Genomic DNA, 115,343 nt, shown 5'->3' on the forward strand with positions numbered 1-115,343 from the left:
TCAAATAAAAACTTCTCTTTAAAAAAGTAAAAATCAAAATAAAGCTTTCTATTAAATGATTATTTAAAATAGGAAAAGGAAGTCGGAAGATTTTAAAAATTAGCTTAAAATCAATTTATGAAAGTCATTTTTAATTTATAAAAATTATAAAATTTAGAAATTCAATAGTTAATCTATATAATAAAAAAAAAGCGCTTATAAAAGCGCTTTTCATAAATTAAGTTGATATTACTTCTTTACCATTTCAGAAAGGATTTCAATTTCTCTTTCAGAAGCATTTTTTGGTGGATTGGAATATAATTTCAAAATTTCATCATCAAATTGATTTCTCAGATTTTCATTTTCAATATCTCTTAAATTTAAAAGTGCTTTTGAACGAACATAAGTCGATTCACTTTTTAAAGACATTGAATATAATTTGTGAATATCTTCTGTTTCAACATCAGCTGATTTTAAACTTGAATACTTTAAAATAAACTGAGCAAACAACAATGAACTCTTATTGTTATTGATATTTTTCTTTAAAGAATTCTGTAATAAAGAGAAACTAGAAACATTTTTAATGCTCTCCCCTATTGCACTTTCAATTGCAATACGTTCTGGTTTAGTTTCAACTTTGAAATATTTATTAATATCTTTTAAAGAATTATTGATACTGTTTTCTTCTTTTTTACCTTTTTCTTCCCAGGCATCTTTCAATCCAACAGTTTTGTTAAATACTAATTTTGAAACAGTTGAGTCTTTATCAACAGTAAAATAACCTAAACGTTGAAACTGAAATTTATCTTCATTTTGAGCTGTTGATAAACTTGGTTCAACAAATCCTTTTACAATTTCTAACGAATTGGGATTCACAAAATCCAAGAAATTTTTGTCTTTATAACTGTCAGGAGCTTCATCTGTAAATAGACGATCGTACAAACGAACTTCTGCTTCCAAAGCATGTTTGATAGAAACCCAATGTAACGTTCCAGATACTTTTCTTTGGCTTGCTTCTGTCCCGCTTCCACTTAAAGAATCGGTATCGTAAGTTACATGAATTTCAGTAATATTTCCTTCCGAATCTTTTATAACTGATTCTCCTTTAATGATATAGGCATTTTTAAGGCGCACTTCTTTTCCTAAAGTCAAACGGAAATATTTAGCTGGAGCTTCTTCTAAAAAGTCTTCTCTTTCAATGTATAATTCACGAGAAAAAGGTACTTTTCTGAAACCTGCATTTTCATCTTCTTGATTATTTTCGGCTTCTAACCACTCTTCTTTATCTTCAGGATAATTCGTAATTACCAGTTTTACAGGATCTAAAACAGCCATTACACGAGGTGCAATTTTGTTCAAATCTTCACGAATACAAAACTCTAAAACGGAAACATTTATTAAGTTATCACGTTTTGCAATACCAATTGTGTTAGCAAAATTACGTAAAGAAGCAGCGGTATAACCACGTCTTCTTAATCCAGAAATTGTTGACATTCTTGGGTCATCCCAACCGTTAACATGCTTTTCTTTAACTAGTTGCTGTAGTTTTCTTTTACTAACAACGGTATGCGATAAGTTACGTCTTGCAAATTCTCTTTGCTTTGGACGCAACTTATTATCATCAAAAATCTGATCTAAAAACCAATCGTAAAGTTCACGGTGAGGCAAAAATTCCAGTGTACAAAAGGAGTGCGAAATCTGCTCTAAATAATCACTTTGTCCGTGTGCCCAATCGTACATTGGATAGATTTTCCAGTTGTCTCCAGTTCTGTGGTGGTGTTTGTGTAAAATTCTGTACATGATAGGATCACGCATTAACATGTTTGTTGATTTCATGTCAATTTTTGCACGAAGAATATGTGTACCAGCCTCAAATTCACCATTTTTCATTCTTTCGAATAAATCAAGGTTTTCTTCAACAGAACGATTTCTGTATGGACTATCAGTTCCAGTAGTTGATGGAGTTCCTTTTTGAATCGCCATATCTTCAGAAGATTGGCTGTCAACATAAGCTTTATCTTTTTTAATCAATAAAACGGCCCAATCATACAATTGCTGGAAATAATCGGAAGCATAACGCTCTTCTGCCCACGTATAACCTAACCATTCTACATCTTTTTTAATAGCATCAACAAATTCCTGTTCTTCTTTCTCTGGATTTGTATCGTCAAAACGCAAATTTACAGGTGACTGATAATCAATTCCTAAACCAAAATTTAAAGCAATAGAACTTGCGTGCCCAATGTGTAAATAACCATTAGGTTCTGGTGGAAAACGAAAGCGAAGTTTAGTATTTGAAAGACCCGATTTAACGTCTTCCTCTATGATTTGTTCAATAAAATTGAGTGATTTCTCTTCTGATGCCATTATTTTATAGTAATTTTAGCAAAGATAAAAAAAAGGTTTCAGGTTTCAGGTTTAAAGTTACCTAACTGGCATAAAACCTGAAACTTTAAACGTGAAACAATACAAAAATGGGAGTTATAAAACTGAAAAATATCCGTACTTTTTCTTACCACGGATGTTTAATTGAAGAAGGAAAAATTGGATCTGATTATACTGTTGATCTAAAAATTAAAACCAATTTACAGAAATCAGCCGAAACAGATCATCTTTTAGACACTGTTGACTACGTTCATTTGAACAAAATTGTGACAGAAGAAATGGCAATTCGTTCGCATTTATTAGAACATGTAGCCAAAAGAATCAATATTCGAGTGTTAAATGAGCTTGAAACAGTAGAAAAAACAACAGTTTGGGTTTCTAAAATAAATCCTCCTATTGGTGGTGACGTTGAGTCAGTTACTATAAAATTAACGGAAACAAGAAAGTAATTCTTAGAATTAAATCTGCATTTTTTTAAAATACTTCATTCGAAACTTTTGAATTTTAAAGATTTTAGTTACTTTTGCCAACCGTTCAAGTAATGGCGTCGTGGCCGAGCGGCTAGGCTGGGCTCTGCAAAAGCTCCTACTCCGGTTCGAATCCGGACGATGCCTCAAAAAGAGATACAGAAATGTGTCTCTTTTTTTTATGTTTAATTTTTAGAAAAAATTAATTAAAGATACTTGGTTCGAATCCGGACAATTCCTCAAAAAGAGATACAGAAATGTGTCTCTTTTTTTATGTTTAATTTTTTCCACAATCTTGTTATTTCGACGTAAGGAGAAATCGCACTCGAAATTCGAAAGATTGGTTGTTCTCTTTTGCGGAATCACGCGTGCGATTTCTCCTTACGTCGAAATGACAAATTATACGTAACAACTTTGACTAAGTTCTTTACGAACATTATAAACACAAAAAAACCTCTGAAATTCAGAGGTTTAATTTTATAATTTAGAGTTATTAACAACTATTTCTTTTCTATTCTTTCAAAAGCATTCTTTACCATTTCTTTCTCTTTTGGAAACCAGCCCTGAGTGATCAGCGCTACTCCAAAAACCATCAAAACAACACTGATTACTTTCTTTATTTTGAGAATATTGTTTGGGGTCATTTTAGACTTTAATTGTTTAGCTAACAGAATTTTAATACAGTCAACTAATAAATATGTAATAATAACTGATGCAAAAAAAGTAATCATTCTAGAGTTCTGCATTTCTAATTTTGGTCCAACAGAAATAATTACTGCAAGCCAGAAACCAAGAACTCCGATGTTAATAACGTTAAGTAAAAAACCTTTTATAAATAAACTTCCGTAGTTTCTCTTGATGATATCACGATCAATTTCTTCGTCATCCATTTTCTCGTTATTTTTTAATCTAACAAAAGAAATAATACCATACGCCAGCATTATAATTCCTCCAAAAATAAAAAGAGCCGGTTTATCTTTTAGGCTGGAAATCAATCTATAACTTCCTAAATATGCAATTGCAATAAAAAAGATATCACCTAAAACTACACCACAATCAAAAACAATTGCTGCTCTAAATCCTTTTGTAATACTGGTTTCTAATAGTATAAAAAACACTGGTCCAACCATAAAGCTTAAGAAAAGTCCCCACGGAAGACCAGCCAGAATATCATTTATCATTCAAAAAAAATTAGTTTATTTTACTTGTTCTATTTTACCTCCAAAAACTTTTTTCTCATTAATTTGTTTTGGATTTCCATAAATGTAAATAGAGCCTCCTGCGTTAACTTTTGCGTCAACAAGGGTCGAAGCATTAACATCTGCTTTTCCGCCCGCAGAAACGCTTACTTTCGTCTGAGACGTAGCTAATTTACTTGCCAGAAGATATCCTCCCGCTCCTAGTCCGGCATCTAGATTATCTGCTTTACCAGTTAAGGTAATTTCGCCTCCAGAAACAGAACTTACATTTAGTTTATCAACTTTCAAATCTACATTAATTTTTCCGCCTTCCTGCGCACTAACTTTAAAAGAAGTTGCTTTTATGGTTTCTTTACTTATAACTTCTGCACCTTCATTAACATCAATTAACTCTATGTGTTTGTAATACACAGTAATATCTAAATCGTTACCCGATAAAAGTTTAGGAAAAGGCATTCTTAATTTTAATAAACCTTTCTTGTTAACAACTTCGACTTCTGCTTCTCTAGCACCTTTTATAACAATCTTATTTTCTGAAGATTGTACCAATTTTACACTTAGTTTATCGAAAACCTTAACCGAATCAAAATCTCCTAATTCTTTTGTTACTTGTCCAAAAGACAATTGCGCAACTAATATCGCGGCTCCTATAATTAACTTTCTCATCTTTAAAATTTTAAATTAATAATCAACTTTATTCTGCTCTTCGTAAAAAATGAAAATCAAGTTGTTTTTTTACTAAATCTGCATTTTTTACTTTAACGTAAATTTCATCTCCTAATTGTAAAATACTGTTTGAAGTCGCACCAACTAAGGCATATTGCTTTTCATCAAAAGTATAATAATCGTCTTTTATCTCTCTGATTCTAACCATACCTTCGCATTTGTTAGAAACAATTTCAACATAAATTCCCCACTCCGTAACACCAGAAATAACACCCAAGAATTCTTCGTCCTGATGATCCTGCATGTATTTAACCTGCATGTATTTAATACTGTCACGCTCAGCATTTGTTGCTAAACTTTCCATATTTGAACAATGCAGACATTTGGTTTCGTATGTTTCCTCGTCTACAGAAGCACCTCCATCCAAATAAAACTGCAGCAATCTGTGTACCATAACGTCTGGATAACGTCGAATTGGTGATGTAAAATGGCTGTAATAATCAAAAGCTAAACCGTAATGTCCAATATTATCTGTCGAATATTTGGCTTTACTCATACTTCTAATTGCAAGAGTATCAATTAAGTTTTGCTCTTTTTTACCGTTTACTTCTTCCATCAAAGCATTTAATGATTTCGAAATATCGCCTTTATTTCTAAAGTCAATTTTATAACCAAACTTCGCAATAACTTGCTGCATCGCAATCAGTTTGTCTTCATTTGGTTCATCGTGAATACGATATACGAAAGTTTTCTTTTGTTTTCCGATATATTCTGCCACTTTTCTATTGGCCAAAAGCATAAATTCTTCAATCAAATGATTGGCATCTTTTGAAACTTTGAAATAAACACCTTCTGGTTCTCCTTCCGCATCCAAATTAAATTTCACTTCTACTTTGTCAAAAGAAATAGCACCATTCTGCATTCTTTTCTTTCTTAAAATCTTAGCTAATTCATCTAGTTTTAAAGTTGCTTCAACAATTTCATCTGGAACAACATACGATTCTCCTGTAATAGAAATATCTATCGGAATTGTATTGTCTTTTTTTTCAATGATATACTGTGCTTCTTCATAAGCAAAACGCTGATCTGAATAAATTACAGTTCTTCCAAACCATTGGTTAATAACTTGTGCATTTGGTGAAACTTCAAATACTGCAGAGAAAGTATATTTTTCTTCATGCGGACGAAGTGAACAGGCAAAATTCGATAACACTTCTGGAAGCATTGGCACTACTCTATCCACCAAATAAACCGAAGTCGCTCTTTGATACGCTTCATCATCCAGAATTGTTCCTTCTTCCAAATAGTACGAAACATCGGCAATATGAATACCAATTTCGTAATTTCCGTTTTCTAACTTTTTGAAAGACAAAGCATCATCAAAATCTTTGGCATCTTTTGGATCTATCGTATACGTCAATGTATCACGCATATCACGACGTTTTGCAATCTCAGCTTCCTGAATTGAAGTATCCAGCTTTTGAGCATAGACCTCTACTTCTACCGGAAAATCTGATGGTAAACCATATTCGGCTAAAATCGCATGGATTTCTGTATTGTGTTCCCCAGGTTTTCCAAGAACTCGAATTACAGATCCAAACGGACTATCGGCTCTTTTTGGCCAATCTTCAATCTTAACTAAAACAACATCACCGTTTTCTGCTTCACCTAATTTATCTTTCGGAATAAAAATATCCGTATACATTTTCGGGTTTGCAGTAGAAACAAAAGCAAAATTGGTTTGAATGTCAATAACTCCAACAAATTCTGTTTTATCTCTTTCTATAACTTCAATTACTTCACCTTCTGGACGTTTTCCTTTTCTTCTGTTATACACATAAACCTTTACTTTGTCTTTATCCAAAGCGCGATTTAAATTATTTGTCGGAATAAAAACGTCTTCTGTAAACTCGTCACAAATAAAATAGGCCGTTTTTCTGCTTGTCATATCTATCGTTCCTTCGTAGTAATCCTGACTTACAGCTTTTACTAAATATTTTCCAGGTTCCGATTCTATAATTTTTTTAGACGAAGCCAGAATCTTTAAATCTTTTATAATCTGGTTTCTGCTTTTTGTATCGTCAAGTTCAAGCTTTGCTGCTATCTGTTTGTAATTAAATCCTTTATTAGGGCTGTTCGATAAAATCTTTACTATTTTTCCAGAGAAATCCTTATCATTTTTTATCGGCTTTCTAATTTTCTTACTCATATATCTTTTCTTATAAAGTTTAAAATTACAAATAAGATATCAGATTAAATATTTTAACAAATAGAATTATTAAAATTATAACTTTCAGATCCTGATTTTCATCATTTTAAACAATCAAAACAGCTGAACTATTTAATAATAGCTTTTTCAACTAAAATGCTTCTCATTTCGTATCTTTATAAAAATACCTTTTATGGAAAGCTTCAAGACGATCGCCATATTCAATTACGACTACGAAACGGTCATTCTCAAACACTTACTAGAACAAGAAGGAATTCCTTATTTTTTTGAAAACGAAATCACGCTATCTGTAATTCCAATGTATTCCACGGCACTCGGTGGCATTAGACTCAAGGTTCATCCCAGCGATTTTGAACAAGTTCAGGAAATTCTCGACAATCTCAACAATCCGCTTAAAATCGTCTGAAACAAAATCAGACGAATTCCAATCAGACTAAAATTCAATTCAAAAAAATAAAATTTTTCATTTTCAACTTTTTTAGTTTTCAACATATATTAAATACAACAAAAAAGATTTTTAAAAATTTAAAAAAATTTGTTGGTTATTATAGTGTGTTAATATGTCGAATAAATTTATTTTTAAAAGTATTGAAATGAAGTTTCTCTTAGTTATTCGGAGTTATCAACATAGTTATTTTTGGTTAAATGATTAGTTTTTAAGTCTTTTTCAATTTTAATTAACAACGGTTGACAACCAAATTTAACTTCATTTTGTAGATAAGTTGATATGTTGATTTCTGTTGAAAATGGTATTTTTGATATTGATAACTTTTCCAAAAATTCACGAAACTTTTCTTGCATATTTAAATCAGGTTTTGGATTAAGCATTTTTCTTAAATAACCAAAAAATAGTTCTAATTTTCTTTTCGAACTTATTAACATTTTCTGTTAACTTAAAGTTAATTGAATATCAACTAATTACGAACTGCTATTAACACCTCAAAATTTTAACAAATATTCTGCTTTTTATTTATTGAATATCAGCCTATTATAGAGTTATCAAAATTGTTAATAACTGATAATGTATTGGTATTATGCGAGTTATAATAAGAGTCTATTTGTCTCAAATTTTACGAAAGCATACTAATTGTAAATGTCGATTTATAATAATGTTTAAAACTCTCTATTATAAAAGAAATTAGTGAAAATTAGTCCAATTCGTGGCAAACATATATTAATTAAGTAAATTTGCAGGACACAACTTAATAGTATTAAAAAATGAAAATTTCGATAGGAAACGATCACGCTGGACCAGAATATAAAAAAGCAATTGTAAAAATGCTTGAGGCTAAAGGGTATGAAGTAACCAATTACGGAACAGATTCTGAAGACTCTGTTGATTATCCAGATTTTGGACATCCAGTTGCAAATGACGTATCTGAGGGAAAAGCAGATTTTGGAATCGTAATCTGCGGAAGCGGTAACGGAATCGCGATGACTGTTAATAAACACCCGAAAGTGAGAGCAGGCCTTTGCTGGACAAAAGAAATAGCGTATTTAACACGTTTACATAATGATGCAAATATTGTGAGTATTCCGGCGAGATACACATCTATTCCACAAGCGGTAGAAATTGTTGAAGCTTTCTTAACAACCGCTTTTGAAGGGGGAAGACATCAAAATAGAGTGAATAAAATTGCTTGTTCGTAAAAAGAGCCAAAAAAAATTCGGTGCTTCGCACCATATAAATAAAATACACCGGGCGGATTTTTTAAAATCTTTCCGGTTTTTTATTTAATATATTTAAAATCAATTGATTATATATAAGTTTTCTAGTTATTAACAATGTTGATATCTATATTTTATGATTGATTTTCAAATAAATAACGATAATCTGAATTAAAATAATTCCAACGAACTTTAAAATAAAAGAAGTTTTAGCCGTTTTATGCCTAAAGATTAACATCGCTGTTAATAACCCAATCGTTCCCCCTATTAAGGCTAGAAAAAACAGCGTGTTTTCTGGGATTCTTCTTTTTTTTTTACGAGCTAAAAATTTGTCGTAACCGGCAATTATAAACTCAAGAACATTTATAATTAAAAAATAGAGTAATAAAACTTTCATTGGCTAAAAAATAGAAACAAAGATATTATTTTAGCGTTCCGAATGATGTTCTGTTTAAGTTTTTAAATAAGCAGAAAAGTCATTTTATAAACAAGAAATTATTTCATTAAAACTATGACTAATATTCAATTCATTGCCAAGTCGGTACAGGCGCCGGCGACAAGTATTCAAAACACGGTAAAACTTTTACAAGAAGATTGTACGATTCCGTTTATTTCGCGTTACCGAAAAGATGCAACTGGAAATCTTGACGAAACTGTTATTGAATCAATTGCAAAACTTCAGAAAGAGTATGAGACACTTATCAAACGTAAAGAAGCGGTTTTAAAATCTATCGAAGAACAAAAAGCGCTTACGCCAGAATTGAAGAAAAAAATTGAAGAAAGTTTTGATTTACAAGAAATTGAAGATTTCTATCTTCCATACAAAAAGAAAAAGAAAACAAAAGCTGACGTTGCCCGTGAATTTGGATTGGAACCTTTGGCAAAATTAATAATGTCTGAAAGTGATGCCGATTTCGATTTTATTTCGACGCAATATTTGAATGAAAATGTGATTAATGAAGAAGCAGCAATTCAAGGAGCAAGAGATATTGTTGCAGAGTGGATCAACGAAAATATTTATGTTCGTAAACAGCTTCGTAGATTATTTCAGCGAAAAGCGACAATCGGGACAAAGGTTGTTAAAAAGAAATCGGAAGAAGAGGGAGCACAGAAATTCAACCAGTATTTTGATTGGGAAGAACCGTTAACAAAAGCGCCGGCGCACCGTTTATTAGCGATGCTTCGTGCAGAAAATGAAGGTTATATCAAAATGAAAATTGATGTTGATATCGACGATGCTTACGACGTTATTGATGAAATCATCATTAAAAAACAAAACAATTCAACTGCACATTTACAGCTGGCGATTGAAGATAGTTATAAACGTTTGTTGAATCCAGCAATTGGAAACGAAACGTTGCAGGAAGCAAAGGCAAAAGCGGATGCGAATTCGATTCAGGTTTTTGCTAATAATTTAGGACAGTTATTATTAGCGCCGCCGTTAGGAGAAAAGCGAATTTTGGCAATCGATCCAGGATTTAGAAGCGGTTGTAAAGTAGTTTGTCTGGACGAAAAAGGCGATTTATTATACAACGAAACGATTTATCCGCATGCGCCTCAAAATGAGGAATCAATGGCGATAAAAAAAATCCGTTCGATGGTAAATGCGTATCAAATTGATGCGATTTCTATCGGAAATGGAACGGCTTCGCGTGAAACCGAATTTTTCATCAAAAAAATCGCGTTTGACAAACCGTTACAGGTTTTTATTGTTTCTGAGGCTGGAGCTTCAGTTTATTCGGCTTCAAAAATTGCGAGAGAAGAGTTTCCTAATTATGATGTTACGGTTCGTGGATCGGTTTCGATCGGAAGACGACTTTCAGATCCTTTGGCAGAATTGGTAAAAATCGACCCAAAAGCGATTGGAGTGGGGCAGTATCAACACGACGTTGATCAGACGAAATTAAAAGAAGAACTGGACAGCACCGTAATTCGCTGCGTAAACTCGGTTGGAATTAATATCAATACCGCAAGTAAACATTTATTAAGTTATGTGAGTGGAATCGGGGAAAAGCTGGCTGAAAACATCGTTCAGTACCGTTCTGAAAATGGACCTTTTGAAGATAGAAAACAGCTTAAAAAAGTGCCTCGTTTAGGAGACAAAGCATATCAGCAGGGAGCAGCGTTTATTAGAATTACAAATGCTAAAAATCCGCTGGATAATTCGGCGGTACACCCAGAGGCTTATCCAGTTGTGGAAAAGATGGCGAAGGACTTGAATATTTCTCTAAATGACTTAATTGCGAACAAAGAAAAAACAGCACTTATTAAGGCCGAAAAATATGTAACACCTGAAATTGGTTTACTTACGCTAAAAGACATCATTAAAGAACTTGAAAAGCCTGGATTAGACCCAAGAAAGTCGGCTAAGGTTTTTGAATTTGATGCTAATGTAAAATCGATCAAAGATTTGAAAACGGGAATGATTCTTCCGGGAATTGTTAATAACATTACCAACTTTGGTTGTTTTGTTGACATCGGAATCAAAGAAAGCGGTTTAGTGCATATTTCGCAGTTAAAAGCTGGTTTTGTGAGCGACGTAAATGAAGTGGTAAAATTACATCAGCATGTTGATGTAAAAGTGACTGAAGTTGATGAAGATAGAAAGAGAATTCAGCTGACAATGGTTTTATAGAAATTCCAATTTTTTAAATTCCAAATTCCAAAAATAAAGGATGTTTAGATAAAAAAACTCCCAAATTACAATTGTAGTTTGGGAGTTTGTATTTTAAGATTATTTCAAAATCACTTTTTTTGTAACACTTTTAAAATCATCATTAGAAATCTTTACAAAATAAATTCCGGTAGAATGATGAGCAAGATTTATTTCGGTGCTTTCAGAAGTTGTTTTTTGTTGGTGAACAATACTTCCAGAAGGAGAAATTATCGAGATAGTAGATTGCTGAGGTGCGTTAATTGTGATTCGATCTGCACTCGGATTTGGGTAAAGCGTAACAGTAGATTTTTCAATATCAAAATTATCATTGGACAAAGTGGCATTTAATGGTAAATAAAAATTACCTGTTAACAAAAAGGAGTATAATGTCTTTAAAGTTTGATTAAAGTAGCTGTTGGGTTCATTAAGATTTTTTAAATCGTTATATGAAACATCCAAATGGGACTGATTTTCACCCGCCATCGCAGCACAGGCAAATGCACCAACAAATGTTGCATTGTGCCATTGTCCGCTTACACTTCCATTTTGGTTATAACCATCTTTGATATTATTTGAACCGCCAAGATTTACACGTACAAAATCAGAAGATTTTTTGGCGTAAGTTTTAGCATCAGCGTTTCCGTACCAGATGTAATCCACTACTATTCTCCAAGGTGTTCGTGCCGCATCATAACTGTATGTATTTCCGCCGCGTGATGAATAAGCACCAGAAGCTTCGCACCAATCCGAAACCAAACCTCCCACTGCGTTATTTTGTGTTAAATTATTATTGATAACCGTATAAGCCTTCGCTGCAACTTGATTCCAAAAAGCGGTATCATTTGTATAAGCTCCAAAAGCTCTGTAGTATGCCGGCGAATAATAAGAAGGATTTGTTATTAGACTACCTCCGAATTGATCTCCAGGTTTTAAAACATAGGTATTAGCTTCAACTTCGTAGTTTTTAATTGCCGTTATTAAAGTCTTAGCATCATTTTTATAATTAATGGTTCCGACACTTGTCCATTGATAATCGGCTACTATAAGTGCCATTGCAGCGTCAAGTTCGGCATCAGTAGCTCCGTTGAAACCATCAGTTCCAGAACAGCCGTTAATTTTCCAGTTCATAACGCCATTACTGTTTACATTGTCTTTGTAATAAAGCCAAAGTCCATCAAAAAGTGTTTTGTCTCCTTTGTAGGCAGAGAGAAGCATTCCGTAAGCAATTCCTTCAGAAACGGTCTTATTAGGGTCATCAAATTTTATTCTGTATCTGCCATTGGAGCATGTAGTTACAAAATTTCCTTTCCAAGTATTATAACTTGTTTCTGCATCCTGACTATTTTTTGTCGAGGCCATAAGCCCATTTCCATGTACCTTATTGGCGGGAAAAGGCTGGGTTTGCGACTGGCTTTCTGCGACAAACAGAAAAGCCATCACGAAAAGTAGGTTTTTCATAATTGTTAAAAATTTAGGGTGCCTAAAAGTAAGATTTTTTGTGTAAATAAAAAACCCCGAAATACATTTGTATTTCGGGGTTCTGTAATGAGTAATAAATACTTATTTCGTTTCCTCTTCTTTTTTAGCAGCAGGTTGATCGTCTTTAGCAGCGTTTTTAAATTCTTTAATACCGCTTCCTAAACCTTTCATTAATTCTGGAATTTTTTTACCGCCAAAAAGTAAAATCACAATAGCTACTATAACTAGTATTTCCGTAAGACCTAATCTTCCCATGATTGTATATTTAATGCCGAAGCAAATTGTTTTTCTTTATTATTCCGCAAAGGTATATAGAAATATACGAAATAGAAGTATTTTTAGTTTAAAATATTTGGACCAGACCACGTTAAATATTTTATAAAATAGTGAATTTAGCCAATTCATAAAATAACCCTGAGCTTTAGCAATACGATAAATTGCTATATTTGCTCTAATTAAAAGAGTTTATGTCAAAGAAAAAGCATAGTTTCAGAAGAAAATTATTCACCAAAAACAGATTAGTAATTTTGAATGAAGATACTTTTGAAGAACTGTTTTCTTTTAAACTTAATATGATGAATGTCTTTGTTACTTTTACGCTGGGAGGCATTTTTTTAATTCTAATTACTACTTTTATCATTGCTTTTACACCGCTTCGTGAATTTATTCCAGGTTATTCTTCGACAGAATTAAAGAGAAATGCAACCAGACTGGCCATAAAATCGGATTCTTTAGAGACGGCTTTGCGACAAAATGAAGCCTATATAAAAGGAGTTCAGAAAGTCTTGAAAGGAGAATTGGAATATGCAAAATTCAGTAAAGATTCTATTTTAGCAGAAAGCAGCGATGAAAAGCCAGACGCGAATATGAAAGCAACAGAAGTTGAAATTAAATTAAGAGAAGAAGTTTCTGAGACCGAAAAAGAAATCAAGGAATCACAGAAGAAAAAGAAAAGCGACAAAAAATAATACCATACAAAATGTCAATTAAAGCTTTAGCTGCAAAAATTTTTGCAAAAAACATATACAAAAAAACACAAAAGTGGGCCCAAAAACCAGTAGAAACGCAGCAAAAGGTTTTTATAAGTTTAATTAAAAATGCACAGAATACCCATTTTGGGAAAGATCATCATTTTAATGAAATAAAGACATTTGGAGATTTTCAAAAACAAGTTCCAGTTAGAGATTATGAAGATTTGAAACCTTATGTAGAAAGAGTGGTAAAAGGCGAAGCAGATATTCTGTGGAAAGGAAAACCGCTTTATTTTGCTAAAACTTCTGGAACAACTTCCGGCGCAAAATTTATTCCACTTACAAAAGAATCGATGCCATTTCATATCGAAGCGGCGCGAAATGCGATTCTGCACTACATTCATGAAACAGGAAAAGCTGATTTTGTGGATGGAAAAATGATCTTTTTACAAGGAAGCCCGATTTTAACGGAAAAATACGGAATTAAATTTGGAAGACTTTCTGGAATTGTAGCGCATTTTGTTCCGAAGTATCTTCAGAAAAATAGAATGCCGTCTTGGGAAACCAATTGTATTGAAGATTGGGAAACCAAAGTAGACGCGATTGTAGCTGAAACTATAAAAGAAGATATGTCTATAATTTCAGGAATTCCGTCTTGGGTACAGATGTATTTTGAGCGTTTGCAGCAAAAAAGCGACGGACAAAAAATAGGTGATATTTTTAAGAATTTTAATCTCTTTATTTACGGAGGTGTCAATTATGAGCCTTACAGAGCTAAATTCGAAAATATGATCGGCAGAAAAGTGGACAGTATCGAATTATTTCCAGCTTCTGAAGGTTTTTTTGCTTACCAAGATTCACAAAAAGAAAAAGGAATGCTCTTATTATTGAATTCGGGTATTTTTTATGAATTTATAAAAGCAGATGAATTTTTTACTGAAAACCCTAAAGTGTACACTATTGGCGAAGTAGGAATAGGTGTTAATTATGTTTTGATTATTTCTACAAATGCGGGACTTTGGCGCTATAATATTGGAGATACCGTACAGTTTGTTTCCTTAAAACCTTATCGTGTTATAGTTTCTGGACGTATCAAACATTATATATCCGCTTTTGGTGAACACGTAATTGCAAACGAAGTTGAAAACGCCATGAAAGAAGCGGTTGCCGAGACAGATATTGTTATTAACGAATTTACGGTTGCGCCACAGATAAATCCGTCAAGCGGATTGCCGTATCATGAATGGTTGATCGAATTTGAAAAAGAACCAGAAAATATTCAGGCTTTCGCCGAAGTCATAGACGATTCTATGCGAAAGCAAAACATTTACTACGACGACTTAATTACGGGAAATGTTTTAAGAAAAGTCGTTATTACAAAAGTCTCCAAAAACGGTTTTCAGGAATACATGAAATCGCAGGGAAAACTGGGCGGACAGAATAAAATTCCGAGATTATCTAATGATAGAAAGATTGCTGATAATTTGAGGTAGATTTTAGAACAATATTCCTATTATTAGTAAGTTATTTATTACTTAATAAAAAAGTAAATAAAACTAATGAATCAAGGAAAATTTCAAAATAAATACCGTATTTCTTCAATAAGAGCTCAATGGTGGGATTATGGTTGGAACGGAGCTTATTTTATAACAATTTGTACACAAGACAGGAAACATTATTTTGGAGAAATTCACAATGGTAAAATGATTTTGTCAGAGGCTGGTATTATTGCTGATATATTGTGGCATCAAATTCCCATGCACCATAAGAATATTGAATTAGGTGATTTTGTAGTAATGCCAAATCATATTCACGGAATTTTAATTATTGATAAACAATTGAATAATATTGATTTGGATAACGTCAATAATACGAATATATTGAACGACGCGAATATCGTACAGACAGGGCATGCCCTGTCTCAACAACCAGGCTCACAACGCTATCAAAATATTGGAAAAAATACGATTTCCTCTGTCGTTGGATCCTATAAATCTGCTGTGACTAAACACGCGAACCGATTAGGATATCCGCATCAATGGCAAAAATTATTTTATGACAATATCATTAGAAGCAACAATGACTATCAAAAAATTTCTGATTATATTGTTTCAAATCCGGAAAATTGGGAAAAGGATAAATTTAAAACAGATTGTAAATCCTAATTTGAAATAATCGTTATAATTCTATCACATTTCTAGTTTTCAATTGAAATAATATTAATATTTCCTACTTTCGTTTATCGAAATACTAGGATTATCTTCTGCAATGGAAGATTTTTAAATAAAAAGCATGAAAGAAACCAAACATATATCAAGATCAAGAGCACAGGAATCATCTGCTGCTATAGAAAAAATGTACATTACAATGCGCCATTTATTCAACCGAGGTTTTTACAAACCAATGGGAGTTTCTGGCGATAGTTTAAGAGAATCATTATTGGCATTACGCCCTGAAATCTACGGGAATATAGCGGAGGAAAAAGTAGAACTTAACGGACTTTTGTACGTTATTGAACGTCTTCCGATAGGAATTGAGCAATGCCGATTCATCAATTTAACTTCAGACGAAGGTTATTCTAAATCACATTTTCAGCCGATAGTTCCTCCAAAAAGAAGAAGAAACTGCTACAGAATTGATGAAGAACAGATGAATGTCGAAATCACGCGCGGCCGTTCAGATATTTACGATATTCTAACGCATTTGACTTTTATTTTCATCGAATCTCACAAAATCAAAAATAGAGTTTTAATAGACGATGGAGGAGAAGTGTCTCGCGATTGGCAGAAATTGGAACAAGCCATCATGCAGACTAAAAAACTGACGCAGATCGAAAAGGAAAAAGCCATTTCTCACGTAGCAAATATTTTAGCCAGAACATTCGAAGAAGTTTTGGATATTTACGATGCTTTTGGTTCAGAAACTGCACCAGATCGTTTCCTGCATGTTATTTATTGGTTAGGAAAATTAGCAATCGAAGAAATTGTAGAAAACAATAAACGTACAATTACTTTTAGTCCAGTTTTACGTGAGCGTCTAGGACATCACATTCATGGAGAAATTTGGGCGACCAATATCAAAGAAGTTTTAAAAGCAAACGATTTATTGAAAAGACCAATTCACGTTATCAGTGCAAATATGCATAGTGTGATGAATTCGATTTTTGCAACACCGTTATTAAAAACAAAATATAAGGGAAAAACAGATTTCTTTATTTATGAAGAATTAAGTGGTTCAGCTTCTAAAGAAATAAGATCTCAGGTAGAAGAATTGGCTCTGAAAAACGGAATGATTTCGCTTCCTGATGGTTCAGGAACGAATATCGATGTTCAGATTTTTGATACAGCCAAAATTGACTGGGCAAAAACAGCATTTTCTCATGCCAACGTAGGCGAAGAAAAACCAGTAATAATTGTAATGGATTACGCTTTTGGTGAGCAGGCTTACGAAACAATCGATGAGCTTTTAAAACCGTTTAAAAAAGAAACTTTACTAAATGTAAAATCGGTTTCGATTATGGGTAAAGCTGGAATTCTAGAAGGAGGAAAGGGCGATATCATGATTCCGTCGGCGCATATCAACGAAGGAACGGCTGATAATTATTTCTTCGAAAATGAATTAACAGGTGCAATGTTCGAAGGAAATGATATTGATATTTACGAAGGCGCGATGGTTACCGTTTTGGGAACATCATTGCAAAACAGAGATTTATTGAAATTTTTCCACGAATCTACTTGGGGCGTAATTGGTCTTGAAATGGAAGGATCGTATTATCAAAAAGCGATTCAATCGGCATCAAAAATTAGAAAAAGTGTTCCTCATGATATAAAAGTTCGTTACGCTTATTATGCTTCGGATAATCCATTAGAAACAGGAAGTACTTTAGCTTCTGGCGGATTAGGAACAACTGGTGTAAAACCAACGTATTTAATTACAATCAAAATTTTGGAACAGATTTTTAACATCAAATAAAAATTCTTAATGAGCACAAAAATACCCCAAACCGAAGAGAATCAAGAGATTGATATTTTTCAGCTTTCAAAAAGCATCAATGGCTTTTTTGACAGACTGGCAGCAGGTATATTCAATATAATTCAGTTTTTTATAAAAAGCTGGATTATCGTATTGGTTTTGGTAATTCTAGGTTTTGGTTTGGGATGGTATTTAGATTCTAACAAAAAGACGTACGAGAACAAAATCATTGTCACGCCAAATTTTGGAAGTGTCGATTATCTTTATTCTAAAATCGATTTAATACAATCTAAAATTATTGCCGGGGATACAGCTTTTTTGAAAAACGAAGTAGGAATTTCTAATCCAAAGTCTATTAAGAGGATAGAAATAAAACCCATTGCCGATGTTTATCAATTTATTGAAGATAAAGAACAAAATTTTGAATTGATAAAATTGATGGCTGAGGTTGGCGAAGTCAAAAAAGTGCTGGAAGACAATGTAACGAGTAAAAATTATACTTTTCATTCGATTTCTTTTGTATCAAATGGAATTACTACTGATAAAGACATTGTTGCGCCGTTATTAAAATACCTAAACAGTTCTGAATATTTTAATGCACTCCAAAAAATTGGATATAAAAATCTAGAACAGCAGATTGTTCAGAATGACACGATTATTTCCCAGATAAATCATGTTTTAAATAATTTTTCGAGTACTGCTAAAAACGGATCGAAAAACGATAAACTGGTATATTATAATGAAAATACACAGCTTAACGACATCATAAAAACAAAACAATATCTGATTATGGATCAAGGTAAAAACAGATTAAAACTCCTGAGTTACGATAAGACAATTAAGGAAATCAATGCTGTTTTAAATATTAACAATACTAAAATAACCAGCGGTAATTTTAAATTTTTACTTCCGGTAATTTTTATCTTGATTTTTGTCTGCGTTCATTTATTTCAGAAGTTTTATCGCAGAGAGGTTTTAAAAGCCAATCTTAAATAATAAACAGTTGAAAACAAATAGAGTTTTTGAAAAAGTTTCTAAAAATCCATTCTTAAAGCAAAGTTTAGGCACTTTATTTTTACGAATTTCAGGGGTTCTTTTGTTATTCGGTTTCACGGTATTTTTAACCAAAAACTACAGTCCAAAATTAGTAGGGCAGTATGATTTTGTTCGATCCTTTCTTTTAGCTGTTGGCAGTGTTTGCCTTTTGGGTTTCGATCAGTCTATTTTATATTTTAGAGGACGGCTTGCCAGCCAGAATGCACTTGACCAATTAAAGAAAGTCTACCTTAAAATGATTGCGTTGCTGTTATTGACTTCAATTACAGTATTACTTATTATATTGCTTTTGAACGAGCAGATTGTAAATAATTATTTTTCGGACAATGAAGTATATCCGATACTGCTGAAAGGCTCGGCTGTACTATTTTTTCATGGTTTATCTCTTTTAAATGTTGAGGTTTTAAGAGCTCAAGATAAGTTGTATGTGGCCGAATTATTTCGAAACATCATCAAATATATTCCATTAATAGCTGGTGCTGTTGTTTTGTTTTATTGGCAGAAACAGGACTATTTGGTTGATGTTTTTTTGATTGGATTTGTTTTTTTGGCATTCTTTTCTGCCGCTTTTGTTTTCAATTATTTTAATAAAATAGTTCCAGCAGCATCAAAAGATATTTTTGCGACAAAAGATATTTTTACTAAATCATATCCTATTGCCATCAGTGGTATGGCCATGTTTTTGTTGATGTCTTTTGATATTATGTTCTTAAAAAAATATTGGAACGATGAAACGGTTGCTTTTTATTCTGTTGGCGTAAAAGTTATGACAATTGTTTCAGTAATCATTTTGACCATAAATATTACGGTTTCGGCTAAAATTGCAGAGTATTTTTCCAGTCATAAAATGGAAGAACTTACAAAAACGGTTCGCAGCAGTTCTCGAATGATTTTTTCAATTACCTTTCCTGTAATTGTGGTCATTAGTATTTTTTCTGAACAGGTTTTGTCCTTTTTTGGACATCAATATATTGCAGGACAGCAGGCTTTTTTGATTTTAATTATCGGTCAGGGAATTTGTTCTGCATTTGGTTCTGCACCTGTTTATTTAAATATGACGGGCAGACAGCATATTTTTCAGATTATTTTGATTTTAGCGGTCATTATAAACTTTACTTTAAATCGGTTTTTGATTCCTGTTTACGGAATGACAGGCGCCGCAACTGCCTATGCAGTAAGCTCTATTTTCTGGAATCTTGTTTCGGCGGTTGTGATTTATAAAAAGGATAAAATCAAGATTTTTATACATTAGAAAATGATACAAGTAAAAAGGACAATTCAAAAAAATACTGCAGCATTTTTGCTCATTGCGATGGCAAATTTGGTTATTGCATTTTTGTCTTTTTTTGTCCTTCCGCCTAAGTTTTTCTATGATGCTGCTATTATTGCGTATGATAAAGGAAATGAAATAGGATATTTTGGAAGTTATCCGCTGACAATTTTACTGTACAAAATTTCAGGTTTTCGTTATCTTCCTTTTCCAATTATTGCACTAATTCAGTTTCCAATATTGATTTATATTCTTTATAAAATTGGAGTTCCAGACCATTTCGAAAAAATAAATGTCAAGAACATATTGGTGTATTTGGCAATATTTATGATGGCAATATTTATGTCAATGCCATCAAAAGAATTTGTTACCTTTTTGTATGTTTCGCCTATTGTTTTTATGTGTTTAAACAATCACATTTCGATAAAAAAGACGCTGTTTTATACCATTTTACTTCTGGTGATTTTTGGTGCCTTTTATCGTCCTTATTATGCGCTGATTCCTATAATTGGCGGTGGAATGTATGCAGTAAGCAGAATTACGTTTAAGAATAAAACCATAACATCTATTTTTTATGGATTGCTGATTGCTGTTTTTCTGTCTTTCAGTCATGGAATTATAAAAGGAAAATACCTTTCAGAAATCAGCCGTGAAGTGGTAAACAGTGATAGAGTAGGATCTGCAGATGCGAATTCGATCATAATTTCTCCTGTAAAAACAGATACTTGGTATGGAGAAACGATAGGTATTTTTTATGGTTTTTTTACTGTGAATGTTCCAATTAATGGATTAAAACATATACTTTCACCACAGATTATAGTTTTTATTATCTGGCAGCTTTTGTTGTTTTATATTCTGCTGGTTCGTTTTTCTAAGTGTTTAAAAGATAGAAAAAACTACCCAAAAGAGCTTTTGGTTTTATTGATTATCTTTTCTTTTTTTATTGTACAAGGTGTTTTTGAACCCGATTTAGGAACAGCGGTACGTCATAAAATCGGTATTTTTCCTTTAATTTATTTTGCGCTGTATTATGAGCATTTCAGAAAAAAACTTCAGTAAAATATTTCATGTTTTTTTGTGCGTAATTGCAGTGTCGATTATTTTCAGAAAACCATGTTCTTTAATCATTATTATCTTTGGAGTTTTTAATTTGCTTTTTTTTAAAAGATTAAAATTCAGTAAAAAAGCGTTGATTTTAATACTTTGTATTGCATCACCGATTCTATTAGAAGTAATAATGTTTTGGAATAACGATTCATTTGCAAAAGGATTCAAAGCTTTAGAAAAAAGTACTTCGCTTCTTTTGTTTCCTATTTTTATAATTGGAAATTTTCAACGTATTCAGTTTATAAAACTTACCAAAATTTACAGTATTTTGATGACCATTTTAATGCTGTTTTTTTTCATCAGATTTAATCTTCTTTTCCCAGAATTATTAACCAAATATCTTAACGGTGTAGATCTTTGGGAAATGGGTTATCAGTTTTCGGATAGTCTTGGTATTCATGCGCCTGCGCTTAATATGCATTTGGCATTTGTTTCGATTTGCAATCTCTATTTTGTTTTTTCGAGTTTTAAGAATCATGAAAAATTAGGGATGAAATCAGTTCATCTTTTACTTTTTGGAATGTCATTTTTCTTTGTTCTTTTTGTGAATACCAGAATGGCGTTATTTAATGCATTAGCTGGTTTTGTAATTGTTTTTATTTTTGAAATTAAATCACATTTTAATACAAAAAAAATCATAATTACGGGAGCTGCAACCGTATTATTACTTTCGGGAATTTTGTATTTGTTCGTTGAGAATAATCCTTACATGAAAGAAAAATATTCATCGGTAACATTTGCCTATATGGATAAAATTGGAAAATTGGACGAAATAGATCATCCAGAAATTAAGGTTTTTAATTCATTTGTTACACGACTTTCAATATGGAAATCGGCTTGGGAATTGTCTGTAAAAAACCTTCCTTTTGGAGTTGGAGCTTCTGACGGAAAACCAGAACTATTTAAATATTACAAAGACACCAATCAGCAGTTTTTAGCAAAATTTGAGTTCCCGACACACAATCAGTTTCTGGATTTTTTATTAAAGTTTGGAATTCTCGGACCTCTGGTAGTTGCGCTTTATATTGGTACGATTGGCTATTTAGGTTTCAATTTAAAAAATGGAATTATAGTCTCGTTTTTCTTTTTGTTTTTTACCTCAAACCTGACAGATGATTTCCTGCTCCGTTTTGACGGAATTGTCTTCAGCGGATTTTGGTCTTCTATTTTTGCGGGTTTCTGGCTGCAGAAAAAGACTCTTGATAAAGCGCCAGAAGTTGTCTAAAATTTTGATTTTTATCGAATAATTCAAGCGTTCTTTCAAATCCATTTTTACCGAATTCCATTCTTTTTTGTTTCTCTTTTAATATTTCAAAATAAGAATCAAGTTCTCTAATATCATCAAATAAAAATCCAGTTTTGTTGTGAACTACAGCATCTTTATTCCCGATAATATTGGTTGCAACTACTGGTTTTTCGAGTACCATCGCTTCTAAAACTGCAATAGGGAGACCTTCCCAAAGAGAAGTCTGCAGGTAAATGTCAATTGAATTTAAAGTTGAAAAAACTGTTTTTTTATCTAAAATCCAATCTGTGATCTTAATATTTGGAGCCGTTATTGAATGCGCTTCTTCACCCCCCCCAATCCAAATAAAATCAAAGTCTGGAAAGCGAAGTGCAATTTTGTTAAACAATTCAGGGTTTCTTGCCGCAGTAATTCTTCCTAAAATACCAATCGTCAATTTTTTGTTTTGATGAGGTAAAAAATATTGACGGATATTGCTTATGTCAACACCATTTCGAATCAGTTTTACGGGACCAATTTCTTTAGCAATCTCCAGCTCAGTATCACCGCAGGCAATAATAGTTCCACCAAAAATACGTTGAAAACTCTTCTCGATTAACATATATAATTTTCGCGAGCGATTGGATATATCGGTTCTTAAGAAAGCATAACCATGCGGGCTGTAAAAAATCTTCTTTTTTCTGAATAATAAAAAAGAAGAAGTTCGACCAAGAACACCCGCTTTTGAAGAATGAAGATGGATGATATCAGGATTTATTTTTCGGAGTATCTGTGTTAATTTAAAAATAGATTTTAAATCCTGAAATGGTGCTATTTCTCTCACCATATCAATATGAATCAGCTGTACTGAGGTCGAAAACTCTGCATTTACTTTGGCTTGATCAACCCCATTTCTATGACCGCTGTAAATAATAGTCGTTTCTTTTTTTTGTCTTATCTCTTCATTGCCAAAGAAATCAGACAAATCTTTAAAATAACTATAAACGCCACCTTCTAATGCTTCAACAATGTGTACAACTCTCAAAACAGATCAAAATTAGTTTTCGTAAAAGTAAACTAAAACTAATTAATTTATGAATTAAAAAGAATAATCTCTCAAAAGCTAATGTTTTAGTAAATTTAAAAGGGGTTTTATTTTATTAAATTTGTGCATATTTGCAGAGATTATCAAAACTAAGATCACAAAAGCATTATGAAAAGAATACTCATTACCGGAGCAGCAGGATTTTTAGGATCACATTTATGTGATCGATTTATTAAAGAAGGATATTTTGTGATCGGAATGGATAATTTAATTACAGGAGATCTTAAAAATATTGAACATTTGTTCAAGTTAGAAAACTTTGAGTTTTACCATCACGATATCACAAAATTTGTTCATATTCCAGGCGAATTAGATTATATATTACATTTTGCTTCACCAGCAAGTCCGATAGATTATTTAAAAATTCCGATTCAGACGCTTAAAGTGGGATCTTTAGGAACGCACAATTTATTAGGTTTGGCTAGAGTTAAAAAAGCCAGAATTTTGATTGCATCAACTTCAGAAGTTTATGGAGATCCGTTGGTACATCCGCAGACAGAAGAGTATTATGGAAACGTAAATACAATTGGACCGCGCGGTGTGTATGACGAAGCCAAACGTTTTCAAGAATCGATCACAATGGCTTACCATACTTTTCATGGTGTAGAAACCAGAATCGTTCGTATTTTTAATACTTACGGTCCAAGAATGCGATTAAATGACGGACGAGTAATTCCAGCCTTTATCGGACAAGCTTTACGTGGAGAAGATTTAACCATTTTTGGTGACGGAATGCAAACGCGTTCTTTCTGCTACGTAGATGATCAAGTTGAAGGTATTTTTAGATTATTGCATTCAGATTATGTATATCCTGTAAATATTGGAAATCCAGACGAAATTACAATCAAAGATTTTGCAGAAGAAATTATAAAATTGACAGGGACAAACCAAAAAGTAGTTTATCATCCACTGCCAATAAACGATCCGTTGCAGCGTCAGCCCGATACTACAAAAGCCAAAGAAATCTTAGGATGGGAAGCGAAAGTAAACCGAGCTGAAGGAATGAAAATTACGTACGATTATTTTAGATCACTTTCTAAAGAAGAACTTTCTAAAGAAGAGCATAAAGATTTTTCTAGCTATATTAAATAAATACACTGCTTAAAATTTAGCAGTTTGAAGAGCAATTATGACCGTGGTTCATACAGGAAGATACTCAAAGTTTATCAGGCCAATTAGTATCTTAATTGACTTGACGGTTATTTTATTTTTCAGCTTTTTTTTGTTTAAAGACTTAGTTTCTAATGTGTTAATTTTAGTCTTTTATCAATTCATCAGCTGGGGCTTAATTGCGTATACCATAAATTTTTATGATGTATATCGTTTTACAGCACCACTTGAGATAGCTTCAAAAATTATAAAACAAGGAATACTATTTCTGCTTATTACAATTGCTTTCTTTCCATTTTATAAAGATGCCGTTTTTAGTGAAAAAAACATTTCTATTTTTATAATTCTAACTATTGTTTTGGTAACGGTTTTTAAATTTTCGTTGTTTTTTTATTTGAAAGAATACAGGATTATTACCGGAAGTAATTACAGAACAGCAATCATTATTGGTTTTACTCCCGAAGCAATTAGACTTAAAAATCTTTTTGAAACTAGAAAAGATTACGGATATCGTTTCTTTGGCTTTTTTTCGGATAAAAAAACAAACCATGATATTACAGGGAAACTAACCGATTTAAAATCTTTCGTTGTTGAAAATGACGTAGATGAAATTTATTGTTCTTTGAAAGAAGTATCCAATAATTACCTAAAAGATCTCATGGAATTTGCAGATGAGAACAACAAAACAATAAAGTTTATTCCGGATACAAAAGAGATTTTTTCGAAGAATTTAAAGATAGATTATTATGATTTTTTTCCAGTTCTTTCGTTAAAGCAAACCATGCTGAACGAACCAGAAGTAAAATCGTTTAAAAGACTTTTTGATATTCTTTTTGCTCTTTCGATCATTGTTTTCGTTTTATCATGGATTACACCTTTGCTGGCTATTTTAATCAAATTAGATTCAAAAGGCCCAGTATTTTTTAGACAAGGAAGACCAGGAATAGATGAAAACGAATTTATATGTTATAAATTCCGTTCAATGCGAATGAATAAGACGACAGAAAAAGAAGCATCAAAAGACGATCCGCGCGTAACAGCATTAGGAAGATTTATGCGAAAAACAAGTATTGACGAACTCCCTCAATTTATTAATGTCCTGTTGGGAGATATGTCGGTTGTTGGTCCGAGACCGCATCTTTGGTCACAAAATAAAGAATACGGTAATAAAGTTAAAAAATACATGATACGCCATTGTGTAAAGCCCGGAATTACCGGCTTGGCGCAAATCAGCGGTTCGAGAGGCGAAATTACCAGTGATAGAGACATGATCAACAGAATTAGATTTGATGTTTTTTATATCGAAAACTGGTCGCTGTTTTTAGATTTAAAAATTATTTTTCAAACCATTATTAATATTTTTAAAGGAGATAAAAAAGCATATTGATGAACGATTTAGTATCTATTTTAACACCCACATATAATGCTGAAAAGTTCATTCAAGCAACTATAGAATCTGCCCTAAATCAGACTTATCAAAACTGGGAAATGATTTTGGTTGATGATGCTTCAACAGATAAGACAGTTGCTGTTATTGAACAATATGCTCAAAAAGATAATAGAATAAAACTCTTTAAATTACTAGAAAACAGAGGAAATGGTTTTGCCAGAAACGCTGCTTTAGAAAAAGCGGCAGGAAAATATATTGCTTATCTAGACGCTGATGATTTATGGTTTCCCGAAAAATTAGAAAAGCAAATACAGTTTTTAAAAGCAAATAATTTACACTTTACTTTTAGCTTTTACGATTCTATTGATGAAGAAGGAAATGATTTAAACCGAAGAGTCGAATCGCCAAGTCCTCTTACTTACAAACAATTGTTTTTCTGTAATTATATAGGTAATCTGACTGCCATTTACGATGCAGAGTATTTTGGAAAAATTATTCTAGAATCGTCACAAAAACGTCAGGATTGGAGAATATGGCTTACCATTTTAAAACAAATTAAAATTGCAAAACCAGTTTCAGAACCTTTGGCATTTTATAGAATTAGAAAAGATTCTATTTCGGCATCAAAATTTAAATTAATAAAACACAATTTTGGAGTTTACCGAGAATTTCATGGTTATAATTTTGTGTTTTCAGTTTTGCTGATGATGAGGTTTTTGTATACGCAGTTGATTGTAAAAAAACGATACATAAATAAAATTTAAAAATTGGAGGTCGCAATTTGCGACCTTGAAAAAATTACTTTTTATATCCAATCTTGGTTCTTTCAGTTTCATTTTCTTTTTTCTCGGCTAATTCATCCAAATAAGAAAATACCAATTCTATATTTTTATCATGATTCTCTAACTTCTTCTGAATCTGAAGAATATCAACTTTAATTTCAGTTGTATCCAAAAGCATTTGTCTCACTTTCGTAAAAATCCTCATAATTTGAATATTGGTTTGAATGGCTTTGTCGCTTTTTAGCACACTTGACAGCATTAAAACGCCATGTTCAGTGAAGGCAAAAGGTAAATATTTCTGATGTTCTCCACGTCCTTTCTTTAAGGTCGCAAATTGCGACCTTAAAGAAACGTATTCATTTTCAACTAATTGAAACATGAAATCTTCGGGAAATCTAGATAAATTCCTTTTAACTTGTTCATTTAATCGTTTAGTTTCAACTTCATAAAGAGAAGCTAAATCAAAGTCTAGCATCACTTTTTGTCCACGAATAAAATATATTTTGTTAGAAATGGTTTCTTCAGAAAGTAAAGATTGGTCGTCCATAAGTTTTTAAATTAATAAAAAACAAATGTAAGATTTTATTTATATTATAAATAAGATTTAAACTGCTTTAATTTTCCTCTATTAGTTCTTTCTAAAACATTTTTTCTGGTAAAAGTAAAGTTTAAATTAGGTTCTAAATATATAGCAATTGCGTCTCCAATTTTTTTAATTTGCTCCGAATTCAATTCATTTTCAGAAACATACTCAATTTCAAAAGAATCTAATTTGGTTTGTTTGATGATGAATTCTTTCACATTTCCATCATCTTCAATAATACTTTTAGTAACGTAATAAAATGTCAAACCAGGCGATTTTTTTCCGCTCGGCAGGATTGCAACATCATTGGTTCTTCCAATAAGTTTTTTAAGAATTGGTTTTTGTGGCGTGCTTTTTTCGTCTAAAATTCCAATGTCGCCAATTTCATATCTGATAAACGGATTTGCTTTATTGAATAAAGAAGTAATCACGATTTTGCCTTCTGTTCCATGTGGAACAGGATTGTTATTTTCGTCTAAAATTTCAACAAAAAGCGTTTCAGCATTAACCTGCCATTCACCTTTTGGATTTTGAAAAGCAATTAAATCCAATTCAGAAGCGCCATATTCATTGATAATAGGAACTCCGAATTGTCTTTCTAAAAGTATTTTATCCAATTCAAAAAGCATTTCAGAAGTAACAAAACAAGCTTTAAGAGTTGGACAAATTTCTTTGAGAACGATGTTTTTCTTTTCTAAATATTTAGCAAACAAAACGATAGAACTTGTATAACCGTTGAGGTAATCGAATTTTTTGGTTTTGAATTTCTGCAGAAATTTTTCTAGAACTTCATCAGATAAATCAAACACTGGGAATCGAAAACGGCGACTCAAAAAATCCTTTAAACGCTCTTTTCGATAACCGATAAAATCCATTGGAATTCCATAAAAACGAGCTTGATACGATTTGTTAAAATCAATCCCAAACCAACCAAAACGCATAATATTTGATGCCCAAGTTAAAGCGTGTGAATATTTGTCTTTAGCAAAAACAAATGGAGTGCCGCTAGATCCTGAAGTTTTGTTGAGGTAAACCTTTTTAACTGGATATCCTTCTGAAAGTCTTTCTGAAAGAGGTTTTTGAAGATTTTGTTTGTTCAGAATCGGAAGATCTTCCCATTTCTCAACAATTTTACCACCTATCAATTCGTTATAAAAAGGATTGTTTTTTAGATGAAAATCGACAATTTCTTTCTTTTTATTTTGAAGAAAAACAGCGTATTCTTCTTCAGATAAATTTATAATTTGATTCAATTCGGTTTTAGCTTCCTTGATCGGAAAACCATTTAAACGAAGTGTAATATCGAAGAGAGAAATCATCTGAGGCTAAATTTTCGTCAAAAATAATATTATCCCATAACTAACGACGAAGAATGCATAACTTTTTAAGATTAAATTATTTTTTACGTTCAAAAGCAATTATTTTTGCACCACAACTAAATACAACAACACCATGACAATTTTACTATTGGGTTCGGGCGGAAGAGAGCATGCATTTGCATGGAAAATGACTCAGAGTCCACTTTGCGAAAAACTTTTTGTAGTACCTGGAAATGCAGGAACTGCTGCAATCGCTGAAAACGTTGCCATTTCTGCAACCGATTTTGAAGCAGTAAAAGCACTTGTGCTTAAAGAAAATATAAGTTTAGTAGTCGTAGGACCAGAAGATCCGTTGGTAAAAGGTATTTACGATTATTTTAAAAACGATGAAAGTTTAAAAAATATTCCTGTAATCGGGCCGTCAAAACTTGGGGCGCAATTAGAAGGAAGTAAAGAATTCGCAAAAGAATTCTTGATGAAACATAATATTCCAACTGCATCTTACGATAGTTTTACTGCCGAAACGGTTGAAGAAGGATGTAAATTTTTAGAAACATTACAGCCTCCGTACGTTTTAAAAGCAGACGGATTAGCAGCAGGAAAAGGAGTTTTGATTATTCAGGATCTTGAAGAAGCAAAAACCGAATTAAGAAATATGTTGGTTCATGCTAAATTTGGTACAGCTAGTTCTAAAGTAGTTATTGAAGAATTTTTGGACGGAATCGAATTAAGCTGTTTCGTTTTAACTGACGGAAAAAACTATAAAATCCTGCCAACAGCCAAAGATTATAAAAGAATTGGCGAAGGCGATACAGGTTTAAACACCGGTGGAATGGGAGCCGTTTCTCCAGTTCCTTATGTTGATGCCGTTTTGATGGAAAAAATTGAAACGCGTATCGTAAAACCAACAATCGAAGGTTTCCAAAAAGACGGAATCGAATATAAAGGTTTTGTTTTTATTGGTTTAATCAATGTGAAAAACGAGCCAATTGTTATTGAATATAACGTTAGAATGGGAGATCCGGAAACTGAAGTTGTGGTTCCGAGATTAAAATCAGATTTAGTTGAATTGTTCTTATCTGTTGCAGATCAGAAATTGGGAGACTTTAATCTGGAAGTTGATTCAAGAAGTGCAACAACTGTAATGGTAGTTTCTGGCGGATATCCTGAAGATTTTGAGAAAGGAAAAGTAATTTCTGGTTTAGAAAATGTTACTGATTCTATAGTTTTTCACGCAGGAACAAAATTAGATAGCGGAAATGTCGTTACTAATGGAGGACGTGTAATTGCTGTGACATCATATGGAGATAATTTCCAAGAGGCCATAAAAAAATCTTACCAAAACATAGATAAACTAAGCTTTGATAAGATGTATTTTAGAAAAGATATTGGTTTCGATCTAATTTAAAAATAAAATTGACCAACCCTTTTAATTAAGGGTTTGGTTTTTATTTTAAAAATGAATGAGCCGTTGTATCTTGGTTTTCTGTTCCAGCGTCATCAAAAATGCGTAATTGTTTAATCCAATAAACGATTGCACATGAACAGATGATCATAAAAATCCAGTTAATTGTGTTTGCACCAAACCAAGTAATTAGTTCTAAACGACGTAAAAAGTCAAGAGGTGCAAATAAAATGTTCACAAATAAGTATTGTATTCCTTCAAAAAAAGATGTCATAATTTTAAAAATTATATGTTATTTATTATTGTGTAACGCATTGAAGATAAATTCAGCCAGCTAAATCTTTTTTCAACTTGTTGGGTTTTTCCTTTTAAACAAGTATTATATTTACAATCACAAAAGTATAAAATATCCTTATGATAACAAGTGTTTTTAAAAAATCTACGCCATTAAATTATTCATTGGTTGTAATTTTAATACTGGTTTTCTTTTTTATGTTCCAAATTAAAGACCCAACTTGGGCAACTTCTTATTTTTTGGCTTTCCAAAAAGTAAGCTTGCTGTGCTTTGTTTTGGCGTCTTTTTTTATGATAAACTTCATAGTAAAAAAGAACGGACTCAGTAAAGACAATGGTTACGCGATATTTTTCTATCTTTTGTTCCTTTTGTTTTTTCCGACGATTTTTAATAACGCGAATGTTATTTATGCCAACTTTTTTATTTTATTGGCACTTAGAAGGCTAATTTCATTACAATCTTTAAAAGCTTCAAAAGAAAAAATATTTGATGCTTCATTTTGGATTTTTGTAGCTTCTTTATTTCAATTCTGGTGTGTTCTCTTCGTGATATTGGTTTTTATATCGATTATTTTTCATGTTTCGCGCGATTATAGAAACTGGGTTTTACCTTTTGTGGCGCTTTTGGGAGTAGCCATAATTTTCTTAATGATCTCATTAATGTTCCATATCGACTTTATAGCGTTTTTTCAAGAAAGAGCTGTAATCGATTTTAGGATTGATTATTTTAAAAATAATTACGAAAACGGAGCACTTTCAATATATACCGCAGTTGCTTTGTTTTTTGTGACTTCTATGTTAATGACATTATCAAACAGACCACAAATCGTACATACATCATACAAAAAAACTGTAGCCTGCTTTTTTATAGCAGCTTTTGTTTTTATCGTTTCGCCAAATAAAAGTAATGATTTACTGTTGTTTAGCATTGCGCCTTTAACAATTATGGCGACAAGTCATGTAGAGTATATGCAGCAAAAATTAAATAACGAAATTGTATTTTATATCTTGATTGCGTGTAGTTTATTTACTTTTTTCTCTCAGTTATAATTTACTTCCGTAAGCAAGATCGCCGGCATCGCCAAGTCCAGGAACAATGTAATTTTTCTCATTTAGTTTTTCATCTAGAGATGCCACCCATAAATGGCAGTTTTCAGGAAGGTGTTTTTCTAAATGAGCAATTCCTTCCGGAGCAGCGATAACAACAACAATATGAAATTCTGATGGAGCTGCATTTTCAATCAGTTTTTTATGAACAGCAACAATAGATTGACCAGTGGCAAGCATTGGATCAAGAAGCAGGACGGTTTTGTTGTTTAAGTTTGAAATGGCCTGATATTCAACCAAAATTTCAAATTCATCGTCATTGTTTGGATGATGTCTGCAGGCAGAAACAAAACTGTTTTCGGCATGATCAAAATAATTTAAAAAGCCATTATGAAGCGGAAGTCCAGCTCTTAAAATCGGACACAAAACCAAATCAGTTTCAATTTCGGTTGTTTTTTTAATCCCAAGAGGTGTTTGGATTTCAACCTCTTTATAAGGTAAAATTTTGCTTAATTCGTAAGCCATAATTTCACCAATGCGCTCAATATTTCTTCTAAAACGCATACTGTCATTTTGAACACTAATATTTCGAATCTGTCCTAAAAAATGATTTAAGACACTGTTATTCTCAGAGATATAATGGATTTTCATATTATTTTTTTAGAAGATCAATTCTTTTTTATGAAGAATTGAAAAATTAACCGTTTTTTTGAAACTATAAAAGTATAAAAAGTATCTTTGTTTAGTTAAAAAAATAAAAACATGTTTTCAAAATTAGCATATTCGGTTTTCGAGCAAAGTATCAAAGATTATCATCAGTTTGATAATGTTGATCAGCCAATAAACAATCCTTATCCAAAAGATCAGTTTGAGCATTTGTTATATCTAAAAAATTGGATAGACACAGTTCAATGGCATTTTGAAGATATTATTCGTGATCCGCAGATTGATCCAGTTGCAGCATTGACTTTAAAAAGAAGAATTGATGCTTCAAATCAGGAACGTACTGATATGGTTGAGTATATTGACAGCTACTTCTTGCAAAAATACAGCGATGTAAAAGTAAAAGACGGGGCAAAAATCAATTCTGAAAGTCCTGCTTGGGCATTTGACAGATTGTCAATTTTGGCTTTAAAAATTTATCATATGCATGAAGAAGCAACTCGTGCAGAAGCTTCGCAAGAGCATAGAGATAAATGTCAAGAGAAATTAAACATTCTTTTGGAGCAGAGAACAGATTTGTCTACAGCAATTGAAGAATTATTGACTGATATTGAAAATGGTGATAAATTCATGAAAGTGTACAAACAAATGAAGATGTACAACGACGACGAATTGAACCCAGTTTTATATCAAAACAAAAAATAATTTGGCAGACTTGTCGAACAAAATTAAGCATATAGCCGTCATGAGACTATCCGCAATGGGAGATGTCGCCATGACGGTTCCTGTTTTACGCGCTTTTGTAAAACAATATCCAGACGTAAAAGTGACGGTTATTTCTCGTCCATTTTTTAAACCTTTTTTTGACGGAATTCCGAATCTTGAGTTTTTTGCTTTTGATGAAAAAGAAAGACACAAAGGATTTTTTGGACTTTTAAAGTTATATTCTGATGTAAAAAAACTAAAAATTGACGCTTTTGCAGACCTTCATAATGTTTTAAGATCTAAGGTTGTGAGTTTGCTTTTCGCTTTAAGCGGGAAAAAAAGAGCCACAGTTGATAAAGGCAGAGAAGGAAAAAAAGAATTAACACGTGCTGAAAACAAGATTTTTAAACAACTGCCAACCATGTTCGAAAGACATGCAAAAGTGTTTGAAGAACTTGGTTTTCCAGTCAATTTTAAAAACCCTTCATTCCCAGAAAAAGCAGTTTTAAGCGCAGAAATTACAGATTTAATCGGAGAGAATTATCAAAAGCTTATTGGTATTGCTCCTTTTGCCCAATACGATTCTAAAGTTTATCCTTTGGATTTGATGCAGGAAGTAATAACGAATCTGGCCGAAAATAAAGACACTACGATCTTACTTTTTGGCGGTGGAAAAAAAGAAATAGAAATTCTAAATTCTCTTTCTGAGCCTTTTAAAAATGTAATAAATGTAGCCGGCAAAATTAAATTTCAACAGGAATTAAAATTGATTAGCAATCTAGATGTAATGCTTTCAATGGATTCTGGAAATGCACATATTGCGGCAATGCTTGGTGTAAAAGTAGTTACGCTTTGGGGTGCAACACATCCGTACGCGGGATTTTTACCTTTTAATCAAAGTTTAGAAAATGCATTGACTTCAGACCGAAATCAATATCCAAAACTGCCAACTTCGGTTTATGGAAATAAAATTGTCGAAGGTTATGAAGATGCTATGAGAACAATTTCTCCAAAGAAAATAATTGATCATATTCTGTCATAATTTTATAGAAATTTCAATAAAAAAATCCAAATCCCAATGTAACGTTGGGATTTGGATTTTTTTTATTTTTGAATTTTTATAAATCTAGAATAAGATAACCTAAAGCTTTCTTTTTGTTTTTGTCAACAACAACTTTTACAAAATGATTTTCTTTTTCAGTTGCTAATAGAATATGTTCAAAATCTTCGGTTGAATTTCTGTACACTTTATGAACCAGTTCAGATTCTTTAACTTTTTTAGATAAAATTTTAGCCGCTTTTAATTCGCTTACATAAGGCCAGATATTAAAAAAGCTTTCATTAGGAATTGATATTTCTTTCATTCCACCAATCATTGAAGAATTATATTTTTCTTCCGAAAGAAGTTTGGGCGCTTTTCTGTTTCTTCTTTTTTTAATAATAAAGTAAACGCAAAATAAAGATGTAACTACAAAAAGTAATATAAAAGTAAGGCGGAGGTAATGATGCATTGCCATGATAGTATGTTTTAAAAACGTTTAGACAATTATTTTTAATCACATACTAATATAGTAAAATTTAAGCACAATTTTTAAAAAATCACAAATATTTAAATATGATTTTTGAGAATTATTCAAGTGAAAGAGCAATAAGCTTCAAAATTGGAATTTGGATTTTTTTATTGGAATTTCACTCTATGGAATTTATCCAATCCAAATCTTCTCATCCTTGCAACGACTATAAATATATCCTTTTAGATCAGAAACTGTTGATTTATAATCTGGTGCATCATAACCAAAACGTTCGTGTTCCATTTGTTCTTTCTCTAAAGCTTCGCATCCTTTTATAACTTCTTTAATCATATCAATTAAAGCAAGTTCTTTATTATCCGTTTTTTGGAATTTTAATTCGACAACTTCATCTTGTAATTCTTCACAATAGTCAACAAGTTTTTGTACTTCTGGTTCGTCCAAAAGGTCTTCTTTATTTCTAAATATTTCTCGAATTGATTTCATAACAAATTAAATTTCAATTTTAAAATCCCAAATTCCAAAGATGCGAATAAAAAAAATTCCAAATTTCAACTTTAACATTGGAATTTGGAATTTTAAATTTTTTGGAATTTCTATATTTTAAACATCATCATAATCTACATAAATAGTCTCAGAAGTTGGATGAGCCTGACAGGTTAAAATTAAACCTTCGGCAATTTCGCTGTCAGTTAAAATAGAGTTTTTAGTCATTTCAGCAGAACCCGTCGTTACACGTCCTAAACAGCTGCTACAGATCCCGCCTTGACAAGAATATGGTGCGTCAACACCTTGTTTTAAAGCAGCGTCAAGAATAGTCTGTTTTTTAGACATTTCGAATGTTGTTTCTTCATCATCAACTAAAATCGTAATTTTTGTGTGTCCTTCCTGAGAACCTTGAATTACATTTTCTTCTGTCGAAGACGTAAAAAGTTCAAACTTAATCGCAGACTCTTTTACATTTTTCTCTTTCAATACATTAGAAACTGTATTGATCATTTCTTCTGGTCCGCAAAGGAAAAACTTGTCAAATTCAAGTTCTTTGTGTTTGTTATTCAAAACAAAATTTACCGCCGATTTTTCAATTCTTCCGAATAAAGCATTTTCGACTTTTGCCTGACTAAATACATAATGCACAAAAAATCTGCCTACATATTGTAGTTGTAAATCGTGTAATTCTTGATAAAAAATAGTTTGCTCTGGAGTTCTATTTCCGTAAACCAATACAAATGAACTTTTTGGCTCATTTTTTAAAACCGATTTTATTATAGAAAGAACAGGAGTAATTCCGCTTCCTGCTACAAATGCAGCATAATTTTTTTGTCTGTCTGCGTCTGGTTCAAAAGTAAATTTACCTTCTGGCTGGCCAACTTCTAGAACGTCTCCAGCTTTTAATTTTGCGTTTGCAAACTGAGAAAAAACTCCATTTTTTACAGCTTTAACAGCAATTCGTAATTCGCCGCTGTCAGGAGCAGAACAGATGGAATAAGCTCTTCTAATTTCTTGATTGTCAAGAGTTAATTTTAGATTAATATATTGACCTGCTATAAATTTATAGTCTGGTTTTAGTTCTTCGGGAACATTAAAAAGTACCGAAACAGCATCGGCAGTTTCGCGTTTTACCTCTTTAATTATGAGTTTTAAGAATGAAGGCATGATAGAATTTTTATGCAAAAGTAGCAAACGACTATTAAAAGTTTAGCACGAAATTATTTTTTTTAACTTTTTTTGTAACGTTTTCCTACATTTGGTCTCTTACTACAAAAACATAACCATAATAACCATGATTACAAAGTTTATTTATCTCGAATGGAAATCCTTTTTGAGATCGGCATCGTTTGGAACCAATCTGGCAATGAAGATCTTAATCGGATTTTTAATGATTTATTTTTCCTTGATTTTTATAGGAATGGGAGTAGGAGCATTTTATGTGCTCAAAAAAATGAATTTAGATCCTTTAGTGACAATTAATAAATTCTTGATTTATTATTTTTCTTTTGATTTGATTGCTAGACTTTTAGTTCAGGCAATTCCCGTTTTAAATATCAAACCTTTATTAGTATTGCCTATTAAGAAACCGACAATTGTTCATTTCTCATTAGGAAAAACAGCTTTATCTTTTTTCAATTGGGTGCACGCTCTTTTCTTTGTGCCATTTTCTGCAGTATTATTCTTAGAAGGATATGACATTTTTGGAATAATCTCTTGGCTGATAGCAGCTTTTTGTTTGGTTTACATCAACAATTTCCTAAATATTGTTTTAAGTAATATTGATAAACTATTTGTTGTTTTTCTAGGAGTTGTTATCCTTCTCGGAGTGGCGCAGTATTATAATTTATTTAATGTTACTATTTACACAACTCCACTATTTCAAGGCTTTTACGAAAGTTATTGGACTGCCGTAATTCCTGTTTTAGTACTTATTGGGTTGTATATTTTTACCTATAATTACTTCAAAAAAAATCTGTACTTAGATGCAGGACTTTCTAAAAAAGAAGACATTGCAACAACACAAAATCTGAGTTGGTTAAATCAATTTGGAACTTTAGGAACTTTTCTTAAAAATGATATTAAACTGATAAAGAGAAACAAGAGATCGAAAACTACTATTTTTATGAGTTTTATCTTTTTGTTTTACGGGCTTATCTTTTTCGGAAACTCGCATCAGCCAGAAGTAATGCAGATTTTTGCAGGAATATTTGTTTCGGGCGGATTTCTATTTGTTTTCGGACAATTTGTGCCGAGCTGGGACAGTTCATATTACCAATTAATGATGACACAGAATATTCCGTATCGAGGATATATTACTTCAAAATGGTGGCTTATTGTTATTGCCACTTTCGTATCAACAATTTTGGCTTCTTTTTATCTTTTTTATGGATGGGAAATTTATTTAACAATCGTTGTTGGAGCTGTTTATAATATTGGTGTCAATTCTCATTTGGTTCTTTTAGGCGGTGCTTTTACAAAAACGCCAATTGATTTAAGTTCGGCTGGAGGCGCGTTTGGAGACAAAAAAGCTTTTAATGTGAACGCGATGTTATTAAGTCTTCCAAAAATTTTACTGCCTTTAGGACTTTATGCTTTAGGACTTTATTTTGGAAATAAAATGATCGGCTTAGCATTGGTTGCCGGAGCAGGAGTTTTAGGATTTGTATTTAAAGAAAAAGTTTTTTCATTAATCGAAAAAAGATACAAAATAGAAAAATATAGTACGATAAGTGCTTACAAACAAAAGAGTTAATTAGAAAATTAGTCAATTAGATAATGAATCTAAAATCAACAATCTAAAATCTAAAATTAAAATGATACAAGTAAATCAACTTTCAAAAATATATAACGAAACTACAGTTTTAAATATCGAAAATCTAGAAATTCCGAAAGGGCAGAGTTTTGGATTGGTTGGAAATAACGGAGCAGGAAAAACAACTTTTTTTAGTCTGCTTTTAGATTTGATTCAGCCATCAACGGGAAATATTAAAACAAATGATGTTCAGGTAAATACGAGCGAAAATTGGAAATCTTTTACAGGATCTTTTCTAGACGAAAGTTTCTTAATTGGGTATTTGACTCCAGAAGAATATTTTTATTTTATTGGAGATTTACGCCATCAAAATAAAGCCGACATCGATGCATTATTGGCGCAGCATGAGGAGTTTTTTAATGGAGAAATTTTAAACAATAAAAAATACCTGAGAGATTTATCCAAAGGAAACCAAAAAAAAGTCGGTATAATTGCGACGCTTATCGGAAATCCTGAAGTGGTTATTTTAGACGAGCCTTTTGCCAATTTGGATCCGACAACAGTAAGCCGATTAAAAAAAATAATTAAAGATCTTGCAGATAATCCGAATGTTACAGTTTTGGTTTCAAGTCATGATTTACAACACACCGTAGAAGTTTGTGATCGAATTGTAGCTCTTAATAAAGGTGAAATTGTAAAAGATATTCAGACTTCAAAAGAGACCTTGCAGGAACTAGAATCGTTTTTTGCTGTTTAAGTATTTTATATTAAAAAAAGAAGCGTATTTTTACAAGTCATTATACTAAAATTGCTTTTTAGAAGTTATCTGTTTTAAACTCGTTTCTATTGAAAAAGAATACTCTTAAATATAGTTTTACTTTCCTTTTTTTATTCTTTTTGATAGCGTGTTCTACCAAAAGAAATACTTTTTTGTCTAGAAATTCGCATGCGCTGAGTACAAAATATAACATTTTGTATAATGGCGGAATTGGTTTGGATAAAGGTCTAAGCGCTATTCAGGCCAATGATCAAGATAATTTTTGGAAATTACTTCCAATAGAAAAAATGCAGTTTGACGAAAATTTTACTGAATCGGATAAGGCTAAAAATCCTGATTTTGAAAAGGCAGAAACAAAAGCTACAAAAGCAATTCAGAAACACTCCATGAATGTTGGAGGAAGAGAGCGAAATTATCAAATAGATGAAGCTTACCTAATGTTAGGAAAAGCGCGTTATTATGATCAGCGTTTTATTCCTGCATTAGAAGCTTTTAACTACATTTTATATAAATATCCTAATAGCGACAATATTAATGTTGCAAAAATTTGGCGGGAAAAAACCAATATGCGTTTAGGAAATGATGCTATTGTTCTTAAAAATATTAGATTATTACTTAAAAAGACAGAAACAGATTTAGATAAACAAACTTATGCAGATGCGCATGCGCTTTTGGCAGAAGCTTTTTTAAATTTAGAAGAAAAAGACAGTGCGGTTGCAAAACTGAGAATTGCAGAACAATTTACAAGAAAAAATGATGAGCGAGGAAGATACCGTTTTATCCTTGGACAAATGTACCAGGCAGAAGGTAAACAAGACAGTGCGATTTATTTTTATGATCAGGTAATCGATTTAAACAGAAAAATAGATCGTAAATACATGATGCATGCTTATGCTAAAAAAGCACAGATGTATGATTATGAAAAAGGAAACGATACTATCTTTTTAAAAATCTACAATAAATTAACCGCCGATCGAGAAAACAGACCTTATTATGATGTCTTGTTTTATGAAATGGGAAATTTTTACGATAAAAGAAAAGACAAAGAAAATGCTTTAAAATTCTACAATAAATCGCTCGCAAGAAAATCTAAAGATTCTTACTTGATGGCTTCTGCATACAGAAACATAGGTAATATGTATTTTAAAGATACTAATTATACTATGGCGGCCAAATATTACGACAGTACGCTGGTAAAACTGGATCCGAAAACAAGAGAGTATGCATTTATAGAAAAAAACAGAAAAAATCTTGATAATGTAATTAAATACGAAGCAATTGCAAAACGTAATGACAGTATTATTAAGGTATACAATCTGCCGCCTTCAGACAGAAAAATTTATTTTGAGGACTATATCGCTCAATTAAAAAAGAAAGATGAAGCCAAACGTCTTCAAGAAGAAAAGGAAAAAGAAAGACTAGCAAATATTGACAGAAATTCTCAAGCACAAACCCCTGATGATGTTGCAGTTAATCCGCAGAATTTGGGCAGACCAACAGATTTTGAAGATAAATCTATAATGCCTCCAAGCACTAATGATGCTGTTAGTACTTTCTATTTTTACAACCCGACGACAGTTGCTTACGGAAAACTACAATTTAAAAAAATGTGGGGTAACAGAACCATTGGCAGTAACTGGAGACTTTCTTCTATAAAATCGGCAAATGCTGCAGCAATGAATGATAGCATTGCAGATCAAGATATTTCGACTGTTGCTAAAGATACAGTAGTAATCGAAAAATATACTGTAGCATATTATGTAAAACAAATTCCAACTTCTGAACCAGTAATGGATAGTATTGGCAAAGAAAGAAATTTTGCGTACTATCAATTAGGTCTTATATATAAAGAGAAGTTTAAAGAATATAAATTGGCAAGTGATAAATTGGAGCAATTGCTTAAAAACAATCCAGAAGAGAAATTAGTACTTCCTGCGATGTACAATTTGTATAAAATTTATCAAATCACGGATCCAGAAAAAGCGATTGCAATTAAATCTGAAATTTCGACTAAATATCCAGATTCTAGGTATGCACAGATTTTAAACAATACCAATCCAGAATCTATTTCGAGTCCAGACAAAGAATATAAAAAATGGTATAAACTTTTTGAAGAAGAAAAGTTTGATGAAGTATTGGCCAATATAGATAATTTAATCAATCAATATTCTGGTGAAGACATTGTTTCGAAATATGAATTATTAAAAGCCAACGTTTTAGGAAAAGTCGACGGTTTAGAGGCCTACAAAAAAGGCATGGAAAATGTGGCAGATAATTACCCAAATAGTGAAGAAGGTAAAAATGCCCGTGAAATTTTAGAAAAACAAATTCCGAGTTTAGAAAAACTAGATTTTACAGCGGTCGATGGTAAAAGCTGGAAAATTGTATATGCTATTCCTAAAAATGACACCAAAACGGTTAAACAAATTGAAGAAGCTATTAGAGTATTTTTGTTAGTTGAAAATTTTGAAAGATTGACAACTTCTTTTGACAAATACAATAGAACCGAAAATTTTGTCGTTATTCATGGTTTAAAGTCTGAATCATATGCTAGAGATGTTGCCGGCGTTTTTAGAGATGACAAAAAGTATAAAATTGCACATCCAGCCATTATCATTTCGAGTGATAACTATACCGTTGTTCAGATGAAGAAAAATTTAGATATATATTTGACGCCCAAAACCCCATAATCGCCATGTTTGACAAAGTAAAAAAAAACGGAACTGAACAATTAGGAAAAACAAATCGAATTGTAGAAGGAACATCAATTGTTGGAGACATTGTCTCAAAAGCCGATTTTAGGCTCGACGGAGAATTGATCGGAAATTTTACTTCCCAAGGTAAACTAGTGATAGGAGGAATGGGAGTTGTCAAAGGCGAAATTATCTGCCACAATGCAGATATAGAAGGAGAGTTTCACGGAAAAATAAAAGTCTTAGAAATCTTAAACATCAAATCTACTGCAAAAATACACGGCGAGGTTTTGGTCGGAAAACTATCGATAGAACCAGGTGCCGACTTTACAGCAACTTGTACAATGATTGCCCATTCTAATCAAGTAATAATGTTAGAAGATGGAAAAGCAGCCGAATAATAGAAGAAATAAATGGTTGGCATTTATTAATATTCCCTTTCAAATGGGAGTTATTATTTTTCTATTCTCTTATTTCGGAACTTGGCTCGACGAAAACCATCCAAGCCCAAAAGTTTATTACAACACCATCTTTGTATTGGCTGGTGTTGGAATTGCATTGTATAATGTAATTCGACAAGTAAATGATATTAATAAAACAAAGTAGTTTGTAAATAAAAACCGCTTGAGATAAATGTTGCATCTTTGCACAAAATTTATTTCAAATGCTTTCAAAGAATTACAAACCGATTTTTTATTTATTTTGTCTTGCTGTAGTGGCTTACCTTTTGCATAAAGCAATTTTTTTCTTTTTTGACATCAACATTCAAAACTTTCATTACAGTTTAGAATTACACTATTTATTCTTGTTCGGAATTTCCGCTTTACTATACCTTATATTACTAATAGTAAAAAAGAAGAATTTTGAAATAGTTGGAATGTCATTTTTATTTGGAACTTTTACTCAAATGTTATTGGCGTATTTATTTCTGCAGCCAATTTTAAAAAACAAAACTGGAGAAAGCGATGTTGAGAAATTTAGTTTTTTTATAACATTTGTGCTGTTTTTGTTATTTCAGACGCTTTTAACTGTCCGATTATTAAATGAAAAGCGTTAAAATAACAATTCTTTAAAACAAGGTTTAAAAATAATTTTTCATATCCTTTTGAATATTAATAAAAAATGTACCTTTGCACCAAATTTTAGAAACGTAAAAAATAAGATTTTCCAAGATATGGTGATTTCAAACAAACCACTCAGCTTTATTCTAGCAGCTTTTGTAGCTTCTCTACCAATTATGGGTTTTGCAAACTCAGAGAATGATTCAACGCATGTACAAACGGAAACAGCTCATGAAGAAGTAGTTTCACACGATGCTCCAGCGGAAGGAGAGCATGCAGCTCTTGACCCAAAAGCAAAGGTGGACGCTTTTATTGATCACCACTTACAAGATTCTCACGATTTTGTTTTCTTTCAAGATGAGAAAGAACATAAAAGCTATGGTTTTTCATTACCAGTTATATTAATTGATGGAGGATTGAAAATTTTCTCTTCTTCAAAATTACACCACGGTGAAGCTGTTGCGGAAGTTGATGGAAACTTCTATAAATTAGTTCACGGTAAAATCTACAAAACAGATGCAGCTGGAACAATTACATTTAATGAACATGGTCATCCAGAAAACGAAAAGCCATTAGATTTTTCGATTACTAAAAATGTTGTTTCAATGCTTTTCGTATCAGTATTATTATTCTTAATGTTTACTGGTTTAGCAAGATCATATAAAAAAGGACCAATCCCAACAGGATTTGGTAGAGTTTTAGAACCATTAATAATTTTTATCAGAGATGAAATTGCTGTTCCAAATATTGGAGAGAAAAAATACCGTAAATATATGGGTTACCTATTAACTGTATTTTTCTTTGTTTGGATCTTGAATTTATTAGGAATGACTCCGCTAGGAATCAACGTAACAGGAAACATTGCGATCACAGTTTGTTTAGCAGCTTTTACATTTATCATTACTCAATTTAGTGCAAACAAAGATTATTGGGGACACATCTTCTGGATGCCAGGAGTACCAGTCCCAATGAAAATTATCTTAGCTCCAATTGAGATTTTAGGAACATTAACAAAACCATTCGCATTATTAATTCGTTTGTATGCAAACATTACTGCAGGACACGTAGTAATTATGAGTTTAATTGCAATGATTTTTGTGGGTAAAAATTTAGCAGCAGATTTACCAATCTCATTAGGATTGACATTGTTTATCTCTGTTATTGAAATTTTGGTTGCATTTTTACAAGCGTTTATCTTTACAATGTTATCATCATTGTTTATTGGTATGGCTGTTCAAGATCATGATCATGCTCACCACCACGAAGACGAAACAGCAATTATTTAATTTAGAAGTTTAATTTTATATATATAAATACTTATGGGAACAATTCCAACTTTAGTAGGTGCTGGTTTAGTAGTAATCGGTGCAGGTTTAGGTTTAGGTAAAATCGGTGGATCTGCTATGGACGCTATTGCTCGTCAGCCAGAAGCTGCTGGTAAAATCCAAACTGCGATGATTATTATCGCTGCTTTATTAGAAGGTTTAGCATTCGCTGCTTTGATCTTAGGAAAATAATAAAGAAAAAATAGCAACATCTTTAACGGTTGGTTAAAGGTGTTGCTACTTTAAAAAAAGAAATTAAATATTTAATATAGTTATATAAAATGGATAAGTTAATTAACGATTTTTCATTCGGTTTATTCTTTTGGCAAGCTTTAATCTTGTTAGTGTTAATTTTGCTTTTAGTAAAATTTGCTTGGAAACCAATTATGGATTCTATTACTGCAAGAGAAGAAGGTATCAAAAATGCATTGCTTTCTGCTGAAAATGCAAAAAGAGAAATGGAAAATTTACAAGCTGACAATCAAAGAATTTTGAATGAAGCTCGTGCAGAACGTGACGCGATGTTGAAAGAAGCTCGTGAAATGAAAGAGAAAATGATTGCTGATTCTAAAAACGAAGCGCAAGAAGCTGGTCAAAAAATGATCGAGCAAGCAAAAGCTGCTATTGAAAGCGAGAAAAACGCTGCTATGGCTGAAGTAAAAGCTCAAGTTTCTACTTTATCATTAAGTATCGCTGAAAAATTATTGAAAGAAGAATTATCTAACAAAGAATCTCAAACTAAATTAGTAGAGAAAATGTTAGGTGACGTAAAGTTAAACTAAGATTATGGCAAGTACAAGAGCAGCAATTCGTTATGCAAAAGCAATTCTAGACTTAGCAAACTCTAAAGGTGTTGCCGAAGCTGTCAATAACGATATGAAATCAATTGCAAATGCAATTGAAACAAATTTAGAATTAAGTACTTTTATTGAAAACCCAACTACAAAAGTTGAAGTTAAAGAAAGTGCTCTTCTAGAAGTTTTCGCAGATGTAAATGGAGTTACTAAAGGATTATTTCATTTATTATTCGAAAACAAAAGATTTGAAATTCTAAAAGCAATTGCATTAGAATACAATAAATTATTTGATGAAAATAATGGTGTTGAAGTAGCAAAAGTTACAACAGCAATTCCTATGGATGCGGCTTTAGAAGCTAAAGTTTTAGCAAAAGTTGCAACTTTATCAGATAAAAAAATCACAATCGAAAATATAGTAGATCCTTCAATTATTGGTGGATTTATTTTGAGAATAGGAGATAATCAATACAATGCTTCTGTTGCAAACAGATTACAAGTATTAAAAAGAGAGTTAAGTAATTAGTTTTTATAACACAAAAAGTGTCTAAATTATAAATTAAGATGGCGGAAATCAAACCTGCTGAAATTTCAGCAATATTAAGAAAGCAAGTAGAAGGTTTTGAATCTGGTGCTACGCTAGAGGAAGTAGGAACAATACTTCAAGTTGGAGATGGTATTGCTCGTGTTTACGGGCTGTCTAATGTACAATATGGTGAGTTAGTAGAATTTGATAACGGTATGGAAGGTATCGTATTGAATCTTGAAGAAGATAATGTTGGGGTTGTACTTTTAGGACCATCAACTGGACTTAAAGAAGGATCTACTGCAAAAAGAACTCAGCGTATTGCTTCTCTTAAAGTAGGTGAACAAATGGTAGGACGTGTAGTTAACACTCTTGGTTTTCCAATTGATGGAAAAGGGCCAATCGGTGGTGACTTATACGAAATGCCATTAGAAAGAAAAGCACCTGGTGTTGTATTTCGTCAGCCAGTAACTGAGCCATTACAAACAGGTATTAAGGCAGTTGATGCTATGATCCCAGTTGGTCGTGGACAACGTGAGCTTGTAATTGGTGACCGTCAAACAGGTAAATCAACTGTTTGTATCGATACAATCTTAAATCAAAAAGAATTTTACGATGCAGGAAAACCTGTATTCTGTATATATGTTGCAATTGGACAAAAAGCTTCAACTGTAGCAGGAATCGCTAAGATGTTAGAAGAAAAAGGAGCAATGGCTTATACAGTTATCGTTGCTGCTAATGCTTCTGACCCAGCTCCAATGCAAGTTTATGCTCCATTCGCTGGTGCTGCAATTGGAGAGTACTTTAGAGATTCTGGTCGTCCAGCGTTAATCGTTTATGATGACTTATCTAAACAAGCTGTTGCTTACCGTGAGGTTTCTCTTTTATTAAGAAGACCACCGGGACGTGAGGCTTACCCTGGAGACGTTTTCTACTTACACTCTCGTTTATTAGAGCGTGCTTGTAAAGTAATCGCTGATGATGGTATCGCTAAAAACATGAACGATTTACCAGATTCTATTAAGTCTATCGTAAAAGGTGGTGGTTCGTTAACTGCTTTACCAATTATCGAAACTCAGGCTGGTGACGTTTCTGCATATATCCCAACAAACGTAATCTCTATTACAGATGGTCAGATTTTCCTTGATGGAGATTTGTTCAACTCTGGGGTTCGTCCTGCTATCAACGTAGGTATCTCTGTATCTCGTGTTGGAGGTAATGCACAGATTAAATCAATGAAAAAGGTTTCTGGAACTTTAAAATTAGACCAAGCTCAATTCCGTGAATTAGAAGCTTTCGCTAAATTTGGTTCTGATCTTGATTCTGTTACTTTAAACGTAATTGAAAAAGGAAAAAGAAACGTTGAAATCTTGAAACAAGGTTTAAATGATCCTTATACAGTAGAAAACCAAGTAGCTATTATCTACGCTGGTTCTAAAAACTTATTAAGAAACGTACCTGTTGAAAAAGTAAAAGAATTTGAAGCAGATTTCTTAGCTTACTTAAACACTAAGCACAAAGATACGCTTAACGCGTTGAAAGCTGGAAAATTAGATGACACTATTACTGACGTTATCGAAAAAGCAGCAAAAGAAATTTCAGCAAAATATAACTAATTAGATAATTGGTAAATTAGATAATTAGAGATGGTTTTAACATTCTTCTAATTATCTAATTTTCAAATTGTCGCATTTTCTAATTAATAGATGGCAAATTTAAAAGAAATCCGTAATAGAATTACTTCCGTTTCATCGACGATGCAGATTACATCTGCGATGAAAATGGTTTCTGCTGCAAAGCTTAAGAAAGCACAAGATGCAATCACTGCAATGCGCCCTTATGCCGAAAAATTAACAGAATTATTGCAAAATCTTTCTGCATCACTAGAAGGTGAAGTAGGAGGAGATTATACTACACAACGTGAAGTGAAAAAAGTTTTGCTTGTAGCAATTACTTCAAACAGAGGTTTGTGTGGTGCTTTTAATTCTAACGTGATCAAAGAAATTAAAAACCGTACAGCATTTTATGCTGGAAAACAAGTTGATATTTTTGCTATTGGTAAAAAAGGAAACGATGCTTTAAGCAAAACGCATAAAGTACACGGTCATCACAATGCAATTTTTGATCATTTAACTTTCGAAAATGTTGCTGGAATTGCTGATAACTTAACTGAGAAATTCTTATCTGGAGAGTACGACAGAATCGAATTGATTTACAATCAGTTTAAAAATGCTGCAACTCAAATCGTTCAAACTGAACAATTTTTGCCTTTAGCTCCAATTAAATCTAATGAATCAGCCAATGCTGGAGATTATATTTACGAGCCTTCAAAAGAAGAAATTGTGTTGACATTGATTCCTAAATCTTTAAAGACACAATTATACAAAGGTATTCGTGATTCATTTGCTTCAGAGCACGGAGCACGTATGACAGCAATGCACAAAGCAACTGATAATGCTACTGAATTAAGAAACCAATTGAAATTAACTTATAACAAAGCTCGTCAAGCTGCGATTACAAGTGAGATTTTGGAAATTGTTGGTGGAGCAGAAGCTTTAAACGGATAATAATTCCAAAAGTATATATAAAGAAAAAAGCCAGCATTTGCTGGCTTTTTTCTTTATAAGAAGTTTCAAAAAAATTTCCTTTAGAAAGATCTATAAAATGGTGATTCTCAAGTTTATTCAAAAATTGAGAATCACTACCATTTTATAAAAATAGACAGATAACTCTGCGTGCTTTGTCTTTTTTGGGAACAAACTAGCTTTATTAGTCCCACGGCTCTGTTTTTTTTAGGGTTACATTTCAGCAGAATCACTCCCTTTGCTTTGTCTTTTATGGGAACAAACAAGCTTTATCAGTCCCAGTGCTTAGTTTTTTTATAAGGGTTACATTTTAGCTAACTTCAATCCCTTTTATGCTTTGTCTTTTATGGGAACAAACAAGCTTTATTAGTCCCAGTGCTTCCTTTTTTATATGGGTTGTATTTAGCTTTCTCAATCCCTATGTTACAAATTTAAGAAAGGTTTAACGAAAAAATCTTACATAATTCCCATGTGAGATTTATATTATTCACATGTTTAAGAAAAATGCGGATTGAAGAAAAGAAATATTTTAAGAGAAAAATTTCTAAAGTAGTGTTAGTTAATAATATAACGTTGAAGTTTTCTTATTATTATAGTAATAAAGATAAAAAATATATTTTTTTATTTTGTGCATTTTTTATTTTTTTCTTACAAATAAAAAGTTTGTGTGATTTTAAAGGTGTTTGTTCTAATTTCAGAAATATTTAAATTTAAAAATAAGTATTTTTGAAATATAATTTTTGATGAAATGAAAGTAATTGAACTTACCACTATAAATGAAATGTTGGATCAAATTGAAACTATCCGTTTTTTGTATCCTAATATGACAGTAGAAAAATACAAACACTTTCTTTCTGAAATGGTGCCGCATAATTACACTCAAATTGCAGTTTTTGAAAATGAAGTTTGTCTCGGAATTACTGGATGTTGGTCGGCAACAAAATTATGGACAGGAAAATACCTCGAAATAGATAATTTTGTAGTAAATCCAGAACATCGTTCAAAAGGGATCGGAAAAATACTTGCCGATTATGTAGAAAAAAAAGCAAATGAGATAGGTTGCAGCAGCATAGTTTTAGATGCATTCACTGGAAATTTTGGTGCGCATCGATTTTACTACAATCAAGGTTATGCTCCAAAAGGATTTCATTTTGTAAAGATTTTGGACCAAAGTAAAATGACTACTTAAAATTAGAAGCTTCTTTTTTTATTACACCAACAAATGCGACATTAAACCAAAGAAATGGTTATTTTTGTCCTACAAACATTATTAGATTATATTTTGGGATTATATAAAAATCTATTCAAGCAAACAGCAATTTACGGACTGGCAACAGTTTTACCGAGAATGCTGAGTTTTTTATTAGTGAGATTATATACAGGAATTTTACCAACGGCTGAGTATGGTGAAGTTTCGATTGTATTGTCTTGGATGGTTTTCTTTAACGTTGTACTTTCATACGGAATGGAAACGGCATTTTTTAGATTTTACAGTGCCGAAGAAGATAAAAAGAATGTTATAGCAACTTCGACAATTTCTATATTTTGGACTTCCATAATTTTCCTTTTTGTAGCGCTAATTTTTAGAAATACACTCGCCAATTTAGCCGAAGTTGATGTGCAGTATATTACCTACACCGTTTGGATTTTAGTTTTAGATGCGTTGGTTTTAATACCATTTTCCAAATTAAGAGCCAATCAAAGACCAATGGTTTATGCGGCTATTAAAATTGGAAATGTTGTAATAAACTTGCTGCTCAATATATTCTTCTTAATGTATCTGCCAAAATTAGCTGATGCAAATCCAAATTCTGTTTGGGATAATCTATATGTCGAAAACTTTCAGATCGCTTATATTTTCATTGCAAATCTTCTGGCAAGTTTGGCGACATTTATTGTGTTGTCTCCAAATTATCTTTCGCTTGGACGAAAATTCGATCCAGTACTTTGGAAAAAAATGATGAAATATGGACTTCCAATTTTGGTTGCTGGATTAGCATTTGCAGTTAACGAACATTTTGATAAAATTCTTTTAGGATATTTACTTCCAGAAAATTTAGCAAAATCTGAAGTTGGAGCGTATTCTGCTTGTTATAAACTTGGATTATTTATGGTTCTTTTTGCAACAGCTTTTAGATTAGGAATTGAGCCTTTCTTTTTCAGCCATGCCAAAAACGAAAATGCACCGCAGACTTACGCCGTGATTACTAAATATTTTGTAATTCTTGGTTCTCTAATTTTATTAGGGGTTATCGTTTTTGCAGATGTTTTAAAATACTTACTATTAGATAACAAATCGTATTGGGAAGCCATGAAAGTAGTGCCGTTAATTATTTTGGCAAACTTCTTTTTGGGAATCTATAATAACTTATCGGTTTGGTACAAATTAACAGATAAAACCAAAATTGGTGCTTACATATCTATTGTAGGTGCGATTGTAACTTTAGTTTTAAATTATTTCTTAATTCCAAAATACAGTTATTACGGATCAGCGATTGCAACTATTTCGGCTTACGGAAGTATGATGTTGATTTCGTATGTTTTAGGAAATAAATATTATCCGATTCCTTATGATATGAACAAAATTGGAGCTTATTTAGGAGTTTCAATTCTGTTTTCAATAATCTCATTTTACGGATTTAGAGAAAATTACTTTGTTGGAATTCCGTTATTATTAGCTTTTATGTATTTGGTTTACCATTACGAAAAAAGTACGATTAAAGGAATAATGAAAAGAAAATAAGCGCGTTTAAATATTACAATAAAAATGAAAATTCAAATTATCAATAAATCACAGCACGATTTACCAAATTACGAAACGATTGCTTCTGCAGGAATGGATCTTCGTGCGAATTTAACAGAATCAATTACTTTAAAACCTTTAGAAAGAACTATTGTAAAAACAGGACTTTTTATCGAATTGCCAATTGGTTACGAAGCGCAGGTTAGACCAAGAAGCGGGTTGGCAGCAAAAAAAGGAGTGACCGTTTTAAATTCGCCTGGAACAGTTGATGCAGATTACAGAGGAGAAATCGGGGTAATTTTAGTAAATTTATCAAATGATGATTTCGTTGTTGAAAACGGTGAAAGAATCGCACAGCTGATTATTGCTAAACACGAAAGAGCCGAATGGATTGAAGTGGAAACACTTTCTGAAACTTCAAGAGGAGAAGGCGGTTTCGGAAGTACTGGCGTAAAATAAATTTTTATTCAGTATTTATTTTAGAATAAAGAAAGACCAAACCCAATGAAGATTTTGAAATCTTCCCATAAAATCAGATAGAAAATGAAAATAATTGTGCCAATGGCAGGTCGCGGATCGAGACTAAGGCCACATACACTAACAGTTCCAAAACCGCTTATTCCGGTTGCAGGAAAATCAATCGTACATCGTTTAGTTGAAGATATTGCCAAAATATTAAAAGAACCAATCGAAGAAGTTGCTTTTATTTTAGGAGACGAAGCTTTCTTTGGTGATGATGTTGTAACAAGTTTAGAGGATTTAGCAAAAGGATTAGGAGCAAAAGCTTCAATTTATCGTCAGGATCAGCCACTAGGAACTGGACATGCTATTATGTGTGCAAAAGAATCTTTGTCTGGCCCAGCTGTAATTGCTTATGCAGATACTTTAATTCGTGCAGATTTTGAATTAGATCCATCTGCAGATGCTGTTATTTGGGTAAAACAAGTAGATCAGCCTGAAGCTTTTGGTGTTGTAAAATTGAATCAGAATAACGAAATAATCGAATTGGTTGAAAAACCAAAAGAATTCGTAAGTGATTTAGCCGTTATCGGAATTTACTATTTCAAAGAAGTTGGTGTTTTAAGAAACGAACTTCAAAATGTTTTGGATAATAATATTCAAAACGGAGGGGAGTACCAAATCAACGACGGAATTAAAGCGATGATGGCAAACGGAAAAGTTTTTAAAACCGGAAGTGTTGACGAATGGATGGACTGTGGAAACAAAGATGTAACCGTAGAAACGAATACGAGAATGTTAGGCTTCTTGCATAATGATGGTGAACATTTGGTAGATTATGGCGTAACATTAGAAAACGCAACTATCGTTCCGCCATGTTATATTGGAGAAAACGTAGTAATTAAAAATGCTACTGTTGGGCCAAATGTTTCTCTTGGAAAAGGTTGTCATGTAACAGACAGTACAATCAAAAACAGTTTGATTCAGACAAATTCTCAAATAAAAAATGCTAACTTAGATAATGCAATGATTGGAAATCATGTTAGTTATGATGGAAAATTCACAAGTATCAGCATTGGGGATTATGCTGTTTTAGAATAAAATAAAAATTAAAAAAGTTTCGTTTTGTTTAAGAAGTAATTTTTAAAATGATGAAAAAGAGAATCTTAACTATTTTGTTTTTTGCCTTCTTCGGAAGCACGTTTTCGGTTTTTGCACAGACAGAACCCGAAGATATTGCTATGGCAACAGATGAATATCAGGATTCTTTTTACGAATCATTAAAACAAAAAGGAATTGAAAATTATGATAAAGCCATTGTATCATTGGAAAAATGCATTAAGCTGAAACCCAATGATGCAGTTGCTTATTTTGAATTAGGAAAAAATTACCTGTCGCTTAAACAATATCAAAATGCTCAGACCGCTTTTGAAAAAGCAACACAATTAGATCCTAAAAACAAATGGTTTTGGCTGGGAATTTATGATGTAAGTTTTGAAACCAAAAACTACCCTCTTGCGATAGAAACGATTCAGAAAATTATTGTTTTTGACGAAGAGTATAAAGATGATCTGATTTCGTTGTACATGATTACCAATCAATATGATAAAGCATTGACGGCGATTAATGAAATGAACGATAAATTCGGAAAATCATCAGATCGTGAAATTTATAAGCAGCAGATTTTATCACAAGGAAAATATCAGAATGCAGAAATAGACAATTTGATTCAGCAGATCAAAAAAGATCCAAAAGAAGAATCCAATTATCTTAATCTTATTATTTTGTATTCTAAGAATAATGAAAACGAAAAATCGCTGGAAGTTGCGAAACAATTGGCGAAAGAAATTCCAAATTCAGAATGGGGTCAGGTAAGTTTATTTAAAACATATCTAGATTCTAATCAGGCAGATAAAGCCATAAAATCAATGAATGTAATTTTGGCAAGTTCCAAAATTGATTCCAAAATAAAACATCGTACACTAAACGAATTTTTAATTTATGTAAATAAAAATCCGCAGTACGCTCCAGATTTAGAAAAAGCAATTTCATATTTCGATAATGACCCAAATGTTGATGTGGCCAAAGAAATAGGGAAATTTTATCATAGCAAAGGACAATTTGAAAACGCAATTAAATATTATGAAAAAGATTTAAAAGCCAATTCAGATACAGATCGTGAAACCAATTTATTATTATTGGAAGCTTATTCGAAAGCAAAACAATTCGAACCCTTGACCAAAAGAGCGATGACAATGATCGAAGTATATCCGAGTCAGCCGCAATTTTATTATTATGCAGGTTTAGGAAACAATCAGTTAAAGCAATTTAAAAATGCAAAAACTGTTCTCGAAATGGGACTCGATTATGTTGTTGACGATAATAAACTGGAATCAGATTTTAATATTCAATTAGGAGAGGCATATAATGGATTGGGCGACGCAAAGAAAAAAGAGGAATACTTTTTGAAGGCAAATGAATTATTAAAAAAGAAAAAGTAAAGGAGAACATTCAAATGAAAAAATATATAGCGGTACTATTGCTGTCGATTGCAGTAATTTCATGTAAATCGAAAGCGGTTGCAGTACAAAACAATACAAGTGAGACGGTTGCACCGACAAAAGAAGATAAAAAAGTAATCGAAAAACATTATAACAATAAACTAGATTTTTCAACTCTTTACATAAAAGCAAGTGCTAGATATGTTGATGAAAAACAAAGCCAGAACGTAACAGCAGAAATTAGAATCGAAAAAGACAAACAGATTTTAATAAGCGTACGTTTCTTAGGAATTACAATGGCAAAGGCTTTAATAACTCCATCAAAAGTTAGTTATTACGAAAAAATAAACAGCACTTATTACGATGGCGATTTTACAAGTTTGAGCAAATGGCTGGGGACAGAATTAGATTATTCTAAAGTTCAAAATCTATTAGTTGGAGAAGCTTTTGATGATTTAAGAAAAGGAAAATATACGCAGACTATTGTAGAAAATCTATTTAGACTTGACGATGAGAAAGATGCTAAAGTGAAGAAAACCTTTTTCTTAGATGGTGAAAAATATCTGATTCAAAAAGAAGAAATTTCACAGCCATCAGAAAATATAAATTTACAGATTTCTTATTCGGACAATAAAATTTTCGATCAAGGAACACTTCCAACAAGTATCGAAATCAACGCGGTTCAGCCAAAAGGAAAAACAAATATCAATTTGAATTACAATAATATTTCATTTAACGAAGAACTTACTTTTCCGTACAGTGTTCCAAGCGGATACAAACAAGTTTTAATTAAGTAAATTTGCAAAAAGAAAACATAAACATGCCAAAATTTCTCCTAAGCCTAATTTTAATATGTGCAACTACTTTTGTATTTGCGCAGGATTCACAGCAAGAAAAACTGGAGCAGCGTAAAGCGCAGATTCAGCAGGAAATTAGAGATAATGAAAAAATGCTTCAATCTGTTCGTAAAAAAGAGAAATCTGCTGTAAACGAATATTTGATTCAGGCGAATAAAATCAAATTAAAAGAGAAATTAATCAATACAACGGCAAAACAAGAAAAGCTGTTGAGTAATGATATGTACATTAATCAGGTTCAGGTTAATAAACTTAAAAAAGAACTTAAAGTTCTAAAAGAAGATTATGCCGAGATGATTTTGAAATCATACAAAAGCCGTTCTGAACAAAGCCGAGCAATGTTTATTTTATCTTCTGAGAGTTTCTTACAAGCATATAAGAGAGCGCAATATTTAAAACAATATACAACTTTTAGAAAAAACCAAGGATTAGAAATCCAATCTAAAACGGCACAATTAGTAGATTTCAATGCAAAACTAGATGGTCAGAGACAAGTAAAAAAGAAGATTATTGTAGAAAATCAAAAAGAAAAAGTAACTCTTGAAGCAGAGAAAAAAGAGCAGCAGAAATTGGTAAATGCCCTTAAAAAAGATAAAAACAAAATTGCTGCAGATATTCGATCAAAACAAAGTGAATCAAAACGAATTGACAGACAGATTGATCGTTTAATCCGTGAAGCAATTGCTGAAGCCAATAGAAAAGCAGCAGCTGAAAGAGCAAAAGCAAATCCTGGTTCAAGTGAAACAAAAGCACCAGTTTCCTCATCTAAAATTGCTTTAACGCCAGAAGATAAAGTTTTAGCGGCCGATTTTAAAGCCAACCGCGGAAGACTTCCCTGGCCGGTAGAAAAAGGATTTATTTCTCTTGGATATGGCGACCAGCCTCACCCGCTGCATCCTTCAATTACGGTACATAACTCTGGAGTGGAGATTACAACAGAAGATGGTGCCAGTGCAAGAGCCGTATTTGCTGGAGAAGTTTCTAAAGTGATCGTTTTATCTCCAGTGAACAAGGCAGTTGTAATTCAGCACGGGGATTACTTTACGGTTTATCAAAACTTAAGTTCGGTTTCGGTAAGTCAAGGTGATAAGGTAACCATAAAACAAAGTATTGGTAGAGTGAGAACAAGCGGAGATACAGGAAAAACAATTATCAAATTCTTGATTCTTCAAAATACATCAAACAACAATCCGGAAGGATGGCTGCAAAGCAGATAAAAAATTTAAGGGAGCAATTAAGCTCCCTTTTTTATATTAATAATTTTCTTCTAAGAAATATTTTAAAACATCAGTTGTAGTTACAATTCCTTTTAATTCTCCTTTGTCAACAACCGGCGCCGCATGAAATTCTTCTTTCACAAAAATTTCTGCCAAATCTCTGATAATAAGATCTGATGAAACGGTTTTAGGCTTCGAAGTCATAACTTGCGGAATGGTAAGCATTTCCAAAATAGCTTCGTCTGCACCATCTTGTCCATCAAACAATGCACCAAACGTAAGGCGGTTAATATCAGTACGGCTGATAATTCCGACTACATCTTTTCCATTCACAACAGGAAGATGTCGTATAGAATTGGATTTTAATTTTTCTACTACATTTTTTAAATCATCATTGTGACTCACTGTGATTACACTTTTGGTCATGATGTGGCTAATTGGTTCTCTCTTTTTCATAATTAGATGTGTTAGATTTAGATCAAAATTGACCAATATTTAGCAAAAGAAAGATGACTTTTGTCAGCAGAAAAAATAGAAAGAAGTTGTATTTTAGATAGCATTTTTTTGAAATGAGGCTAGAAAAACGCTCATTTCGATCTTAATTTAAAGTAATAAATACTAATTTAAGATTGAAGTTGTTTGAAATTGTTACCATTGAATTTAAAAGTATTATTTTTGCAGTATGGAAACAAATAGACAGAAAAAAATAGGCGGTGTAATCCAGAAAGATCTGGTTGATATTCTGCAAGGTGAAGTGAGAAAAAATGGAGTTACAAACTTGGTAATTTCAGTATCCAAAGTAAGTGTAACTACAGATTTGTCTGTGGCAACCGTTTATTTAAGTATTTTTCCCCAGGAAAAAGCCAAAGAAACATTAGAAGGAATTAAATCAAATACTACTTTGATCAAACACGATTTAGCACAGCGAGTTCGTCTGCAATTACGTCGTGTTCCTAATTTAGTTTTCTTTATTGATGACTCTTTAGATTATATTGAGAAAATTGATAATGCACTTGCAGGAAAAGAAAACCCAATAGAAAACCGTGATCTTTTAGAAAAAAGAAGAAAATCATAAGTTGAATTTCCCTTTATACATAGCCAAACGATATATTTTTAGCAGTAGTAAAAACAATGCTATAAATATAATTAACCGAATTGCCAGCATGGGAATCATTGTTGGTACAATGGCTTTGTTTGTTGTTTTATCCGTTTTCAGCGGTTTAAAGGTTTTCAGTCTTTCCTTTACAAATGAAATTGATCCCGATTTAAAATTGACAAGTACGTACGGAAAATCATTTTTACTAACACCGGATCAGCAGACTCAAATCAAAAAAATTGACGGTGTTGTCTCTTACACCAAAATTATAGAAGAACGTGTTTTATTTTTGTTTAAAGACAAACAGCAGGTTACTTATTTAAAAGGCGTTGACAGTCTTTATCCTGTTGTGAATGATATAAAGAAAAAGCTCTTTAACGGACAATGGCTTAAACCAGACAGCTATCAAGTTGTTATTGGTTACGGAATGACACAGGATTTCTCGATGGGAATTCTTGATTTCGAAAACCCGCTTCAGATTTTTGCGCCGAAACCAGGAAAAGGCGCTATCGAAAATCCCGAAGAAGCTTTTAATAAAACCGATGTTTTACCTGTTGGAATTTACTCAGTCAGCGAAGAATTAGATTCTAAATATGTCTTTGCAGATTTAGGTTTAACGCAAGAATTGTTGATGTATAAACCCAATCAAATTTCGGGAATCGAATTTAATTTAAAGCCGGATGCAGATGAAAATGCAATAAGAAAACAGCTTAATTCGATTTTTAAAAATAAAATCACTTTAAAAAATAGAGCACAGCTAAATGAGTCTTTGTATAAAATGCTCAACACCGAAAATATTGCGGTTTATTTAATTTTTACACTCGTAATTATTGTAGCGCTTTTTAATTTAGTTGGTGCTTTGATTATGATGATTTTGGAGAAAAAAGGAAATCTAAAAACTCTTTTGAACCTCGGAACTGAAATTGGCAGTCTGAGAAAAATATTCTTACTTCAAGGAACTTTACTCAGCGTTTTTGGCGGTTTAATCGGCCTTGGTTTAGGAATTATATTAGTGATTCTCCAGCAGCGTTTTGAACTAATTATGATTACACCAACTCTGGCTTATCCAGTAGTTTTTACCCTAGAAAATGTTTTAATCGTAATGGGAACAATTGTTTCTCTCGGATTTGTTGCTTCTTTAATCGCAAGCAGTCGCGTAAGTAAAAAGTTATTAGATTAATTCTTCTTTAAAAATATTACTTATATTTACCGCATTATAAATCTACAGCATATGATTGTTTCTGCTTAATCCTATTTTATTTTTTAGAATAATTAGGATACTTACGTTTACTTTTCAGTTCAGATTAAAAATACATCTGGACCAATTTTATTATTTATCCTAAAATATCATGACAGAAACAACTATACAGAAAAGCTTCTTTTCTAAAATTTTTACCACTTTAAAACAAGCCCTAAAAGGAGACGAATCATTTGACTATACTTCTGGAAGTATAAAAAAAGCCGTAATTCTATTGGCCATTCCGATGGTTTTAGAAATGATGATGGAATCGGTTTTTGCATTAGTCGATTTGTATTTCGTCGGGCATTTGGAACATAGCAGTTTTGCCATTCAAACCGTTGGGTTAACCGAATCCGTTTTGACTGTAATTTATTCTCTCGCTATCGGAATGAGTATGGCGGCCACGGCAGTTGTAGCAAGAAGAATTGGAGAAAAAGATCCAATTGCTGCTGCAAAAGCTGGAATGCAGGCGATTATTATTGCATTTGCCGTTAACAGTATAATGAGCATTTTCGGAATTATTTATGCAAAAGATATTTTGATTCTAATGGGATCTTCTTTAGAGTCTGCAGAACATGGTTACAGATTTACACAAATTATGATTGGATCTAGTTTGTGTATTATGCTTTTATTCTTGATAAACGGAATTTTTCGAGGCGCTGGAAATGCAGCGATTGCTATGAAAAGTCTTTGGATTGCCAATATCTGCAACATCATTTTATGTCCGATTTTGATTAACGGTCTGGGGCCAATTCCAGCTTTCGGATTAATTGGTGCTGCTTTAGCAACTTCAATCGGAAGAAGCATTGGTGTTTTTTATCAAGTGTATCATTTGTTTTTTGGAAACGGAGTTTTAAAAATCAAGATTTCCTATTTTGCACCCGATTTTACACAAATAAAAGCTTTAGTAAAAATTGCAGCTCCGGGAATTTTACAATTTGTAATTGCGTCTTGCAGCTGGATTTTCTTGGCAAAATTAGTCGCTACAACAGGAGGAGATCATGGTTCGGCTGGTTACCAAACGGCATTAAGAATTATGATGTTTTTTATTCTTCCAGCTTGGGGATTGAGCAATGCGGCCGCGACTTTGGTGGGGCAGAATTTAGGCGCCAAACAAATAGAACGTGCAGAGAAATCAGTTTATACAACCGCAAGATACAATGTTATTTTCATGGCTTCAATAATGATTATTACTTTGGCTTTTGGTCAATATATTATTTCGTTTTTTACGAATGACGAACAGGTAAAAATCATTGCGATAGAAGCACTGCAAATCATGAGTATTGGTTTTATTTTCTACGGGATCGGAATGGTTTTAATAAACACTTTCAACGGAGCAGGAGATACCTGGACACCAACCGGAATTAATTTCTTTGGGTTTTGGCTGTTCCAAATTCCATTGGCTTATGTATTAGCAAAACATTTTAATATGGGACCAACGGGAGTTTTTATTGCCATTCCGGTTGCTGAAACTGCCATTACTTTAGCCGGAATCTTTTTCTATAAAAGAGGGAAGTGGAAGAGGGTTCAAGTTTAGTATTTGTACAATATTTCTTAAATATTTTCGTTGTGATTATGTAACTAAAAAATAAATCATAATGAAAAATCAAATCAAAATTTTAGCCATTTTAGGAGTTTTACTATTTGGATTTCTGGGATTTACCACGATTGACAAAAGAGTAATCATTATTGATGCAGGTCATGGAGGTCATGACTATGGAGCGACAATTAACGGTATTCAAGAAAAGATTATCTCAGAATCTATTGCTCAGAAAATCAAAACTCTGAATAAAGATTCAAATACCGAAATTGTTTTACTTCGTGAAGGGGATCATTTTATGGAATTGAGTGAAAGAACTTCAACTATAAATAATTTAAAACCAGAGTTGGTTGTTTCATTACATGTCGGTACCAATTCTAATGCAACAGCAAATGGTGTTGAAGTTTATGTTTCATCAAAAAATAAAACATTTAATGAACGATCAAAGATGTTAGCTGAAAATGTAATTGAAAAGATTGCATCTACAGGAAATCTTACCAAAAGAAAAGTAAGTGAAGCACCTTTTTATATTTTAAAAAATACTGAATGCCCTGCTATACTTGTAGAAATGGGATATTTATCTAATGAAAAAGATAGAAATTATATTACCAGCGAAAGCGGACAAACTGAAATTGCTGAGAAGATTTTAGAATCATTGAAATAAATTATAAAAGGAAAGACCTTCAATTTTGAAGGTCTTTTTTATGTTTAAACAAATTCGTATCCTGCATAAACCTGTTCGATTTCTTTCATAATTGCGAATAAATCTTCAGGAGCGTCAGTAGTAACTAATTTTTGTTTGAATTCTTTAAACGAATGAATTCCTTTAAAATAATTGGTGTAATGACGTCGCATTTCAACAATTCCCAAACGCTCACCTTTCCAGTCCATTGACCATTGTAAATGGTTTCTAGCTGCTTCTACACGATCAATAACCGTTGGAGCAGGTAAGTGTTCACCTGTTTTAAAAAAGTGTTTTATTTCATTAAAAATCCACGGATAACCAATCGCGGCGCGACCGATCATGATGCCGTCAATTCCATATTCGTTTTTATATTTTAATGCTTTTTCTGGACTGTCGATATCACCGTTTCCAAAAATAGGCATTGTAATTCTTGGATTGTTTTTTACACGTGCAATGTGCGACCAATCAGAATGACCTTTATACATTTGCGCACGGGTTCTTGCGTGAATTGTTAAAGCCTGAACTCCAATATCCTGAAGTCTTTCTGCAACTTCATCAATATTAATAGAACTTTCATCCCAGCCTAAACGTGTTTTTACTGTCACTGGTAAATCAGTTCCTTTGATAACCGCTTTTGTCAGACGAACCATCAAATCAACATCTTTTAAAACTCCAGCGCCGGCACCTCTGCAAACCACTTTTTTTACTGGACATCCAAAATTGATATCCACTAAATCAGGTTTTACAGTCGAAACAATCTTAGACGACATTTCCATTGCTTCTTCATCACCACCAAAAATCTGGATTCCGACAGGACGTTCGTAATCAAAAATATCCAGCTTCATACGGCTTTTTATTGCATCACGAATTAACCCTTCAGACGAAATAAACTCAGAGTACATCATATCAGCTCCGTGCGTTTTGCATAATCTGCGAAACGGCGGATCACTCACATCTTCCATCGGAGCAAGTAGTAAAGGAAATTCGGGAAGTTCTATATTGCCAATCTTAACCATCTTCATAATTTTTTGCAAAATTACAACATTTAGTTCAATTTGCGCCAAATTGAGGTTCAAAGGTTCAAAGTGACAAAGTTCCAAAGGTTTTATATTCAGAATCTAAATCTTTGTACCTCTGGACCTTTGCAACTTTGTACCTTTAACGATAGTCAAAAAACCGAATTGGTTTTCGGCTCATTGGGTTAAAAACCAACGGATTCAAAACTTCTCTTGAAGCAAATTCTATTTTTGGAGTTACTCTCAATTTGGCTCTAAAATGATCTTTTATTTCCTGAAGAAATTCTGGAGTCTGGTTTTTTGCTGCAATTTTAATCAGGATTTCATCAGTTCCTAAATCGTTGGTAGAAATTTCGATTAAGTGATTTTCGATATTATCAAAACTGCTCAAAACATCGTTCATCGCTGGCGGATAAAGTGTTGTTCCTTTGTATTTGATCATTTGTTTTTTACGCCCGACAACTGGTCCAACACGCAAAGTATTTCTGCCGCAAGCGCAAGGTTCATCATGTGCTTGTACAATATCTCCAGTTTTAAAACGCAATAAAGGCATGGCTTCAATACCTAAAGTAGTAAAAGTCAATTCGCCAATTTCGCCATTTTTTACAGGCATATTATTTTCGTCAAGAACTTCAACAATAATTAATTCAGGGTGATGATGACCGCCTTTTCCGTGTTCACATTCTGTAAAAGCAGTACTCATTTCTGTCGAAGCATAAGTAGAATAAAGCTTGATATTCCATTTATCAGTGATTTTTTTCGATAAAATATTCATCGAAAAATCCTGTTCTCTCAACGATTCTCCAATACAAACAGCGCCTTTAATGCTCGAATTATTATAATCAATTCCGTGCATTTCAGCGTATTCAATTAATTTTAAAAGGAAAGAAGGAACTGTAATTAAATAACTCGGATTGTATTTTAAAATCGAATCCCACTGCATTTCGGGAATTCCGGCACCAACTCTTATTACACCGACTTTTAGTTTTCGAAGACCAAGAAAATAAGCCAAACCAGCCATAAATTTTCGGTCCATTGTAGTCATTAATTGTACGACATCGCCTTCTGCAATTCCAGCGCAGGCAAACGAAATAGCTTCATTATATGCCAGACGATCTAAATCAGAATCTGTTAAACCAAAAGTTACAGGATCTCCCAAAGTTCCTGATGTTGTGGCATAATCTATAATTTTATTTTGCGGTACGCATAAAAAATCATCATTATATTTTTGTAAATCTTCTTTGGTGGTTACAGGCAGATGCTGTAAGTCTTCAAGGGTTTTTATTTTTGAAATATCAATGTTTTGTCCTGCAAAAAGTCTTTTGTAAAAAGGAGAATTTTGACTGATATAGCTCAAAAGCTCGACTAATTTCTGCTCTTGAAAATTTTTAATTTGGGCTAAAGAATCTTTTTCTATATCTGGAATCATTGTAATTTTCTTTTGATTTTTTCTAGGTATTTTTCAATTGCTGCTTTTTCAGGAGCTGTAGTAATTTCTTTTGTTAATGCTTTTTCAAAATTCACTTTTGCAGCAGCAAAATCTTTTTGCTGATAAAAGTACAATCCTGTTTTGTAATACACAACCCAATATTCAGGGTTTAACGATTGATATTGCAAAAGCTTTTCAGGAGCTATTTTTTCTTTTTTATTTAAAGAATCGTCAATCTCTTGATTTACAGTTTTAAATTTTTTAAAATTCTGAAACATTTCCGTTTTTAAGAACGGATCTTTCGGAATGTTTAAGTTTTCAATTTCGAGAGAATTTATCTGAGCTTCTGTTCTGTTTTTAAAAATAGAATTCAAATCATAGCATACAAATTCGCCCAATTGATACGGATTTGCTGATACCCAAACCAATTTTTCTTTTGGTTTGAAAATAATTCCGTGATGTGCCAAAAGCTGATTTAAAGCTTTTTCATTTCCGTAACCCAAAGCAATATTTTTTAAGCCTTCTTTATTTCTAAGAATTTCAGAAGCAATTTTTGGATTCACTTTTGGATTTTCATTCAGCAATTCCTGCATTCTTTCAAAACGATATTCAGAATGACTGTTCAGGATTTGTTCTTGGTTTCGTTTGTCATCTTTAAAAACTTCTCCTTGAAAGTGGTTCGAACAAATTAATTCACTGCTGTTTGGCGCTTCGTAAACATCCATTTTTTCTGGAGAAACTTCAATTAAAATAGCTTTGTTATCGTGAGCGCTTCCAACCATAATAGATTCAGAAACAAAAACATCTCTTTTTTTGGCGATCGCAATAGCTTCGTCCAGATTTTTAGCATGTTGTAAAATTTCTCGGGTAAGAATAGAAATTGGTGTTTTTGCAGTCAGCGGAATCTGCGATTTTGATGCGTTAATAGTTACCGTCAAACCTTCGAGATTCATTCCAGAAACCGTGCCGATCATTCCCGGCCAAGTCACCATCATAAACGGAAATCCTTCTTTTGGATTTATAAAAGCAACAATTTTATTTTCTGCAAATTCATCATTTACATAAAAATCCAAATTACGGCCAAGCAATAAATTTCCATCTTCCGTTTTTTCATTCCAAACCGCAAAAGAAGAGCAGCCAACTAAAGCTAAATCCTGCATGGCATGGCCAATATCGTGCGCTCCGTGCAGGTATAAATTGCGCTGAAATTGCGGTGCAATATTATCAAATTCATGCCCGGTATATTGAGAAACACCATAAATTTCTGCCTGATATTCATTTGGAACATTCAAATACAATTTGCGATTGTACCAGATCAAAAACTTACGAAGTATTTTTTGTTGAAATTTTGAAGGAATAAAATCCGTTATTTTAGAGAAAAAAATACGTTGCTGTTTTTGTAAAAGAGAATCGGTCAAAGCTCCAGTTGTAAGACCAATTTGTAATGGATCGCCTTCTGCATATAATTCCCAAAGTCCTTGTTTGTTTTTGAAAAACGAATTTTTTCCAGAAACAAAAACAGAGTCTGAAAGTTTTTTTACTACAGGAACGTCAGCGTTATAAGCACTAAGATCGGGTTTGTGATTTTTTGATTTCGAAGTACCGCAAGAAGTCAGTAATGCTAAAAAAGTAATGAAAAGAATAGATAGAATACGGCTTTTCATAAATGATTTATTCAGTTGTTTTATTGATTTTTTCTAATAAATATTCTTTTCCGACAATTTCAGAACAAGTAATAACAGCGCCAATCGTTACTCCAAGAACTCCGTGCATATTAACGCTTTGGCCCGTAAGATACAGATTTTCGAGTTTAGTTTTGGACGGAATTAAAGTTTTCATCGGATTATTTGAATCCTTTACATAACCATACATATTGCCGGCGTCACCACCGATATAATCACGATAAGAAAGCGGTGTAGAAGTATGGATTGATTTTATGCAATCTCGAATTCCAGGAAATTTCTTTTCGATTTCATCTAAAAATTTGGAAGCTTTTTTATTTTTAAAGTCTTCATAACTTTCACCTCGATCATTTTCATCAAAAGTGGTGTTGAATGTAGTTTCCCAAGCTTTAACATCATCGTATTTCATGTAGGTCAAAAATGTCATTCCGTCTGCCCATTCTTCTTCTTTTGCAGAAACATTCATAGAAGCCATATACGTTTTAGGCCAAGAATTTTCGTCATATTCATGAGCTGTCCAAACTTCGTCACTATTTTTAAAATGATAAAAATTATGATTGATGTATTTAAAAGTTTTAGGTTTAAAAACAATATAAAGACTGAAAGCAGAAAGAACGCCTTCAAGATTTTGAATTCTATTGAAAAATGGTTTTCTAAAATTTTCCTGTCCCGCCATTTTCAAAGTTGTTTTCGGCTCAATATTAGAAATAAAAAGATTGCCAGAAACTTCTGTTTCATCTTTCATTCTTGCCGAAATTACTTTCTGATTTTCAACTTCAAATTTGGTAACTTCTTTATGTTTATAAAATTCGCCTCCGTATTTTTTCAGTTGTTTTAATAACTGTTTTGTAATCTGACTGCCGCCATTAACGCAGCGCCAAGAACTTTCGATATAAGAGTTAACGACTAAAGCATGAACATAAAAAGGAGATTTGTTCGCAATTCCGGCGTACAGAAAATTAGATCCCGCCAAAACAGCTTTTAGTTTGTCATTTTGAGTAAAGGCATCGATTGTATCTTTCGCGTTAAGCGTTACAATTTCGTCATCATATCGACCTTCAGATTCCAGATTATAAAGAGGAAAAGAGCTGCAGACTGATTTTATTTTTTGGCAATAGTTGTAAAGATTTTCTTTTTCGTCGGGGAAATATTTGGAGAGTTGTTTAACAAAATTATCAAAACCCTGAGCATGCGGATATGCTGTTGTATCATCATCAAAAGAAATCATATCAAAACCATTTTCATCTAATTTTTTTAGATTTAAATGACCCATTATTCCGATGTATTGAAAATAACGATGCAGATTTTGACCTTCATCCAAACCGCCGATATAATGTATTCCGGTATCAAAAATGGTTCTGTCTCTTACAAAAGTCTGAAGATTACCGCCATATTGATTGTTTTTTTCGAGCACACAAACGCTGTAACCTTCCTTTGCCAGAATTATAGCCGAAACAAGTCCACCTAAACCGCTGCCAATAATGACTACATCGTAATGTTTTTTCATTTTACTTTTTATTAAAAATACTTATTGAATTTTCGTCCAAAATACATTCAAAACCAAAACTAAGAATAGTGTTTTTTAGAGCTGTATTATGAATCAAAACTATCTGAGAACTTTTTGAAGCTAATTTTTCCAGATCAATTTCTAAGTTTTCTTCAGAAATTAAAACGGTCTCAAATTGATTTGCTTCAATTTCTTCTGGTTTTTCTAAATAAGTAATTTTTCGTTTACCCGCAATGTAATTGGTTTTTGCTACGGCGCGTTTTTCTTCATCAAAAATAAATGAGAAGATTTTTCGCTGTGGTTCCTGCAAAGCCAATAATACATCCAATTCTCCATGATCATTTCCGAAACGTAAAATTTTTGCTTTTGGCGAAAAGCAATTATTCAAACGGAAGTAAGTCTCTAAATTCGTTTTGACATTGTTTTTTACATCGCGAACTACTTCATTCTCTTTGTAAGCATAACTTTGAATAAGCATCTTTTTGAAATAATCTGCGCCTTCAAATTCTTGACGCATTTTATTGAATTCAGCTTTAAAATGAGTACTTATAAGTTTTGTTCTTTCGGCATAATTTTTTCCAAACGAAAGATTATCAGGTGTAATTCTTTCTAAAATAGAAAGTCGCAAATTGCTATGATGAATAACAAAATCGCCTTTCGGAATTGCTTCTGAAGCACCATGTATCAAAATAGGCAGAATATCCAGATTGAATTCTTCTGCTAATAGAAAAGCGCCTTTGTGAAAACGACCTATTTGATTACTTTCTGAACGCGTTCCTTCTGGAAAAATAATCAAAGAATAACCTTCTTTTACTTTTTGACGAAGTGGTTCTATACCGCTGTCTAAACCTTCAGAAACAGGATAAAAACCTAATTTTCTAACGGCTCCTCCAAAAATTGGAGATTTATAAACCCAGTCGTTAACTAGAAAAATAATTTTTGGGCTTAATTGTCCGATTGCCAAAATATCGACAAATGAAGAATGATTGGCAATAATGACAGCAGGTTTTTCAAAATTTTCGCCATGCGGATTTATAACTTTTTTGGTTATGAATGGATTGCTGTAAAGTACCGATTTCATAAATTTTGAAGTCACATAACGTAGACCTTTTATTTTCTTTTCTTCTTTAATTGGAATAATCGGCATGATGACTAAACTAAAAAAAGAGACAACAATACCGCCAAAACCGTAGTAGAAAAATGAAATAATTCCGTGCATGAATGTACGAATATCTATAGGTGAATTTCCTTTTTTTGGACGATTCGAAATAATGATTTTAAAAAGAATCGGGTAGAAGATAAACGTAATAATTAGTGCTGCAAAAACCCCGATTAACGAAACGGATGAAATAGATGTAAGCGCAGGATGCTGTGCAAAAATCATGGCTCCTATTCCGAGAATTGTCGTAATTACCGCCAAAATAATTGAGGTTCTGTAAATTGCAATTTCATTAATTCCCGATGTATATTCTTTTTGCAATGCACTTGTCATGAAAATACTGAAATCAACACCGTGTCCGAAAATCAAAGTGCAGACAATCATGCTGAAAATATTCATTTGAATACCAAAAATTCCCATTATTCCAGCAGTCACAATTCCAGTCAAAGCAATTGGAATACAGCTTACAAGAACTAATTCTACTCTTCTGAAGAAGAAAAAGAGAATTAAAATTACGGCAATAAATGAATAATTTACAAGAGAATTAAAATCAGTTTTTAAAGTGCTGAAAAATGTTTCGTTCATCTGTTGACGATCGATCGCAATAACATTTTGTTTTTTTTCAGTCGATTTTACAAAAGCATCGCGCTGTTCTGGCGCTAATTTTACTAAAGTCGAAATGGTGTAAAAACCATTTTTTTCGCTCACAAATTCCTGCAGCTGTAATGCCTTAATTTTTAAATATTCTTGTGCAGAAATAGGTTTGAAACTTTGATTAAGCTGTTCGTAAAAAGCATCGTAGGTCGTAGGTTTAAAACCAAGTTTTGCACCTTGCGTGATTAATTCTGATTTTAGAAATGCTTTTTTAGAATTTTCCCAGAAAGAATTCCATTTTGCAATTTTCTTTTCTTGCTCTTCTTTCGAAAGCATAATACCGCCAACCGAACTAAAGTTTAAAACTTTATGTTCTTGTTTTGCTTTTGACAAATCATTAAAAAGCTGACTATTATGCTGTAACGCTTCTTCGATACTATTTCCGTAAGAAGCCGTGTAGATTGTTTTAGAAGTTAGACTGCTGCTTTCTTCCAATTCTTTTTCAGCTGCTTTAATATCTTTTGGAACAAAATTCAACTGAGATAAATCATTATTAAAGCCAACATCATTATAAGTAAAACAACAAATAATAGTTATGATAACGCAACAGCCGATTAAGATTTTATTATTGTGAAAAGAAAAATGAGCCAGTTTATCGATCACATTTTTTTTATGTTCTGACTGATTTTCTTTTGGTTTATATAAATGTGGTACAATTAATAAAGAGAAAAATCCAGAAGCCATTACAATTACAGCAGCAAAAATCCCTAAATCATTAAGCGCTGTAGATTTTACAAAAAGCAGACATAAAAAAGCAACAGCAGTTGTAGAACTACTCATAATTACCGGCATGGTAATGTCTTTATAAAGCGTTTTTACATCGCTGTTGTGTTTGTAATGCGTTAGAATATGGATGGAATAATCAATGGTAATTCCTAATAAAATAGATCCAATTCCGAGAGAAATTGCAGAAATCTGTCCGCGTGTAAAATATAAGAATGCAACAGCAAACAAACCGCCAAAAACAGTTGGCAGAAAAATGATTAGCGGAATCAAAATTTTGCGGTAAAACAAAATTAAGATCAGCATTAAGGTAAACATCGCTATTGAGGTTGTCAAAATAATGTCGCTCTTAATTTGTTTGGCGTTGGCAACAGCAATCATCGCCGAACCAAAATAACTGATCGAAGCTTTACCTTTAAATTTCTGATTTAAATTGTCTTGTATCGAAACCAGTTTATCGGCCAGAATGGTGTTTTTTTCTGTTTCGCTAGACGGAATATTTGAGGTAATAAAAAGAAGTAATTTCTTTTTGTCTTTCGTCATCACAAATCCATTTTCAAGCGTAAAATCATCACTAATGTTTAACTGCTGTAATTTCTTTAATGCAATAAACGAAATACCAAAAGGATCTTGTAGAATAAAATCTTTGGTTACAAATCCAGAAGGCGAAATAATCGATTTATAATTGCCTTCCACCGTAGCGGCAATACTGTCTTTTTGAAGTTTCTGTTGTATGTTTTGATAATCTTTGTCGTCTAAAAAAAGCGGTAGATTATGATATACAAAATCAATCGTTTCCTGAATATTTTCTTCGTTAATTTTTCCCTGAATACCTGTTACATAAGGTTTACAAGAACTAGTAACGCTGTCAGAAAATACCGTTGCCATTTCTCTCAAATCATCGGCAGTACCTTTTTCGTTGATTTTAAAAATAACAGTCGTTTTATCAGCAAAATTAAGTTGTTTTAAAACTTTTGCAGTGACATCTGTTTTTTCATTCGTCGGAATTAGTTTGGTTATATCTTCTTCGAATTTTAATCTAGATGCAAAAAATCCAAATATGAAAAGCATCAAAACAGCCAAAAAAACCGAAAGAGATTTTCTTCGATTAATAAATAAATGAATGGCGTAGAAGTATTTGTGCATGGATTTTTATTTTAAAATTTTTCCGCCACGAATTTCACGAATTTTCACGAATTCTTATTTGAAAAAGGGCATAAATTTATATTGATTTTTGCCACAAATTAATTCGTGAAAATTCGTGAAATTCGTGGCGAAAAAAATCATCTTAATCCTTAATCTGTGGCAAACTTAACTTAAATATTCGTTTTATTCTTAGAACTAAAAGCCGTTAGAAGTAAATAACTTATCAAACCAGCAGTCAATGCAGAAACGGCTGCTAAAATAAGACTTCCGATGATATATTGTGCAGCATTTTTTTGAATATCGTCTAACGTTATCGAACTATCTAAATGTAAAGGAGCATCTGCAGTAACAAAAAAGCTTCCGATCTTTAAAGAACCGTAAATAATAAACGGAATAAAAGGTGGAAAACTCACATTAGAAAATAAAAATGCAATCACTTTATTCAGCCTGAATAATGCGGCAAAAGTAAATAGAAGTAAGGTTTGGAAACCCCAAAAAGGAGAGAGGCCAATAAAAATACCTAAAGCAATTGCGGCCGACTTTTTAAAATTAGAATCGTCGCTTTCTAAAACATCTTCTAGGAAAAACTTTTTAAGACCTTTTTTTTTTGCGCGTCTAAAAAAGTCGCGTGGTTTAATATATAAAAGGGCATTGGTTACCAAAACCGTATTTAAAATACTGATTCGAGTAAAATCTCGAAACGGACGAAAGTGCGAAACTCTTTCTGCCGGATCATATAAAACTTGAATCGGAATGTTTTTTACCACAATTCCTTTCCAGGCTGCGCGTACAATAACTTCGATTTCAAATTCAAATTTATTAGTGTAAAATTTCTTTGGAAGTAATTTTAAAGGATACAATCTAAAACCAGATTGTGTATCGTCTAGTTTAATTCCGGTTTCAAACTTAAACCAGAAATTAGAAAATTTGTTCCCAAAACTGCTTTTTTTGGGAACATTTTCTTGTGTCATATTTCGGCTTCCGATCAAGAGTGCATTTGGCTGCTTCTGAATTTCCGTAATAAAAGACGGAATATCAGAAGCAAAATGCTGACCATCAGAATCGATCGTAATTGCATATTCAAAACCCAATTCGATCGCTTTTCTAAAGCCGTTTCTAAGCGCACGTCCTTTTCCTAAATTTTTAGGATGATGAATTTGAACGAGCTGCGAGTATTCTTTTAAAATCTCATTTGTCAAATCTGTTGCCCCGTCATTGACAATAATAACATTCGAGGAATAATCTAAAATAGAGTCTAATACTTTTTTTAGTGTTTTTTGATTATTGTAAGTGGGTACAATAACGCAAAAGTTAATCGAATTTAGTAATTCCTGCGGGGGCAAAATTGAGTTCATGAGTTTTTATTTGAAGCTTTACTTCACAAATTGTTTCTCTTTTGTAGAGAAACTGTCAGATTGTAAAACAAAGTCTTTAATATATTCTTTCAAAGTACCTGTCAATGTAGGATAGTGTACTGTTAGGAATTTTTTGTCTTCTTTAATATTTTTTTTGTAACCTGTAATTCCAGGAACATTTTCCTGAATGCTTAAACGAATCATTCTCATTTCGATATTATTCGGTTCAGAGGCAATTACAGCTTCGAGCATTTTTGCACCTTCTTTAAAGCGCTCGATTTTCTCGGTTAATTTTTTTTCGAATTTAGAATCTACTAAAATAGAAGCCGCTTTATAAGCCACCAAGATTTTATCATCGTTGGAAGTTACGCCTGACATTTTTTCTGTAAATTCTTTTGCATTTATTTCTGATTTTGCGACATCAGAATACATTTTTCGGATCGAAGCTAAGTCTGGCGTAGTAGCAGAGAAGCCGATCAATAGTAAAATTGAAAATAGTAGTTTCATAGTTAAATTTTTTTATACACTGTACTGAGTTTTAAAGCAGTTGTGCTGTTAAAGAAAGTGGTGTTTTTAACTTTAATCAAATTATCTTCTGTATGCGTAATGTCGAGTTCTAGACGTAATTCTGGTGTAGCTTCGGGATTAATCAAAGCCATAAATTTGACATTTGTCAAAGTCTGGATCAACAAAGAACTCTGTGTAAATTTTTCTGTTAGTTCTTTTATAATCTGTATCATACAAACGCCGGGCATGATTGGGTTTCCTGGAAAATGGCCTTTGAAAACATCGTGTTTTTCATTAACCAAAATGGTAACATTGTACTTTGTATCGGATACTTTTTCCTCCGACAGGACTTTGTAAAAATCTTTTAAAACCATAATTTTTATTTTCCAAATGAATAGGAAACGCCTAATTGAAAATTAATATTTGTATTGTAATCGCCAAATAAATAGTCATTATTACGATCATTCTGATAATAATCGCTGCTCAAGATATCTAAGAAACCTTTTTTAAATCGTGCTTCAAAGATAAAACCCGAAGGCGACTCATAAGCTACTCCTAAAACGAGACCCAAATCATTTTGAGTTTTTTTCACAACAAGATTGTCATTCAGCAAAATATCTAATGTTGGGCCAACTTGTAATTGAATTCCCTGAGCAAATTTAATTTTGTTGATTGCCGCCAAAGACAAATAATTCAAATTTAAATCTAAATATTCGACTTTGTCTGTTTGTGAAACTTCATCATAATAATTTCGAGCAACATTATTAGAACCTTGTCTGCTGTATGTTATTTCTGGTTGAAGCGCATAATGCTTCGTTAAATTCATTTCGATGAATCCACCAGCATAGAAATCTGTTCTGTAATCAGCATGCATTTCAGAAATTGTCGAAAAACTGACCCCCGCTCTCAAACCAGGTTTGGCACTCATTTGGGCTTGTAAATGAACTGTAAAAAATACAGTTAGAAGAAAAAATAATTTTTTCGTCATATTCTCTATTTCATTTTAAAGGTATAACTGATACCGATTTGAAAAACTTGATTTAGGATCAAATTATCGTCATAATATTCTCCATCATCATAATAGTTATCATAACCATAAATATCTATTAATCCTTGTTTTATTCTTGCCTCAAATGTAAGTCCATTTGGTAATGTGTATCCAACACCGCCAACAATTGCAAAGTCAACATCTACAGGGTTAAAACCATAATTTCCAAAATTATCATCGATTTTAAAATCTACAGACGGACCAGCTAAAACATGAAAACCACTTCCTTTAATATTCAGCTTTGCAACTGCACCTAAAGTTAGATAATTTAATTCATATTTCGTTTCATAATAATTGTCATTTATATCATAATAACGACCTTCCGAACCTTGTCTTGAATAATTGATTTCTGGCTGTAACGAAAAGTATTTATTAAATTTAATATCAACCAAACCTCCGATATAAAAATCAGATTTAGTATTATTATTGTCTATGTTTGTTAATCTCGCAAGATTTAAACCTCCTCTAAGTCCAGGGCTCACTTTTACTTGTGCCTGTGACAAATGACCAATAAATAAAACAAAAGCAATTACAACAAATTTTCTCATCTTTAATTGATTTAAAGTTTATAATTAGTTTAAATTTTCTATTCTGATTTTAAATACTGCAATACAATCTGCAGTTTAATATTTTGATGATTTATCTGAATTTTATCAGCAAAAATATTGTTTTCTGAATTAAAAAGAAGGGTAAATTTTTCTTTTGTTTTGGATGCTCGAACGATCTTTTCTAATTTATTGCTGGTTTTAGAAACAAACAAATAGTTATCTCGATTGTGATCATTAGATTTATAAATATCAAAACCATCTTTTTCAAATGCTGCTGCAATAGTATGCTCTTTTTGGAGTAGTAATCGAAAATCTTCTTTTAAAGTATTGATCAGGATTTTTCGATCAAGTTCTGAAACTATCGAATTGACTTTAAAAGATTTCTCTGAAATTTCAAAATCTAAAAGTTTGTTTCCAAATTCGGTAGTAAAAACAACACGATGAATACTGTCGTTTATTTTTTTAGCAATAAAAATTCCAGAGATTTCATTTCCATAAACCGTAATGTTTGTTTTATAAACATAATCGATTTTTGGATCTGAAAAATAAGGAACTTCGTAAGTCGTTTTTTCTAATTTTTTGGGTGTAAAATCTTTTGCGACAGAACCGCAGGAAACCAAAATTAACAGTAGAAAACAGTTAATTAGTAAAAACTGAATCGTCGATTTTTGCATTAATTACTTTGTTTTTAAGTACAATTCTAGTGTAGTCCTCAGAAGATTCTAAAAGTTTTACCTGAATAACAGTTGATTCTTCTTTATCAAAAGTCAGTTCTATTTGTTTAATGTATTTTTTTAGATCGGCATCCTTCGGAAGAAACTTTGCGATGTTTTGCCCTTTTGATTTAAAGTACGAAATCGTAAATTCTTTATCATCAAACATATTACCGCTCACGCTTCCGATAATTAATTTATTAATGCGTCCAAAAATTTTACTGTTGCCGATATCAACCGCACTTTTCTTTCCTTCGTCATTAATTAGAATCTTTCCGTTTTTAAAAACAATACTATAATTGTATGGTTTTTTATATTGCCATTGCAGCATCGAAGGTTCTTTAAAATACATTTTTCCAGAAGTTTCAATGTCTTTAGATAAAAAATCTAAATGTTTGTACTGTACAAAATCAGTGCTTAAAGTTTTGATTTTTTTAGAAACCACATTGACATCTTCTTTAAAAGCAGTGATTTCTGCTGCTGTCATTTTCTGTTCCTGAGCAGTCAAAAAGCAGATGTTCAGAAAAAAAAGAAAAGTATATAATTTAGTCTTCATTGTATTTTATTTTTGAGTGATTTCGTATGCCGAAAGATTCAAAAGATCTTCTGTAGAAACCACCGTATAATTATTTTGCTGTAAAAAACTCAAAAACTGTTCCAATACCAAAACAGAGTGTGGAGCTGTATCATGCAAAAGTACAATTCCGCCGGGAGAAATACGCTTTATTATTCTATTGAAAATTAATTCTTGATTTTTTGTACCACCGTCAAGCGAACGAATATTCCAACCGATTACTTTATGGCCGGTCTTTTTTAAAGCTCTTCTTATCGAAGGAGTTGTAACTCCATAAGGAGGTCTAAAAAAGTTAATTTTTCCAGGAATGAATTTTTCCAGAAGTTCATCCGTTTTCCTAAGTTCCTCGGTTATTTTGTCGGCATTATAAAAATCAAAAAATTTAGAATGGCTGTACGAATGATTTCCAATCAAATGACCTTCGTCAACAATCTGTTTTACAATTTCAGGATACAGTTCAATATTTTTACCAATACAAAAAAATGTTGCTTTTGCATTATACTTTTTCAGCAATTCTAATACTTCTAAAGTATAAGGACTTGGACCGTCATCAAAAGTCAGCGCAATTTTTTTTTCAGTTTCTAACGGATTAGTACAATACGCTTTTACATGATAATTAGAAGAAATTCTAGAAGATCCAAACGCATTTATCCCAATCCAAATCAGAACAATTGCTAAAAACCAAAGAAAATTTACGGTTATATAAAAATTCAGAAAATTAAGAACAAGAATCAAAAAGATAAAAAATAGTGATATGTTTTTGTGCGTTATCATTTTGACAGCAGCGTAAAACTATGATTTTTTCCGTTTAATTGATTGTATAATAAAATAGTATTGTACTCAGATTTGGTAACAGAATTTACTCTTGTAATTTCAGGAACATCTTGTGTTTTAATGATTTTTGCCGCCATCCATAAACCAAAAGCAGAGGCAGTATCAAATTCGCCGCAAAGATGTTTATAATAAAGCTGTGTAGTATTTGCAAAAGCATTTTGAGCAAGATTGGAATAATATTTTTCAAAAGCTGCATTTCCGTCAAAACCTAAAACAACGGCATCGATATCCGAAATTTCTAAATTATTTGCTTTTAGAAAAGAAATTACTTTGGCTTCAACTTCATTTACTTCCAGCGTATTTATCATTTCAATATCTAAAACCTGAGCATAAGTAGATTCTTTTTGTTCGTTTTCTAAAACAAAAAAACTAGCACCTTCTCCATAAACCGCTCCGTTTGTGGCACTGTTTAAAAGATGATATGGTTCTTGATTATCTTGTTTAATGCGTCCGTTTAATTTAAAAAGGGCAGTAGTATAATCTCCGTTTTCGTCAACACCGCCAACTAAAATAGAATTGGCTTCGTTATCTTCAATCTGCATTTTAGCATCCAAAAGAGCTGATTCAAAAGAAACAGCGCCATTTACATACGTAAAATTATAACCTTTGCACTGCATAGTAAGCGCAATCTGTGCTGCAACTGTATTATGCGTAGACTGTATAAATGAAGTCGGAGTTAAAAACTGTTCATCATTATCTAAAATAGCAGTTAGGAATTTTTCAGAATCTTCGATACAACCTAAACCAGTTCCAGTAATAATTGCATCTACATTTTCTACACCAGCATCTTTTACAGCAAGAGCTGCAGCAACAATTCCGTTTTTAACGCCTTTTGCCATACGTCGGCTTGCGGCAGGAGCAATATACTCTTTGTATGCAGGTGAAACGATTTTTAAAACATTTTCGTTTTCATTTACAACGGCTTCTTCTAAAAAAACAGTATCAAATGTTTTTTGAGTCGAAATACAGCCTACTCCATTTATATATGTTTTTTTTGTCATTAGCTTTTTGAGAATATAAGAGTAGAACAGTTTCCTCCAAATCCGAAAGAATTAGATAAAACGTGTTCGATATTTTTATTTTTTAAAGTAGTTTGTGGTTGAAGATCAAACTCTTCCATTTGCTGTTCAAAATTCAAATTAGGATAAACAACACCATTTTGAATTGCCAGAACACTAAATACAGCTTCAATTGCAGCAGCTGCGGCTAAAGTGTGTCCTGTAAAAGGTTTAGTGGAACTAAAGTCAGCTACTTTTTCGTCTTGAAAAATACGAAGTAAAGCACGTCCTTCAGACAAATCGTTGTTTGGAGTTGCAGTACCGTGAACATTGATATAATCAATATCAGAAGGTTTTAAACCCGAAACTTCAAATGCTTTTTTCATCGCCAAGTAAGCACCGTCTCCATTTTCTGAAGAAGCAGTTTGGTGATAAGCGTCATTTGCATTTCCATATCCCGAAACTCTTGCCAGCACTTTTTTGTTTTGTTTTGCAACCACTTCATCCGATTCTAAAACCAAAAACGCAGCAGCTTCACCAAGATTTAAACCTTTTCTAGTATTGTCAAAAGGTTTGTTGTAATCGTCAGAAAGAATCATCAAAGTTTTAAATCCGTTGATGGTAAATTTTGCCAAAGCATCGGCACCGCCAACAATCACACGGTCTAATTTTCCAGATTTAATTAATCTTGCGCCCAGCATAATTGAGTTAGCTGCCGACGAACAAGCTGTACTAATCGTCGTTACCATTCCTTTTAAACCTAATTCTTCTGCAATTTTATCTGCAACATCGCCGCCATCGTGACAAGTAATATATTTTACCAGTTCTGGATGTTCAAAATAATCGTAATAATGTTTTTCGGTCATATCCATACCGCCAACACTGGTTGCAGAAATAAGTCCGGTTCTGAATTCGTTTATAGAAGAAATTCCAGCATTTTTTACAGCTTGTTTTGCTGCCAAAGTACCAATCATTGCTGTTCTGGAGAAATTGTTAGTTTCGTCTAGACGCAATTCTTCTATAAGTTCTTCGTTCGTTTTTTTGATTTCACCAACCTTGATTACATTGGCATGAATGGTCGAAATATTCTGAATCTGAGAAACCCCGATTTTATTTTCGATTAATGAAATATAGCTTTCTTCAACTGAATTACCAATCGAAGAAATAATGCCCATTCCCGTTATGGCAACACCTCTTGTCATTTTAGATTTTAAATTTTAGATTTTAGATTTGGAGACTATTTTTTCAGGTTTACAAAATTTTTTGAAAACCAATTGAATTAGATTTTAAGTATTTCTGCTTGAAATCTAAAATCTAAAGTCTGAACCTAAAATTTATTTAGTTCTATTTGCTTCAATATAAGCAGCCATAGTTTCGATAGACTGAAAAATAGATTTACCTTCTTTTGGATCAACCAATTTGATTCCGTAGTCTTTATCTAAAATTACGATTAACTCTAAAGCATCAATCGAGTCTAAACCTAAACCATCTCCAAACAACGGATCATTATCTGCAATATCTTCAATTGCGATATCTTCTAGGTTTAGAGTAGTAATGATTTTTTCTTTTAATTCTTGTTTTAATGCTTCCATGATTATTTATTGTATAATGTATTGATATTTTCGTTTGTAAATTTTAAATTTTCATTTGTTCCGATGGTGCAAAGAAAAGCTTTATAATTGTTATTAAAAAGTTCTACCCAGCCACACAGGACAATTTCTGCTTTATTTGAATTTAGAAGAATGTTAGAATAGTTCGACATAAATTCTGTATTAAAGGTGTCAAATATAAAGAAAGAATTTTCACTTTTCAGCTGATGACGAATACTTATTTCGCCTAAACAGATATTTGGGAGTGTATAAACAAAAACTGCGGGACTCGGAAAGTAGTTTTCTTTGTCCGAAATTGATTCCTGATGTTTCACGTCTGTATCCAAACTTGCCGATTTATTGGCCAGAACTAAAGCAATATTATTTTCTTTTTCATCTGAAGTTATCGGACTCAAAAGAAGTTCTGCACCAAGAAAAGCCAGCTTGCTCAAAGCATCCATCTTGAAGAATTTAGGATACTGCATTTCAAAATGACGATATGCCTGCTTAGAAAAATCGGCAAAATCAGTTGGTTCTATTTTAAATACAGATTCTCCATTGAGAACAATTTCGTTGTTTTCAATTTGGATATAAGATTGTATGTATGTTTTTTGAGTCATTTTTTAAATTGAACACGAATTTCACAAATTAACACAGATTCATTATCAACAATAAATTACACTAATTAATTCGTGAAAATTAGTGCAATTTGTGTTTAATTTTTTCAAAAACCACAGCCGTATTACAGCCTCCAAATCCAGACGCCGTTTTCAAAAAGAAATTAATATTGGCACTTTCGTTTTTCTCAATAACATTAATAGGTTCACTTACACCAATTTCATCAAAACTTTTAGATTCAAAAAGCGTATTACTGTTAGCAGATTCTATTGCGATAACTGTTTCTAATAATCCAGATGCGCCAAGCGTGTGGCCGTAAAAACCTTTTAAACTATTTACAGGAACGGTTTGAAGATTTAATCTTCCAAAAGCAATTGCCTCCATTTCGTCGTTAAAAGGTGTTGCGGTTCCGTGAGCAGAAATATAGTCTAATTTTTGAGCGTCGATTTTAGCTTCTTTTAAAGCATTTTGAATACTTAAAAACAATCCTTCACCCGTTCTTGACGGTCCAGAAATATGATTAGCATCGTTTATCGAACTGTCGCCGACTACTTTTATTTTAGCAGTTGCCGGATTCGCACAAACTAAAACAGCTGCTACAGCTTCTCCTAAACTTACACCTGTTCTATTTTTTGAATACGGTTTACAAGGAAGATCACTCATTGCCTGAAAAGCATTAAAGCCAGATAAAACAAATTCTGAAACTTCATCGCCCGCTACGACAAAAACATTATCGTATAACTCAGACTGAATCATTCTTTTGGCAATAGAAACGGCTAAAATTCCAGAAACGCAGGCATTCGAAACTACGATTGGCTGTGTTTGGAATCCGAAGAAATCAGAAACGTTTTTTGCTAAAACGTCTAAATGAGCGTTATTAAAACTTTCTTCAGAATTGTCTTTTAAAGAAGTAACATTTCCTTTGGTGGTAGAAAGTAAAAAAGCTGTTTTAGAATTTAATTCTACTTTAGAATTTTTGATGATTGGTTCTAAAGCCAAAATCATCAATTTTTCTAATCGTGAATATTTGCTTTCCGCGCTGATTTTCGCGAAAGAGTCATTTATATTTTCTTCATTAATGATCGAAGCATAAAATGAATTTGGCATCAAAGAAATATCATTATGAAGCTGAATTCCCGAATCGCCGCGAAGAATAGCTTGAATGTTGGATTCAACATCAAAACCTAAAGGCGTGATACAATTCGTTTCTGTAATGTATATTTCTTTTAACATTTTATTTGTCGTTTTTCCTGCAAGGTTTTCAAAACCTTGTAGGTATTTTGTTTTAAGATTTATCTTAAAAAGTTTCACGCAGATTTATAAAGATCTGAGCAGATTAAAAAAGATTTTTATTTTAATTAGTGCTAATTAGTGAAATCCGTGTTCTACTTCAGTAATCCAACTTTTCGTTTCCATTCTTCATAAAATGGAGGATTTGTCAGCATTAAATTTCCGTCTTTATCTAAAAAAACCTGAGTTGTTTCGCCTGTGCAGGCTACTTCGCCTTTATCATCAATAATTTTAAAACGATAAATCATTTTTGCCGCCGGTGTGTCAATTACCGTTGTTTCTATAGTTACAACATCGCCGTAACGAAGAGACAATTTATGCTCGCATGTTGATTTTACAATTGGAGTTGTGTAACCTGTTTTGGCAATATCCAAATAAGTTAATCCATGTTCACGTCCAAAAGCTTCTCTTCCGTCTTCAAAATAAGTAATATAATTGCCGTGCCAAACAATTCCTAACGGATCAGTTTCGTTAAAACGAATTCGAATTTCATGCGAAACAGTTAGGGCAGAGGCTTCGTTATACTGTTCTTTTCTTTTTATCATAGAATAAGGCAATGGAAGTGGTGATTATAAAAAATAAAAATAACAAACTTAGTTTTGGAATAATTTCGGTAAAAGAAACGCTTCTTAATAATACATCGTAAAAAGCTTCAAGGCCCCAATTCATCGGAGACGATTTGGCAATGTACTGCATGATAGTTGGCATGGCAAATACTGGAACCCAAACCCCGCCAATTGCCGCCAAAATAATAACACTAGTTGCACCAAAAGGAGCAGATTGTTCTTGAGTGCTGGCAACAGTTCCTAGTAAAATTCCGAAACCAACTGCAGCAAATCCAGAAAATAAAGCCACGATGCTTGTTAAAAACCAATGTCCTTCAATATTTAGAGGCGGAAGTCCGATACTCGGAAACAAGAATATCGCCACAGCAACCATCATGTAAAACTGAATCATACAGATGATTAGATACGTAATCGTTTTTCCGATAATAACAACTAAATTGGAAACAGGATTGGTCAATAAACGCACAAATGTTCCTTGTGATTTTTCTTTTACGATATTGATTGATAACGGAATCACAATAAAAAAGATCGCAAAAAGTGTCCAAGCTGGAACATTATGCTGTACCGAATTCGGACGTACTTCTTTATTATTGATTTTAGGAATCATTTCTTTGAAAGTAATAAAACTTTTTTGCTCAAATTGTGTAGTTCCTTCTCCTAATTGATTTTGAAAAGTAGTATAAATCGATTTGCTTTCAATCTGCGAAATCATTTTGTCGATCGAACTCATCACAGCGTTTTTAAAACTCATCTGAACCGCTGGATCAAAATACAATTTAACCTCTTTTTCTTTGATAATTCTTTGCGGTTCTTTTACTGCAGTGCTGTCAGTCAAGCCCATACTGCTGACAATTTTAGCCACATTCTGATCTATTTTTTCCTGTAAATCTGAACTTAGGTTTTGAGGAATTATAATAGCCAATTGAAATTTTCCTTTATAAACCGCTTCTTTAGCAGTTTCTTCGGTAATATCTTTATTATCAATTTGGGTAACAACGCTAAACAAATTGCTTTTTTCTAAATTATCAAAAACCGTTTTAGAAACAGATCCTTTGTCTTTGTCAACCAAAAGAATCTGGATTTTAGAATCGCTTACGGTTTTAAAAGTACTGTCTTGGATTAAAGTAACTGTAATTACCAAAACCAAAGGCATGACAAATAAAATAATCAAGCCGCCTAAATCTCTTTTGAGTAAAAGGATTTCTTTTACTACCGACATCCAAATTTTATATACCATCTCTAAAGTCTTTACCGGTTAATGAAATAAAAACATCTTCGAGATTTCTTGCATCAGCAGTTGTGGCAATCAAACTTTTTGGAGTTCCCTGCGCAAAAATACGGCCTCGGTCTAAAATGGCAATTTTAGTACAGAAATCTTCAGCTTCACCCAAGTGATGAGAAGTATAAATAATAGTAGTTCCGTTTTGGTTTAACACTTTTAAATAATCAATGATGGCATTTCTAGACTGCACATCGACACCAACAGTTGGTTCGTCCAAAAACAAAACTTTTGGATTGTGCAGTATTCCAGCAATTAAGTTTATTCTTCGTTTCATTCCACCTGAGAATGTCTCAATTGGTTTGTCTGCAAATTTTAATAAACCTAAAAGATCCATCGTTTCGGTTACTTTATCTTTTAAATACGATCCTTTCAGGCCATACATACTCCCAAAATAAAGAAGATTTTCGCGGGCAGTTAAGGTTGGGTATAAAGCATATTCCTGTGGAACAACGCCGATGATTTTTTTGATTTTTCTAGAATTCTGTCTGTAATTCAGATCATCAATTGTAAAATGTCCTGAAGTCGGTTTTATCAAACCACAGAGCATCGAAATCAAAGTAGTTTTTCCAGCACCGTTTGGTCCTAATAATCCAAAAATCTCTCCTTGATTTATTTCTAGCGAAACATTATTCAAAGAATACATTTCTGCATTTTTGTATTGTTTAGAAAGGGATTCTATTTTTATGATAGACTGCAAAATATTTTTTTAGCTGATTGCTTTTTTTAGTTTTTTGAAAAAGATTTCTTCTCTATTCGCGATATCCAAAAGTTCATCGGCAATAGTATTATAGGCGTCTGCTTTGACGCTTCTGTTTTTATAAATACGAGAAGCTTCAACGGCAAAATCACGCCATGAATCGCCGATCTGCGTCATTTCTTTAGAAAGTGTTTTCAATTCTTCGTTACCTAAAATAACAGAAGCTTCTTGTAAAAACGCAGCATAAATGAAACGGAAACCACCACCTCCAGTTCCAATTTCTTCCTGCATACGAACCATTTGTGCCAGATAATGATTGGCTTTTTTTGTTCCGTATTTTGACGGCCATTTTCTAATTCGTTTAGAAACATATTTAATACCGCCAACACCAACAAGAGGAAATGGCGCCAGCATATCACGGCAAGTGTTTTTTATTCCTTTAATGATTGCGCTTTTTAAATCGACATTTTCAGGAATCTGAATTGGGTAATACATTTGACCTCTTGGAGCAAAAGCACCTTTGGCAAAACGCACTTTGTCCATTTCATCATGTGTCAAAGTAGTTACAGTTTCCATTACAGGATCACTTACCAAATAATCGGTTTCGGTTTTTCCGTAAACGATTAAATTGTGTGCGTTAAAATGAAAACGGTATTCATCAGGAAAATAACTTAAATGATATACACCAACTTGTAATCCTGTGAGAATGTTATTTTTTAAATTTTCGTCTAACGCTTTATTTGCAGCGCTTACAGAAGAAAACTTTTGTCTTTTTATTTTTAAATTTAATCTTGAAGCTACTTTATTAAAAATCTGTCCTGGCAAAGTTCTGTAACTAATTGCCGGTGCATGATTGACTTTTAAAAAAGGAAGATATACGAAAAATAAACCCGAACCAATACCAAAAACCATTGGTTCGCTAATATTGAGTCCGTTGCTTTTAAGCAGATTAGAAGCTACTCCATTTTCGCAGTGTGCAGATTGGTGATGTGTAAAAGGTAACTCCATTATTTTGTAATGCTGTTTTTTAGTTCTTCAATAGAAATCTCAAAAGTAGCAGCGTATTTTTTTAAAGTATTATCATTTAATTTCGCAAAGACACTAGGTTTAAAATGTCTTTTTACACGCCATTTCCATAAACCTACGTAACTTGATAAAATCGTTAAATCCATTTTATTAAGTTCCATAAAATAAAGAATCGGACTTGCTTCGCCATTTTCAACCTGAGTTTTGGCATCAGCAATTCGTTCGTTTATTTCCTCGATAGAGTTTGAAAGGGCAATTGCTTTAGGTTCCCATCCCGTACTTAAAGTAGTGGTGTACTCGCCATTTTCATCTGTTGCATACAAAAGCTCTTTAACATTGTTTTTTGTTAGATTGCTTTTATCCTGTGGTACATTTTCTTTTTCCATGACGGTTTATTTTTATAGAGCAATAATAAAATTATAAATAAGACTGCATATAAAACACAATGCAGGAAATTATAGTTTTCATAGATTTACATTAAAACAAAGAAAAAATAATTTCGATTTATTCAAAAAGCAAAATTAATATTCTACTGGAGAAATTGTTTTTTGAATAAATAAATTGATTTCACATTCTAACAGAAGCTGCTCTCCTAACATACTTGTACAGCTCATAGTACACAAAGTGTAATCGTCTGCTGCAAATTTTGAAACTAAGTCGGCTTTGGTTACAATAGTATCACCGACTTTTGGTAAGCCATGTATTTTTACACTTTTTAAAGCACTGATAAATCCAATTACATTTGCATTATCAGTTTCCATTCCGTTCTCATCAACGAAATATTTTTTGCCGACAATAGAGGAACAAGTCTGTGCTGTATTTTCAATTAATCCAGCTTCAATAAAAACATCGTTATCAACAAAAACATTGTCTTTTTTGATAAGAAAAGTGGTTTCAACAGAATTAGCATCTATGTTCAAAATTAAATCTACCATTAACAGCGGTGCGCGGTGCGGCAAATAATTTTGTATGTCAATTGCAGTATTATCCATCATTTGTTTTTTATTTTGCCAAGACCGTTTTCATTTGTCCTCGAGCAATTTCTTGATTATTTAGTGTCGTGACAATATCTACTAATGTAATACCGCCAAACTCTTGTAAAATAGTTATTTCAGATTGAATATGGTCCGATAATAAAGGCAGCCTTTTGATCTGAATTTCTTTAATAGAACCAATGTATCCTGTTGGTGCATCCTCATTTCTTAAATAGAATTGATAACCGGTATGCAGCGCCACAGATTGTGCCATATGTTCTACTAGACCTGCTTCTAGAAATGTATTGTTTTCAACAAAAATATTTTCGCTCTGAATTGTTAATCCAGATACCAATGATGTTTCTGTGTAAGAATGCATGCTGTCTACCATTACAAAAGGAAACTTTTGTGGTATCAGATTTTCTACAATTTCTTTTTCTAAAAGTGCAAGTGTTTCCATTTTAGCAGACTGTTAAATAAGCATAAGCAAAAGAAAATCTTCCGCTTTCTGGAACAGATAATAAAATATGCTGTCCTTTTTTAAGATTTCCAGAGTTCATCAATTCTTCAAGAGCTAAGTAAATAGAAGCAGAACCAACATTTCCTACTCTAGAAAGATTCATAAACCATTTTTCATCACTCATTCCGATTCCTTTTTCGTGTAAACCTTTTTTCAAGCCTTCAACAAAAAAGTTAGAAGAAACATGAGGAATAAAATAATCAATATCATCAGAGACAATTTTATTCTTATCCATTGCCTCTTTCATACTGTCGGCACCTTTGATAAGAATAAATTCATCTAATAATTTTACATCTTGTTTGATGGCAAAAACAGATTCATTCAATAATTGTTCTGGCTCGTATTCGCTCCAAGGTTTGATGCTTCCGTCTTCTAATTTGTCACCTCCCGCATACATACAAGTTTCTAACTCAAAAGCATACGAATAAGCTTCCATCCATTCTATTTTAAGAGAAATTTCTCCCTCTTTTGGTTTGTTTTCTAACAAAAGTGCACCAGCACCATCCGATAACATCCAACGTAAAAAGTCTTTTTTGAAAGCTATTATAGGCTGCTCTTCAAGGCTTTTTAAATTATCAACTTCGTTTTTATATTTTTGAGCAATAAGCCAAGTCGAAACTTTTTCTGATCCTGTGCAGATTGCATTATTTGAATTTCCTGATCTTACAGAAAGGAATCCGAATTTTAAAGAATTCATTCCCGCACAACAAACACCTGTAGACGAATTTAGTTCAACCGATTTATTCTGTAATAATCCATGTACCATTGCAGCGTGAGATGGCAGGAAAATATCAGGCGTCGAGGTTCCGCAAGAAAGTACTTCTACATCTTGAGGCGTAAAATTGTCATCAAAAAGCTGTACAATTGCATTTCGTGTTAACTCAGCATTGTTATGAGTGCTTTTTCCAGCTTTGTCGACTGCGTAATAACGGCTTACAATTTTATTATTTCGCAAAATAATACGTCTTGCTTTTGAGGCAGTATCGTTGATAAGACCTAAATAATTTTCCATTTCGTCGTTAGAGATGGCTTCATTTGGCAAATACTTTGCGGCTTTTGTAATGTATACTTCAAACATAATCTAAATTTCGTCTTCTAAACTCCTTGGTAATACAGAGTTTCTTTTTTTATGGTTTTTAACTTAAGCGGATAGGTAACGAGGTGCAATATATACACTATTGGTGAAATTAACCATATCGCAAGGAATAAATAAACATTAAATACTTTTAATAGCGTTTTTCGCTTTTTTTGATTTTTATAAATGATATTTGACCACTTATTGAAAATTTTATTGGCTGTTTTGTCAACAGTTACTAAATATGAACTAATTTTTACGGCACCCGCATTGACTAATTTTGGCTGTAAATCGGACAATTTATCCCCTTGAATCGCGTCGAGCATGATTTCTCCAAACTGATCTGATTCCTTAATATCTTTTTCTGAAACTCCCGGAAGCGGAAAGATGCCCAGGTATTTCTTTTTAACTCCCGAAAACATCCATTCAACAATTGTAATTACACTTATCAAATTTCCTACTCGGTCTACCAAAGCTACATTTCCGACCAAATTTGCATTGGCTTCTTTTAGCAAAACTTTGATTTTTTCCTGAGCCATGATCCACATATTTCTAGAACCACTTATTGTGATTACAGGAGTATTATTCAGGATTTTTTTGGCGTCATCGCTTTTCAAAAATGAATTAATCGGAATTGAAGGCGATAAATACCAAACTTGATAATGAAATAAAATTAAATCGAATTTTGTGTTTAAAATCGCATCAGGAACTGGTTTCAATTCTGTTGGAATCTGTAAAAAAGATTCTGGAAAAGCATCAAAAAAAGAAGCTTTGTTCCAAGGAAAAGGAAACGGTTTTTCTAGTAGGATTTCGTAAAACGTTAAATTTATCTCATCTGAGTTCAGAAAAGGCTTTGCAATATTTCGTGCAATCGATTCCAATTGTCCAGATTGGGAATAATAAATTACGAGAACATTTTTCATTTGGGTTGTTTTGCTTGGTGGTAGGCAAAAGTATGTAAATTTATTTAAACGAATTTTCTTATTGTTGAGAATAGCTTCGATTTCTCGTTTTTTTTATTATTTTATAGGAAAAAAAACTTTGAACCTGTAAGATTTTCTTAAAAAATAAACTATTATTTCTTTAACTGATTCCAGAAATCAAAATAATTAAACCACTGTAATGGATATTTTTCGAGTATACTTTCAACGCTTTTAACATATTCTCTCAAAAGAGCTTTTTCATCTCTATGTTTTACTTCTGCTTCTCTTGCGTACAAATGATAATGTAAATTTGGCTCTTTCATAACATACACAAAAACTACCGGCACTTTTAATCTTGAAGCAATTAAGAAAGGTCCAGCCGGAAAATCAGCTTCTTTGTTAAGAAGTTTTTCAGACAAAGATTTAGTTCCTTCAAAATAGCGGTCTCCAGTGAAACAAACCAATTCATTATTAGCCAAAGCGGCATTAATTTCAAAAATATGAGATAAATCCTCTTTGATGATAATGAACTTTACAGTTGGTTTTTGAGTTACTGTTTCAAGATAATTTTTAATTGCAGAATGTTCCAGATCTGTTGTAACCAGATTGATTTGAAAATCAAGGTCTATTTCTCCAAAAAAATGTTCTGCAATTTCGAAATTTCCAACATGTGCGCTAATCAAAACACCACCTTTTTTTTCGGCAAGCAGTTTTTTCAATACCTCAATTCCGTCAAACTCATAAGTGAATTTATTTCGCATTCCCGCAGAAATCGAAATTTTATCAATTAAGGTTTGTCCAAAAGTGTAATAACTTTTGAAGACCATCGCCTTGGATTTGAAATAGGAATATTGCAGCCTTTCTTTAAAATAATAAGAAATGGCTTTGTTGCTTTTTCTTAAAAACAAAAAGTAATAAGAGGCTACAAAATACAATAAAACGTACGCTGCTTTGACACCCGCTTTTTGAATTAAAAAAACGAATATCTTATAACCTAAAACTGTTCCTTTTGACTTGCCGTCCCATTGACTCATTAAACAGCTTTAGCTTTTAGTTTGGTTTCGATAAGGTCATAGAAATCTTGGAAAGTTGCAATCCCGACAAAATCAGCTTCAACTAGTTTAACACCAAAATTAGATTCAATTGAAACTACCAAATCAACATAATCTAAACTGTCTAATCCAAGTGTGTCTTTTAAATTAGCATCTGGTTCAATATCGTCATTATCTACTTCAAATTCGTCTACTAAAAAACCATTAATTTTTGCTATAATCTCTTCTTTATTCATTGTCTAATTTAAACTTTTTAACCACCAACGCAGAGTTGGTTCCTCCGAATCCGAAAGAATTGGACAAAAATATATCAAATTTTTTATTTAACGTAGTTTTAACTAAATTTAATTTTAAAGCATCTTCATCTGGATTTTCCAAATTAATATTTGGTGCAATAAAATCGTGCTTCATCATTAATATAGAGTAGATTATCTCACTTGCTCCAGCCATCCAGCATTCATGACCTGTCATTGACTTAGTAGAACTAACGTAAGGATTTTTCTCACCAAAAACTTCATAAATCGCTTTTGCTTCGTTAGCATCTCCAACAGGAGTAGATGTTGCGTGCGCATTTATATACTCAATATCGGTCGCTTTTAATTGCGCATCTTCTAATGCACGCTTCATAGCTGTAGCTGGACCTTCAACATTTGGAGTAGAAATATGTCCGCCGTTTGAAGAAAATCCGTAACCGGCAACTTCTGCAATAATAGTAGCACCACGGGCAATAGCAGATTCGTAACTTTCTAGAATTAAAGTTGCACCTCCGCCACTCGGAATTAGTCCGTCACGGCCGGCATCAAATGGTCTTGAGGCTTTTTCAGGATCACTTTCTCGGTTAGAGAAAACTCCTAAACCATCAAAACTGCTCATGGCATATTTGTTAATTTCTTGAGCTCCTCCACAGATAACAATATCTTGAAAACCGCTTTTAATTAAAAAATAAGCCAATCCGATAGAGTGTGATCCGCTGGCACAAGCAGCACTAACCGTTAGATTGATCCCTCGAAGTTTAAAAATCGTCGAAAGATTCATGGTCACCGTCGAATTCATCGATTTAAAAATTGCACCAGAACCTATAAGAGCAGTATCTTTTTTATCGCGAACAATATCTGTAGCTTCAATAACGGCTTTCGAAACACTGTCGTTTCCGTACATAATTCCAACTTCATGTTCATCAAAAAAGGCATCATCAATGTTGGCGTTTTTTAATGCTTCGATAGTAGCCATATAAGCATATTCGGTTTCTTCACCAATGCTCATACGCTGTCTGCGTGTTAAGAGATTTTTTAAATCTGCCTTAGGAACTATTCCGGTTAAAGCAGATTGAAAACCAAAATCTTTTCTTTCAGAATCAAACTGAATACCAGATTTTCCATTATATAGAGACTCCTTTACTTCGTCTAAAGTAGTTCCGATACAAGAATAAATCCCCATTCCAGTAATTACAACTCTTCTATTCATCTTCTTTCTAAGTAATTTTTTATCCTATGTGTAATTTTTTTATTATACATAGATCTTGTTCTATTTATTCAAAAATGTTGTTTAGCTAAACTTGAACTCTATTATAACAGGATCTATGCGGGAGCAATGTATTTCTTTTTTTTGATCTTTTACGCATAAAAAACAGTTTTCTATGCGCGCCTAGTAAATTAAGAATATATTCCTCCGTTGATGTTAATAATCTCTCCTGTTATATAGCTTGCTTTTTTAGAAATCAAAAAGCTTACCAAATCTGCAACTTCTTCTGCTTCACCAAAACGATTTACCGGAATCATTCTTAAAAGTTCTTTTTCGTCTAAGTCGCTGGTCATATCTGTTTTGATAAAACCTGGGGCTACTGCATTTACAGTAATGTTTCTTTTTGCCACTTCTTGTGCCAATGCTTTTGTAGCGGCTACAATTGCACCTTTAGCTGCAGAGTAATTGGTTTGGCCTGCTGTTCCTTTTACACCAGATACTGAAACGATATTTACAATGCGTCCGTACTTGTTACGCAGCATTTTTTGAATAAAGAACTGTGTAACATTAAAGAAACCGTTTGTGCTGGTATTCATAACACTGTTCCAGTCCTGCGGCGTCATCCACATAAAAAGACCATCTTTTGTTATTCCAGCATTGTTTACAATTGCTTCAACTATAGCCTCAGGATTTGCTTCCTGCCATTTAGTTAAAACATCTTGTACGCTTTCAAAATCAGCAACATCAAAACCTAGAATTTCTCCAGTTGCTCCTAATTTTTGTATTTCTTGTAATGTTTCTTCAGCGGCTGTTTTATTCGAATGATAATTAATTAGAATATGATAATTGGCTTCTACTGCTAATTTTTTACAAATAGCACTTCCAATTCCTCTAGAACCACCTGTTACTAATACACATTTCATTATATAGGTAAATTTTATTTTTTGTTTGAAATAATGTTATTTCTTCTTTTTACTTGCTGGTTTTGTTTGTTTTGCTTCCTGTTTTGGTTTTTCTGCAGGAGTTTCTGATGCTTGATTTTTTTCTGATGTTTTAGAATTAGAAAAAAGTTCAGCATTTTCGAACCATTGGTTACTTAAAACAGTTCCATCTGGTTTAAGAAATCCCCATTTTCCTTCGTTTTTTACTCGAGCAAGACCGTTGACAAATCCTTTGTCCTGCTGTGTAAACAACGAAAGAATAAACCCATTAGAAGTAATACCGTATTGTGTCGGAATTATTATTTTTCCAGACTCATTAATAAAACCCCAATTGTTTTCTTTTACAGGAGCTAAGCCATTTGAACTGAAAACTTCTGCGTCACTATAAGTAGGCTCAATCACAAAGTCACCTTTTAGATTGATGTATCCCCACTTTTTGCCTACCAAGACTGGAGCTAAATTTTTAGAAAAGGCTTTTCCTTTATCAAATAGAGGAAGAATCACCCAGTTTCCTTTTAGGTCAATATAGCCTATTTTTCCATTCTTTTTAGCATAAGTCAGATCTTGGTTTTCAAAATCGTATATTTTTTCGGCACCATCAACAGGAATAAATTTCCCGCCGCTTACCAGACCAAAAGTTTTGTCTTTTCTGGCCCAAGTAGTGTTTTTGAAATAATTTCCAATTTCAGCATACGCAGGTTCTATTAATTCTTTTCCTGCAGTATTAATAATTCCCCAATTTTTATTCAGTTCAACTCTAGCAAAACCATTTTCAAAAGGTTTGATCATATTGTATTTTGGCTCTAAAACAACATCCATTTTAGAGTTGATCAATCCGATTTTGTCTCCTTGTTTTATAAAAGCAACGCCTTCATTAAAATCAAATAATTTTTCTGTAGCCGGAGCTTTTAAGACTTCTCCTTTTGTATTAATATACACCCATTCTTTGTCTTTTTGAACGATGGCAATACCGCTGTTAAAATCTTTTGCATTAGAAAATTCTGCTGGAATTACCCAAGCACCTTTTGTGTCAATAAATCCCCATTTTCCGCCATTTTCAACAGCAGCCAAACCTTCAGAAAAACTTTTCGCAGATTTGTATTGAGGTTCAATTTTAAAAGAACCGTCTTTGGCAATATAGCCGATTTTTGAATTCTTTTTGACTAATGCTAATTCTTGACTATTAACAAATTGAATACCTGCCAGCAATAAAAAAATAAGTGTTTTTTTCATGATTTTAAAATTCAATATTAATACTAAAAAAAGAGGATCTTAACTGTTGATCAAATAATCTTTTACTTTTTGAACAAACGGATACATTACTTGATCTTCCTTAAATGTTGGAATAATGTTTCGAACATCGTCATACCATTTTTTGGTAACAGATGAAATTTTATTTTTCTGATCAAGGTAATCGATTGCCTGAACGATCGTAATTAATTCGATTGCTAGAACTTCAAAAGAGTTTTCAATAACTTTTGATGTGATTACAGCCGAGTTAGTTCCCATACTAACGATATCTTGATTGTCATTGTTGTTCGGAATACTGTGAACATACATTGGGTTAGACAACATTTGGCTTTCTGCAGTTGTTGAAGTCGCTACGAATTGAACTCCCTGCATTCCAAAATTAAATCCTAAAGTTCCTAAATTAACAAATGGAGGAAGCAGTTCGTTGATTTTTGAATTCAATAAATAATTCAATTGACGTTCTGCAAGCATCGTTAATTTTGTGATAACGATTTTCAATTTATCCATTTCTAAAGAAATATAATCTCCGTGGAAATTTCCTCCGTGATAAACGTGTTGGTTTTTTACATCAATAATAGGATTGTCGTTTGCAGAGTTAAACTCGTCTTCTAAAATAGATGCAACATTATTTATGGTTTCTAAAACTGGACCTAAAATTTGAGGTACACATCTTATTGAATAATATTCTTGTACTTTTTCTTTGAAAATTTCTTCTGTATTTTCTCCCGAATATAAGTGATCTTCTCTTTTACGAACCAAAGTACTGTCAGAAAGATTTTGTCTCATTCTTGCAGCTACTTCTTGCTGTCCTTTATGACGTTTAGTTTGGTTTAATTCTTCAGAGAAGTGATCATCGTATGCTTGAACCAATTCGTTAATAGCACAAGATGCTTTTACTGACCAGTCTAATAATTTAGTAGCATAATGAACATTTACAACACCAATTCCTGTCATTACAGAAGTTCCGTTGATTAATGCTAAACCTTCTCTAATTTCTACTTGAATAGGTTTTAGTCCTTCGATTTCGAAAACTTCAGAAGTTGGTCTTCTGTCTCCTTTATAAAAAACTTCACCTTCACCAATTAAGACCAAAGCTAAATGTGATAGCTGTACTAAGTCGCCGCTCGCACCAACACCACCATGTTCAAAAATTAATGGCGTAATATCTCTATTGATTAATTCTGCCATTAAATGAATTACAGAAGGGTGAACTCCTGAGTTTCCTAGAGAAAGTGTATTCAAACGAGCTAAGATAGCTGCCTTTGCACATTCTGCATTAAGCGGTTTACCTGTTCCAGAAGAGTGGCTTCTAATTAGGTTGTACTGAAGCTGAATTTGGTCTGCTTCTTTAATTCTGTATTGAGCCATTGGCCCAAAACCTGTATTTACACCGTAAATAACCTTATTCCCTGAAAATTCTTTCAAGAAATTAAAACTCTCATTAACGCGATTTAGAACCACGTCACTTACCGCAACTTTGTTTTTTCCAAAGATAATAGCTTCAAACTCAGCTAAACTTAAATATTCATTAATTGTATTCATTAAATCGTTTTTGATTGTGCAAATTTAATTTTATTTATCAAAATAAATGTAGTTTATTTGACGATGGCAAATGTAGGTTAATTAATGATAATAATTCTAATATGACAAAGGAGTTTGTTGATGTTTTAGTTATTGGTGCTGGACCATCCGGATGTGTCTCAGCATCATATCTTTACAAAAATAATGTTAAGGTAAAAGTAGTCGAGAAAACAAAATTTCCTCGACTTGTAGTAGGCGAAAGTCTAATTCCAAGAGTAATGGATCATTTCGCTGAGGCTGAACTTTTTGAAAGTCTCGATGCAATGAATTTCGAAAAGAAGCTTGGAGCACGCTTTATTAGAGGCGAAGAAATCTGTGTTTTTGATTTCAGTAAGAAATTTGGAGAAGGATGGGATTGGACCTGGCAGGTTCCAAGAGCTGATTTTGACAACACAATGGCACAAGAAGTTATTAGAAAAGGAATCGACTTAGAATTTGAATCTGAAGTTCTGGAAGTTTCTTTTGAAGGTAAAAATTCTAAAACCGTTGTAAAAGACAAAGACGGTAATTTAAAAGAGATTCATGCTAAATTTATCATTGATTCTAGCGGATACGGACGTGTTCTGCCTAGACTTTTAGATTTAGATACTCCTTCTAAATTAGACCCGCACTCTTCTATTTTTACGCATGTTAAAGATATTAACAGACCAGAAGGCGAAGAAGGAACACTTATTTCGTTTGATATTCTAGAAACAGAAGTTTGGTTATGGGTAATTCCGTTCTCTAATGGAAATACAAGTTTAGGAGTTGTTGGCCCGACAGATTTTATCAATTCGCTTTCTTCTAATAAAGACAATGCAGAAGCTTTAAAAAATGCTATCCAGAAATCGGATTACTATATTAAGAGATTCGCTGGGACAGAATTCTTGTTTGAGCCTGTAAAATTAGAGAACTATTCTAGAGCAGTTAAAAGAATGTACGGAGACGGTTTTGCTCTAACAGGAAACAGCTCTGAGTTCTTGGATCCTGTTTTTTCTTCTGGAGTTGCTTTTGCAACCGAATCTGGAATGCTTGCTGCTAAATTGTATTTGAAAGAATCACAAGGAACAACAGTAGACTGGGAAACAGAATTTACTGGATACATGAAACGTGGAATTGCAGTTTTTACCACTTACGTGAAAGAATGGTATACAGGAAACTTGCAGACTTTATTTTTCCACCAGCCAGAAAATCCAGATGTAAAAGAGAAAATATGTTCTGTCTTGGCAGGTTATGTTTGGAATGAGGAAAATCCGTTCGTTAAAAAACATGACAATGTGATCAAGAACATGGCTTATCTTATTGACATGGAAAAAGAAAAAGAAAATAAATAAAAAGAAAACCCTGGCGAAAGCCAGGGTTTTGTATTTTAAGAAAAGATCTTAATTATTTATAAGCCTTTTTCAAAAGAAGTTTTCCAAGAGATTTACCTGTTTTAGCATATCCTTCTCCAATTCTAGATTCGTTGCTAAAGTTGCTTCCGTATTGGTCTCCAGGAGCTTCTTCGCTTGAAATTTCTAATAATACGTGTGATTTATTAGCTGTTTCAACAAATTTTAAATTGGTAGTAACTTTTGCTGCTTGTTTCATCATGGCAACATCCCAACCTGGATAAATCCAAACTGTTTGTACAATCAAAGTATAAGGAGTTGAAAGACCTTCTTGAAAACTAACATCTTTTTTGTCTTTAGTTAAAACAACATTTACTAATTCCAAAAATTTAGGATTCCAGATAGATTCTTTTGCACCGCTCCATTTTTTACTCCAGATGTTTCCGTTTCCTTTTGATTTTTCGTTTAGATCAGCAGTTCTTTCTTCAACGTATTGAGCTTCTGATTTTTTTTCTTTCATCATAGTAAAACTGCTGTAGTCAAATTCTACATTGATTTCTTTTTGATCTTTTAAGAAAGCAAAATCTCCAGATTTAACTTCCATATCTTGTGCTAAAGCAGCACCAGAAACAAACAATAATGTAAGTACTAATTTTTTCATGTTTTGGTTATGGTTTTAAAATTTGGGATAAATATATTTAAAATAAATTGACAATTAATTTCTGACAACATTATTTTCTTGTTACGATTTATTATTAGAAAAATAAAATTTAGATATTGAATTGATATACATGTTTTTACAGAAAAAATATCAGTAAAAAAATATTTTCTATTAAACATTATTAGAAACAAAAGCGAGAACATCATTTCTGATATCCTCGCTTTGTTACAAAAAAAATATAATTAAAAATTACAGTCTCTTATTTAAGAAACTATATGTTTTCCTAAATTAAAGATGGAATATTTTATCCATCAAAATCCATTTTTGACCCGGTTTTGCCCAAGGTAAAGCTTGTTGGAATTTCCACATTAAAGTTTCCCATTCCTGCACTTTTTCGTTAGCCGCATCGGCCGCATCTTTTTTCTCAAAAGAGAAATTTTCATCTCCTTCAATAATCATAAACAAACGATTTCCTGTGCAGTAAATATCCAAAACTTCGATACCCGAATCCTGAATACTTTTTTTGATTTCAGGCCAGACATTTTCGTGCAGTTCTTTATATTCTGCAATCAGATTTTGGTCGTCTTTTAAATCTAAGGCCAAACAGAATTTTTGTGCTGCCATGTTTTTATTTTTTATGAATAAGCTACAGCAGTTTGTTTACTTGTGCCTAAACCTTCAATTCCTAATTCGATTACGTCGCCTGCTTTAATGTAAATTGGATCTGGTTTAATTCCTAACCCAACTCCCGGAGGCGTTCCTGTACTGATAACATCGCCAGGAAGCAAAGTCATAAACTGACTTAAATAATGTACTAAAAATGGAATTTTGAAAATCAAGTTTGAAGTATTACTGTTTTGGAATGTTTTTCCGTTTACAGTCAACCACATTTTTAGATTGTTTACATCGCCCACTTCGTCTGGAGTTGCCATGATTGGTCCAAGAGGAGCAAAGGTGTCAGAACCTTTTCCTTTTGCCCATTGACCGCCACGCTCGATTTGGAATGCTCTTTCGCTGTAATCATTCAATAAACAATATCCAGCAATGTAGTTTGGCGCATCTTCTTCAGAAACATAACTTGCTTTTTTACCAACCACAAACGCCAATTCTACTTCCCAATCAGTTTTTTCACTGTTTTTTGGAATGATCAAATTATCATTTGGTCCGCAAAGAGATGTTGTAGATTTGAAGAAAATAATTGGTTCTTCTGGAATTGCAGCACCTGTTTCTTCACAGTGATCTACATAGTTTAATCCGATGCAGATAATTTTTGAAGGTCTTGCAACAGGCGATCCTAAACGTACTGAATCGCTTACTTCTGGTAAAGATGGATTGCTTTTTAAAGCTTCTTCTAATTTTTTTAATCCGTCATTTTCAAAAAACGCTTCGTTATAATCTGTTGTTACGATAGACGAAACGTCGTATCTTTTATCATTTAGAAGAATTCCTGGTTTCTCTTTTCCTTCTTCTCCGAATCTAATAAGTTTCATAATCTTTTATTTTGTTAGTAATATTTTTTTCCCGCCACGAATTGCACCAATTTACTCGAATTTTAATTTGTGAAATTTGTGGTTTTTAATTTTTTTGTTTCACGCTCCCGATAGCTATCGGGATTACAGATTTAAGCAGATTTTTTTAAATCATTTTAATCCTTTAATCTGTGGCTTTATTTTGTCGTCACGAATTCAAGAATTATAATTTGTGGAAATTCGTGTAATTCGTGGCGAAAATATTTTTAGTTATTTAATTTAATAAAACCTCCATCAATTGGGTAATCAGAACCTGTGATAAAAGAAGATTCGTCACTGCAAAGGAATAATGCTAAAGTAGCGATTTCGTCTGGTTTTCCCATACGGCCGATTGGCTGTGACTGCGATAATTTTTCAAAGATTTCTTCTTCTTTTCCAGGGTAATTTTTAGCAATAAATCCGTCTACGAAAGGCGTGTGCACTCTCGCTGGAGAAATAGAATTACATCTGATTTTATCATTCAAATAATCTTTTGCTACCGATAAAGTCATTGCCATAACCGCACCTTTTGCGGTAGAATACGCAAAACGATCAGGAATTCCAACCCAGCAGGCAATCGAAGCCAAGTTCAAAATTACACCGCCGCCAGAATTTCTTAAAGCTGGAATTGAAGCGTGAAGACAGTTGTAAACACCTTTTACGTTTACATTCATAATACGGTCAAAATCAGATTCAGACGTTGTGTCTACTTTTCCAACGTGAGCAATTCCCGCGTTGTTTACCAGAATATTAATATTTCCGATTTTCTCGAAAGTTGATTTTACTTGTTCGTGGTTTGAAACATCGCAAGCATGAGCAAAAACACTTCCGCCGGCAGCTTTAATCTCTTCAACGGTTTCTTTTGCACTTTCTTCAGTTAATTCTAAAATGTGAACTTCAGCTCCTTGTTTTGCAAATAAAACCGAAATAGCTCTTCCGATTCCGCTTCCGCCACCTGTGATAATGGCTTTTTTATTTTGTAATGAAAACATATTATATGTGTTTAATAATTTATTTTTAATTGAAATGAGATTATAAAGATACGCCGCGTTTCCAAGGAATAAAATCATCTTGGTTTAATTGAACAGCTTTCGGAATAATTTCGCCGCTTGCGGCTTTGATGCAATATTCTAAAATTTCCTCGCCCATTTCTTCAATAGATTTTTCACCACTGATAATTGGTCCGCAGTCAATATCGATGATATCTTTCATTCTTGTTGCCAAAACAGAATTTGTCGCGACTTTAATTACAGGACAAACCGGGTTTCCAGTTGGAGTTCCTAAACCTGTCGTAAACAAAATTAAAGTGGCGCCAGAAGCTGCTTTTCCTGTTGTAGCTTCCACGTCATTTCCTGGCGTGCAAACCAAACTTAAACCAGGTTTAGTTACTAATTCGGTATAGTCTAAAACGTCAATTACTGGAGAAGTACCGCCTTTTTTAGCTGCGCCCGCACTTTTTATAGCATCGGTAATTAAGCCATCTTTAATATTTCCTGGCGAAGGATTCATGTGGAAACCTGAACCCACTTTATGCGCCAGCTCATCGTAAGATTCCATTAAATCGATAAACTTTCTCGCTTTATCTTCAGTAACACATCTGTCAATTAAATTCTGCTCGGCACCGCATAATTCAGGGAATTCGGCCAAAAGAATTTTTCCGCCTAAAGCTACAACTAAATCAGAAGTATAACCCACAGCTGGATTTGCAGAAACACCGCTGAAACCGTCGCTTCCGCCACATTTTACACCAATGCATAAATCGCTTAAAGGCGCATCAGTTCTTTCGTATTTATTGATTTCGATCAAACCTTCAAAAGTTTTTTTGATGGCATTTGTAATCAAAACTTCTTCGCTTTCCGTTTGCTGTTGTTCAAAAATAAACAATGGTTTATCAAACTCAGGGTTTTGTCTTTTTACATCATTCACAAAATCCTGAACTTGTAAATGCTGGCATCCTAAACTCAAAAGTGTAATACCGCCCACGTTTGGATGATTGGCGTAAGAAGCCAATAAAGCGCTCAAAGTAGAAGCATCCTGACGTGTTCCACCGCAACCGCCTTGGTGATTTAAGAATTTAATTCCGTCCACATTTTCAAAAACACGTTTGTTTTTTGGAGTCGGATTCAATTCAATATTGATGTCGTTGATGTCGTTTCCGTTCAAATAACCTTCCAACAATTCATGTGTAAACTGATTGTATTTGTCTGTTACCGCATATCCCAATTGTTTGTGTAAAGCTTCTTTAATCACATCCAAATTTCGGTTTTCACAAAAAACAGTCGGGATAAAAAGCCAGTAATTTGCTGTTCCAACGCGTCCGTCTTTTCTTTTGTATCCTTTAAAAGTTCGATTTTCAAATTTAGAAACATTAGGAGCATTCCATTCGTAAGAAGCATTTCTGTAAGCGTAAGGATCTGCAGCGTGTTTTAAGTTTTCGGTCGTCATTAAACTTCCTTTTGCCAAATCGTTTTGTACTTTTCCAACCAAAACACCATACATATTCACTTCTTCTCCCTGCTTCATATCTTGCATGTAGAATTTATGTTTGGCTTTGATGAGGTCTTGTAAAACGTAAGTTTCGTTTTCAAAATGTATGGTTTCTCCTTTTTGAAGATCGGTTAAGGCAACCAATACATTATCATCTGGATGCAGTTTTACAACCAGTTTTTTTGTGTTATTCTCAGACATTGTGTTGTTGTTTTTTTCTTTTTTTTTGATGTCAATGCTTTCATTCTATACCATTTTAATCTTGTGATTTTGTATAGAATCCGGGCAGTTAACGAAAAATAAAATTAGCTTTTTTACACATTCGTTAGTGGTCTAATATTATCCGTATATAATCTTTAATTATCTTTGCAATATGAAATTGGAGCAAACGAAAATAGCATCTTATCTCAACACGAAAGTTTCGGTGCTGAATCGGATTGAACCGTTTTTTCAAGCGCCTTTTCATTCGCATCCGGAATTGGAATTGGTTTATGTGAAAGAGAGTTACGGAAAACGAATCATCGGAAATTCGGTAATGCCTTTTGAACCCGGCGATATGGTTTTTTTAGGTTCTGATATTCCGCACGTTTGGCTGAATGACGAAAAATATTATCAAGGAATTGAAGATTTAAAAGCCAATTCGATAGTCGTATATTTTCATAAAGATATTTTCGGTCCCACTTTTTACGAATTAAAAGAAACTCAAAAAATCAACGAACTTTTTGTGCAGGCTGGAAAAGGGATTTCAATTATCGGAAAAACGAATAAACAGATTGCTAAAAAACTAGAGAAATTAGTCGCGAAAAAAGACTTCGAAGTTATTGTTGGACTTTTTGAGATTTTATCAATTCTTTCCGATAGTCAAGACAAGATTTATATTAATGACGAGATTTATTCTTTGATGCAGAAAGATTCAAAAGTGGATCGTCTTTCGGAAGTTTTTCAATATGTGAATAAAAATTATAAAAAGAATATTTCCTTAGAAGAAATTGCCTCTGTTGCAAATATGACAAGAACATCTTTTTGCAGAATGTTTAGAGTAAAAACAAAAAAGAATTTTGTGGATTATCTGCATGAAATTAGAATTTCAAATGCTTGTAAATTGTTATTAGAAACCGATAAAAGCATGTCTGAAATTGCGTATGAATGCGGTTATAAAACGGCATCCAATTTTAATAAACTCTTCAAAAAGTTTAAAAGAATCACGCCTTCGGAGTTTAAGAATAGTGCAGGGATAAGTTGATTTTCATAATATTGTCATTCTGAGGAACGAAGAATCGCACTAGAAACTCCTCAAAGTTTATTCTCCAATCTTTGTCGAATCTCGCGTGTGATTCTTCGTTCCTCAGAATGACAAATAGAGCCAACTTTCGTTAGATATATTAAAAAATTAAACCACAAATTGCACAAATTTCCATAAATTATAAATTCGAGAAATTTGTGTAATTCGTGGCAAAAAACTAAATAGATCGATCTAAGTGAGTGTAACCACCATCAACATAAATAATCTGTCCAGTTGTATGACTAGATTTTTCTGAAAGAAGGAAAACTACCATATTCGCGATTTCTTCAGCTGTTGTCATTCTGTTTTCTAACGGAATATTTTTAGTGATTGCTGCTAATTTTTCTTCTTTATTTTCAAAAGTATTGATCCACGTTTCATAAAGTGGCGTGTAACATTCTGCTACAATTACGGCATTTACACGAATGCTATATTTCAATAATTCAACCGCCCATTCTCTCGTTAAAGCATTTCTTCCTCCGTTTGAAGCGGCATAAGCTGAGGTGCCGCCTTGACCGGTTTCGGCAGTTTTAGAACCAATGTTTACAATGGCTCCTTTTGATTCTTTAAGATAAGGAAGTGCATGCTGTGCCATTAAATAATAGTGCACTAAATTTTTGTGAAGCGAAGCAGCGAAATCTTCATAATTTCCGTTTTCTAATCCAACACCGTCATTAACGCCGGCGTTGTTTACCAATCCGTCAATTCTGCCGAATTTTGTGATTATAGCTTCAACAGCTTTTTTGCAGTCTTCAGGTTTTGTTAGATCAGCGGCAACTTGATGTGCTTCTTTTCCAATGGCTTTTAATTCTTCTACGGCTTTGATGTTGTCATTTTCGTTACGGCCAACGATAAACGGAATGGCATTTTCTTCGGCAAGAACCTTAACGATTCCTAAACCGATTCCTTTTGCGCCTCCCGTAACGATAATGATCTTTTGGGTTAATGATAACTGCATGATTTTTATTTTAATTTAAATACTGTTTAAGTTTAAGTTTTTTTTGGCCACGAATTACACGAATTGGCACAAATTTTATAATAGTTTTAAAAAAAAGAAATTAGCGAAATTCGTGTAATTCGTGGCAAAAAAACTCTTTTAAAAATTTACAGCTGTTGTTCATGACAAACAACAGCTGTAAAAAATAGAGAGAATTAGAACTGATATTTATTACCAGAACTTAACATAAAGCGCAATAATGATCAGCATCGTGATTACGATTAAGACCGTTGTCTGCGGTTTAACTTTGAACATTCCAGGCTCAGTCTCGAATGCTTTAGGGTTTACTTTTGGTCCAGCGAAACTCATCAAGATCATCACCAACATAGTGAAGAAGAATGATAATCCCATACAAATATGGAACGGAATTTCGAATGCTCCTTTTCCGTTAGGGTAAGCTGTATATAAAAGTGTGTCGTTTCCAAATAATGCAGGAGCGTATTCATTGAATAAAACAGATAATGCAAATCCTAAGATTACACCCACGATAGCTGCAGATCCAGTAGTTCTTTTCCAGAACATACCTAAGAAGAACATAGCAAAAACCCCCGGACTGATGAACCCAGTGTATTTTTGGATGTATGTAAATCCACCAACACCACCGATTCCTAAGATGTCATTCCATGTAAATAGAACTGCTAAAAGCATTGCAGCAAAAACGGCAATACGACCAATATTTACCTGTTGTTTTTCGCCAGCTTCTTTCTGAATGTATTTTTTATGAATATCTAAAGTATAGATTGTAGAGATACTGTTTACTTTTCCAGCTAAAGAAGCTACGATTGCAGCCGTTAAAGCAGCAACAGAAAGTCCTTTTAATCCAGTTGGAAGGAATGTTAAAACAGCAGAGTAAGCTCCGTCTTTTCCTCCAACCAATTGAGGTAAATGTCCGTTTGTATATAAAACGTAAGCAGCAATACCAGGAAGCATTACGATAAGCGGCATTAATAATTTTAACATACCAGCAAATAAAATTCCTGTACGAGCCGTTTGTAAATCTGCTCCAAGTGCTCTCTGCGTAATGTATTGGTTACATCCCCAGTAGTTTAAGTTGATGATCCAGATACCGGCAGCGTAAGATAACAATCCTGGGAAAGTTAAATATTTGTCGATTTCAAGCTGTGTAGAAGTCGCAGTTGGTTTTGGGATAATCATTTTAAAGTGCTCAGGAGCTTCTCTCATTAAAACTTTGAAACCAGCAATTGCATTTTCGCCCACGCCAAAATATTGTCCAACTGTTGTTAAAGCGATATAAGAAGTTACCAAACCTCCAATGATTAATACAGCTACTTGAATAACGTCTGTGTAAGCCACAACTTTCATTCCTCCAAGAGAAATAAATAAAGCAAAAACAGCAAGACCAATCATGATCGCATGAAGATATTCTCCTCCAGCAAGACCATTAATAGCAACTGCTCCTAGATATAAGATAGAAGTCAAGTTTACAAAAACATACAAAAACAACCAGAAAACCGCCATAATCAAAGCAGTAGATTCGTTGTAACGTGTTTTTAAGAACTGAGGCATCGTGTAAATCTTGTTTTTAAGATATACAGGAATAAACCATACAGCCACAATAATAAGAGCAATAGCAGCAAGCCATTCGTAAGCGGCAACAGCGATTCCTAAAAAGAAACCTTCACCACTCATACCAATAAATTGTTCTGCAGAGATATTAGAAGCAATTAAGGACGCTCCAATTGCCCACCAAGTTAAATTTCCTTCAGCCAAAAAGTAAGCTTTAGCATCTTGTTCGTCTTGTTTACGTTTACGATAAACGGTGTATCCGTAGACAGAGACTACGATAAAATAGATAATAAAAACCGCATAATCTGCGAAAGCGAGGTTTTGGTTCATTGTTAGTAGTATTTTAATTTATATAAGGGTAATTTGTTTAGTGGTTTTAAAAACAGTTTTTATGTTGTTTTGTCTTGTTAAAAATGCGATATGTGTTTTATTTTTGTTATTTTTTTATCAAAAATGAACAAGAGCCAAATGTAAAATAAAAATTTATAAATCTACTATTCACAAATGTGTTTTTTACATTTATGAGAAGATTATTCTGTTAAATTTTACTGTTTTTACTCCTTTAAACATCATTTATGATAATCGAACTTCATCTTTGTAATGCGTTTCGGATAGATTTCTTAAAATTTCAGCACTTTTTTCTGGCGTAATATCTCTTTGTGATTCACCAAGCATTTCGTATCCAACCATAAATTTCTTTACCGTTGCAGATCTTAATAAAGGCGGATAAAAATGCATATGAAAATGCCATTCTGGATGCTCTAATCCGTCTGTAGGCGATTGGTGAATTCCTGAAGAATAAGGAAATGACGTACTGAATAGATTGTCATATTTTATAGTTAACTGCTTTAAAATTTTAGCGTAAGCGTTTACTTCTTCAGTTGTAAAATTGGTAATTTTATTTACAGCTCTTTTACTTATAATCATGGTTTCATAAGGCCAAATTGCCCAAAACGGAACCAATGCCACAAAATGATTATTTTCGATTACAATACGGCTTCCTACTTTTAATTCGGCTTTAAGATAATCTTCTAAAAGTGTTGTTTGATTTTTATCGTAATATGATTTTAAGCTGTTTTGTGTTTTTTCTACCTGTGTCGGCAAAGAAGACTGCGCCCAGATCTGCCCATGTGGATGCGGATTACTGCACCCCATAACACTTCCCTTGTTTTCAAAAATCTGAACGTGGTTGATGTATTTAATATTTCCTAAATCAGTGTATTCTTTCTGCCATGTTTTGATGATGTTTTCAATATCGGCAACATCCATTTCTGGCAAAGTAAGATCATGTCTTGGCGAAAAACAAACCACTCTCGAAATTCCTCTTTCTGGTTCTGCTTTAAAAAAGGTATGTTTAATATCTTCTTCAAACATGATTTCGTCTTGTTTCATCGCAGCAAAATCATTTTCAAATACGAAACTATTTTTGTAATCAGGATTATTTACACCATTGGCGCGAACATTTCCTGGACATAAATAACAGGTCGCATCGTATTTTGGTAAATCTTCAGTAGATAAGACTTCATTTTGTCCCTGCCAAGGGCGTTTTGAGCGGTGTGGAGAAACCAAAACCCATTCGTTGATTAAAGGATTAAAACGTCTGTGCGGGTCTTCGTTAATGTCAAAATTTTTCATTCTTTGTGGTATTAAAGTAGTGTTGTTCCATTTGAGATTTTTACATCATAGAATTTTAATTCAATTCCAAATGTATCTAAATAAAGTTTCGAAAACTTACTTTTTACCTCATTTTCATGACCTTTTTTAACTAAATTAATCGTGCAGCCGCCAAAACCGCCTCCCATAAGTCTTGAACCCACGATTGAATCGTCTGCTTTTGCAGTATCTACAAGCATATCCAGCTCTTGGCAGCTTACTTCGTACTCTTTAGATAAACCATAATGCGTTTCGTAAAGTAATTCTCCTAAAAGCTCAATATTGCCTTTATCCAGAGCTTCACAAGCCTTTATAACACGATTAATTTCCTTTACAACAAAGTGAACTCTGCTGAAAACTTTTTCGGTCATTTTGTCTTTAAGACTCAAAACCTGCTCTTCAGAAGCATCTCTGAAACTCTTTATTTCAGGAAAATTATTTTTTATTATTGCTAAACCTTCTTCACATTCAATTCTTCTAGTATTGTATTCAGAAGTAAAAAGCGAATGTTTAACATTAGAATCAAACAAAATCAAAGAATAATCTTTGAAGTCTGCATTGTGATATTCAAAATCTAAAGTATTGCAATCTAGTTTTATCACTTTATTTTCAAGACCATGAACGCTTGAAAACTGATCCATAATACCGCAGTTGATACCCACCCAGTGCTCTGCTTTTTGTCCTAAAAGAGAAATATCTACTTTTTCAATTTTTAAATCAAAAAGAGATTTTATACCAAAAATCATCCCGCATTCTAAAGCGGCAGAAGAAGACAATCCTGAACCAACCGGAATATTACTGCTGAAAACACAGTTGAAACCTTCAAAAGAAAATCCATTATCCTGCAATTGTTTAATAACGCCGCGGATATAATTTGTCCAAACAACATCGCTCAATTTAACTTCCTGCGTTAAGTCGATTTCAAATTCTTCATTTAAATCAATTGCAATTATTTTAGAATTTTTAGAATTACTTTTTTCAAAAGCAAAACAAATTACTTTATCAATCGCAGCTGGTAAAACAAAGCCGTCATTATAGTCAATATGTTCGCCGATAATGTTGATTCTTCCTGGCGAAAGCACTACTTTTTCTGGTTTAGAACCAAAAGATTTTTCAAAAAAAGCAGTTGTATTTTGTATTAAAATGTCATTCATTATAAAGTTCTTGAGGTAGTTGGTTTAAGAATTTAGTTAGTTTAGATTTTCAAATTTATAAAGCGTTTTCTGCTTATAAGTTTCGCCTTTTTTCAAAACAGAATTAGGAAAATGGGGCTGATTGGGCGCATCCGGAAAATTTTGAGTTTCAAAACAAATTCCGCTTTTCGCATGATAAGCTGTATTTTGTTTTCCTTTTAATTGTCCGAAACAATTACCGCCTACATATATATGTACACTAGGCTGATCGGTGTACACATTCATTTTCAAATTATTTTTTGGACTAATTAATTGCGCTACAATTTCAGTTTTAGAATTCACAACAAAAGAATTGTCAATTGGAAACGGACAATTTTTCGGCGTTCTAAAATCGAAATCATGATTCGTCAAATCAATATAATTTCCTGTTGGAATATTGTTAGAATCGGTTTCGAGCATTTTGGCCGATTTTATAAACATTTGCTGTTCAATAACATCAGAATCATGTCCGTTGAGGTTAAAATAACTGTGATGTGTCAAGTTTATAACGGTGTCTTCAGTAGAAACAGCTTTATATTCTAACTTCAATTCATTTTCTTCGGTCAGTGTATATTTTAAATCCACCTGCATTTCGCCAGGAAAATTTTCATCCAAATCTTCACTTATTAAACTAAAAGTTATCGACGGATTTTCTCCTTCATCGGCATCACTTACACTCCAGACTTTTCGGCCAAAACCCATCGGACCGCCATGAAGCGTGTTTCCGTTATTATTTCCGTCAAGCTGAAATTTTTTATTATTTAAAGTAAAAGTTCCGTTGTGGATACGACCCGCATAACGCCCAACTGTAGTTCCAAAATAAGGAGCACTTGGCAGATTATACGATTCTAAATACGCTTGTAAATTATCAAAACCTAAAACAACATCAACCAGGTTTCCGTCATTTAGAGGAATTTGGATGGAAGTAACAGTCGCTCCATAATTGATAAGTTGTACTTTCATTCCGTTTTTATTACTTAATTCGAATGAAAATATTTCTTGATTATCGGGCATTAAACCAAACAAATTGCAATTATGTACCTCTTTTAAATGCGATATGTGTTTTATTTCCATGTTATTTTTACCAAAAATGAAATCCAAAAATAGAAACAATTCTTATTTTTGCATACCAGTACCTACCAGTTTTTAAAAATTATAATCAAAAGGACTTTTTTATGAATATTATTTCAATTCAAAATAACATTGGTCTTCCAAAATATAAGCAGATTATTCTTTCAATAGAAAAAGCGATTGAAGACGAAAAATTAATAAAAGGCGACCGTCTTCCGTCGGTAAATAAAGTTTGTCTGGCGTTTGGTTTGTCGCGAGATACGGTTTTGCTGGCGTACGACGAATTGAAAAAAAGAGGTATCATTTATGCCATTCCTGGAAAGGGTTATTACGTTAAAAGCATTGAAATCACTATAACTCAGAAGATTTTTTTGCTTTTTGATGAATTGAATATTTTTAAAGAAGACATTTATAATTCGTTTTTAAAACACATCGGAAAAAATGTTCAGGTCGATATTTTCTTTCATCATTTTAATGTGCCTGTTTTTAAAAAGCTTTTAAACGACAGCAACGGAAATTATACTAAATATATAATTATGCCGACGAACTTAAACGATATAGTAGATTCTATAAAAACCCTACCAGTAAATGATGTCATTATTCTGGATCAGACCAATTCTGACTTAAAAATGTTTCCTGCTGTTTATCAAAATCATCAAAAAGATATTTATGAAGGACTGCTAAAAGGAAAAACAAGATTGGCAAAATATAAAAAACTGATTTTGATTTTTTCTGATTTTAGAGAACCGCAAGGAATGAAATTGGGTTTTGAATCTTTTTGCCAAGAATACGATTTTGAATATGAATTTATTACTGAATTTACCGGAAAATCAATAGCATTGGGAGATTTATACATTATTCCAACCGATCGTGATTTGCTTTTGGTAATAGAAAACGGGATGAAGCAAAATTTAAAGTTAGGTGAAGATTTCGGAATTATCTCTTATAACGAAACGGCGCTGAAAAAAATAGCTGCAAACGGAATTACGACTATTTCTACGAATTTTGAATTGATGGGAGAAATTTTAGCCAATATGGTAATTAAGGGAACAAAAAAAGAGCAGATCGAAAACAAATCTGCTCTTATATTAAGGAACTCTTTATAATTTTTTTTTCACAGATTTAATATCAAAAAATATCTCCTAGATCTGTGAGAAACATAAAAGTATTTTATAAATTCAATACAAAATCATTCAACAGTTTTTCTTCGTATTTCTCCTTATTAAAAGTGTATAAATAAGAACCTTTTCGAGAAGACTGCATATCTTTTTCTTCAAGTTTGTTTAAGATTTCTAACGAATTTATTTTACTGATAAAGTTTCTTTTGTCCAATTCTTTACTCAAAATAGCTTCATATAATTCTAAAAGCTGACGCATGGTGAATTTTTCTGGAAGCAATTCAAAACCGATTGGCTTAATCGATGTTCTATAACGAAGTCGTTTAATCGCATTTTGAAGCATTTCGTTATGGTCAAAAATCAATGATGGTGCATCATTAATAGGAAACCATTGCGCGTGATAATTTTTTATTAATTCAGCATTATGATTTTCAATATTAATAAGTGCATAATAAGATACCGAAATAGTTCTTTCTACCGGATCACGATCAATTTCGCTGTACGCATACAGCTGTTCCATATAAATATCGTTTAAACCAGTATAAGTATTTAAGATTCTAATAGCAGCATCATCAAGCACTTCATCTCGTTTTAAAAAACCGCCAATCAAGGACCATTTTCCTTTTTCAGGTTCAAAATCCCTCTTGATCAAAAGGATTTTAAGGCCTTCGTTATCGAATCCAAAAATGATACAATCTACCGCTAGTAAAACCTTATCGGCAGAGCTATAACTGTTTAGCATACTTAATGTTTTGTTGGTAAAGATATAAACTTCCTAATTCGTTTCATAATTTATTAATGTAGATTTCACACTTACATAAATAACTGTTTAAAAATAGAGTTAAAAAAATCTCTTTTTGGACAAAAATAACATTCATTTTGGCTTTTTAAGATTTTTTTAAGAAAAAAACAGGATAGTTAAGGATAGTTTTTTGAAAAATTACTAAAAGTTTGATAGAAAATTACCAAAAATAAACAATCTTTTACTTACAAATATAGCTTTTTTTTAATTTCAAAAGCTTATTAAACAGCTTATTTCACTTTTTTTTCAACAGACGAAAATTTTGATTAAAAAAAGACTTTTTGACTAAAAGTGTATTTTTTACACAATTAACATTAATAAAATGCTAAATTTTTTGAATAAAACATTAATTTTTAAATGTTTGTTTAACACTTAATTTATGATATCCGTTTTTTTTCTCTAGTTTTTTTATGATATTAATTTGTTTTGGAGGTATTTTTTTATATAAATTTACAAATGTAAGATTAACACTTATAAACAAACCACTAACTAACCTTAAACAAACCAGTATGATAACAAACCAAAATGGACTTTTGGGATGCAATTTTGTTTTGCTCCGAAAAGAATGGATTTTAGCAGTAATGATGCTATTATTTTCTGTTTACCAAATGTCAGCACAGGACAAAACAGTAGGCGGACTTGTTACCTCGGCGCAAGATAATTTACCCCTGCCGGGTGTAAACATAATGATCAAAGGAACCAAAACCGTAACCACAACAGGTTTTGATGGAGAGTATTCTATAAAAGCATCACCAAACGATGTTTTAGTTTTTTCATTTATCGGATTTCAAATTAAAGAAATTACCGTCGGTTCACAATCAAAAATAAATGCTGCTTTAAGCGAAGACACGAACAAATTAAATGAAGTTGTTGTAATCGGATACGGAACTCAGAAAAAATCAGATTTGACAGGATCGGTAAGTGTCGTAAATCTAGAATCAGCTAAAAAGACCGTTACTTATGATGCGGCAAAAATGCTTCAGGGGCAAGTTCCGGGAGTAACAGTACAGTCTTCGGGAGAACCAGGTGGATTTGTAAATGTAAAAATTAGAGGGATAACTTCATTTAGCAACAACAATCCGCTTTTTGTAATTGACGGAATTATGGTTGATTCTCCATACGATTTTGCACCAGGCGAAATCGAATCGATGCAGGTTTTAAAAGATGCCTCTTCTGCCGCAATTTATGGTGTGCGTGGAGCTAATGGGGTAGTGATTATTACGACTAAAAAAGGGAAAGCCGGTAAAATGGATATCAAATTCAAATCAATCGTCGGTCTTCAGAATGTAGCTAAAAAATGGGATTTGACAGACCGTGTAGGATATCAAAGAATTACAAGCGAAGCCGAACGTAATAGAGATATCAGAGCAGGCGTTCCTGTGAGTATTGCTCCAGGAAATGATCCTAATAGTGCGTCATATATTTCAAATGTAAATACAGACTGGCAGAAAGAATCTTTTCAGACGGGTGTTGTGCAAAATCAAGCCTTGACTTTTACAGGAGGAGCAGAAAGTATCGCTTATAGTTTTAATGTTGATTATTTTAAAAATACAAGTTACATCAAAACGCCTCAGGACTATGAGAGACTTTCTACCAATTTAAATTTAAATGGTAAAAAAGGAAAATTTAAATACGGCGCTAAAATAGCGTACACACAATCGGATAAAGAAATTTTTAATGAATATAATGCAGGTCAGACTGTTGTGAGCGATATTTTAGGAGCTGTTCCAACTATGCCGGTTTACGATCCAAATAGACTTGGAGGTTATGGAGGTACAGACAATTTGACTCAAAGAGCCATTTCTATGAACCCTATTGGATACAACAATTTAATTGATAACAATGGAAAAAGAAACCGTTTCATTAGTGATGTATGGGGAGAAATTGAAATTGTAAAAGGACTGAAATACAAATTGGATGTTAGTTATGACAGAACCGACTGGGTAAATAGAAAATTTATTCCGCCAAGTGATTTAGGCTGGTATTACATTACAACAAATGATGAAGCCTCTTTGGATGTTGAAACAGGAAATGAGTTAAGAACGTTTTTGAATAATTTGTTGACCTATGAAGTTTCGCTGGGCAAACACAAAATAGATGTATTAGCAGGATGGATTCAAGAAAAACGTGATTATCACAGATATAATTCAAGAGGTGTAGGTTATACACCCGGCGAAATTCCGATGCTTCAATATGCAGATGCTAGAAATGCATCAGAATATAAATTTACGATTACGGGAATATCTTATATCAGCAGATTAAACTATTCTTATGATGATCGCTATTTAGTACAGGCTAACTTTAGACAAGATAAAACGTCCCTTTTCAGCAAAAAAAATAATTCAGCCAACTTTTATTCTTTTTCAGGAGGATGGAAACTTAGCAACGAAAAATTTTGGACATTACCAGAATGGATAAGCAATATTAAAATTCGCGGTGGTTACGGTACATTAGGAAACAATACCATTTCGCAATATTTCTTTGCTTCAACAGTAAACAGTTTTGCAGGTTATGATTTTAATAATGAGCTTGCTCCGGGAACAACTGTAGTAGCAGCACTTGACCCGAATGTAAAATGGGAAAAATCGATAAACTCAAATGTTGGAATTGAACTTGGATTTTTAAACAATGATTTACAATTCACGGCAGAATATTTCATCAAAAAATCAGATGATTTATTGTTAGGAGTGCCGCTTCCTTTTTCTACAGGAGCATTTCCAGCGAGTATTACAACAAATGCTGGATCAATGAAAAATTCAGGAGTTGAGTTTACCGCTTCGTATAGTAATCACCACCATAAATTTAAATATGATATTTCTGGAAACTTCGGGACTTTAAAAAACGAAGTGACCAAAATTGGTGTAAACGGAAATCCTATTTATGGAGCGGTTTCTAAAACAGAAGTAGGAAGATCTGTAGGAGAAATGTTTGCTTGGGAAGCGATTGGAATTTTCCAAAATGCGGCCGAAGTAGCTTCTTCACCAACTCAAACTGGAGCAGCACCAGGAGATATTAAATTTAAAGATGTTAACGGAGACGGTCAAATTACAGACGCAGATAGAACTTTTCAAGGAGTTACAATTCCTAAATATGGTTTTGGATTGAACTTCAGCGCTTCATACGCCAATTTTGACTTTTCAATGTTCTGGCAGGGAGCCGGCGGTAACAAAGTATTCAATGCCATGTACCGCAATTTAATGATTGGCCAATACACAAATCATCATACAGACGAATTGAACTATTGGACACCAACAAACACCAATACAAATATCCCTGCGCCGGTTATTGGAGATCCAAACGGAAACAGCAGAGACTCCAACAGATTTATTGAAAGTGGCGATTATGTGAAATTGCAGACTATGGAAATCGGTTATAACATTCCATTAAAAGATAAATTTATTGAAAAAGCTAAGGTTTACCTAAACGGTCAAAATCTGTTGATTATTTCTAAATACAAAGGATACGATCCAGATTTTAATAGTGACGGATTAATTTCGAGAGGATATGATGCGGGATCTTTTCCAAATCCTAGAACAATTTCTTTAGGAGTAGAAGTAAGTTTCTAAACAGGTGCAACCACTTAAAAATGTATTAAAATGAAATATAAAATATTTAATTATATAGCAGTTTTCTTTTCGCTTGCTTTGGTTACCACAAGCTGCGTAGACAATGAAGACTTAGAACAGCTGGATCCTAATAACAACGCAGTCGATTCTTTCTGGAAAACAGATGACGATGCCTTGAAAGGTGTAAATGCAGTGTATGGAAGTTTATTAACAGACGGTACTTACATGAGAAGTACACCATTATTGTTAGACGTAAAAGCAGATGATTCACGTACAAACAGCCCTTGGGGGTCAATGTACAATGTTGGACACTTCAACTCGAATGTAGCCGATGCCGCAATTTACGGCTGGGCTTACGAAACCTATTATCAAGGAATATACAGAGCCAATCAGGTTTTAGCAAATGTGCCTGGAATTGAGTTTAAAGATGCCGCTTTAAAAGACAGAATCATAGGTCAGGCTTATTTTTTACGAGGTTTGTTTTTGTTCCATGCGGTTAATATGTTTAAGAATGTGCCCCTTCCAACAGAATTGGCAGTTTATTATCCACAGAAAACACAGGAAGAAGGCTGGGCACAAGTTATTTCAGACTTTAAAGCAGCCGCAGAATTATTGCCAAATTCATATACTGCAGTTTCAGGTTTAGATGCAGGACAAAAAGGTCGTGCCACAAAAGGTGCTGCGTTAGGATATTTAGGAAAAACTTATTTGTTTACCAAAGACTTTGTTAATGCAAGAACAACTTTTAAACAAGTAATAGACTTAGGTGTTTATTCACTAGTAACAAATTACCGTGACAACTTTACTACAGCAAACGAAAACAATTCAGAATCTCTTTTTGAAGTACAATTCAGCAGAGATGCCGGAGGAGTTGACTTAGGCTGGGGAGGTGCTCCTGCATCTGGCTGGGGGAAAACTTCAGCAAGAGCGATTACGTATGCGCCTCGTGCTTTCGGATGGACAGACGTTCAGCCAACTTGGGCATTGTTTAATGAATTTAAAGAAGAAAAAACAAAAACGGGAGAAGATGATCCTCGTCTAGATGCCACTATTTTCTACAACAAACCAGGAACAAAATTATACGGAAAAGATTTTGCCACATTTTATGCTTCAAGTCCAGCCGATTTAAATGATCTTTTTTGTAGAAAATATCAAAATTCTGATGGAGAATTTGCAGACGAATACGATTGGCGTTCTGGAATCAATGAGCGTTTGTTAAGATATGCAGACATTCTTTTAATGTATGCAGAATGTTTAAATGAAACAGGAGATACGCCGGGAGCTTATACTTATATCCAAATGGTAAGAAACAGAGTAAATCTTCCTGACTTGTCGACAACAAAACCAGGAATGAATCAAGATCAGATGAGAGAACACATTGGCCATGAAAGATTTTTGGAATTCCCTCTTGAAGGACATCGTTTTGATGATATCCGTCGTTGGGGATGGCTTCAAAATCAAACAAAATTGGCTTGGCTGAAAGCACGAGATAATGAGTTTAATTCGTATACAACAGGCCGTGAATATTTCCCAATTCCACAATTAGAAATGGATAACAATCCGGGAACAAAACAAAATGACAGTTATTGATTTTACAGTCACAGTCACTGCATAGCGTGACTAAAAACTAAAACTAAAATATATTTTGAGTTAGTTTAAATACCTGATATCATGTGAAGACATAAAAAAACTTCACATGATATTATACCTTAGAATTTCCAATACAAGAGAAGTAATTTTTTAACATTAACTAAAATTAGAAGAATGAAAACAATTACAAGTTTGGTTTTATTAGCGATGATATTCGGGAGTTGTCAAAATGACGATATTCTTCCAACAGAACAAGCAGCAACAGTTGTAAATACGCAGGATTCACAGGTTACCAATTCAACAGCAAAAACAGTTAGCGGAAATGTGCCGTCGCACGATCCGAGTACGATTGTAAAAAGCGGTGTCAACTATTATGTTTTTACAACAGGAGATAATATTCCAATGACGTATACAAGAGATTTAGCGAATTGGACATGGGGAACATCAGTTTTCACGTCAACACCAAGCTGGATTACAGGATATGTTCCAGGATTTGTAAAAACATTCTGGGCGCCAGATGTTGCTTGGTTTAATAACAGATGGAATATGTATTATTCCTGCTCAACATTTGGTTCAGCTACATCTGCAATTGGCTTGGTTACTACGCCAGCCATTTCGCAAAGCGCAGGAACAACATGGACAGACAGAGGCGTTGTCGTTTCTTCATCATCAGCATCAGATGTCAATGCCATAGATCCATCTATTTTGGTTGACGGAAGCAATGTTTACATGGCTTACGGTTCCTGGCACGCGGGTATTGGAGTAATTCAAATTAATCCTTCAACAGGAAAAACAACAGGAAGCAAAACCATCGTTGCCGGCGGAAACAGTGCATCATGGGAAGCTCCGTGTTTAATCAAAGAAGGAAGCTATTATTATATGTTTGTAAACCGCGGCACTTGCTGCAATGGCGTAAACAGTACATATTATATTGTAGTTGGACGTTCTACAAGTCCGTTTGGGCCTTTTGTAGATAAAAATGGAGTTTCTCTAAAAAGTGGCGGCGGAACAACTGTTCTAGCTTCGCAAGGAAATTACATTGGCCCAGGGCATTTGTCTAGAATTACAGGAACGCAAAAAGGAGCTGTTCATTATTATGATGGAGCTGACGGCGGAAATCCGAAACTCGAAATAGTATACTTTACGTGGTCATCTGGATGGCCAACACTTTCTTATTAAAAAACTAAAATTCAGAGGAAAGTTTTCGGGCTTTCCTCTAAAACAAAAACCACTATGAAAAAAGCACTTTTAATCTCATTTCTTATTTCGTTTTGTAGTCAGCTGAGTTTTGCGCAGACGACAATAACCATTAAAAATACTAACGATGCGCCAACAATTGACAAAAACATTTACGGTCATTTTGCAGAGCACTTAGGGCGTTGTATTTATGGAGGTTTTTTTGTGGGCGATACTTCGAAAATTCCAAATACAAACGGAGTAAGAAATGATATTGTTAAGGCTTTAAAAGAATTGAAAATTCCAAATTTAAGATGGCCGGGCGGTTGTTTTGCCGATACTTATCATTGGAAAGACGGAATTGGCCCTCAAGAACTAAGACCAACTATTGTAAACAAATGGTGGGGAGGCGTAACCGAAGACAACAGTTTTGGAACGCACGATTTCCTAAATATGTGTGAACTTCTTGGAGCAGAACCTTATTTATCTGGAAACGTAGGAAGCGGAACCGTTCAAGAATTAGCCGACTGGGTTCAGTACACGAATTTCAGCGGTAAAAGTCCGATGAGTGATTTACGTGCAAAAAATGGCAGAAAAGAACCGTGGAAAGTAAAATTCTGGGGAATTGGAAATGAAGCTTGGGGATGCGGAGGAAACATGACCGCAGAATATTACGCTGGCGAATACCGCAAATTTGCAACCTTTATGTCAGACTGGGAAAATACTGGAGGAATCACACGTATTGCATCTGGATCAAACAGCTCCGATTACAATTGGACAGAAGTTTTAATGAAAGGCATTCCGTTAAATATGTTAGGCGGAGTCGGCGTTCATCATTATGCCGTAATCGACTGGGGTAAAAAAGGAAGCGACAGGGAATTTACAGAAGAAGGTTATTTCAAAACCATGAAATCTGCCTTGAAAATGGAAGAATTGGTTACCAAACATTCGGCAATTATGGACAAATACGATCCAGAGAAAAAAGTAGCCATGATTGTGGACGAATGGGGAGGTTGGTATGAAGTTGAAAAAGGAACAAATCCAGGATTTTTATATCAGCAAAATACTATGCGTGATG

109 protein-coding genes and 1 tRNA gene (1 of these 110 only partly in view) are annotated in these 115,343 nt (G+C 33.0%); 49 read left to right on the forward strand and 61 right to left on the reverse strand.

Annotated features, from left to right (window positions below; genetic code table 11):
• Positions 1-228: 228 nt before the first annotated feature.
• A complete protein-coding gene (locus ACFSC2_RS10700; RefSeq protein ID WP_379815442.1) occupies positions 229-2,346 on the reverse strand; it encodes a glutamine--tRNA ligase/YqeY domain fusion protein in 2,118 nt (705 codons plus the stop codon).
• A gap of 107 nt (positions 2,347-2,453) precedes the next feature.
• Between ACFSC2_RS10700 and folB the strand changes: the two genes are divergently transcribed.
• A complete protein-coding gene (folB, locus tag ACFSC2_RS10705; RefSeq protein WP_379815441.1) occupies positions 2,454-2,813 on the forward strand; it encodes a dihydroneopterin aldolase in 360 nt (119 codons plus the stop codon).
• Positions 2,814-2,907: 94 nt separating this feature from the next.
• Positions 2,908-2,978: transfer RNA gene (locus ACFSC2_RS10710), tRNA-Cys, on the forward strand.
• Positions 2,979-3,331: 353 nt separating this feature from the next.
• On the opposite strand, the gene ACFSC2_RS10715 is transcribed toward ACFSC2_RS10710, so the two are convergent.
• From ACFSC2_RS10715 to rnr, 3 genes are read right to left on the reverse strand one after another with little or no spacing between them, the layout of a single operon-like run.
• Positions 3,332-4,012: a LysE family translocator gene (locus ACFSC2_RS10715; RefSeq protein WP_379815439.1), complete on the reverse strand. Its 681-nt coding sequence runs from the start codon at positions 4,010-4,012 to the stop codon at positions 3,332-3,334.
• 15 nt (positions 4,013-4,027) lie between these two features.
• Complete coding sequence (locus tag ACFSC2_RS10720) at positions 4,028-4,696, reverse strand: head GIN domain-containing protein (RefSeq protein ID WP_379815438.1); 669 nt, start codon at positions 4,694-4,696, stop codon at positions 4,028-4,030.
• A gap of 28 nt (positions 4,697-4,724) precedes the next feature.
• On the reverse strand, positions 4,725-6,905 hold the full coding sequence (rnr, locus tag ACFSC2_RS10725) for a ribonuclease R (RefSeq protein WP_379815437.1): 2,181 nt from the start codon (positions 6,903-6,905) through the stop codon (positions 4,725-4,727).
• Positions 6,906-7,098: 193 nt separating this feature from the next.
• On the opposite strand from rnr, the gene ACFSC2_RS10730 reads away from it, so the two are divergent.
• The gene (locus tag ACFSC2_RS10730) at positions 7,099-7,332 is read left to right on the forward strand and encodes a putative signal transducing protein (protein ID WP_379815436.1); all 234 of its coding nucleotides are present in this window, start codon (positions 7,099-7,101) and stop codon (positions 7,330-7,332) included.
• A 203-nt stretch (positions 7,333-7,535) separates the two neighbouring features.
• Here ACFSC2_RS10730 and ACFSC2_RS10735 read toward each other — a convergent pair whose 3' ends face one another.
• A complete protein-coding gene (locus tag ACFSC2_RS10735) occupies positions 7,536-7,808 on the reverse strand; it encodes a hypothetical protein (RefSeq protein WP_379815435.1) in 273 nt (90 codons plus the stop codon).
• A gap of 336 nt (positions 7,809-8,144) precedes the next feature.
• Here ACFSC2_RS10735 and rpiB point away from each other — a divergent pair, with 336 nt between their 5' ends.
• A complete protein-coding gene (gene rpiB / locus ACFSC2_RS10740; RefSeq protein ID WP_379815434.1) occupies positions 8,145-8,576 on the forward strand; it encodes a ribose 5-phosphate isomerase B in 432 nt (143 codons plus the stop codon).
• A gap of 145 nt (positions 8,577-8,721) precedes the next feature.
• Here the strand turns inward: rpiB and ACFSC2_RS10745 are convergent, their stop codons facing one another.
• Complete coding sequence (locus ACFSC2_RS10745; protein WP_379815433.1) at positions 8,722-8,991, reverse strand: DUF1294 domain-containing protein; 270 nt, start codon at positions 8,989-8,991, stop codon at positions 8,722-8,724.
• 114 nt (positions 8,992-9,105) lie between these two features.
• Between ACFSC2_RS10745 and ACFSC2_RS10750 the strand changes: the two genes are divergently transcribed.
• Entirely contained in the window at positions 9,106-11,229 is a 2,124-nt protein-coding gene (locus tag ACFSC2_RS10750) for a Tex family protein (RefSeq protein ID WP_379815432.1), read from the forward strand.
• Between the two features lie 99 nt (positions 11,230-11,328).
• Here ACFSC2_RS10750 and ACFSC2_RS10755 read toward each other — a convergent pair whose 3' ends face one another.
• Both ACFSC2_RS10755 and ACFSC2_RS10760 read right to left on the reverse strand, forming a co-directional pair.
• Positions 11,329-12,708, reverse strand: a complete 1,380-nt coding sequence (locus ACFSC2_RS10755; protein WP_379815431.1) for a glycosyl hydrolase family 8 — start codon at positions 12,706-12,708, stop codon at positions 11,329-11,331.
• Positions 12,709-12,810: 102 nt separating this feature from the next.
• Positions 12,811-12,984 (reverse strand): Sec-independent protein translocase subunit TatA/TatB, encoded by a 174-nt coding sequence (locus tag ACFSC2_RS10760; RefSeq protein WP_379815430.1) that lies wholly within the window; start codon positions 12,982-12,984, stop codon positions 12,811-12,813.
• Between the two features lie 212 nt (positions 12,985-13,196).
• On the opposite strand from ACFSC2_RS10760, the gene ACFSC2_RS10765 reads away from it, so the two are divergent.
• From ACFSC2_RS10765 to ACFSC2_RS10800, 8 genes are all read left to right on the forward strand, one after another.
• Complete coding sequence (locus tag ACFSC2_RS10765) at positions 13,197-13,697, forward strand: peptidase (protein ID WP_379815429.1); 501 nt, start codon at positions 13,197-13,199, stop codon at positions 13,695-13,697.
• Between the two features lie 11 nt (positions 13,698-13,708).
• Positions 13,709-15,193 carry a GH3 auxin-responsive promoter family protein gene (locus tag ACFSC2_RS10770; protein ID WP_379815428.1) on the forward strand — a complete coding sequence of 495 codons (1,485 nt, stop codon included), beginning with the start codon at positions 13,709-13,711 and terminating at the stop codon, positions 15,191-15,193.
• Between the two features lie 66 nt (positions 15,194-15,259).
• On the forward strand, positions 15,260-15,865 hold the full coding sequence (locus ACFSC2_RS10775) for a transposase (RefSeq protein ID WP_379815427.1): 606 nt from the start codon (positions 15,260-15,262) through the stop codon (positions 15,863-15,865).
• A gap of 127 nt (positions 15,866-15,992) precedes the next feature.
• The gene (locus ACFSC2_RS10780) at positions 15,993-17,672 is read left to right on the forward strand and encodes a DUF6909 family protein (protein ID WP_379815426.1); all 1,680 of its coding nucleotides are present in this window, start codon (positions 15,993-15,995) and stop codon (positions 17,670-17,672) included.
• Between the two features lie 9 nt (positions 17,673-17,681).
• Positions 17,682-18,668: a hypothetical protein gene (locus tag ACFSC2_RS10785; RefSeq protein ID WP_379815425.1), complete on the forward strand. Its 987-nt coding sequence runs from the start codon at positions 17,682-17,684 to the stop codon at positions 18,666-18,668.
• A 7-nt stretch (positions 18,669-18,675) separates the two neighbouring features.
• Positions 18,676-19,980 carry an MATE family efflux transporter gene (locus ACFSC2_RS10790; RefSeq protein WP_379815424.1) on the forward strand — a complete coding sequence of 435 codons (1,305 nt, stop codon included), beginning with the start codon at positions 18,676-18,678 and terminating at the stop codon, positions 19,978-19,980.
• A gap of 3 nt (positions 19,981-19,983) precedes the next feature.
• Complete coding sequence (locus ACFSC2_RS10795) at positions 19,984-21,057, forward strand: hypothetical protein (RefSeq protein WP_379815423.1); 1,074 nt, start codon at positions 19,984-19,986, stop codon at positions 21,055-21,057.
• Positions 21,058-21,187: 130 nt separating this feature from the next.
• Positions 21,188-22,330 carry an O-antigen ligase family protein gene (locus ACFSC2_RS10800; protein ID WP_379815422.1) on the forward strand — a complete coding sequence of 381 codons (1,143 nt, stop codon included), beginning with the start codon at positions 21,188-21,190 and terminating at the stop codon, positions 22,328-22,330.
• Here the strand turns inward: ACFSC2_RS10800 and ACFSC2_RS10805 are convergent.
• A complete protein-coding gene (locus ACFSC2_RS10805) occupies positions 22,269-23,375 on the reverse strand; it encodes a glycosyltransferase (RefSeq protein WP_379815421.1) in 1,107 nt (368 codons plus the stop codon). The genes ACFSC2_RS10800 and ACFSC2_RS10805 overlap by 62 nt on opposite strands.
• Before the next feature lie 168 nt (positions 23,376-23,543).
• On the opposite strand from ACFSC2_RS10805, the gene ACFSC2_RS10810 reads away from it, so the two are divergent.
• The 3 genes from ACFSC2_RS10810 to ACFSC2_RS10820 are packed head-to-tail and all read left to right on the forward strand — an operon-like array spanning position 23,544 to position 26,699.
• Positions 23,544-24,527 (forward strand): UDP-glucuronic acid decarboxylase family protein, encoded by a 984-nt coding sequence (locus tag ACFSC2_RS10810; RefSeq protein ID WP_379815420.1) that lies wholly within the window; start codon positions 23,544-23,546, stop codon positions 24,525-24,527.
• Between the two features lie 37 nt (positions 24,528-24,564).
• Positions 24,565-25,932, forward strand: a complete 1,368-nt coding sequence (locus tag ACFSC2_RS10815) for an undecaprenyl-phosphate glucose phosphotransferase (RefSeq protein ID WP_379815419.1) — start codon at positions 24,565-24,567, stop codon at positions 25,930-25,932.
• Complete coding sequence (locus ACFSC2_RS10820) at positions 25,932-26,699, forward strand: glycosyltransferase family 2 protein (protein WP_379815418.1); 768 nt, start codon at positions 25,932-25,934, stop codon at positions 26,697-26,699. Before ACFSC2_RS10815 ends, ACFSC2_RS10820 begins: the two co-directional genes overlap by 1 nt.
• A gap of 34 nt (positions 26,700-26,733) precedes the next feature.
• On the opposite strand, the gene ACFSC2_RS10825 is transcribed toward ACFSC2_RS10820, so the two are convergent.
• Both ACFSC2_RS10825 and ACFSC2_RS10830 read right to left on the reverse strand, forming a co-directional pair.
• Positions 26,734-27,264: an ORF6N domain-containing protein gene (locus tag ACFSC2_RS10825; RefSeq protein ID WP_379815417.1), complete on the reverse strand. Its 531-nt coding sequence runs from the start codon at positions 27,262-27,264 to the stop codon at positions 26,734-26,736.
• Between the two features lie 44 nt (positions 27,265-27,308).
• Entirely contained in the window at positions 27,309-28,619 is a 1,311-nt protein-coding gene (locus tag ACFSC2_RS10830; protein ID WP_379815416.1) for a phenylacetate--CoA ligase family protein, read from the reverse strand.
• 133 nt (positions 28,620-28,752) lie between these two features.
• Between ACFSC2_RS10830 and purD the strand changes: the two genes are divergently transcribed.
• Positions 28,753-30,027, forward strand: a complete 1,275-nt coding sequence (gene purD / locus ACFSC2_RS10835; RefSeq protein ID WP_379815415.1) for a phosphoribosylamine--glycine ligase — start codon at positions 28,753-28,755, stop codon at positions 30,025-30,027.
• A gap of 40 nt (positions 30,028-30,067) precedes the next feature.
• Here the strand turns inward: purD and ACFSC2_RS10840 are convergent, their stop codons facing one another.
• Positions 30,068-30,298 carry a DUF6341 family protein gene (locus ACFSC2_RS10840; RefSeq protein ID WP_379815414.1) on the reverse strand — a complete coding sequence of 77 codons (231 nt, stop codon included), beginning with the start codon at positions 30,296-30,298 and terminating at the stop codon, positions 30,068-30,070.
• 140 nt (positions 30,299-30,438) lie between these two features.
• On the opposite strand from ACFSC2_RS10840, the gene ACFSC2_RS10845 reads away from it, so the two are divergent.
• The gene (locus tag ACFSC2_RS10845; RefSeq protein WP_379815413.1) at positions 30,439-31,368 is read left to right on the forward strand and encodes a DUF6427 family protein; all 930 of its coding nucleotides are present in this window, start codon (positions 30,439-30,441) and stop codon (positions 31,366-31,368) included.
• Here the strand turns inward: ACFSC2_RS10845 and upp are convergent.
• On the reverse strand, positions 31,363-32,016 hold the full coding sequence (upp, locus tag ACFSC2_RS10850) for a uracil phosphoribosyltransferase (RefSeq protein WP_379815412.1): 654 nt from the start codon (positions 32,014-32,016) through the stop codon (positions 31,363-31,365). The two genes, ACFSC2_RS10845 and upp, sit on opposite strands and share 6 nt — an antisense overlap.
• A gap of 111 nt (positions 32,017-32,127) precedes the next feature.
• Between upp and ACFSC2_RS10855 the strand changes: the two genes are divergently transcribed.
• Positions 32,128-32,733: a DUF4254 domain-containing protein gene (locus ACFSC2_RS10855; protein WP_379815411.1), complete on the forward strand. Its 606-nt coding sequence runs from the start codon at positions 32,128-32,130 to the stop codon at positions 32,731-32,733.
• Between the two features lie 40 nt (positions 32,734-32,773).
• Positions 32,774-33,775: a glycosyltransferase family 9 protein gene (locus ACFSC2_RS10860; RefSeq protein ID WP_379815410.1), complete on the forward strand. Its 1,002-nt coding sequence runs from the start codon at positions 32,774-32,776 to the stop codon at positions 33,773-33,775.
• 76 nt (positions 33,776-33,851) lie between these two features.
• Here ACFSC2_RS10860 and ACFSC2_RS10865 read toward each other — a convergent pair whose 3' ends face one another.
• The 3 genes from ACFSC2_RS10865 to ACFSC2_RS10875 all read right to left on the reverse strand — a co-directional run bounded on the left by ACFSC2_RS10865 (position 33,852) and on the right by ACFSC2_RS10875 (position 35,918).
• Positions 33,852-34,250 carry a hypothetical protein gene (locus ACFSC2_RS10865; RefSeq protein ID WP_379815409.1) on the reverse strand — a complete coding sequence of 133 codons (399 nt, stop codon included), beginning with the start codon at positions 34,248-34,250 and terminating at the stop codon, positions 33,852-33,854.
• 186 nt (positions 34,251-34,436) lie between these two features.
• Positions 34,437-34,748 carry a hypothetical protein gene (locus ACFSC2_RS10870; protein ID WP_379815408.1) on the reverse strand — a complete coding sequence of 104 codons (312 nt, stop codon included), beginning with the start codon at positions 34,746-34,748 and terminating at the stop codon, positions 34,437-34,439.
• Between the two features lie 117 nt (positions 34,749-34,865).
• The gene (locus ACFSC2_RS10875) at positions 34,866-35,918 is read right to left on the reverse strand and encodes a 2Fe-2S iron-sulfur cluster-binding protein (protein WP_379815406.1); all 1,053 of its coding nucleotides are present in this window, start codon (positions 35,916-35,918) and stop codon (positions 34,866-34,868) included.
• Positions 35,919-36,045: 127 nt separating this feature from the next.
• Between ACFSC2_RS10875 and ACFSC2_RS10880 the strand changes: the two genes are divergently transcribed.
• The 18 genes from ACFSC2_RS10880 to ACFSC2_RS10965 all read left to right on the forward strand — a co-directional run bounded on the left by ACFSC2_RS10880 (position 36,046) and on the right by ACFSC2_RS10965 (position 55,045).
• Entirely contained in the window at positions 36,046-37,506 is a 1,461-nt protein-coding gene (locus tag ACFSC2_RS10880) for a DUF5687 family protein (RefSeq protein ID WP_379815405.1), read from the forward strand.
• Positions 37,507-37,567: 61 nt separating this feature from the next.
• Positions 37,568-38,263: an ABC transporter ATP-binding protein gene (locus ACFSC2_RS10885; protein WP_379815404.1), complete on the forward strand. Its 696-nt coding sequence runs from the start codon at positions 37,568-37,570 to the stop codon at positions 38,261-38,263.
• A gap of 89 nt (positions 38,264-38,352) precedes the next feature.
• Positions 38,353-40,974 (forward strand): type IX secretion system periplasmic lipoprotein PorW/SprE, encoded by a 2,622-nt coding sequence (porW, locus tag ACFSC2_RS10890; RefSeq protein WP_379815403.1) that lies wholly within the window; start codon positions 38,353-38,355, stop codon positions 40,972-40,974.
• Positions 40,975-40,979: 5 nt separating this feature from the next.
• Entirely contained in the window at positions 40,980-41,378 is a 399-nt protein-coding gene (locus ACFSC2_RS10895) for a bactofilin family protein (protein ID WP_379815402.1), read from the forward strand.
• Positions 41,359-41,583 (forward strand): AtpZ/AtpI family protein, encoded by a 225-nt coding sequence (locus ACFSC2_RS10900; RefSeq protein WP_379815401.1) that lies wholly within the window; start codon positions 41,359-41,361, stop codon positions 41,581-41,583. Before ACFSC2_RS10895 ends, ACFSC2_RS10900 begins: the two co-directional genes overlap by 20 nt.
• A gap of 568 nt (positions 41,584-42,151) precedes the next feature.
• Positions 42,152-43,324, forward strand: a complete 1,173-nt coding sequence (gene atpB / locus ACFSC2_RS10905; RefSeq protein WP_379815400.1) for a F0F1 ATP synthase subunit A — start codon at positions 42,152-42,154, stop codon at positions 43,322-43,324.
• A gap of 33 nt (positions 43,325-43,357) precedes the next feature.
• The gene (gene atpE, locus ACFSC2_RS10910; RefSeq protein ID WP_008465835.1) at positions 43,358-43,555 is read left to right on the forward strand and encodes an ATP synthase F0 subunit C; all 198 of its coding nucleotides are present in this window, start codon (positions 43,358-43,360) and stop codon (positions 43,553-43,555) included.
• Between the two features lie 89 nt (positions 43,556-43,644).
• The gene (locus ACFSC2_RS10915; RefSeq protein WP_223706594.1) at positions 43,645-44,145 is read left to right on the forward strand and encodes a F0F1 ATP synthase subunit B; all 501 of its coding nucleotides are present in this window, start codon (positions 43,645-43,647) and stop codon (positions 44,143-44,145) included.
• Between the two features lie 4 nt (positions 44,146-44,149).
• Complete coding sequence (atpH, locus tag ACFSC2_RS10920) at positions 44,150-44,683, forward strand: ATP synthase F1 subunit delta (protein ID WP_144216341.1); 534 nt, start codon at positions 44,150-44,152, stop codon at positions 44,681-44,683.
• 38 nt (positions 44,684-44,721) lie between these two features.
• Positions 44,722-46,299 carry a F0F1 ATP synthase subunit alpha gene (atpA, locus tag ACFSC2_RS10925; protein WP_379815399.1) on the forward strand — a complete coding sequence of 526 codons (1,578 nt, stop codon included), beginning with the start codon at positions 44,722-44,724 and terminating at the stop codon, positions 46,297-46,299.
• Between the two features lie 90 nt (positions 46,300-46,389).
• Positions 46,390-47,250 carry an ATP synthase F1 subunit gamma gene (gene atpG, locus ACFSC2_RS10930; protein ID WP_379815398.1) on the forward strand — a complete coding sequence of 287 codons (861 nt, stop codon included), beginning with the start codon at positions 46,390-46,392 and terminating at the stop codon, positions 47,248-47,250.
• Between the two features lie 766 nt (positions 47,251-48,016).
• Positions 48,017-48,457, forward strand: a complete 441-nt coding sequence (locus ACFSC2_RS10935) for a GNAT family N-acetyltransferase (RefSeq protein ID WP_379815397.1) — start codon at positions 48,017-48,019, stop codon at positions 48,455-48,457.
• Positions 48,458-48,550: 93 nt separating this feature from the next.
• Positions 48,551-50,011, forward strand: coding sequence for a lipopolysaccharide biosynthesis protein (locus ACFSC2_RS10940; RefSeq protein WP_379815453.1), 1,461 nt, complete (start codon positions 48,551-48,553; stop codon positions 50,009-50,011).
• Between the two features lie 24 nt (positions 50,012-50,035).
• Positions 50,036-50,470: a dUTP diphosphatase gene (gene dut / locus ACFSC2_RS10945; RefSeq protein ID WP_193845922.1), complete on the forward strand. Its 435-nt coding sequence runs from the start codon at positions 50,036-50,038 to the stop codon at positions 50,468-50,470.
• Positions 50,471-50,554: 84 nt separating this feature from the next.
• On the forward strand, positions 50,555-51,571 hold the full coding sequence (locus ACFSC2_RS10950; RefSeq protein WP_379815396.1) for a sugar phosphate nucleotidyltransferase: 1,017 nt from the start codon (positions 50,555-50,557) through the stop codon (positions 51,569-51,571).
• A gap of 50 nt (positions 51,572-51,621) precedes the next feature.
• Entirely contained in the window at positions 51,622-52,971 is a 1,350-nt protein-coding gene (locus ACFSC2_RS10955) for a tetratricopeptide repeat protein (RefSeq protein ID WP_379815395.1), read from the forward strand.
• Positions 52,972-52,985: 14 nt separating this feature from the next.
• Positions 52,986-53,768: a lipoprotein insertase outer membrane protein LolB1 gene (gene lolB1 / locus ACFSC2_RS10960; protein WP_379815394.1), complete on the forward strand. Its 783-nt coding sequence runs from the start codon at positions 52,986-52,988 to the stop codon at positions 53,766-53,768.
• A gap of 23 nt (positions 53,769-53,791) precedes the next feature.
• Entirely contained in the window at positions 53,792-55,045 is a 1,254-nt protein-coding gene (locus ACFSC2_RS10965; protein ID WP_379815393.1) for a murein hydrolase activator EnvC family protein, read from the forward strand.
• A gap of 36 nt (positions 55,046-55,081) precedes the next feature.
• On the opposite strand, the gene ACFSC2_RS10970 is transcribed toward ACFSC2_RS10965, so the two are convergent.
• Positions 55,082-55,501: a CBS domain-containing protein gene (locus ACFSC2_RS10970; protein WP_379815392.1), complete on the reverse strand. Its 420-nt coding sequence runs from the start codon at positions 55,499-55,501 to the stop codon at positions 55,082-55,084.
• A gap of 226 nt (positions 55,502-55,727) precedes the next feature.
• Here ACFSC2_RS10970 and rbfA point away from each other — a divergent pair, with 226 nt between their 5' ends.
• The 4 genes from rbfA to ACFSC2_RS10990 all read left to right on the forward strand — a co-directional run bounded on the left by rbfA (position 55,728) and on the right by ACFSC2_RS10990 (position 59,585).
• Positions 55,728-56,120 (forward strand): 30S ribosome-binding factor RbfA, encoded by a 393-nt coding sequence (gene rbfA / locus ACFSC2_RS10975; RefSeq protein WP_193845927.1) that lies wholly within the window; start codon positions 55,728-55,730, stop codon positions 56,118-56,120.
• 1 nt (position 56,121) lies between these two features.
• Positions 56,122-57,321, forward strand: a complete 1,200-nt coding sequence (locus tag ACFSC2_RS10980) for an ABC transporter permease (RefSeq protein WP_379815391.1) — start codon at positions 56,122-56,124, stop codon at positions 57,319-57,321.
• Positions 57,322-57,490: 169 nt separating this feature from the next.
• The gene (locus ACFSC2_RS10985) at positions 57,491-58,918 is read left to right on the forward strand and encodes an MATE family efflux transporter (RefSeq protein ID WP_379815390.1); all 1,428 of its coding nucleotides are present in this window, start codon (positions 57,491-57,493) and stop codon (positions 58,916-58,918) included.
• 61 nt (positions 58,919-58,979) lie between these two features.
• Entirely contained in the window at positions 58,980-59,585 is a 606-nt protein-coding gene (locus ACFSC2_RS10990; protein WP_379815389.1) for an N-acetylmuramoyl-L-alanine amidase family protein, read from the forward strand.
• 44 nt (positions 59,586-59,629) lie between these two features.
• On the opposite strand, the gene dusB is transcribed toward ACFSC2_RS10990, so the two are convergent.
• The 33 genes from dusB to flxA form a co-directional block, all read right to left on the reverse strand.
• The gene (gene dusB, locus ACFSC2_RS10995; RefSeq protein WP_379815388.1) at positions 59,630-60,622 is read right to left on the reverse strand and encodes a tRNA dihydrouridine synthase DusB; all 993 of its coding nucleotides are present in this window, start codon (positions 60,620-60,622) and stop codon (positions 59,630-59,632) included.
• A gap of 142 nt (positions 60,623-60,764) precedes the next feature.
• Complete coding sequence (gene flxY / locus ACFSC2_RS11000; RefSeq protein ID WP_379815387.1) at positions 60,765-62,051, reverse strand: flexirubin biosynthesis putative acyl-CoA ligase FlxY; 1,287 nt, start codon at positions 62,049-62,051, stop codon at positions 60,765-60,767.
• The gene (locus tag ACFSC2_RS11005; RefSeq protein ID WP_379815386.1) at positions 62,048-63,715 is read right to left on the reverse strand and encodes a C45 family autoproteolytic acyltransferase/hydolase; all 1,668 of its coding nucleotides are present in this window, start codon (positions 63,713-63,715) and stop codon (positions 62,048-62,050) included. The genes flxY and ACFSC2_RS11005 overlap by 4 nt, the downstream gene beginning before the upstream one ends.
• A gap of 7 nt (positions 63,716-63,722) precedes the next feature.
• Positions 63,723-65,240: a phytoene desaturase family protein gene (locus ACFSC2_RS11010; protein ID WP_379815385.1), complete on the reverse strand. Its 1,518-nt coding sequence runs from the start codon at positions 65,238-65,240 to the stop codon at positions 63,723-63,725.
• 1 nt (position 65,241) lies between these two features.
• Positions 65,242-68,922 (reverse strand): 1-acyl-sn-glycerol-3-phosphate acyltransferase, encoded by a 3,681-nt coding sequence (locus ACFSC2_RS11015; RefSeq protein WP_379815384.1) that lies wholly within the window; start codon positions 68,920-68,922, stop codon positions 65,242-65,244.
• A gap of 170 nt (positions 68,923-69,092) precedes the next feature.
• Positions 69,093-70,277 carry a DUF2062 domain-containing protein gene (locus tag ACFSC2_RS11020; RefSeq protein ID WP_379815383.1) on the reverse strand — a complete coding sequence of 395 codons (1,185 nt, stop codon included), beginning with the start codon at positions 70,275-70,277 and terminating at the stop codon, positions 69,093-69,095.
• Positions 70,278-70,295: 18 nt separating this feature from the next.
• Positions 70,296-70,784 carry a hypothetical protein gene (locus ACFSC2_RS11025; protein WP_379815382.1) on the reverse strand — a complete coding sequence of 163 codons (489 nt, stop codon included), beginning with the start codon at positions 70,782-70,784 and terminating at the stop codon, positions 70,296-70,298.
• 2 nt (positions 70,785-70,786) lie between these two features.
• Positions 70,787-71,158 carry an ApeI family dehydratase gene (locus tag ACFSC2_RS11030; RefSeq protein ID WP_193845937.1) on the reverse strand — a complete coding sequence of 124 codons (372 nt, stop codon included), beginning with the start codon at positions 71,156-71,158 and terminating at the stop codon, positions 70,787-70,789.
• A 5-nt stretch (positions 71,159-71,163) separates the two neighbouring features.
• Entirely contained in the window at positions 71,164-71,772 is a 609-nt protein-coding gene (locus ACFSC2_RS11035) for an outer membrane beta-barrel protein (RefSeq protein ID WP_379815381.1), read from the reverse strand.
• Between the two features lie 5 nt (positions 71,773-71,777).
• A complete protein-coding gene (locus ACFSC2_RS11040; protein ID WP_379815380.1) occupies positions 71,778-72,380 on the reverse strand; it encodes a porin family protein in 603 nt (200 codons plus the stop codon).
• Between the two features lie 38 nt (positions 72,381-72,418).
• Positions 72,419-73,054 carry a flexirubin biosynthesis protein LolB2 gene (gene lolB2 / locus ACFSC2_RS11045; protein ID WP_379815379.1) on the reverse strand — a complete coding sequence of 212 codons (636 nt, stop codon included), beginning with the start codon at positions 73,052-73,054 and terminating at the stop codon, positions 72,419-72,421.
• The gene (gene lolA2 / locus ACFSC2_RS11050) at positions 73,020-73,649 is read right to left on the reverse strand and encodes a flexirubin biosynthesis/transport protein LolA2 (RefSeq protein ID WP_379815378.1); all 630 of its coding nucleotides are present in this window, start codon (positions 73,647-73,649) and stop codon (positions 73,020-73,022) included. Before lolA2 ends, lolB2 begins: the two co-directional genes overlap by 35 nt.
• Before the next feature lie 6 nt (positions 73,650-73,655).
• A complete protein-coding gene (locus ACFSC2_RS11055; protein WP_379818644.1) occupies positions 73,656-74,441 on the reverse strand; it encodes a polysaccharide deacetylase family protein in 786 nt (261 codons plus the stop codon).
• Positions 74,438-75,502, reverse strand: coding sequence for a beta-ketoacyl synthase N-terminal-like domain-containing protein (locus tag ACFSC2_RS11060; protein ID WP_379815376.1), 1,065 nt, complete (start codon positions 75,500-75,502; stop codon positions 74,438-74,440). Before ACFSC2_RS11060 ends, ACFSC2_RS11055 begins: the two co-directional genes overlap by 4 nt.
• Entirely contained in the window at positions 75,502-76,701 is a 1,200-nt protein-coding gene (locus ACFSC2_RS11065) for a beta-ketoacyl-[acyl-carrier-protein] synthase family protein (RefSeq protein WP_379815375.1), read from the reverse strand. The genes ACFSC2_RS11060 and ACFSC2_RS11065 overlap by 1 nt, the downstream gene beginning before the upstream one ends.
• Before the next feature lie 132 nt (positions 76,702-76,833).
• Positions 76,834-77,091: a phosphopantetheine-binding protein gene (locus tag ACFSC2_RS11070; protein WP_379815374.1), complete on the reverse strand. Its 258-nt coding sequence runs from the start codon at positions 77,089-77,091 to the stop codon at positions 76,834-76,836.
• Positions 77,092-77,093: 2 nt separating this feature from the next.
• Positions 77,094-77,708 carry a 3-oxoacyl-ACP synthase gene (locus tag ACFSC2_RS11075; protein WP_379815373.1) on the reverse strand — a complete coding sequence of 205 codons (615 nt, stop codon included), beginning with the start codon at positions 77,706-77,708 and terminating at the stop codon, positions 77,094-77,096.
• A gap of 79 nt (positions 77,709-77,787) precedes the next feature.
• Positions 77,788-78,939: a beta-ketoacyl synthase N-terminal-like domain-containing protein gene (locus ACFSC2_RS11080; RefSeq protein ID WP_379815372.1), complete on the reverse strand. Its 1,152-nt coding sequence runs from the start codon at positions 78,937-78,939 to the stop codon at positions 77,788-77,790.
• Between the two features lie 152 nt (positions 78,940-79,091).
• A complete protein-coding gene (locus ACFSC2_RS11085; protein ID WP_379815371.1) occupies positions 79,092-79,541 on the reverse strand; it encodes an acyl-CoA thioesterase in 450 nt (149 codons plus the stop codon).
• Positions 79,516-80,799, reverse strand: a complete 1,284-nt coding sequence (locus ACFSC2_RS11090) for an ABC transporter permease (RefSeq protein WP_379815370.1) — start codon at positions 80,797-80,799, stop codon at positions 79,516-79,518. The genes ACFSC2_RS11085 and ACFSC2_RS11090 overlap by 26 nt, the downstream gene beginning before the upstream one ends.
• A complete protein-coding gene (locus ACFSC2_RS11095; RefSeq protein WP_379815452.1) occupies positions 80,789-81,487 on the reverse strand; it encodes an ABC transporter ATP-binding protein in 699 nt (232 codons plus the stop codon). The genes ACFSC2_RS11090 and ACFSC2_RS11095 overlap by 11 nt, the downstream gene beginning before the upstream one ends.
• Positions 81,488-81,550: 63 nt before the next feature.
• A complete protein-coding gene (darH, locus tag ACFSC2_RS11100) occupies positions 81,551-82,549 on the reverse strand; it encodes a BtrH-related acyltransferase DarH (RefSeq protein WP_379815368.1) in 999 nt (332 codons plus the stop codon).
• The gene (gene DarG / locus ACFSC2_RS11105; protein WP_379815367.1) at positions 82,549-82,953 is read right to left on the reverse strand and encodes a flexirubin biosynthesis protein DarG; all 405 of its coding nucleotides are present in this window, start codon (positions 82,951-82,953) and stop codon (positions 82,549-82,551) included. Before DarG ends, darH begins: the two co-directional genes overlap by 1 nt.
• A 135-nt stretch (positions 82,954-83,088) precedes the next feature.
• A complete protein-coding gene (locus ACFSC2_RS11110; RefSeq protein ID WP_379815451.1) occupies positions 83,089-83,559 on the reverse strand; it encodes a hotdog family protein in 471 nt (156 codons plus the stop codon).
• Positions 83,560-83,569: 10 nt separating this feature from the next.
• The gene (locus ACFSC2_RS11115) at positions 83,570-84,001 is read right to left on the reverse strand and encodes a hotdog family protein (protein ID WP_379815366.1); all 432 of its coding nucleotides are present in this window, start codon (positions 83,999-84,001) and stop codon (positions 83,570-83,572) included.
• Position 84,002: 1 nt separating this feature from the next.
• A complete protein-coding gene (gene darB, locus ACFSC2_RS11120; RefSeq protein ID WP_379815365.1) occupies positions 84,003-85,139 on the reverse strand; it encodes a dialkylresorcinol biosynthesis protein DarB in 1,137 nt (378 codons plus the stop codon).
• Between the two features lie 17 nt (positions 85,140-85,156).
• Positions 85,157-86,059, reverse strand: a complete 903-nt coding sequence (locus ACFSC2_RS11125) for an NADPH-dependent FMN reductase family protein (protein ID WP_379815364.1) — start codon at positions 86,057-86,059, stop codon at positions 85,157-85,159.
• Between the two features lie 152 nt (positions 86,060-86,211).
• On the reverse strand, positions 86,212-87,093 hold the full coding sequence (locus ACFSC2_RS11130) for an LpxL/LpxP family acyltransferase (protein ID WP_379815363.1): 882 nt from the start codon (positions 87,091-87,093) through the stop codon (positions 86,212-86,214).
• Positions 87,093-87,347 (reverse strand): acyl carrier protein, encoded by a 255-nt coding sequence (locus ACFSC2_RS11135; protein ID WP_379815362.1) that lies wholly within the window; start codon positions 87,345-87,347, stop codon positions 87,093-87,095. Before ACFSC2_RS11135 ends, ACFSC2_RS11130 begins: the two co-directional genes overlap by 1 nt.
• Positions 87,340-88,575, reverse strand: coding sequence for a beta-ketoacyl-[acyl-carrier-protein] synthase family protein (locus ACFSC2_RS11140; RefSeq protein ID WP_379815361.1), 1,236 nt, complete (start codon positions 88,573-88,575; stop codon positions 87,340-87,342). Before ACFSC2_RS11140 ends, ACFSC2_RS11135 begins: the two co-directional genes overlap by 8 nt.
• A 188-nt stretch (positions 88,576-88,763) precedes the next feature.
• Entirely contained in the window at positions 88,764-89,495 is a 732-nt protein-coding gene (flxB, locus tag ACFSC2_RS11145) for a flexirubin biosynthesis SDR family reductase FlxB (protein ID WP_379815360.1), read from the reverse strand.
• A gap of 36 nt (positions 89,496-89,531) precedes the next feature.
• On the reverse strand, positions 89,532-90,746 hold the full coding sequence (locus ACFSC2_RS11150; protein ID WP_379815359.1) for a WG repeat-containing protein: 1,215 nt from the start codon (positions 90,744-90,746) through the stop codon (positions 89,532-89,534).
• A 39-nt stretch (positions 90,747-90,785) separates the two neighbouring features.
• A complete protein-coding gene (flxA, locus tag ACFSC2_RS11155; RefSeq protein WP_379815358.1) occupies positions 90,786-92,306 on the reverse strand; it encodes a flexirubin biosynthesis tyrosine ammonia-lyase FlxA in 1,521 nt (506 codons plus the stop codon).
• Positions 92,307-92,407: 101 nt separating this feature from the next.
• Here flxA and ACFSC2_RS11160 point away from each other — a divergent pair, with 101 nt between their 5' ends.
• Positions 92,408-93,658: an NAD(P)/FAD-dependent oxidoreductase gene (locus tag ACFSC2_RS11160; RefSeq protein WP_379815357.1), complete on the forward strand. Its 1,251-nt coding sequence runs from the start codon at positions 92,408-92,410 to the stop codon at positions 93,656-93,658.
• A gap of 52 nt (positions 93,659-93,710) precedes the next feature.
• Here ACFSC2_RS11160 and ACFSC2_RS11165 read toward each other — a convergent pair whose 3' ends face one another.
• The 5 genes from ACFSC2_RS11165 to ACFSC2_RS11185 all read right to left on the reverse strand — a co-directional run bounded on the left by ACFSC2_RS11165 (position 93,711) and on the right by ACFSC2_RS11185 (position 98,512).
• The gene (locus tag ACFSC2_RS11165) at positions 93,711-94,316 is read right to left on the reverse strand and encodes a hypothetical protein (RefSeq protein ID WP_379815356.1); all 606 of its coding nucleotides are present in this window, start codon (positions 94,314-94,316) and stop codon (positions 93,711-93,713) included.
• Positions 94,317-94,604: 288 nt separating this feature from the next.
• Positions 94,605-94,940, reverse strand: a complete 336-nt coding sequence (locus ACFSC2_RS11170) for an L-rhamnose mutarotase (protein ID WP_379815355.1) — start codon at positions 94,938-94,940, stop codon at positions 94,605-94,607.
• Positions 94,941-94,951: 11 nt separating this feature from the next.
• Positions 94,952-95,806 (reverse strand): fumarylacetoacetate hydrolase family protein, encoded by an 855-nt coding sequence (locus ACFSC2_RS11175; protein WP_379815354.1) that lies wholly within the window; start codon positions 95,804-95,806, stop codon positions 94,952-94,954.
• A gap of 245 nt (positions 95,807-96,051) precedes the next feature.
• Positions 96,052-96,816, reverse strand: a complete 765-nt coding sequence (locus ACFSC2_RS11180; RefSeq protein ID WP_379815353.1) for an SDR family NAD(P)-dependent oxidoreductase — start codon at positions 96,814-96,816, stop codon at positions 96,052-96,054.
• A gap of 40 nt (positions 96,817-96,856) precedes the next feature.
• The gene (locus ACFSC2_RS11185) at positions 96,857-98,512 is read right to left on the reverse strand and encodes a UxaA family hydrolase (RefSeq protein WP_379815352.1); all 1,656 of its coding nucleotides are present in this window, start codon (positions 98,510-98,512) and stop codon (positions 96,857-96,859) included.
• Positions 98,513-98,684: 172 nt separating this feature from the next.
• Here ACFSC2_RS11185 and ACFSC2_RS11190 point away from each other — a divergent pair, with 172 nt between their 5' ends.
• Entirely contained in the window at positions 98,685-99,554 is an 870-nt protein-coding gene (locus ACFSC2_RS11190; protein WP_379815351.1) for an AraC family transcriptional regulator, read from the forward strand.
• A gap of 217 nt (positions 99,555-99,771) precedes the next feature.
• Here the strand turns inward: ACFSC2_RS11190 and ACFSC2_RS11195 are convergent, their stop codons facing one another.
• The 5 genes from ACFSC2_RS11195 to ACFSC2_RS11215 form a co-directional block, all read right to left on the reverse strand.
• A complete protein-coding gene (locus ACFSC2_RS11195; protein ID WP_379815350.1) occupies positions 99,772-100,551 on the reverse strand; it encodes an SDR family oxidoreductase in 780 nt (259 codons plus the stop codon).
• 210 nt (positions 100,552-100,761) lie between these two features.
• Complete coding sequence (locus ACFSC2_RS11200) at positions 100,762-102,447, reverse strand: sodium/sugar symporter (protein WP_379815349.1); 1,686 nt, start codon at positions 102,445-102,447, stop codon at positions 100,762-100,764.
• A 243-nt stretch (positions 102,448-102,690) separates the two neighbouring features.
• A complete protein-coding gene (locus ACFSC2_RS11205) occupies positions 102,691-103,752 on the reverse strand; it encodes a UDP-glucose--hexose-1-phosphate uridylyltransferase (protein WP_379815348.1) in 1,062 nt (353 codons plus the stop codon).
• 11 nt (positions 103,753-103,763) lie between these two features.
• A complete protein-coding gene (gene galK / locus ACFSC2_RS11210; RefSeq protein WP_379815347.1) occupies positions 103,764-104,924 on the reverse strand; it encodes a galactokinase in 1,161 nt (386 codons plus the stop codon).
• A 36-nt stretch (positions 104,925-104,960) separates the two neighbouring features.
• The gene (locus ACFSC2_RS11215) at positions 104,961-106,016 is read right to left on the reverse strand and encodes an aldose epimerase family protein (RefSeq protein WP_379815346.1); all 1,056 of its coding nucleotides are present in this window, start codon (positions 106,014-106,016) and stop codon (positions 104,961-104,963) included.
• 101 nt (positions 106,017-106,117) lie between these two features.
• On the opposite strand from ACFSC2_RS11215, the gene ACFSC2_RS11220 reads away from it, so the two are divergent.
• Complete coding sequence (locus ACFSC2_RS11220) at positions 106,118-107,119, forward strand: GntR family transcriptional regulator (protein WP_379815345.1); 1,002 nt, start codon at positions 106,118-106,120, stop codon at positions 107,117-107,119.
• 64 nt (positions 107,120-107,183) lie between these two features.
• Here the strand turns inward: ACFSC2_RS11220 and ACFSC2_RS11225 are convergent, their stop codons facing one another.
• A complete protein-coding gene (locus tag ACFSC2_RS11225) occupies positions 107,184-107,873 on the reverse strand; it encodes an NUDIX hydrolase (RefSeq protein WP_379815344.1) in 690 nt (229 codons plus the stop codon).
• A 569-nt stretch (positions 107,874-108,442) separates the two neighbouring features.
• On the opposite strand from ACFSC2_RS11225, the gene ACFSC2_RS11230 reads away from it, so the two are divergent.
• The 4 genes from ACFSC2_RS11230 to ACFSC2_RS11245 all read left to right on the forward strand — a co-directional run.
• The gene (locus ACFSC2_RS11230) at positions 108,443-111,499 is read left to right on the forward strand and encodes a SusC/RagA family TonB-linked outer membrane protein (RefSeq protein WP_379815343.1); all 3,057 of its coding nucleotides are present in this window, start codon (positions 108,443-108,445) and stop codon (positions 111,497-111,499) included.
• Positions 111,500-111,529: 30 nt separating this feature from the next.
• Positions 111,530-113,089 (forward strand): RagB/SusD family nutrient uptake outer membrane protein, encoded by a 1,560-nt coding sequence (locus ACFSC2_RS11235; RefSeq protein WP_379815342.1) that lies wholly within the window; start codon positions 111,530-111,532, stop codon positions 113,087-113,089.
• 174 nt (positions 113,090-113,263) lie between these two features.
• On the forward strand, positions 113,264-114,268 hold the full coding sequence (locus tag ACFSC2_RS11240) for an arabinan endo-1,5-alpha-L-arabinosidase (RefSeq protein ID WP_379815341.1): 1,005 nt from the start codon (positions 113,264-113,266) through the stop codon (positions 114,266-114,268).
• A gap of 54 nt (positions 114,269-114,322) precedes the next feature.
• Positions 114,323-115,343 carry the 5' portion of an alpha-N-arabinofuranosidase gene (locus ACFSC2_RS11245; RefSeq protein WP_379815340.1) on the forward strand. 518 nt of this gene lie beyond the right edge of the window, so the window shows 1,021 of its 1,539 coding nt (coding positions 1-1,021); its start codon is at positions 114,323-114,325; its stop codon lies off the right edge, out of view.

Origin of the sequence: Flavobacterium artemisiae (assembly GCF_042678225.1) — a bacterium.
GTDB classification, from domain to species: Bacteria; Bacteroidota; Bacteroidia; order Flavobacteriales; family Flavobacteriaceae; genus Flavobacterium; species Flavobacterium artemisiae.

Excerpts from the sequence above, each read along its gene's own strand:
- ACFSC2_RS10700 (WP_379815442.1), bottom strand. The coding sequence starts at position 2,346 with ATGGCATCAGAAGAGAAATCACTCAATTTTATTGAACAAATCATAGAG.
- folB (WP_379815441.1), top strand. The coding sequence starts at position 2,454 with ATGGGAGTTATAAAACTGAAAAATATCCGTACTTTTTCTTACCACGGA.
- ACFSC2_RS10715 (WP_379815439.1), bottom strand. The coding sequence starts at position 4,012 with ATGATAAATGATATTCTGGCTGGTCTTCCGTGGGGACTTTTCTTAAGC.
- ACFSC2_RS10720 (WP_379815438.1), bottom strand. The coding sequence starts at position 4,696 with ATGAGAAAGTTAATTATAGGAGCCGCGATATTAGTTGCGCAATTGTCT.
- rnr (WP_379815437.1), bottom strand. The coding sequence starts at position 6,905 with ATGAGTAAGAAAATTAGAAAGCCGATAAAAAATGATAAGGATTTCTCT.
- ACFSC2_RS10730 (WP_379815436.1), top strand. The coding sequence starts at position 7,099 with ATGGAAAGCTTCAAGACGATCGCCATATTCAATTACGACTACGAAACG.
- ACFSC2_RS10735 (WP_379815435.1), bottom strand. The coding sequence starts at position 7,808 with ATGTTAATAAGTTCGAAAAGAAAATTAGAACTATTTTTTGGTTATTTA.
- rpiB (WP_379815434.1), top strand. The coding sequence starts at position 8,145 with ATGAAAATTTCGATAGGAAACGATCACGCTGGACCAGAATATAAAAAA.
- ACFSC2_RS10745 (WP_379815433.1), bottom strand. The coding sequence starts at position 8,991 with ATGAAAGTTTTATTACTCTATTTTTTAATTATAAATGTTCTTGAGTTT.
- ACFSC2_RS10750 (WP_379815432.1), top strand. The coding sequence starts at position 9,106 with ATGACTAATATTCAATTCATTGCCAAGTCGGTACAGGCGCCGGCGACA.
- ACFSC2_RS10755 (WP_379815431.1), bottom strand. The coding sequence starts at position 12,708 with ATGAAAAACCTACTTTTCGTGATGGCTTTTCTGTTTGTCGCAGAAAGC.
- ACFSC2_RS10760 (WP_379815430.1), bottom strand. The coding sequence starts at position 12,984 with ATGGGAAGATTAGGTCTTACGGAAATACTAGTTATAGTAGCTATTGTG.
- ACFSC2_RS10765 (WP_379815429.1), top strand. The coding sequence starts at position 13,197 with ATGTCAAAGAAAAAGCATAGTTTCAGAAGAAAATTATTCACCAAAAAC.
- ACFSC2_RS10770 (WP_379815428.1), top strand. The coding sequence starts at position 13,709 with ATGTCAATTAAAGCTTTAGCTGCAAAAATTTTTGCAAAAAACATATAC.
- ACFSC2_RS10775 (WP_379815427.1), top strand. The coding sequence starts at position 15,260 with ATGAATCAAGGAAAATTTCAAAATAAATACCGTATTTCTTCAATAAGA.
- ACFSC2_RS10780 (WP_379815426.1), top strand. The coding sequence starts at position 15,993 with ATGAAAGAAACCAAACATATATCAAGATCAAGAGCACAGGAATCATCT.
- ACFSC2_RS10785 (WP_379815425.1), top strand. The coding sequence starts at position 17,682 with ATGAGCACAAAAATACCCCAAACCGAAGAGAATCAAGAGATTGATATT.
- ACFSC2_RS10795 (WP_379815423.1), top strand. The coding sequence starts at position 19,984 with ATGATACAAGTAAAAAGGACAATTCAAAAAAATACTGCAGCATTTTTG.
- ACFSC2_RS10810 (WP_379815420.1), top strand. The coding sequence starts at position 23,544 with ATGAAAAGAATACTCATTACCGGAGCAGCAGGATTTTTAGGATCACAT.
- ACFSC2_RS10815 (WP_379815419.1), top strand. The coding sequence starts at position 24,565 with ATGACCGTGGTTCATACAGGAAGATACTCAAAGTTTATCAGGCCAATT.
- ACFSC2_RS10820 (WP_379815418.1), top strand. The coding sequence starts at position 25,932 with ATGAACGATTTAGTATCTATTTTAACACCCACATATAATGCTGAAAAG.
- ACFSC2_RS10825 (WP_379815417.1), bottom strand. The coding sequence starts at position 27,264 with ATGGACGACCAATCTTTACTTTCTGAAGAAACCATTTCTAACAAAATA.
- ACFSC2_RS10830 (WP_379815416.1), bottom strand. The coding sequence starts at position 28,619 with ATGATTTCTCTCTTCGATATTACACTTCGTTTAAATGGTTTTCCGATC.
- purD (WP_379815415.1), top strand. The coding sequence starts at position 28,753 with ATGACAATTTTACTATTGGGTTCGGGCGGAAGAGAGCATGCATTTGCA.
- ACFSC2_RS10840 (WP_379815414.1), bottom strand. The coding sequence starts at position 30,298 with ATGACATCTTTTTTTGAAGGAATACAATACTTATTTGTGAACATTTTA.
- ACFSC2_RS10845 (WP_379815413.1), top strand. The coding sequence starts at position 30,439 with ATGATAACAAGTGTTTTTAAAAAATCTACGCCATTAAATTATTCATTG.
- upp (WP_379815412.1), bottom strand. The coding sequence starts at position 32,016 with ATGAAAATCCATTATATCTCTGAGAATAACAGTGTCTTAAATCATTTT.
- ACFSC2_RS10855 (WP_379815411.1), top strand. The coding sequence starts at position 32,128 with ATGTTTTCAAAATTAGCATATTCGGTTTTCGAGCAAAGTATCAAAGAT.
- ACFSC2_RS10860 (WP_379815410.1), top strand. The coding sequence starts at position 32,774 with ATGAGACTATCCGCAATGGGAGATGTCGCCATGACGGTTCCTGTTTTA.
- ACFSC2_RS10865 (WP_379815409.1), bottom strand. The coding sequence starts at position 34,250 with ATGGCAATGCATCATTACCTCCGCCTTACTTTTATATTACTTTTTGTA.
- ACFSC2_RS10870 (WP_379815408.1), bottom strand. The coding sequence starts at position 34,748 with ATGAAATCAATTCGAGAAATATTTAGAAATAAAGAAGACCTTTTGGAC.
- ACFSC2_RS10875 (WP_379815406.1), bottom strand. The coding sequence starts at position 35,918 with ATGCCTTCATTCTTAAAACTCATAATTAAAGAGGTAAAACGCGAAACT.
- ACFSC2_RS10880 (WP_379815405.1), top strand. The coding sequence starts at position 36,046 with ATGATTACAAAGTTTATTTATCTCGAATGGAAATCCTTTTTGAGATCG.
- ACFSC2_RS10885 (WP_379815404.1), top strand. The coding sequence starts at position 37,568 with ATGATACAAGTAAATCAACTTTCAAAAATATATAACGAAACTACAGTT.
- ACFSC2_RS10895 (WP_379815402.1), top strand. The coding sequence starts at position 40,980 with ATGTTTGACAAAGTAAAAAAAAACGGAACTGAACAATTAGGAAAAACA.
- ACFSC2_RS10900 (WP_379815401.1), top strand. The coding sequence starts at position 41,359 with ATGGAAAAGCAGCCGAATAATAGAAGAAATAAATGGTTGGCATTTATT.
- atpB (WP_379815400.1), top strand. The coding sequence starts at position 42,152 with ATGGTGATTTCAAACAAACCACTCAGCTTTATTCTAGCAGCTTTTGTA.
- atpE (WP_008465835.1), top strand. The coding sequence starts at position 43,358 with ATGGGAACAATTCCAACTTTAGTAGGTGCTGGTTTAGTAGTAATCGGT.
- ACFSC2_RS10915 (WP_223706594.1), top strand. The coding sequence starts at position 43,645 with ATGGATAAGTTAATTAACGATTTTTCATTCGGTTTATTCTTTTGGCAA.
- atpH (WP_144216341.1), top strand. The coding sequence starts at position 44,150 with ATGGCAAGTACAAGAGCAGCAATTCGTTATGCAAAAGCAATTCTAGAC.
- atpA (WP_379815399.1), top strand. The coding sequence starts at position 44,722 with ATGGCGGAAATCAAACCTGCTGAAATTTCAGCAATATTAAGAAAGCAA.
- atpG (WP_379815398.1), top strand. The coding sequence starts at position 46,390 with ATGGCAAATTTAAAAGAAATCCGTAATAGAATTACTTCCGTTTCATCG.
- ACFSC2_RS10935 (WP_379815397.1), top strand. The coding sequence starts at position 48,017 with ATGAAAGTAATTGAACTTACCACTATAAATGAAATGTTGGATCAAATT.
- dut (WP_193845922.1), top strand. The coding sequence starts at position 50,036 with ATGAAAATTCAAATTATCAATAAATCACAGCACGATTTACCAAATTAC.
- ACFSC2_RS10950 (WP_379815396.1), top strand. The coding sequence starts at position 50,555 with ATGAAAATAATTGTGCCAATGGCAGGTCGCGGATCGAGACTAAGGCCA.
- ACFSC2_RS10955 (WP_379815395.1), top strand. The coding sequence starts at position 51,622 with ATGAAAAAGAGAATCTTAACTATTTTGTTTTTTGCCTTCTTCGGAAGC.
- lolB1 (WP_379815394.1), top strand. The coding sequence starts at position 52,986 with ATGAAAAAATATATAGCGGTACTATTGCTGTCGATTGCAGTAATTTCA.
- ACFSC2_RS10965 (WP_379815393.1), top strand. The coding sequence starts at position 53,792 with ATGCCAAAATTTCTCCTAAGCCTAATTTTAATATGTGCAACTACTTTT.
- ACFSC2_RS10970 (WP_379815392.1), bottom strand. The coding sequence starts at position 55,501 with ATGAAAAAGAGAGAACCAATTAGCCACATCATGACCAAAAGTGTAATC.
- rbfA (WP_193845927.1), top strand. The coding sequence starts at position 55,728 with ATGGAAACAAATAGACAGAAAAAAATAGGCGGTGTAATCCAGAAAGAT.
- ACFSC2_RS10985 (WP_379815390.1), top strand. The coding sequence starts at position 57,491 with ATGACAGAAACAACTATACAGAAAAGCTTCTTTTCTAAAATTTTTACC.
- ACFSC2_RS10990 (WP_379815389.1), top strand. The coding sequence starts at position 58,980 with ATGAAAAATCAAATCAAAATTTTAGCCATTTTAGGAGTTTTACTATTT.
- dusB (WP_379815388.1), bottom strand. The coding sequence starts at position 60,622 with ATGGTTAAGATTGGCAATATAGAACTTCCCGAATTTCCTTTACTACTT.
- flxY (WP_379815387.1), bottom strand. The coding sequence starts at position 62,051 with ATGATTCCAGATATAGAAAAAGATTCTTTAGCCCAAATTAAAAATTTT.
- ACFSC2_RS11005 (WP_379815386.1), bottom strand. The coding sequence starts at position 63,715 with ATGAAAAGCCGTATTCTATCTATTCTTTTCATTACTTTTTTAGCATTA.
- ACFSC2_RS11010 (WP_379815385.1), bottom strand. The coding sequence starts at position 65,240 with ATGAAAAAACATTACGATGTAGTCATTATTGGCAGCGGTTTAGGTGGA.
- ACFSC2_RS11015 (WP_379815384.1), bottom strand. The coding sequence starts at position 68,922 with ATGCACAAATACTTCTACGCCATTCATTTATTTATTAATCGAAGAAAA.
- ACFSC2_RS11020 (WP_379815383.1), bottom strand. The coding sequence starts at position 70,277 with ATGAACTCAATTTTGCCCCCGCAGGAATTACTAAATTCGATTAACTTT.
- ACFSC2_RS11025 (WP_379815382.1), bottom strand. The coding sequence starts at position 70,784 with ATGAAACTACTATTTTCAATTTTACTATTGATCGGCTTCTCTGCTACT.
- ACFSC2_RS11030 (WP_193845937.1), bottom strand. The coding sequence starts at position 71,158 with ATGGTTTTAAAAGATTTTTACAAAGTCCTGTCGGAGGAAAAAGTATCC.
- ACFSC2_RS11035 (WP_379815381.1), bottom strand. The coding sequence starts at position 71,772 with ATGACGAAAAAATTATTTTTTCTTCTAACTGTATTTTTTACAGTTCAT.
- ACFSC2_RS11040 (WP_379815380.1), bottom strand. The coding sequence starts at position 72,380 with ATGAGAAAATTTGTTGTAATTGCTTTTGTTTTATTTATTGGTCATTTG.
- lolB2 (WP_379815379.1), bottom strand. The coding sequence starts at position 73,054 with ATGCAAAAATCGACGATTCAGTTTTTACTAATTAACTGTTTTCTACTG.
- lolA2 (WP_379815378.1), bottom strand. The coding sequence starts at position 73,649 with ATGAAGACTAAATTATATACTTTTCTTTTTTTTCTGAACATCTGCTTT.
- ACFSC2_RS11055 (WP_379818644.1), bottom strand. The coding sequence starts at position 74,441 with ATGATAACGCACAAAAACATATCACTATTTTTTATCTTTTTGATTCTT.
- ACFSC2_RS11060 (WP_379815376.1), bottom strand. The coding sequence starts at position 75,502 with ATGACAAAAAAAACATATATAAATGGAGTAGGCTGTATTTCGACTCAA.
- ACFSC2_RS11065 (WP_379815375.1), bottom strand. The coding sequence starts at position 76,701 with ATGACAAGAGGTGTTGCCATAACGGGAATGGGCATTATTTCTTCGATT.
- ACFSC2_RS11070 (WP_379815374.1), bottom strand. The coding sequence starts at position 77,091 with ATGGAAGCATTAAAACAAGAATTAAAAGAAAAAATCATTACTACTCTA.
- ACFSC2_RS11075 (WP_379815373.1), bottom strand. The coding sequence starts at position 77,708 with ATGACTCAAAAAACATACATACAATCTTATATCCAAATTGAAAACAAC.
- ACFSC2_RS11080 (WP_379815372.1), bottom strand. The coding sequence starts at position 78,939 with ATGTTAAAAGAAATATACATTACAGAAACGAATTGTATCACGCCTTTA.
- ACFSC2_RS11085 (WP_379815371.1), bottom strand. The coding sequence starts at position 79,541 with ATGATAAAAAGAAAAGAACAGTATAACGAAGCCTCTGCCCTAACTGTT.
- ACFSC2_RS11090 (WP_379815370.1), bottom strand. The coding sequence starts at position 80,799 with ATGGTATATAAAATTTGGATGTCGGTAGTAAAAGAAATCCTTTTACTC.
- ACFSC2_RS11095 (WP_379815452.1), bottom strand. The coding sequence starts at position 81,487 with ATGTATTCTTTGAATAATGTTTCGCTAGAAATAAATCAAGGAGAGATT.
- darH (WP_379815368.1), bottom strand. The coding sequence starts at position 82,549 with ATGGAGTTACCTTTTACACATCACCAATCTGCACACTGCGAAAATGGA.
- DarG (WP_379815367.1), bottom strand. The coding sequence starts at position 82,953 with ATGGAAAAAGAAAATGTACCACAGGATAAAAGCAATCTAACAAAAAAC.
- ACFSC2_RS11110 (WP_379815451.1), bottom strand. The coding sequence starts at position 83,559 with ATGGATAATACTGCAATTGACATACAAAATTATTTGCCGCACCGCGCA.
- ACFSC2_RS11115 (WP_379815366.1), bottom strand. The coding sequence starts at position 84,001 with ATGGAAACACTTGCACTTTTAGAAAAAGAAATTGTAGAAAATCTGATA.
- darB (WP_379815365.1), bottom strand. The coding sequence starts at position 85,139 with ATGTTTGAAGTATACATTACAAAAGCCGCAAAGTATTTGCCAAATGAA.
- ACFSC2_RS11125 (WP_379815364.1), bottom strand. The coding sequence starts at position 86,059 with ATGAAAAATGTTCTCGTAATTTATTATTCCCAATCTGGACAATTGGAA.
- ACFSC2_RS11130 (WP_379815363.1), bottom strand. The coding sequence starts at position 87,093 with ATGAGTCAATGGGACGGCAAGTCAAAAGGAACAGTTTTAGGTTATAAG.
- ACFSC2_RS11135 (WP_379815362.1), bottom strand. The coding sequence starts at position 87,347 with ATGAATAAAGAAGAGATTATAGCAAAAATTAATGGTTTTTTAGTAGAC.
- ACFSC2_RS11140 (WP_379815361.1), bottom strand. The coding sequence starts at position 88,575 with ATGAATAGAAGAGTTGTAATTACTGGAATGGGGATTTATTCTTGTATC.
- flxB (WP_379815360.1), bottom strand. The coding sequence starts at position 89,495 with ATGAAATGTGTATTAGTAACAGGTGGTTCTAGAGGAATTGGAAGTGCT.
- ACFSC2_RS11150 (WP_379815359.1), bottom strand. The coding sequence starts at position 90,746 with ATGAAAAAAACACTTATTTTTTTATTGCTGGCAGGTATTCAATTTGTT.
- flxA (WP_379815358.1), bottom strand. The coding sequence starts at position 92,306 with ATGAATACAATTAATGAATATTTAAGTTTAGCTGAGTTTGAAGCTATT.
- ACFSC2_RS11160 (WP_379815357.1), top strand. The coding sequence starts at position 92,408 with ATGACAAAGGAGTTTGTTGATGTTTTAGTTATTGGTGCTGGACCATCC.
- ACFSC2_RS11165 (WP_379815356.1), bottom strand. The coding sequence starts at position 94,316 with ATGAAAAAATTAGTACTTACATTATTGTTTGTTTCTGGTGCTGCTTTA.
- ACFSC2_RS11170 (WP_379815355.1), bottom strand. The coding sequence starts at position 94,940 with ATGGCAGCACAAAAATTCTGTTTGGCCTTAGATTTAAAAGACGACCAA.
- ACFSC2_RS11175 (WP_379815354.1), bottom strand. The coding sequence starts at position 95,806 with ATGAAACTTATTAGATTCGGAGAAGAAGGAAAAGAGAAACCAGGAATT.
- ACFSC2_RS11180 (WP_379815353.1), bottom strand. The coding sequence starts at position 96,816 with ATGTTTTCATTACAAAATAAAAAAGCCATTATCACAGGTGGCGGAAGC.
- ACFSC2_RS11185 (WP_379815352.1), bottom strand. The coding sequence starts at position 98,512 with ATGTCTGAGAATAACACAAAAAAACTGGTTGTAAAACTGCATCCAGAT.
- ACFSC2_RS11190 (WP_379815351.1), top strand. The coding sequence starts at position 98,685 with ATGAAATTGGAGCAAACGAAAATAGCATCTTATCTCAACACGAAAGTT.
- ACFSC2_RS11195 (WP_379815350.1), bottom strand. The coding sequence starts at position 100,551 with ATGCAGTTATCATTAACCCAAAAGATCATTATCGTTACGGGAGGCGCA.
- ACFSC2_RS11200 (WP_379815349.1), bottom strand. The coding sequence starts at position 102,447 with ATGAACCAAAACCTCGCTTTCGCAGATTATGCGGTTTTTATTATCTAT.
- ACFSC2_RS11205 (WP_379815348.1), bottom strand. The coding sequence starts at position 103,752 with ATGAAAAATTTTGACATTAACGAAGACCCGCACAGACGTTTTAATCCT.
- galK (WP_379815347.1), bottom strand. The coding sequence starts at position 104,924 with ATGAATGACATTTTAATACAAAATACAACTGCTTTTTTTGAAAAATCT.
- ACFSC2_RS11215 (WP_379815346.1), bottom strand. The coding sequence starts at position 106,016 with ATGGAAATAAAACACATATCGCATTTAAAAGAGGTACATAATTGCAAT.
- ACFSC2_RS11220 (WP_379815345.1), top strand. The coding sequence starts at position 106,118 with ATGAATATTATTTCAATTCAAAATAACATTGGTCTTCCAAAATATAAG.
- ACFSC2_RS11225 (WP_379815344.1), bottom strand. The coding sequence starts at position 107,873 with ATGCTAAACAGTTATAGCTCTGCCGATAAGGTTTTACTAGCGGTAGAT.
- ACFSC2_RS11230 (WP_379815343.1), top strand. The coding sequence starts at position 108,443 with ATGATAACAAACCAAAATGGACTTTTGGGATGCAATTTTGTTTTGCTC.
- ACFSC2_RS11235 (WP_379815342.1), top strand. The coding sequence starts at position 111,530 with ATGAAATATAAAATATTTAATTATATAGCAGTTTTCTTTTCGCTTGCT.
- ACFSC2_RS11240 (WP_379815341.1), top strand. The coding sequence starts at position 113,264 with ATGAAAACAATTACAAGTTTGGTTTTATTAGCGATGATATTCGGGAGT.